General features: G+C 65.2%; 102 protein-coding genes, 3 tRNA genes and 1 pseudogene (2 of these 106 only partly in view). 79 read left to right on the forward strand and 27 right to left on the reverse strand.

Features of this window, described 5'->3' with window-relative positions; translation table 11 throughout:
* From R1Z03_RS08080 to R1Z03_RS08095, 4 genes are all read left to right on the forward strand, one after another.
* Positions 1-448, forward strand: partial view of an NADP-dependent oxidoreductase gene (locus tag R1Z03_RS08080; protein ID WP_317358522.1) — the 3' portion only. Its footprint begins 554 nt before the window's first position; the window shows 448 of its 1002 coding nt (coding positions 555-1002); its start codon lies off the left edge, out of view; it ends in the stop codon at positions 446-448.
* Positions 449-531: 83 nt separating this feature from the next.
* Complete coding sequence (locus R1Z03_RS08085) at positions 532-1236, forward strand: SDR family oxidoreductase (RefSeq protein WP_317358525.1); 705 nt, start codon at positions 532-534, stop codon at positions 1234-1236.
* A 318-nt stretch (positions 1237-1554) separates the two neighbouring features.
* On the forward strand, positions 1555-2925 hold the full coding sequence (gene rimO, locus R1Z03_RS08090; protein ID WP_284430742.1) for a 30S ribosomal protein S12 methylthiotransferase RimO: 1371 nt from the start codon (positions 1555-1557) through the stop codon (positions 2923-2925).
* Positions 2926-3150: 225 nt separating this feature from the next.
* On the forward strand, positions 3151-4467 hold the full coding sequence (locus R1Z03_RS08095) for an Nramp family divalent metal transporter (RefSeq protein WP_317358529.1): 1317 nt from the start codon (positions 3151-3153) through the stop codon (positions 4465-4467).
* 55 nt (positions 4468-4522) lie between these two features.
* Here R1Z03_RS08095 and R1Z03_RS08100 read toward each other — a convergent pair whose 3' ends face one another.
* Together R1Z03_RS08100 and R1Z03_RS08105 are read right to left on the reverse strand one after the other, a co-directional pair.
* Positions 4523-5035, reverse strand: a complete 513-nt coding sequence (locus R1Z03_RS08100; protein ID WP_317358531.1) for a hypothetical protein — start codon at positions 5033-5035, stop codon at positions 4523-4525.
* 223 nt (positions 5036-5258) lie between these two features.
* Positions 5259-6148, reverse strand: a pseudogene (locus tag R1Z03_RS08105) (DMT family transporter).
* Positions 6149-6307: 159 nt separating this feature from the next.
* Here R1Z03_RS08105 and R1Z03_RS08110 point away from each other — a divergent pair.
* Positions 6308-6865 carry a helix-turn-helix domain-containing protein gene (locus R1Z03_RS08110; RefSeq protein WP_317358534.1) on the forward strand — a complete coding sequence of 186 codons (558 nt, stop codon included), beginning with the start codon at positions 6308-6310 and terminating at the stop codon, positions 6863-6865.
* An 81-nt stretch (positions 6866-6946) separates the two neighbouring features.
* On the opposite strand, the gene efp is transcribed toward R1Z03_RS08110, so the two are convergent.
* From efp to R1Z03_RS08125, 3 genes are all read right to left on the reverse strand, one after another.
* Positions 6947-7501, reverse strand: coding sequence for an elongation factor P (gene efp, locus R1Z03_RS08115; protein WP_272552191.1), 555 nt, complete (start codon positions 7499-7501; stop codon positions 6947-6949).
* A gap of 170 nt (positions 7502-7671) precedes the next feature.
* Positions 7672-8787 carry an elongation factor P maturation arginine rhamnosyltransferase EarP gene (gene earP / locus R1Z03_RS08120; protein ID WP_317358537.1) on the reverse strand — a complete coding sequence of 372 codons (1116 nt, stop codon included), beginning with the start codon at positions 8785-8787 and terminating at the stop codon, positions 7672-7674.
* Positions 8784-9683, reverse strand: coding sequence for a LysR family transcriptional regulator (locus R1Z03_RS08125; protein WP_272568647.1), 900 nt, complete (start codon positions 9681-9683; stop codon positions 8784-8786). Before R1Z03_RS08125 ends, earP begins: the two co-directional genes overlap by 4 nt.
* Before the next feature lie 131 nt (positions 9684-9814).
* Here R1Z03_RS08125 and R1Z03_RS08130 point away from each other — a divergent pair, with 131 nt between their 5' ends.
* The 20 genes from R1Z03_RS08130 to R1Z03_RS08225 all read left to right on the forward strand — a co-directional run bounded on the left by R1Z03_RS08130 (position 9815) and on the right by R1Z03_RS08225 (position 30817).
* On the forward strand, positions 9815-11032 hold the full coding sequence (locus tag R1Z03_RS08130) for a CoA transferase (protein ID WP_317358540.1): 1218 nt from the start codon (positions 9815-9817) through the stop codon (positions 11030-11032).
* Positions 11029-12060, forward strand: coding sequence for a hydroxymethylglutaryl-CoA lyase (locus R1Z03_RS08135; RefSeq protein WP_317358543.1), 1032 nt, complete (start codon positions 11029-11031; stop codon positions 12058-12060). Before R1Z03_RS08130 ends, R1Z03_RS08135 begins: the two co-directional genes overlap by 4 nt.
* Positions 12061-12144: 84 nt before the next feature.
* Positions 12145-13125, forward strand: a complete 981-nt coding sequence (locus R1Z03_RS08140; protein ID WP_317358547.1) for a tripartite tricarboxylate transporter substrate binding protein — start codon at positions 12145-12147, stop codon at positions 13123-13125.
* A gap of 190 nt (positions 13126-13315) precedes the next feature.
* Complete coding sequence (locus R1Z03_RS08145; protein ID WP_317358549.1) at positions 13316-14263, forward strand: tripartite tricarboxylate transporter substrate binding protein; 948 nt, start codon at positions 13316-13318, stop codon at positions 14261-14263.
* Between the two features lie 248 nt (positions 14264-14511).
* Complete coding sequence (locus R1Z03_RS08150; RefSeq protein WP_272568655.1) at positions 14512-15468, forward strand: MurR/RpiR family transcriptional regulator; 957 nt, start codon at positions 14512-14514, stop codon at positions 15466-15468.
* 92 nt (positions 15469-15560) lie between these two features.
* Positions 15561-16568, forward strand: coding sequence for an isoaspartyl peptidase/L-asparaginase (locus R1Z03_RS08155; protein WP_317358553.1), 1008 nt, complete (start codon positions 15561-15563; stop codon positions 16566-16568).
* 75 nt (positions 16569-16643) lie between these two features.
* Positions 16644-18527 (forward strand): dipeptide ABC transporter ATP-binding protein, encoded by a 1884-nt coding sequence (locus R1Z03_RS08160; protein ID WP_317358556.1) that lies wholly within the window; start codon positions 16644-16646, stop codon positions 18525-18527.
* 97 nt (positions 18528-18624) lie between these two features.
* Positions 18625-20163 (forward strand): glutathione ABC transporter substrate-binding protein GsiB, encoded by a 1539-nt coding sequence (gene gsiB, locus R1Z03_RS08165; protein WP_317358558.1) that lies wholly within the window; start codon positions 18625-18627, stop codon positions 20161-20163.
* Positions 20164-20256: 93 nt separating this feature from the next.
* On the forward strand, positions 20257-21177 hold the full coding sequence (gsiC, locus tag R1Z03_RS08170; RefSeq protein WP_284412092.1) for a glutathione ABC transporter permease GsiC: 921 nt from the start codon (positions 20257-20259) through the stop codon (positions 21175-21177).
* Positions 21178-21220: 43 nt separating this feature from the next.
* A complete protein-coding gene (gsiD, locus tag R1Z03_RS08175) occupies positions 21221-22159 on the forward strand; it encodes a glutathione ABC transporter permease GsiD (RefSeq protein WP_272568665.1) in 939 nt (312 codons plus the stop codon).
* Entirely contained in the window at positions 22156-23244 is a 1089-nt protein-coding gene (locus tag R1Z03_RS08180; RefSeq protein WP_317358562.1) for a P1 family peptidase, read from the forward strand. Before gsiD ends, R1Z03_RS08180 begins: the two co-directional genes overlap by 4 nt.
* Before the next feature lie 10 nt (positions 23245-23254).
* Positions 23255-24073 carry a M55 family metallopeptidase gene (locus R1Z03_RS08185; RefSeq protein WP_317358564.1) on the forward strand — a complete coding sequence of 273 codons (819 nt, stop codon included), beginning with the start codon at positions 23255-23257 and terminating at the stop codon, positions 24071-24073.
* 40 nt (positions 24074-24113) lie between these two features.
* Entirely contained in the window at positions 24114-24836 is a 723-nt protein-coding gene (locus tag R1Z03_RS08190) for an amino acid racemase (protein WP_317360300.1), read from the forward strand.
* A gap of 61 nt (positions 24837-24897) precedes the next feature.
* Positions 24898-26946, forward strand: a complete 2049-nt coding sequence (uvrC, locus tag R1Z03_RS08195; protein ID WP_317358566.1) for an excinuclease ABC subunit UvrC — start codon at positions 24898-24900, stop codon at positions 26944-26946.
* Between the two features lie 54 nt (positions 26947-27000).
* Entirely contained in the window at positions 27001-27570 is a 570-nt protein-coding gene (gene pgsA, locus R1Z03_RS08200) for a CDP-diacylglycerol--glycerol-3-phosphate 3-phosphatidyltransferase (protein ID WP_272568672.1), read from the forward strand.
* Between the two features lie 349 nt (positions 27571-27919).
* A complete protein-coding gene (locus tag R1Z03_RS08205) occupies positions 27920-28192 on the forward strand; it encodes an HU family DNA-binding protein (protein WP_007858657.1) in 273 nt (90 codons plus the stop codon).
* Positions 28193-28210: 18 nt separating this feature from the next.
* Positions 28211-28286: transfer RNA gene (locus R1Z03_RS08210), tRNA-Val, on the forward strand.
* A 59-nt stretch (positions 28287-28345) separates the two neighbouring features.
* A complete protein-coding gene (locus R1Z03_RS08215) occupies positions 28346-30268 on the forward strand; it encodes a SurA N-terminal domain-containing protein (RefSeq protein ID WP_317358574.1) in 1923 nt (640 codons plus the stop codon).
* A gap of 51 nt (positions 30269-30319) precedes the next feature.
* Positions 30320-30395: transfer RNA gene (locus R1Z03_RS08220), tRNA-His, on the forward strand.
* Positions 30396-30544: 149 nt separating this feature from the next.
* Positions 30545-30817 carry a hypothetical protein gene (locus R1Z03_RS08225; protein WP_284430757.1) on the forward strand — a complete coding sequence of 91 codons (273 nt, stop codon included), beginning with the start codon at positions 30545-30547 and terminating at the stop codon, positions 30815-30817.
* Between the two features lie 70 nt (positions 30818-30887).
* Here R1Z03_RS08225 and R1Z03_RS08230 read toward each other — a convergent pair whose 3' ends face one another.
* Complete coding sequence (locus tag R1Z03_RS08230) at positions 30888-31805, reverse strand: folate-binding protein (protein ID WP_317358577.1); 918 nt, start codon at positions 31803-31805, stop codon at positions 30888-30890.
* A gap of 46 nt (positions 31806-31851) precedes the next feature.
* Between R1Z03_RS08230 and mltG the strand changes: the two genes are divergently transcribed.
* The 6 genes from mltG to R1Z03_RS08260 are packed head-to-tail and all read left to right on the forward strand — an operon-like array spanning position 31852 to position 36492.
* Positions 31852-32853 carry an endolytic transglycosylase MltG gene (mltG, locus tag R1Z03_RS08235; RefSeq protein ID WP_317358579.1) on the forward strand — a complete coding sequence of 334 codons (1002 nt, stop codon included), beginning with the start codon at positions 31852-31854 and terminating at the stop codon, positions 32851-32853.
* Between the two features lie 29 nt (positions 32854-32882).
* On the forward strand, positions 32883-33563 hold the full coding sequence (gene tmk, locus R1Z03_RS08240) for a dTMP kinase (protein ID WP_317360303.1): 681 nt from the start codon (positions 32883-32885) through the stop codon (positions 33561-33563).
* Positions 33560-34564, forward strand: coding sequence for a DNA polymerase III subunit delta' (locus tag R1Z03_RS08245; protein WP_317358581.1), 1005 nt, complete (start codon positions 33560-33562; stop codon positions 34562-34564). Before tmk ends, R1Z03_RS08245 begins: the two co-directional genes overlap by 4 nt.
* A gap of 18 nt (positions 34565-34582) precedes the next feature.
* Positions 34583-34942, forward strand: a complete 360-nt coding sequence (locus tag R1Z03_RS08250) for a PilZ domain-containing protein (protein ID WP_272568678.1) — start codon at positions 34583-34585, stop codon at positions 34940-34942.
* Positions 34943-35002: 60 nt separating this feature from the next.
* On the forward strand, positions 35003-35815 hold the full coding sequence (locus R1Z03_RS08255) for a TatD family hydrolase (protein ID WP_284430761.1): 813 nt from the start codon (positions 35003-35005) through the stop codon (positions 35813-35815).
* Positions 35812-36492 (forward strand): ankyrin repeat domain-containing protein, encoded by a 681-nt coding sequence (locus tag R1Z03_RS08260; RefSeq protein WP_317358588.1) that lies wholly within the window; start codon positions 35812-35814, stop codon positions 36490-36492. Before R1Z03_RS08255 ends, R1Z03_RS08260 begins: the two co-directional genes overlap by 4 nt.
* A 47-nt stretch (positions 36493-36539) precedes the next feature.
* Here the strand turns inward: R1Z03_RS08260 and msbA are convergent, their stop codons facing one another.
* The gene (msbA, locus tag R1Z03_RS08265) at positions 36540-38321 is read right to left on the reverse strand and encodes a lipid A export permease/ATP-binding protein MsbA (RefSeq protein ID WP_317358590.1); all 1782 of its coding nucleotides are present in this window, start codon (positions 38319-38321) and stop codon (positions 36540-36542) included.
* 122 nt (positions 38322-38443) lie between these two features.
* On the opposite strand from msbA, the gene tolB reads away from it, so the two are divergent.
* From tolB to R1Z03_RS08290, 5 genes are all read left to right on the forward strand, one after another.
* Entirely contained in the window at positions 38444-39763 is a 1320-nt protein-coding gene (gene tolB / locus R1Z03_RS08270) for a Tol-Pal system beta propeller repeat protein TolB (RefSeq protein ID WP_284430764.1), read from the forward strand.
* Positions 39764-39810: 47 nt separating this feature from the next.
* Entirely contained in the window at positions 39811-40362 is a 552-nt protein-coding gene (gene pal / locus R1Z03_RS08275; RefSeq protein WP_284430765.1) for a peptidoglycan-associated lipoprotein Pal, read from the forward strand.
* A complete protein-coding gene (gene ybgF, locus R1Z03_RS08280) occupies positions 40362-41156 on the forward strand; it encodes a tol-pal system protein YbgF (protein WP_284430766.1) in 795 nt (264 codons plus the stop codon). Before pal ends, ybgF begins: the two co-directional genes overlap by 1 nt.
* Positions 41157-41203: 47 nt before the next feature.
* On the forward strand, positions 41204-41983 hold the full coding sequence (locus tag R1Z03_RS08285) for a tRNA threonylcarbamoyladenosine dehydratase (protein ID WP_317360305.1): 780 nt from the start codon (positions 41204-41206) through the stop codon (positions 41981-41983).
* Positions 41984-42052: 69 nt separating this feature from the next.
* Positions 42053-42128: transfer RNA gene (locus tag R1Z03_RS08290), tRNA-Lys, on the forward strand.
* A gap of 32 nt (positions 42129-42160) precedes the next feature.
* Here the strand turns inward: R1Z03_RS08290 and R1Z03_RS08295 are convergent.
* The gene (locus R1Z03_RS08295) at positions 42161-42370 is read right to left on the reverse strand and encodes a hypothetical protein (RefSeq protein ID WP_284430767.1); all 210 of its coding nucleotides are present in this window, start codon (positions 42368-42370) and stop codon (positions 42161-42163) included.
* A gap of 432 nt (positions 42371-42802) precedes the next feature.
* On the opposite strand from R1Z03_RS08295, the gene R1Z03_RS08300 reads away from it, so the two are divergent.
* The gene (locus tag R1Z03_RS08300; protein WP_317358597.1) at positions 42803-43927 is read left to right on the forward strand and encodes a hypothetical protein; all 1125 of its coding nucleotides are present in this window, start codon (positions 42803-42805) and stop codon (positions 43925-43927) included.
* Between the two features lie 687 nt (positions 43928-44614).
* Here R1Z03_RS08300 and R1Z03_RS08305 read toward each other — a convergent pair.
* The 3 genes from R1Z03_RS08305 to R1Z03_RS08315 form a co-directional block, all read right to left on the reverse strand.
* Positions 44615-44791 carry a DUF3606 domain-containing protein gene (locus tag R1Z03_RS08305; protein WP_284430769.1) on the reverse strand — a complete coding sequence of 59 codons (177 nt, stop codon included), beginning with the start codon at positions 44789-44791 and terminating at the stop codon, positions 44615-44617.
* Positions 44792-44902: 111 nt separating this feature from the next.
* Positions 44903-45184, reverse strand: a complete 282-nt coding sequence (locus tag R1Z03_RS08310) for a hypothetical protein (RefSeq protein ID WP_284430770.1) — start codon at positions 45182-45184, stop codon at positions 44903-44905.
* Positions 45185-45227: 43 nt separating this feature from the next.
* Complete coding sequence (locus tag R1Z03_RS08315; RefSeq protein ID WP_317358600.1) at positions 45228-45539, reverse strand: hypothetical protein; 312 nt, start codon at positions 45537-45539, stop codon at positions 45228-45230.
* Positions 45540-45693: 154 nt separating this feature from the next.
* On the opposite strand from R1Z03_RS08315, the gene R1Z03_RS08320 reads away from it, so the two are divergent.
* Positions 45694-46053: a hypothetical protein gene (locus tag R1Z03_RS08320; protein WP_317358603.1), complete on the forward strand. Its 360-nt coding sequence runs from the start codon at positions 45694-45696 to the stop codon at positions 46051-46053.
* Between the two features lie 349 nt (positions 46054-46402).
* Here the strand turns inward: R1Z03_RS08320 and R1Z03_RS08325 are convergent, their stop codons facing one another.
* A complete protein-coding gene (locus tag R1Z03_RS08325; RefSeq protein ID WP_317358606.1) occupies positions 46403-47305 on the reverse strand; it encodes a LysR family transcriptional regulator in 903 nt (300 codons plus the stop codon).
* A gap of 81 nt (positions 47306-47386) precedes the next feature.
* Between R1Z03_RS08325 and R1Z03_RS08330 the strand changes: the two genes are divergently transcribed.
* The 4 genes from R1Z03_RS08330 to R1Z03_RS08345 all read left to right on the forward strand — a co-directional run bounded on the left by R1Z03_RS08330 (position 47387) and on the right by R1Z03_RS08345 (position 52578).
* The gene (locus tag R1Z03_RS08330) at positions 47387-48739 is read left to right on the forward strand and encodes an acyclic terpene utilization AtuA family protein (RefSeq protein WP_317358609.1); all 1353 of its coding nucleotides are present in this window, start codon (positions 47387-47389) and stop codon (positions 48737-48739) included.
* 25 nt (positions 48740-48764) lie between these two features.
* Positions 48765-49193, forward strand: coding sequence for a hypothetical protein (locus R1Z03_RS08335; RefSeq protein WP_317358612.1), 429 nt, complete (start codon positions 48765-48767; stop codon positions 49191-49193).
* Between the two features lie 80 nt (positions 49194-49273).
* Positions 49274-50299 carry a tripartite tricarboxylate transporter substrate binding protein gene (locus R1Z03_RS08340; RefSeq protein ID WP_317358615.1) on the forward strand — a complete coding sequence of 342 codons (1026 nt, stop codon included), beginning with the start codon at positions 49274-49276 and terminating at the stop codon, positions 50297-50299.
* Positions 50300-50484: 185 nt separating this feature from the next.
* On the forward strand, positions 50485-52578 hold the full coding sequence (locus tag R1Z03_RS08345; protein WP_317360308.1) for an alpha/beta hydrolase domain-containing protein: 2094 nt from the start codon (positions 50485-50487) through the stop codon (positions 52576-52578).
* Between the two features lie 47 nt (positions 52579-52625).
* On the opposite strand, the gene R1Z03_RS08350 is transcribed toward R1Z03_RS08345, so the two are convergent.
* Positions 52626-54116, reverse strand: a complete 1491-nt coding sequence (locus tag R1Z03_RS08350) for a PLP-dependent aminotransferase family protein (protein ID WP_317358619.1) — start codon at positions 54114-54116, stop codon at positions 52626-52628.
* A 167-nt stretch (positions 54117-54283) separates the two neighbouring features.
* Here R1Z03_RS08350 and R1Z03_RS08355 point away from each other — a divergent pair, with 167 nt between their 5' ends.
* From R1Z03_RS08355 to typA, 9 genes are all read left to right on the forward strand, one after another.
* A complete protein-coding gene (locus R1Z03_RS08355) occupies positions 54284-55051 on the forward strand; it encodes a c-type cytochrome (protein WP_317358621.1) in 768 nt (255 codons plus the stop codon).
* Entirely contained in the window at positions 55048-56331 is a 1284-nt protein-coding gene (locus tag R1Z03_RS08360; protein ID WP_317358624.1) for a cytochrome c, read from the forward strand. The genes R1Z03_RS08355 and R1Z03_RS08360 overlap by 4 nt, the downstream gene beginning before the upstream one ends.
* A 17-nt stretch (positions 56332-56348) precedes the next feature.
* A complete protein-coding gene (locus R1Z03_RS08365) occupies positions 56349-56729 on the forward strand; it encodes a thioredoxin family protein (protein ID WP_317358626.1) in 381 nt (126 codons plus the stop codon).
* Positions 56730-56981: 252 nt separating this feature from the next.
* On the forward strand, positions 56982-57572 hold the full coding sequence (rimP, locus tag R1Z03_RS08370; RefSeq protein WP_272568705.1) for a ribosome maturation factor RimP: 591 nt from the start codon (positions 56982-56984) through the stop codon (positions 57570-57572).
* 76 nt (positions 57573-57648) lie between these two features.
* Positions 57649-59133 (forward strand): transcription termination factor NusA, encoded by a 1485-nt coding sequence (nusA, locus tag R1Z03_RS08375; RefSeq protein ID WP_272568708.1) that lies wholly within the window; start codon positions 57649-57651, stop codon positions 59131-59133.
* A 23-nt stretch (positions 59134-59156) separates the two neighbouring features.
* Positions 59157-62006 carry a translation initiation factor IF-2 gene (gene infB, locus R1Z03_RS08380; RefSeq protein ID WP_272568710.1) on the forward strand — a complete coding sequence of 950 codons (2850 nt, stop codon included), beginning with the start codon at positions 59157-59159 and terminating at the stop codon, positions 62004-62006.
* A gap of 15 nt (positions 62007-62021) precedes the next feature.
* A complete protein-coding gene (gene rbfA, locus R1Z03_RS08385) occupies positions 62022-62393 on the forward strand; it encodes a 30S ribosome-binding factor RbfA (protein ID WP_272568711.1) in 372 nt (123 codons plus the stop codon).
* A gap of 89 nt (positions 62394-62482) precedes the next feature.
* Complete coding sequence (gene truB / locus R1Z03_RS08390) at positions 62483-63472, forward strand: tRNA pseudouridine(55) synthase TruB (protein ID WP_317358634.1); 990 nt, start codon at positions 62483-62485, stop codon at positions 63470-63472.
* A complete protein-coding gene (typA, locus tag R1Z03_RS08395) occupies positions 63469-65289 on the forward strand; it encodes a translational GTPase TypA (RefSeq protein WP_272568713.1) in 1821 nt (606 codons plus the stop codon). Before truB ends, typA begins: the two co-directional genes overlap by 4 nt.
* Before the next feature lie 104 nt (positions 65290-65393).
* On the opposite strand, the gene R1Z03_RS08400 is transcribed toward typA, so the two are convergent.
* Positions 65394-67154, reverse strand: coding sequence for an ABC transporter ATP-binding protein/permease (locus R1Z03_RS08400; RefSeq protein ID WP_317358638.1), 1761 nt, complete (start codon positions 67152-67154; stop codon positions 65394-65396).
* Between the two features lie 251 nt (positions 67155-67405).
* On the opposite strand from R1Z03_RS08400, the gene R1Z03_RS08405 reads away from it, so the two are divergent.
* Positions 67406-68509: an enoyl-CoA hydratase/isomerase family protein gene (locus tag R1Z03_RS08405; RefSeq protein ID WP_317358641.1), complete on the forward strand. Its 1104-nt coding sequence runs from the start codon at positions 67406-67408 to the stop codon at positions 68507-68509.
* Positions 68510-68518: 9 nt separating this feature from the next.
* Here R1Z03_RS08405 and R1Z03_RS08410 read toward each other — a convergent pair whose 3' ends face one another.
* The 4 genes from R1Z03_RS08410 to smpB all read right to left on the reverse strand — a co-directional run bounded on the left by R1Z03_RS08410 (position 68519) and on the right by smpB (position 70851).
* Positions 68519-69343: an anti-sigma factor gene (locus R1Z03_RS08410; protein WP_317358644.1), complete on the reverse strand. Its 825-nt coding sequence runs from the start codon at positions 69341-69343 to the stop codon at positions 68519-68521.
* Positions 69344-69350: 7 nt separating this feature from the next.
* Positions 69351-69866: a sigma-70 family RNA polymerase sigma factor gene (locus R1Z03_RS08415; protein ID WP_284430783.1), complete on the reverse strand. Its 516-nt coding sequence runs from the start codon at positions 69864-69866 to the stop codon at positions 69351-69353.
* A 27-nt stretch (positions 69867-69893) separates the two neighbouring features.
* Positions 69894-70277, reverse strand: a complete 384-nt coding sequence (locus R1Z03_RS08420) for a hypothetical protein (RefSeq protein ID WP_317358648.1) — start codon at positions 70275-70277, stop codon at positions 69894-69896.
* A gap of 100 nt (positions 70278-70377) precedes the next feature.
* Entirely contained in the window at positions 70378-70851 is a 474-nt protein-coding gene (smpB, locus tag R1Z03_RS08425) for an SsrA-binding protein SmpB (RefSeq protein ID WP_272568719.1), read from the reverse strand.
* Positions 70852-70991: 140 nt separating this feature from the next.
* Here smpB and R1Z03_RS08430 point away from each other — a divergent pair, with 140 nt between their 5' ends.
* Positions 70992-71432 (forward strand): type II toxin-antitoxin system RatA family toxin, encoded by a 441-nt coding sequence (locus R1Z03_RS08430; protein ID WP_272568720.1) that lies wholly within the window; start codon positions 70992-70994, stop codon positions 71430-71432.
* Positions 71425-71781, forward strand: coding sequence for an RnfH family protein (locus tag R1Z03_RS08435; protein WP_317358652.1), 357 nt, complete (start codon positions 71425-71427; stop codon positions 71779-71781). The genes R1Z03_RS08430 and R1Z03_RS08435 overlap by 8 nt, the downstream gene beginning before the upstream one ends.
* Positions 71782-71856: 75 nt before the next feature.
* Here R1Z03_RS08435 and R1Z03_RS08440 read toward each other — a convergent pair whose 3' ends face one another.
* Positions 71857-72372, reverse strand: a complete 516-nt coding sequence (locus R1Z03_RS08440; RefSeq protein WP_284406423.1) for a DUF4124 domain-containing protein — start codon at positions 72370-72372, stop codon at positions 71857-71859.
* A gap of 105 nt (positions 72373-72477) precedes the next feature.
* Here R1Z03_RS08440 and guaB point away from each other — a divergent pair, with 105 nt between their 5' ends.
* Together guaB and guaA are read left to right on the forward strand one after the other, a co-directional pair.
* Positions 72478-73953 (forward strand): IMP dehydrogenase, encoded by a 1476-nt coding sequence (gene guaB / locus R1Z03_RS08445; RefSeq protein WP_272552260.1) that lies wholly within the window; start codon positions 72478-72480, stop codon positions 73951-73953.
* 75 nt (positions 73954-74028) lie between these two features.
* Positions 74029-75648, forward strand: coding sequence for a glutamine-hydrolyzing GMP synthase (guaA, locus tag R1Z03_RS08450; RefSeq protein WP_317358657.1), 1620 nt, complete (start codon positions 74029-74031; stop codon positions 75646-75648).
* Positions 75649-75892: 244 nt separating this feature from the next.
* Here the strand turns inward: guaA and R1Z03_RS08455 are convergent, their stop codons facing one another.
* The gene (locus R1Z03_RS08455; protein WP_284430784.1) at positions 75893-76375 is read right to left on the reverse strand and encodes a type VI secretion system tube protein Hcp; all 483 of its coding nucleotides are present in this window, start codon (positions 76373-76375) and stop codon (positions 75893-75895) included.
* A 627-nt stretch (positions 76376-77002) separates the two neighbouring features.
* Between R1Z03_RS08455 and R1Z03_RS08460 the strand changes: the two genes are divergently transcribed.
* From R1Z03_RS08460 to R1Z03_RS08550, 19 genes are all read left to right on the forward strand, one after another.
* Entirely contained in the window at positions 77003-78970 is a 1968-nt protein-coding gene (locus R1Z03_RS08460; protein ID WP_317358660.1) for a protein kinase, read from the forward strand.
* Positions 78967-79785: a PEGA domain-containing protein gene (locus R1Z03_RS08465; protein ID WP_317358663.1), complete on the forward strand. Its 819-nt coding sequence runs from the start codon at positions 78967-78969 to the stop codon at positions 79783-79785. Before R1Z03_RS08460 ends, R1Z03_RS08465 begins: the two co-directional genes overlap by 4 nt.
* Position 79786: 1 nt before the next feature.
* Positions 79787-80269, forward strand: a complete 483-nt coding sequence (locus R1Z03_RS08470; protein ID WP_284430787.1) for a TssQ family T6SS-associated lipoprotein — start codon at positions 79787-79789, stop codon at positions 80267-80269.
* Between the two features lie 27 nt (positions 80270-80296).
* Positions 80297-82471, forward strand: a complete 2175-nt coding sequence (tagH, locus tag R1Z03_RS08475; protein WP_317358665.1) for a type VI secretion system-associated FHA domain protein TagH — start codon at positions 80297-80299, stop codon at positions 82469-82471.
* Positions 82468-83256 (forward strand): protein phosphatase 2C domain-containing protein, encoded by a 789-nt coding sequence (locus R1Z03_RS08480; RefSeq protein WP_317358668.1) that lies wholly within the window; start codon positions 82468-82470, stop codon positions 83254-83256. The genes tagH and R1Z03_RS08480 overlap by 4 nt, the downstream gene beginning before the upstream one ends.
* A 29-nt stretch (positions 83257-83285) precedes the next feature.
* A complete protein-coding gene (gene tssJ, locus R1Z03_RS08485) occupies positions 83286-83855 on the forward strand; it encodes a type VI secretion system lipoprotein TssJ (protein WP_317358671.1) in 570 nt (189 codons plus the stop codon).
* A 5-nt stretch (positions 83856-83860) separates the two neighbouring features.
* On the forward strand, positions 83861-85195 hold the full coding sequence (gene tssK, locus R1Z03_RS08490) for a type VI secretion system baseplate subunit TssK (RefSeq protein ID WP_284430791.1): 1335 nt from the start codon (positions 83861-83863) through the stop codon (positions 85193-85195).
* Positions 85196-85203: 8 nt separating this feature from the next.
* Positions 85204-86544 carry a DotU family type VI secretion system protein gene (locus R1Z03_RS08495; RefSeq protein ID WP_284430792.1) on the forward strand — a complete coding sequence of 447 codons (1341 nt, stop codon included), beginning with the start codon at positions 85204-85206 and terminating at the stop codon, positions 86542-86544.
* Positions 86545-86546: 2 nt separating this feature from the next.
* Positions 86547-90173, forward strand: coding sequence for a type VI secretion system membrane subunit TssM (tssM, locus tag R1Z03_RS08500; RefSeq protein ID WP_284430793.1), 3627 nt, complete (start codon positions 86547-86549; stop codon positions 90171-90173).
* Positions 90174-90190: 17 nt separating this feature from the next.
* Positions 90191-90868, forward strand: a complete 678-nt coding sequence (gene tagF, locus R1Z03_RS08505) for a type VI secretion system-associated protein TagF (RefSeq protein WP_317358677.1) — start codon at positions 90191-90193, stop codon at positions 90866-90868.
* 74 nt (positions 90869-90942) lie between these two features.
* Positions 90943-91950, forward strand: coding sequence for a type VI secretion system protein TssA (gene tssA / locus R1Z03_RS08510; RefSeq protein ID WP_317358680.1), 1008 nt, complete (start codon positions 90943-90945; stop codon positions 91948-91950).
* A 313-nt stretch (positions 91951-92263) separates the two neighbouring features.
* A complete protein-coding gene (tssB, locus tag R1Z03_RS08515) occupies positions 92264-92803 on the forward strand; it encodes a type VI secretion system contractile sheath small subunit (protein ID WP_272563859.1) in 540 nt (179 codons plus the stop codon).
* 18 nt (positions 92804-92821) lie between these two features.
* Positions 92822-94318: a type VI secretion system contractile sheath large subunit gene (gene tssC, locus R1Z03_RS08520; RefSeq protein ID WP_272563858.1), complete on the forward strand. Its 1497-nt coding sequence runs from the start codon at positions 92822-92824 to the stop codon at positions 94316-94318.
* A gap of 197 nt (positions 94319-94515) precedes the next feature.
* The gene (locus tag R1Z03_RS08525; RefSeq protein ID WP_284412226.1) at positions 94516-95310 is read left to right on the forward strand and encodes a type VI secretion system accessory protein TagJ; all 795 of its coding nucleotides are present in this window, start codon (positions 94516-94518) and stop codon (positions 95308-95310) included.
* Positions 95311-95318: 8 nt separating this feature from the next.
* Entirely contained in the window at positions 95319-95843 is a 525-nt protein-coding gene (tssE, locus tag R1Z03_RS08530) for a type VI secretion system baseplate subunit TssE (protein ID WP_272552281.1), read from the forward strand.
* 66 nt (positions 95844-95909) lie between these two features.
* A complete protein-coding gene (gene tssF / locus R1Z03_RS08535; protein WP_317358688.1) occupies positions 95910-97784 on the forward strand; it encodes a type VI secretion system baseplate subunit TssF in 1875 nt (624 codons plus the stop codon).
* A complete protein-coding gene (tssG, locus tag R1Z03_RS08540; RefSeq protein WP_317358691.1) occupies positions 97781-98911 on the forward strand; it encodes a type VI secretion system baseplate subunit TssG in 1131 nt (376 codons plus the stop codon). Before tssF ends, tssG begins: the two co-directional genes overlap by 4 nt.
* 37 nt (positions 98912-98948) lie before the next feature.
* On the forward strand, positions 98949-101714 hold the full coding sequence (tssH, locus tag R1Z03_RS08545; protein ID WP_317358695.1) for a type VI secretion system ATPase TssH: 2766 nt from the start codon (positions 98949-98951) through the stop codon (positions 101712-101714).
* A gap of 492 nt (positions 101715-102206) precedes the next feature.
* A complete protein-coding gene (locus tag R1Z03_RS08550) occupies positions 102207-102929 on the forward strand; it encodes a DUF2325 domain-containing protein (protein WP_317358697.1) in 723 nt (240 codons plus the stop codon).
* Between the two features lie 140 nt (positions 102930-103069).
* On the opposite strand, the gene putA is transcribed toward R1Z03_RS08550, so the two are convergent.
* Complete coding sequence (putA, locus tag R1Z03_RS08555) at positions 103070-106831, reverse strand: trifunctional transcriptional regulator/proline dehydrogenase/L-glutamate gamma-semialdehyde dehydrogenase (protein WP_317358700.1); 3762 nt, start codon at positions 106829-106831, stop codon at positions 103070-103072.
* A gap of 104 nt (positions 106832-106935) precedes the next feature.
* Here putA and R1Z03_RS08560 point away from each other — a divergent pair, with 104 nt between their 5' ends.
* From R1Z03_RS08560 to rlmD, 3 genes are all read left to right on the forward strand, one after another.
* A complete protein-coding gene (locus tag R1Z03_RS08560) occupies positions 106936-107412 on the forward strand; it encodes an Lrp/AsnC ligand binding domain-containing protein (RefSeq protein WP_284430801.1) in 477 nt (158 codons plus the stop codon).
* Positions 107413-107524: 112 nt separating this feature from the next.
* A complete protein-coding gene (locus tag R1Z03_RS08565) occupies positions 107525-107839 on the forward strand; it encodes a hypothetical protein (RefSeq protein ID WP_317358705.1) in 315 nt (104 codons plus the stop codon).
* 44 nt (positions 107840-107883) lie between these two features.
* Positions 107884-109323 carry a 23S rRNA (uracil(1939)-C(5))-methyltransferase RlmD gene (gene rlmD, locus R1Z03_RS08570; RefSeq protein WP_317358708.1) on the forward strand — a complete coding sequence of 480 codons (1440 nt, stop codon included), beginning with the start codon at positions 107884-107886 and terminating at the stop codon, positions 109321-109323.
* 34 nt (positions 109324-109357) lie between these two features.
* On the opposite strand, the gene R1Z03_RS08575 is transcribed toward rlmD, so the two are convergent.
* Together R1Z03_RS08575 and R1Z03_RS08580 are read right to left on the reverse strand one after the other, a co-directional pair.
* Positions 109358-109738, reverse strand: a complete 381-nt coding sequence (locus R1Z03_RS08575; RefSeq protein WP_284430804.1) for a hypothetical protein — start codon at positions 109736-109738, stop codon at positions 109358-109360.
* 156 nt (positions 109739-109894) lie between these two features.
* Positions 109895-110587: a Bax inhibitor-1/YccA family protein gene (locus R1Z03_RS08580; protein WP_317358712.1), complete on the reverse strand. Its 693-nt coding sequence runs from the start codon at positions 110585-110587 to the stop codon at positions 109895-109897.
* Between the two features lie 222 nt (positions 110588-110809).
* On the opposite strand from R1Z03_RS08580, the gene R1Z03_RS08585 reads away from it, so the two are divergent.
* Positions 110810-111217 carry a heme-binding protein gene (locus R1Z03_RS08585; RefSeq protein WP_092745095.1) on the forward strand — a complete coding sequence of 136 codons (408 nt, stop codon included), beginning with the start codon at positions 110810-110812 and terminating at the stop codon, positions 111215-111217.
* Positions 111218-111429: 212 nt separating this feature from the next.
* On the opposite strand, the gene hemP is transcribed toward R1Z03_RS08585, so the two are convergent.
* The 4 genes from hemP to R1Z03_RS08605 all read right to left on the reverse strand — a co-directional run.
* Positions 111430-111648, reverse strand: a complete 219-nt coding sequence (gene hemP / locus R1Z03_RS08590) for a hemin uptake protein HemP (RefSeq protein WP_092745014.1) — start codon at positions 111646-111648, stop codon at positions 111430-111432.
* Positions 111649-111738: 90 nt separating this feature from the next.
* Entirely contained in the window at positions 111739-112146 is a 408-nt protein-coding gene (locus tag R1Z03_RS08595; RefSeq protein ID WP_284430805.1) for a biopolymer transporter ExbD, read from the reverse strand.
* Positions 112147-112150: 4 nt separating this feature from the next.
* A complete protein-coding gene (locus R1Z03_RS08600) occupies positions 112151-112867 on the reverse strand; it encodes a MotA/TolQ/ExbB proton channel family protein (RefSeq protein ID WP_092745016.1) in 717 nt (238 codons plus the stop codon).
* A 15-nt stretch (positions 112868-112882) separates the two neighbouring features.
* On the reverse strand, positions 112883-113257 hold the 3' portion of the coding sequence (locus R1Z03_RS08605; RefSeq protein ID WP_284430807.1) for an energy transducer TonB. The gene runs 327 nt beyond the window's last position; the window shows 375 of its 702 coding nt (coding positions 328-702); its start codon lies beyond the right edge, outside the window; it ends in the stop codon at positions 112883-112885.

Raw genomic sequence — 113257 nt, forward strand, 5'->3', positions numbered from 1 at the left:
ACGCCTGGGCGCAGATGTGGTCATCGACTACAAGAACGAGGCCTTTGAAGACCACCTGAGCGGCTACGACGTGGTGCTGAACAGCCAGGACGGCAAGGCCCTGGCGAAGTCCCTGGGCGTGCTCAAGCCGGGCGGAACCCTCGTTTCCATCTCAGGGCCACCGGACCCCCGGTTCGCCGAAGACATCCATGCCCCATGGTGGGTGAAGCAGGTGATGCGCGCCATCAGCTCTGGCGCCCGCAGGCAGGCCCGGCGCCTCGATGTCGCCTATGCATTCCTTTTCATGAAGGCCAGCGGCAGCCAGTTGCGGCAGATCACGCCGCTGATCGAATCGGGCGCCATCCGCCCCGTGATCGACCAGGTCTTCCCCTTCGAATCCACCAACGATGCCCTGGCCTACGTCGAAAGCGGCCGAGCCAAGGGCAAGGTGGTCATCAAGGTCCGATGAGCCGTTCCATTGGAACGACATCGCACGTCCGTAAATATGACGATCGTCATTTGAAATACCAGTCCAACCCTTTGGAGCTCCCCATGCACCTTGAAAACTCCGTCGTCCTCGTCACGGGCGCCAACCGCGGCATCGGCCTGGCCTTCGCGCGCGAACTGCTTGCGCGCGGTGCTCGCAAGGTTTACGCCGCCGCGCGCGACGCCGCCACCGTCACCTTGCCCGGCGTGCACGCCCTGCGGCTCGACGTCACCAAGCCCGAGGAGATCGCTGCTGCGGCACAGCAGGCCGCCGACGTGAACCTGGTGATCAACAACGCGGGCATCGCCCAGCCGGGCGGCTTTCTGGCGCAGGACAGCGACGCGTTGGCGCGCCGCATTTTTGAAACGAACTTTTTTGGTGTGCTGAACGTGAGCAAAGCGTTTGCGCCCGTGCTCCAGGCGAATGGCGGTGGCGCACTGCTCAACGTTCTGTCGGTGGCGTCGTGGGTCAATGGTGGCGAGCTGGCCGCTTATTCGGCCAGCAAGTCGGCGGCGTGGTCGTTGACCAACGCACTGCGCCATGAGTTGGCCGGGCAGAAGACCCAGGTGCTGGGCCTGCACATGGCGTATGTGGACACCGACCTCACCAGGGGCTTCGAGGTCCCGAAAAGCAGCGCCGAGGAGATCGTGCAGCGTGCACTCGACGGACTGGAGGCCGGTGCCGACGAGGTACTGGCCGACGTGCTCACGCAGCAGGTAAGGCAGGGCCTGACAGCGCCGCGTCCGGTCTACCTCCCCCAGGCCCTTTGAGCCCCGGGCACACCGGCATGCCACTCGACACACTCCCTGCCCCTGCCCCTGCCGTGAAGCGTGGCGCCAGCGCGTGATCACGGCGCCCGGGGTGGGAAGGGGAAGCGGGGGCTTTGGAGAATCACATGCCCGGTGCGCAGATGGCCGAGTCGATGCCAGACAGGGCCTCGGAACCCATGATTTCAAGCGTGGAGATGCAGCGTGGCTGAGGTCAATTCCTGGCCTCATTTACAATGTCCGGTTATCTTGCCCGCCGGGCCGTCCTGCGAAACCCAAATGAAATCAGATACTTACGATGAAATCGCGACGCCAGAGACGATGAAGGTCCCCAAGGTAGGCTTCGTCAGTCTTGGCTGCCCCAAAGCCCTGACCGACTCCGAACTGATCCTCACGCAGCTGAGCGCCGAGGGCTACCAGACCTCCAAGACTTTCGAAGGTGCCGATCTCGTCATCGTCAACACCTGCGGCTTCATCGACGATGCCGTCAAGGAGAGCCTGGACACCATCGGCGAGGCGCTGGCCGAGAACGGCAAGGTGATCGTCACCGGCTGCCTGGGTGCGCGGTCCGGCGACGGTGGCGGGAACCTGGTGCGGCAAATGCACCCCAGCGTGCTGGCCGTCACCGGCCCCCATGCCACGCAGGAGGTGATGGATGCCGTCCACCTCAACCTGCCCAAGCCGCACGACCCGTTCATCGACCTGGTGCCGGGCAGCTTCGGTGTGGCGGGCATCAAGCTCACGCCCAAGCACTACGCATACCTCAAGATCAGCGAAGGCTGCAACCACCGCTGCACCTTCTGCATCATCCCCTCCATGCGCGGCGACCTCGTCTCGCGTCCCATCGGCGATGTGCTGAGCGAGGCCAAGGCTTTGTTCGAAGGCGGCGTGAAGGAACTGCTGGTCATCAGCCAGGACACCTCGGCGTTCGGCGTCGATGTGAAGTACCGCACGGGTTTCTGGGACGGCAAGCCCGTCAAGACCCGCATGCTGGAGCTGGTGCAGACCCTGGGCGAGATCGCCGAGCCCTACGGCGCCTGGGTGCGCCTGCACTACGTGTACCCCTACCCGAGCGTCGATGAGGTCATCCCCCTCATGGCCACGGGCAAGGTGCTGCCGTACCTGGACGTGCCGTTCCAGCACAGCCACCCGGACGTGCTCAAGCGCATGAAGCGCCCTGCCAGCGGCGAGCGCAATCTGGAGCGCATCCAGCGCTGGCGCGAGACCTGTCCCGAAATCGTCATCCGCAGCACCTTCATCGCCGGCTTTCCGGGCGAGACCGAAGAAGAGTTCCAGCACCTCCTGGACTTCGTGCGCGAGGCGCAGATCGACCGCGCAGGCTGCTTCGCCTACAGCGACGTGAACGGCGCTGTGGCCAATGAACTGCCCGGCATGCTGCCCCTCGAGTTGCGCGAAGAGCGCCGCGCGCGCTTCATGGCCGTGGCCGAGGAAGTGTCCGCCGCCAAGCTGCGCAGCCGCGTGGGCGCCACCATGCAGGTGCTGGTCGACTCCGCCCCCGCGCTGGGCAGAAAGGGCGGCACCGGCCGCACCTATGCCGATGCGCCCGAGATCGACGGCGTGGTGCACCTGCTGCCGCCTGAGAAGATCAGCAAGACGATGAAGGTGGGCGAGTTCACCCGGGCCCGCATCGTCGGCACGCAGGGACACGACCTGGTCGCACTGCCGATCTGACCCGAGGTGGCGCGGGACCCGCGCGGGCGGTCGCCGCGGCGGGCGGGGGCCTGACGGCAGGTACCGCCCATCGCGCCATGCCATGGCGGCGATTGATCACTCGCCGCATAGCCCGAGCGCGCCGCCATGCTAACCCCACGCCAGCTATCTGCGCAATAGGCGCGGCGCCATGCCGTCGCGTGCCTGCTGCGGGACCGGGCTACGTATCATCGAGCTCCCATGCCCATGTTCCCCTTGCCGCGCACCGCCACCGCGCCTTTCTGCCCATCCGAAGTCAAGGGCAGCGTCCAGGTGGACCCTGGCCTCCCGTTTTCCAAAAAGCTGCTGCGCTACGCAGGGCCGGGCCTGCTGGTCTCGGTGGGCTACATGGACCCCGGCAATTGGGCGACGGACATCGAGGCCGGCTCGCGCTTCGGCTACGGGCTGCTCTTCGTCGTGCTGCTGGCGAGCCTCGCCGCCATGCTGCTGCAGACCCTGTGCGTGCGCCTGGGGCTGGTGGCGCGCCGGGACCTGGCCCAGCTGTGCCGCGAGCGCTATTCCCCCGCCGTGAACCGGTGCCTCTGGCTGGGAGCGGAACTGGCCATCGTGGCCTGCGATTTGGCCGAGGTGCTGGGCAGCGCGCTGGCGCTGCACCTGCTGTTCGGCGTGTCGATTCCGGTGGGTATCGCCATCACCGCCTTCGACACTGTGCTGGTGCTGGGCTTGCAGGGCGCGGGGTTCCGGCGGGTGGAGGCCATCGTGCTGGCGCTGGTGGCCACCATCGCTGCGTGCTTTGCAGTGGAGCTGGCGTTCTCGCAGCCGATCTGGTCGCAGGTGGCGATCGGCTTCGTGCCCAGCCTGGAGCGGCTGCAGCAGCCCGGGGCGCTGTACCTGGCCATCGGCATCGTGGGCGCCACGGTCATGCCGCACAACCTGTACCTGCACTCGTCCATCGTGCAGACCCGGCTGGTGGCCGACACCGATGCGGCGCGGCGCGAGGCCATTCGTTTCTGCACCTGGGATGCCGTGGTGTCGCTGTCGCTCGCGCTGCTGGTGAACGCGGCCATCATGGTGCTGGCCGCCAGTGCCTTCCACCACAGCGGCCACCGCGACGTGGCCGACATCGCCGACGCCTACCACCTCATCGAACCCCTGGTGGGAAGCGCCCTCGCGGCTGCGCTCTTCGGCATCGCTCTGCTGGCCTCGGGCCAGAGTTCGACCTTCACGGGCACCATCGCCGGGCAGATCGTGATGGAAGGATTCCTGGACCTCAAGATTCCCTGCTGGCAGCGGCGCCTCATCACGCGGGGCCTGGCGCTGGTGCCGGCTTTCGTGGGCGTGTGGTGGCTGGGCGATGCGGGTGTGGGCAAGATGCTGGTGCTCAGCCAGGTGGTGCTGAGCTTTCAGCTGCCCTTCGCGATGTGGCCGCTGATCCGGTTCAGCAGCAGCCCCGAGGTGATGGGCCACTTTGCCACCGGACGGATCCTCCGGCTGGCGGCCTGGGGGCTGTTCGCCGTGATCTCGCTGGCGAACCTCTGGCTGGTGACGGCGGTGTTCGGCTGAGAGAGGCCGTTTCCGCCAGAAGCTGCCGCTGCGGCCCCCTGCTTGATTGGTCGGCTCAGTTGGTCGGATAGGCCGTCAGCAGAATCCATTTGCTGCCGACCCTTTCGAAGTCGAGCTGAACGTTGGAGAACTGCGATTTGGTCTTGGTGGTGCATTCGCCGTTGGCGTTGGCCGCGGTGCAGTTGAAGCCGCCGATCAGGTCTTGCTTCAGCACGCTGTAGACCGTCACCTTTTGCCGTGCATGCGTGCCGGAGCACTTGACGGCCTTTCCTTTGTATTTCTTCGGGTCCTGGTAGCTGTTCCAGAAGGCGCTGTAGTCTCCCACGCTGGAGAACAGCGTCTTGTCCTGCTGGCTGGAGCCCTGGGGCGGTGTCGCGCCGAAGACGTGCTGGTTGAGGTGGCCGCCATCGGCGTTGTTGTTGGCCGAGACGGCGCTGTGCTGCACGGTCGCGATGGCGCGGCATTCCACGGCGTGGGCGGTGCGGCTGAGGCCCGGGGCCATGAGCAGCGCGGCCATGGCGGACAGCGCGAAGGGGGTAGTGGAGGAAAAAAAGCGGATCGAATGCATGCGGGCTCCCTGGTGTTATGTAAGGAAATCATTGCCGGAAGGCCTGGCAATTGCCCACCCGACGCCCCTGTGCCATGGCGGGCCTGGATGCTGGCAAGGGGTGCGCGCCTGTCGGCCTTCCGGTGGCTCCATTCTGGAAAGACTCCCCTTGCAGCGCTCTGAAGATTGCGTGAATCGTCCTGAAATGGGCTGAAGCGCGAAAGCGCACGCTTCGTGCGCGTGGCTATCGCGGCGCTGGGTGGCGTGCGGCCATGCGCCATCCAAAGTTCATCCCTGCCACGGCCATGAGGATGGCGACGGCGCCACCGACCTGCATCGGGCTCAGCCGATGGCCGAAGGCCCACGCGTCCACCCCGATGGCCACGATGGGATAGATGAAAGACAGAACGCCCACCATCGACGTCGATAACTTCTGTATGGCGCTGTACAGGAGCGTGGACATCAGGCCCGTGTGAATGAATCCGATCGCCAGCAGCAAACCCCAGGTGGGTAGCGTCGATCCGCCCGTCGGGGCCTGGGCGAACGGCAGCAAAAGCAGGGTGCCGACGATCAGCTGGATCAGGACGATCAGCCGGGGCGGCACGCCGCTCAGCCTTTTGGTGATCGCGGCCGCCATGGCGTAGAAGAACGCGGCGGCCAGTGCCAGTCCGACGCCTTCCAGGTAGCCGGAGGGCAGCGCGCCCCACTGTCCACCGCCGACGACGATGAGCACGAGGCCGCCGAACGCGATGCCCAGCCATCCTGCCTGCGACGCGGTCAGCTTTTCTCCGAAGAACAGCGCCCCAGCGCCACGAGCATGAAGGGCTGGGTGTGGTAGGTCACCGTGGCAATCGCGATGGATGCGTGCGAGTAGGCGGCAAAGAGCAGGCCCCAGCTGGCCGCCAGGGCGATGCCGCCGAGTGCGGCCATGCCGGCTTGCCTGCGGCCGATGTTCCATCGCTCTGGCTGGCCCGGACGGAGACAGAGCATCAGCAGCGCCACGGCACCGAACGCGCAGCGCCAGAAGACCACTGCGCCGGCAGGCATTCCGGTCTGCAGCACCAGCCAGCCCACCGTGCCGGCGATGACCATGGCGGTGGTCATCTCCAGCGTGCCTGCCGTTTTCGGATGCATGGATCGTCGCCTGTGGTGGATTGCCAAGTCGCCTGGGCAAGGGGTCGGAAGAAAGCGATTCGTTCTTTAAAAAGAACGAACGATCTGTATGATGAACTTGCTTCATTCGTTCGTCAAGTCGAACGATTGTTCTTTTTAATGAGATAGGATGATCATCCCTTGAACACCAGTCCTTCACCCATCCGCCTGTTGGCCGCGGCCGTTCGCCGCGAGCGCGAGCGCCTCGGCCTGTCCGTGTCCGAACTCGCCAAACGGGCGGCCATCGCCAAATCGACGCTCTCCCAGCTGGAGGCGGGCGTCGGCAATCCGAGCCTGGAGACGCTCTGGGCGCTCGCCACGGCGCTGGATGTGCAGTTGACGCAATTGATCGCCCAGCCCAGAACCCATGTGCAGGTCATCCGGGCCCATGAGGGGGTGGCGCTGGCTTCGGAGCAGGCGAACTACGCGGCGACCTTGCTGGCGGTGTGCCCTGCCGGCGTGCAGCGCGATCTCTACCGCCTGTCGGTCCAGCCCGGCGCACCCAGGACTTCCGAGCGCCACTTGCCGGGCACGGTGGAGCACGTCGTCCTGTGCAGCGGACGCGCCAGGCTGGGGCCGGTCGGCCATCTGGTGGAACTCGGCCCGGGGGACTACGCCAGCTACTCGGCGGATGAAACGCATGTGTTCGAAGCGCTGGAGCCTCAGACGACGGCGGTCATGCTGATCGAGCACACATGACATGGACTGGCCTAGCGGAAATGAAAAAGGGCACCGGCCGAAGCGGGTGCCCTTTGGGGATCGAAACTCGATCCGGATCGATCAGACGCGCTTGCGGTACTCGCCCGTGCGGGTGTCGATTTCGATCTTGTCGCCCTGGCTCACGAACAGGGGCACGGGCACTTCGAAGCCGGTGGCGATCTTGGCGGGCTTGAGCACCTTGCCGGACGTGTCGCCCTTGACGGCGGGTTCCGTCCAGGTGACTTCGCGTTCCACGCTGGTGGGCAGTTCGACCGAGATGGCCTTGCCGTCGTAGAACACCACTTCGACGGTCATGCCGTCTTCCAGGTAGTTCAGTGCGTCGCCCATGTTCTCGGCTTCGACTTCGTACTGGTTGAATTCGGTGTCCATGCAGACGTACATCGGATCGGCAAAGTAGGAGTAGGTGCACTCCTTCTTGTCCAGGATGACGTTGTCGATCTTGTCGTCGGCCTTGAACACGTTTTCGGTGCCGAAGTTGCCGATCAGGCTCTTGAGCTTCATGCGGACCGTGGCGGCGCCGCGGCCGCCGCGTGCGTATTCGGTCTTCAGGACGACCATCGGGTCCTTGCCGTGCATGATCACATTGCCGGCGCGGATTTCTTGAGCGATTTTCATAGCAGATTGCTGGGCTGGGGTTGAAGCCGCTCTACGCGCCGGGGCGCTGCGGGCGCTGCCTGAGAGGTGCAGCGCAAGGTCCGAGCGCCAGCGCATGTTCCGCGGCGGGATGCGCCGGCCGGTCACTTCGTCAGAAAGTGCCGCCTTGGGTTGGCGCAAAACGGTGGATTTTAGCTTTTTTCGGCCACGAACCCCAGCAGTTGGGTCAACAGATCGTCCTGCGCGAGCAGCCGTGCGCGCGCCGCCTGCACGGTCGCGCGCCATTCCTGCAGCGTGGCGGCGTCCAGGGCAGGCAGGGGACCGTCCTGTTCGAGTCCGTTCCACAGCGCGTGGAAACGCCGCAGCGAAGGCGGCGCCTGGAGCCAGTCGAGGAACGCTTGCAGCTTGGCATGGTGGGCCTGGTCGTCCTGGGGATAGATGTGCCACACGAAGGGCTGGCCGGCCCACAGGGCGCGCACCAGCGAGTCCTCGCCGCGCACGCAGTTGAAATCGCAGGCCCACAGCATCTCGTCGAACGCCGGCTGGGGGCAGGGAGCGAGGTATGAAATCGATAGCAGACTGCCGGCGTCTTGATTGCGCTGGAAGCCATTTCGGTCCTGATTGTCCAGCGCCTGGACGGCTGCCGTTGCGCGGCCGGGGGTGACGAGCAAATGGGCGCCGGCATGCTGCCGCAACCGGTCGAGCAGCGAAGGCAAGGCGGGTGGCTCGTAGCAAAACAGCGAAACGGCGAAGGCCCCGGCCGCCACGCCATGGCGGGCACGCCAGCCGGCGCGGTCGAAGGCGGCCTGGCGGTCCATCAACCCCGGTTCGCGCAACAGCCCGCCCGTGCGGCGGGTGAACCCGGGGTAGAAGAACCAGCGCGTGCAGCCCGCGCCGGGGCCCGACATCAGCAGGGAGGGCAGGCGGTGGCTGCGCTCCACATAGCTTTCGGCGCTGAGGTACTCCAGGTTGATCCAAAGGCGTTTTTGGCCCGATGCCCTAGTGGAATTTGCCATGGATGCTATGAAATCAGGAGCAATCTCGCAGCCGAACGCCTCGATGACCACATCGCCCGCGCCGTCGGGCGGGGCCTGCGCAGGCCAGGGCAGGACCTGCACGCCCGGTGCGCCGGCAGGGGCCATCCAGCCCAGCGCGGTGGCGTCGTCCGTCCACAGGCGGACGGCGTGGCCCCGCCCGGCCAGGTCGGCGGCGAGGCGCCAGCACACGCCGATGTCGCCGTAGTTGTCGATGACCTGGCAGAACAGGTCCCAGCGCAGGGGGGAGGCCACGGGGTGCGCAGGGCTCATGCGCCACCCCCGGCCGGTGCCCGCAGATGCTCCACCAGCAACTGCGCCACGCGCGACAGCGGCTCCCCGGACCGCACGCACAGCGACAGCTGCCGGTGCGCCCACGGCTCGGCCAGGGTGATGGGCCGCAGGGCCAGGGTGGCGCGGTACAGCTGGGCGCTGCCGCGGGGCAGCACGCCCACGCCCAGGCCCGCGGACACCATGAGGCACAGCGCGTCATAGCTGGTCACCTGGATGCGCAGCTTGAGCGGCAGGCCCGCTTCGGCCGCCGCGCGGGTGAGCTGGTTGTTGATGGCGCTGCCCGGGTGCACGCCCACGAAGTCGAACGGCAACGCATCGGCCAGCCGCACCGAGCGCCGCCGGGCCAGCGGATGGCCGGCGGGGGCGATCAGCACCAGTTCGTCGGTGCGGTAGGGCAGCAGGGCGACGCGCTCTCCGTAGCTGCCGTGGTTGAGGATGCCCACGTCCGCGGCGTTCTCGGCCACCGAATGGGCGATGGCGCTGCTGATCTGCTCCTGCAGCCGCACCTGGACCTGCGGGTGCGCGGCCATGAAGGCCGGCAGCTCGGCCGGCAGGAACTGGGTGATGGCCGAGATGTTGGCCACCACGCGCACGTGGCCCCGCACCCCGGCGCGAAAGTCGCGCATCTGCAGGGCGATGCCATCGAGTTCGTTGAGCACGCCGCGCGCCATGTTCAGCAGCGCATACGCCGCGTCGGTGGGCTCGGTACCTCGGTTGCTGCGGCTGAAAAGCTCCACCTGCAGGGTGCCCTCCAGCTCGGCCAGGCGCCGGCTGGCGGCCGACGGGGCGATGTGCTCGCGCGCCGCGGCGCGGGCGATGGCGTTTTCTTCCATCACCGCCACGAACAGGCGCAGGGAAACCGGGTCGAGCTTCATGGGCGCCGATGGTACTGCCGCCGGGCAGCCGGCCATGCCGGTTTGCGATGGCGGCGTCGCGCATCGGGGTTTTGCGGTGGGCGGGGGCCACGGCATGATCCGCGCCATTCGAACGAAGGGACGCGACAGGAATGACGACGACGACGGATACGACAGCAGCCCCCGTCGCCCTGGCCGGGGTGCGGGTGATCGAGATGGGCCAGTTGATCGCCGGGCCGTTTTGCGGCAAGACGCTGGGCGAGTTCGGGGCCGATGTGGTGAAGATCGAGGCGCCCGGCGCGGGCGATCCGCTGCGCAACTGGCGGCTGATCAAGGAAGGCACCTCGGTGTGGTGGCAGGTGCAGTCGCGCAACAAGCGTTCGCTGGCGCTGGACCTGCGCCAGCCGGAAGGGCAGGACATCGCACGCCGGCTCATCGCCGAGGCCGATGTGCTGATCGAGAACTTTCGCCCCGGCACGCTGGAGGACTGGGGCATGTCGCCCGAGGCGCTGCATGCGCTCAACCCCGGGCTGGTGATCCTGCGCATCTCGGGCTACGGGCAGACCGGCCCCTACCGCGATCTGCCGGGCTTCGGAATGATCGGCGAGGCGATGGGTGGCCTGCGCCACCTGACGGGCGAGCCCGGCCGCGTGCCGGTGCGCGTGGGCGTCTCCATCGGCGACACGCTGGCGGCGCTGCACGGCGCCGTGGGCGTGCTGACGGCGCTCTACCACCGCAAGGTGAACGGCGGCAAAGGCCAGGTGATCGACGTGGCGCTGCACGAAGCCGTATTCAACGTGATGGAGAGCCTCATTCCCGAGTACAGCGCCTTCGGTGCCGTGCGCGATGCAGCCGGCAGCGCGCTGCCGGGCATCGCGCCGTCCAACGCGTATCCGTGCACCGATGGCTGGGTGCTGGTGGCAGGCAATGGCGACAGCATCTTCAAGCGGCTGATGGAGGCCATCGGCCGGCCCGACCTGGCGGCGGCGCCCGACCTGGGCAGCAATGCCGGGCGGGTGGCCCGGGTGGCGGAGATCGACGCGGCCATCGGCGAATGGACGGCCGGGCGCACCGTGCAGGCAGTGCTGGAGGGCCTGGGCGCCGCCCGCGTGCCCGCCGGCAAGGTGTACACGGCGCAGGACATCGCCGAAGACCCGCACTACCGCGCCCGAGACATGCTGCTGCCGCAGACCACGCGCGACGGCTATGTGGTCGAGGTGCCGGGCATCGTGCCCAAGCTGTCGGGCACGCCGGGCACGATCCGCTCCAGTGCGCCGCACCTGGGCGACGACACCGATGCGGTGCTGGCCGAGGCGGGCCTGACCGCCGAACAGATCGCGCTGCTGCGCAGCAAGGGGGTGATCCAATGACCGCGACTCGCAACCCGTCGAACGGGGCGGATGAAACGCGCGAAGCCCGGGCCGGCGTGTGGAGCGGCAACGGCCGCCGCATCCACCTGCAGGAAGTGGGAACGCGCGACGGCCTGCAGATGGAGCAGGCCTTCGTGCCCACGGCAGACAAGATCGCGCTGGTCGATGCGCTGTCGGCGGCGGGCCTGTCGAAGATCGAGGTGACGGCGTTCGTCTCGCCCACGGCGATACCGGCGCTGCGCGATGCCGAGATCGTGATGCGCGAGATCGTGCGGCGCCCCGGCACGGTGTACAGCGCGCTGGTGCCCAACGTGCGCGGCGCCGAGCGCGCCATCGAGGCGCACACCGACGAGCTGAACCTGGTCATGTCCGCCAGCGAGACGCACAACCTGGCCAACCTGCGCATGGCGCGCGCGCAGTCGTTCGCGGCGCTGTCGCAGGTGGTGGCCACCGCCCAGGCCGCGGGCGTGGCGGTGAACGTGTCCCTGTCGTGCGTGTTCGGCTGCCCGATGGAAGGCGACGTGGCGCCGGCGCAGGTGTTCGGCTGGGTGCAGCGCTTCGCCGACCTGGGTGTGCGCGGCATCACCCTGTGCGACACGACCGGCATGGCGTATCCGACCCAGGTGGCGCAGCTCACCGCCGCCGCCCGGGCGCGCTGGCCGGGCGTGGATTTCACGCTGCACTTTCACAACACGCGCGGCATGGGGCTGGCGAACGTGCTCGCCGCCATCGATGCGGGGGCGGACCGTTTCGATGCGTCGCTCGGCGGCCTGGGTGGCTGCCCCTATGCGCCGGGTGCGTCGGGCAATGTGTGCAGCGAGGAGGTCGCGCACGCGCTGCAATGGATGGGTTACGACACGGGCGTGGATCTTTCGCAGCTGATCCCCGCGGCGGCCCGGTTGCCCGGGCTGATCGGCCACGACATTCCCAGCCAGATCGTGAAGGCGGGGCGCCGGCTGGACCTGCACCCGGTGCCGGACGGCTTCGAGGCGATCCGCGACCGGGCACGGGCACGCGAAGCCGCCTGAACGCCGGGCGGCAGCGGCTTTCCCGCGGGAAGGCCCGCGGGCCGTCGCGGCGCGATGCATCGACAAAAACCCAAGGAGACAAAAATGATGGACACGCATTCACTCTCGCGCCGCGCGGCGCTGGGCACGCTGCTGTGCGGCATGGCGGGCACAGCCCTGGCGCAGGCGGGCTACCCCCAGCGCGCGATCACCCTCGTGGTGCCGCAGCAGGCCGGTGGCGCCAACGACGCGATCGCCCGGGTGGTGGCGCAAAAGCTGTCGGAACAGCTGGGCCAGCCGGTGGTGGTGGACAACCGGCCCGGCGCGGGCGGCAATGTGGGCACGGCCGCGGCGGCCAAGGCCCGGCCGGACGGCTACACCCTGCTGCTCACGGCGGACAGCGCGCAGGTCATCAACCCCTGGCTCTACCAGCACACGGGGTTCGACCCGGTGAAGGATTTCGAGCCGGTGGCGCCGCTGGCCACGGCGGGCTACGTGCTGGTGGCGAACCCGGCGTTTCCCGCGTCCAACGTGGCCGAGCTGGTGGCGCTGGCCAAGGCGCACCCGGGCCAGTACGCCATCGCCTCGGCGGGCAATGGCACGCTCAACCACCTGATCGGCGAGATGCTGCAAAAGACCGCGGGCATCACGCTGCAGCACGTGCCCTACAAGGGCTCCGCCGCGGCGGCCACGGACGTGGTGGGTGGGCAGGTGCCGCTGTCGGTGCAGAGCCTGCCGTCCTCCATCGCCTTCATCAAGGCCGGCAAGCTCAAGGTGTTGGGCGTGGTGAACACGCGGCGCGTGGCGGCCTTGCCGGACGTGCCCACCATCGGCGAGACGCTGGCGGGTTTCGGCCAGACACCGTGGTACGGGCTTTTCGCGCCGGCCGGCACCTCGCCCGCCGTGGTCGCGCGGCTGCAGGCCGAGGTGACCAAGGCGCTGGAGCAGAAAGACGTGGCCGAGCGGCTCGCCGCCGTGGGGTGCGAGCCCTACAAGGGCAACTCGGCTCAGCTGGCGGCGCTGGTGCGGGACGACCTCGCGCGCTGGGGCCGGGCGGTGAAGGACACCGGGGCCAAGCTGGATTGACGGCAGGCCGACCGGCCGTGCGGACCGAGGGCGGGGCTCGACCTGCCGCCGCAGGGCTTTTTTTCTTTTGAATTTCAAAAAACCAAGGAGACATGACATGAGAACGACAACGACAACGACAACGACAACGACAGCGAAAGCGACAACGGTCACCCCGACCACCCCTTGCGCATCCCGTCGCCTGGCGGCGATGGCCATCGCGCTGGCTGCGGCCTTCGCCGGCCCCGCCTGGGCGCAGGGCGGCTATCCGAACAAGCCGGTGACCCTGGTGGTGCCCACCGCCGCGGGCGGCACCACGGACCTGTCCGCGCGCATGCTCGCGCAGGCCCTGGGCCCGGTGCTGGGCCAGTCGGTGGTGGTGGACAACAAGGGCGGCGGCAACGGCAACATCGCCGCCGGTGCCGTCAAGCGGGCCGAGCCCGATGGATACACGCTGCTCATGCAGTACTCGGGCTATCACGTGATCTCACCGCTGCTCACCCGGCAAAAGCAATGGGAGCCGGGCGATTTCCAACCCATCGCGAACGTGCTGTCGGCGCCGCAGATCATCGTCGTGCGCGACGGCCTGCCCGTGAAGACGCTGGCCGATCTGATCGCCTACGCCAAGGCGCATCCCGGCAAGCTCAACTACGCCTCGTCCGGCAACGGCTCGCTGCAGCACGTCACCGGTGCCATGCTGGAGCAGCAGGGCGGCGTGAAGATGGTGCACGTGCCGTACAAAGGCACCGGCCCGGCGCTGCAGGATCTGCTGGGCGGGCAGGTGGATCTGACCTTCGGCACCGCGCCACCGTTCATGCCCCACATCCAGGCCGGCAAGCTGCGCGTGCTGGCGGTCACCGGAAAGCAGCGCCTGGCCAGCCTGCCGGACGTGCCCACCACCGCCGAGGCGGGCTGCCCCAAGGTGGATGCCACGTCGTGGTTCGCGCTGTTCGCTCCGGCCCATGTGCCCAAGGCGGTGGTGGACAAGCTGGTGGCCGATGTGCGCACCGTGGTGCAAAACCCCGCATTCCAGCAAAAGGCCCTGGAGCAGGGTGCCACCGCCGACTACCAGGGACCGCAACCGCTCGCCGAGCGGGTGAAGGCCGATCTGGCCAACTGGGCACAAGTGGTCAAGGCCTCCAGGATCGAGGCGGACTGATCGTTCCTTGCCCCTCGGGCCGCCCGCTGAGGGCCCTTCAGCCATCGAAGCCCTGCGCAGCGCGCAGGGCTTTTTGCTTTGTGCGCAGCGCTGTGCGCCGAGACAAAGGGAGGGCCGCCGTGCACGGGCCCGTCATGCGCTTGTAAAAATTCTTTGAATGATTGAATTTTTTCTTTAATATGACGGTGTTGTAAATTTTTTATCAAAAACGGCTGAACGCTTTCCCCCACCCACCTGGCACCTGTCCCATGTCCGCTGTTCCCGACCCGAGCACCGAAGCCCCCACGATCGCCATCCGCATCGGCCGGGTGCGCCCCACGCTCACGCGGTCGCACCAGCAGATGGCGGACTACGTGCTGGCCCACCCGCTGCAGGCGGCCACCATGCCCATCGACGAACTCGCGGCGGCGGTGGGCGTTTCCATCGCAACAGCCAACCGCTTCGCCCGGGCCATCGGCCTGGACGGCTACCCCATGCTGCGGGCCGAGCTGGTGCGCGGTTTCGAAGCCATGCTGGCGCCCATTGAGAAGATGCGCATCAAGCTGGAAAAGCCCAGCAGCATCGGCGATGTGTTCGCCGCCGCGCTGGAGGAAAGCCAGCGCAACATCGCCGCCACGCGTGAGGCCCTGGACCCGGCCGCGTGCGAGGCCGCCGTGCAGGCCATCGTGGGGGCGCGGCGCATCTACCTGGCCGGCTTCGGCGCCAGTGGCTGGCTCGCCGGGCTGCTGCAGCGCGGGCTGGATGCGCATTGCGACGGCGTGCACCTGCTGGCCGGGGTGGCGGGTGCGTCCTACGGCGCGCGGCTGCTGCCTCGCATGGGCGAGGAAGACCTGTTCATCGCCATCAGCTACCCCCGCTACCTGACCGACACCGTCGTGCTGGCGCAGGGCGCCTTCGAGCGCGGCGTGCGCGTGCTGGCATTGACCGACGGGCTGCAGTCGCCCCTGGTGCCCTTCGCCCACGGCTGCCTGTTCGCGCAGACCGAAAACCAGTATGCGGCCAATTCCGAATCGTCGGCGCTGGCCATGATCGAGGCGCTCACCAGCGCAGTGGCGCACCAGGCGAAGGAGTCGGTGAAGACCGCGGCACGCATGACCGAGGCGGTGCTGCCCTGGCTGCACGACAGCTCGCGCACGCGGCTGGCGCCACGCTCGGCCGACACCACCGCCAGGAAGCCCGCTGCCAAGGGCAGTGGCCGCGCCTGAACGGCGGCCGTATCCATCGCTCCCGATCGCCTTTCGCCTGGCCGATTGATTCGTTCCCATCCACTTCGCTGACCGGTTTCGCCGCTTCTTCCATGACCGTTTTTCCGTCTCCTTCCGGGCGTCCCGTTCCGGTGATCGCCATCCACGGCGGTGCCGGCACGCTGAGCCGCGCGCAGATCGACGCCCGGCAGGAGCGGGCCTACCACGGTGTGCTGCAGGACGTGCTGCGCGCCGGGCAGGCGGTGCTGGAGCAGGGCGGGTCCGCCGCCGATGCGGTGTGCACGGCCGTGCAGTTGCTGGAAGATTGCCCGCTCTTCAACGCCGGGCATGGCGCCGTGTTCACCGCCGACGCGACCCATGAACTGGATGCCGCGCTGATGGAGGGCGCCACGCTGGCGGCCGGCGCGGTGGCCGGCGTGCGCCACGTGCGCAACCCCATCCTGGCGGCCCGCGCGGTGCTGCGCCAGGGCCAGCATGTCCTCATGGCGGGCGAGGGCGCCGAGCGCCTGGCGCGCGATGCGGGGCTGGCCATGGTCGAGCCCCACTACTTTTCGACCGAAGCCCGGCGCGCCCAGTTGCTGGCCGCGCAGGCCCGCCAGTCGGGCGCCGTGCTGGACCACGACGGGGCCGCTGCAATGGCCGGCCTGTCCGGCCGCGCGCTGGACGAAGACCGCAAGATGGGCACCGTGGGCGCGGTGGCGCTGGATGCCCAGGGCCACCTCGCGGCGGCCACCTCCACGGGCGGCATGACCAACAAGCGCCCCGGCCGCGTGGGCGACAGCCCGCTCATCGGCGCGGGCACCTATGCGGACGACCGCACGGCCGCCGTGTCGTGCACGGGGCATGGCGAAGCCTTCATCCGCGTGAGCGCGGCGCACGACATCTGCGCGCGCATGGCCTACGGCGGCGCCTCGCTGGAGGCGGCTGTCGATGCCGTGGTGCATGGCGCGCTGCCTGCCGTGGGCGGCACCGGGGGCCTGATTGCGGTGGACCGCCACGGCAACGTGTGCCTGCCGTTCAACACCGAGGGCATGTACCGCGGGCTGGCTCGCGTCGGCCACGCGGCCGAGTCCTTCATCTTCCGCACGCCGGATACATGAAGCCCACGGGCCGATGCATCGACCGACCGACTGGCTGCCTGATCGCCTGACCGAATTTCCTATCCCTGTCCTGCCATGACCCCAACCCCTTCGAGCGCGACGACCTCCCTGGCCCTTGCAGAGCAGCGCGTGCTGGCCGTGGACGATATGACGGTCCGCTTTGCCAATTCCGAGCGCACGGTGGACGCCGTGCGCAACCTGTCCTTCCACGTGGACCGGGGCGAAACGCTGGCCATCGTGGGCGAGTCGGGCTCGGGCAAGTCCGTCACCTCGCTGGCGCTGATGCGGCTGGTCGAGCATGGCGGCGGAAAGATCGTGGGCGGCTCCATCGCGCTGCGCCGCAGCAGCGGCCAGGTGCTGGACATGCGCCGCGCCAGCAACGCCACGCTGCAGTCGGTGCGCGGCGCCGACGTGGCCATGATCTTCCAGGAGCCCATGACCTCGCTGAACCCCGTCTTCACTGCGGGCGAGCAGATCGCGGAGTCCATTCGCTACCACCAGGGCAAGGACCGGGCGGCGGCGCGCGCCGAGGCGCTGCGCATGCTGGAGCTGGTGCGCATTCCCGAGGCGCGCAACGTGCTCGACCGGTTTCCGCACCAACTGTCCGGCGGCATGCGCCAGCGCGTGATGATCGCCATGGCGCTGTCGTGCAAGCCCCAGCTGCTGATCGCCGACGAGCCCACCACCGCGCTGGACGTGACCATCCAGGCGCAGATCCTGCAGCTGATCCGCCAGCTGCAGGAAGAGATGCGCATGGGCGTGATCTTCATCACCCACGACATGGGCGTGGTGGCCGAGGTGGCCGACCGCGTGCTGGTCATGTACCGCGGCGACAAGGTGGAAGAGGGCCCTTCCGCCCAGATCTTCGCCGCCCCGCAGCATGCCTACACGCAGGCGCTGCTGTCGGCCGTGCCCAAGCTGGGTGCCATGCAGGGCACCGACCTGCCGCGGCATTTCGAACTGCTGCGACCTTCCGGTGATGCCGAGACGGTGCAAGCGCTGCAGTCCACGCCGGTGGATACGCGCCCCGCAGGGGCCCAGCCCATCCTGCGGGTGAAAGATCTGGTGACGCGTTTCGACCTGCGCTCGGGGCTGTTCAACCGCGTCAAGCGCCGCGTGCACGCGGTGGAGAAGGTGAGCTTCGATCTCTATCCGGGCGAGACGCTGGCGCTGGTGGGCGAGTCCGGCTGCGGCAAGTCCACCACGGGCCGCTCGCTGCTGCGGCTGGTGGACAGCCAGAGCGGTGCCATCGAGTTCGGCGGGCGCAACATCCTGGACCTGCCCACGAGCGAGGTCCAGGCGCTGCGCCGCGACATCCAGTTCATTTTCCAGGACCCGTTCGCCTCCCTCGACCCGCGCCTGACCGTCGGCTTTTCGATCATGGAGCCGCTGCTGGTGCACAAGGTGGCCAGCGGCCGGCAGGCGCAGGAGCGCGTGGACTGGCTGCTGGAAAAGGTGGGGCTGCCGCGCGACTACGCGCAGCGCTACCCGCACGAGTTCTCGGGCGGCCAGCGCCAGCGCATCGCCATCGCACGGGCGCTGGCCCTCAACCCCAAGGTGGTGGTGGCGGACGAATCCGTGTCGGCACTGGATGTGTCCATCCAGGCGCAGATCGTCAACCTGATGCTGGACCTGCAGCGCGAGCTGGGGGTGGCGTTTCTTTTCATCTCGCACGACATGGCCGTCGTCGAGCGCATCAGCCACCGCGTGGCGGTGATGTTCCTCGGCCAGATCGTGGAGATCGGACCGCGCCGCGCGATCTTCGAGAACCCGCAGCATGCCTATACCAAAAAGCTCATGTCCGCCGTGCCCGTCGCCGACCCGGCGCGCCGGCACCTCCGGCGCACGCTGCTGGAGGGGGACATTCCCAGCCCCATCCGCGCGGTGGGCGACGAGCCCGTGGTGCTGCCGATGGTGCAGGTGGGACCCGGCCATTTCGTGGCGCCGCAAGGGGGGTGATGTTTCCAACTCAAATCGACCTTCAGCGCTTGCCTGACAAGCGAAAGCAGCTATCCATTTTGAAAACCCCTGATCTTTTCCACACCGGAGTTCACCCATGAAGAAAGCTTCCACCCGCCGCATCGCCTTCAGCCTGCTGGCCCTGGCCATGTCCGGCTCCGCGCTGGCCGCCGGCAACGCCGTGCTGGCCATCTACCAGCAGCCCGAGACGCTCGACCCCTACAACACCAACACGACCATCACCACGGCCGTGACCAAGAGTTTCTATGAAGGCCTGTTCGCGTTCGACAAGGACATGAAGGTCAAGAACGTGCTGGCCGAGAGCTACGAAGTGTCGAACGACGGCCTCGTCTATACCTTCAAGCTGCGCTCGGGCGTCAAGTTCCACGACGGCACCGACTTCAACGCCGCCGCGGCCAAGACCACCCTCGACCGCGTGATGAACCCCGAGAACCGCCTGCTGCGCGCCAACCAGTTCAACCGCGTCGCCAAAGTCGAGGCCGTGAACCCGACCACGCTGCGCATCACGCTCAAGGAGCCCTTCGGCCCCTTCATCAATGCGCTGGCCCACGCCTCGGCCGCGATGATCTCGCCCGCCGCGCTGGCCAAGTGGGGCAGCAAGGACATCGCCTTCCACCCCGTGGGCACCGGCCCGTTCGAGTTCGTCGAATGGAAGCAGACCGAGGCCATCGTGGGCAAGAAGTTCGCGGGCTACTGGAAGAAGGGCTATCCCAAGGTCGATCAGGTCACCTGGAAGCCTGTGATCGAGAACAACACCCGCGCTGCCATGCTGCAGACGGGCGAGGCCGACTTCGCCTTCACGCTGCCCTATGAGCAGATCGCCACGCTCAAGAAGAGCGACAAGGTCACGGTGGTGTCCGCGCCGTCGATCATCCAGCGCTTCCTCACCTTCAACATGCTGCAAAAGCCGTATGACAACCCCAAGGTGCGCGAAGCCATCGGCTACGCCATCAACAAGGAAGCGCTGGCCAAGGTGGCCTTCAACGGCCATGCCTTCCCGGCCCAGGGCTTCGTGCCGCAGGGCGTGGAATACGCGGTGAAGATGCAGCCCATTCCCTACAACGTGGCCAAGGCCAAGGAACTGCTGAAGGAAGCGGGCTACCCCAACGGTTTCGAATCCGTGTTGTGGAGCGGCTACAACAACACCACCAGCCAGAAGGTGATCCAGTTCATCCAGCAGCAGTTGCAGCAGGTCGGCATCAAGGTGTCGGTGCAGGCACTGGAGCCCGGCCAGCGCGCCGAGCAGGTGGATTCATGGCCCGATCCCAAGACCGCCAAGGTGCGCCTGTACTACATCGGCTGGTCTTCCTCCACCGGCGAGGCCGACTGGGCGTTGCGCCCCCTGTTCTCCACGGAGTCATGGGCGCCGAAGCTGGCGAACTACGCCTTCTATAGCAACCCCGTGGTGGACGAGTCCATCGCCAAGGCGCTGCTGACCACCAACGGCGCCGAGCGCGCGGCGCTCTACAAGACCGCGCAGGAGCAACTCGCCAAGGACCTGCCGCGCATCCCGCTGGTGACGGAGGACGTGCTGTACGCCCACGCCAAGCGCCTGTCCGGTGTGCATGTGATGCCCGACGGCAACATCAACAGCGACGAGATCGACCTGAAATAACAGGCCAAGACCGCCCCGCGCGCCAATCTGGCGTGCGCGGGCTGCTCCTGTTTTCATCAAAAAACACATCGCTGCGCCCGCAGCGCCGCACCCATGCTGAACTACTTTCTCAAACGACTGCTGGGACTCTTGCCCACGCTGCTGATCGTGGCTGTGCTGGTGTTCCTGTTCGTCCACATGCTGCCCGGCGACCCCGCGCGCCTGGCGGCGGGGCAGGACGCCGACGAGGCCGCCGTCGCGGTAGTGCGCCACGACCTGGGCCTGGACAGGCCGCTGCCCGAGCAGTTCGTGCACTTCTTCACGCGCATGGTTCAGGGCGACTTCGGCAAGTCCATCCGCACCGGCCGCACGGTGGCGGCCGAGATCGGCGAGCGCTTCATGCCCACGCTGGCGCTCACGGTCACCAGCATGGTCTGGGCGGTCATCTTCGGCATGGGCATCGGCATCATCTCGGCCGTGTATCGCAACCAATGGCCCGACCGGCTGGGCATGACGCTGGCGGTATCGGGTATCTCGTTTCCCGCGTTCGCGCTGGGCATGGTGCTGATGCAGGTGTTCTCGGTCAACCTGGGCTGGTTGCCCACGGTGGGTGCGGCAAGCTGGCAGCACTACATCCTGCCCTCCATCACGTTGGGGGCGGCCGTTGCCGCGGTGATGGCGCGCTTCACCCGCGCGTCGTTCGTCGAGGTGGTGCAGGAAGACTTCGTGCGCACGGCGCGCGCCAAGGGGCTCAACGAGCGCCTCGTGATCTTGAAGCATTGCCTGCGCAATGCGCTCATTCCCGTCATCACCATGATGGGGCTGCAGTTCGGCTTCCTGCTGGGCGGCTCCATCGTGGTGGAGGCCGTCTTCAACTGGCCGGGCCTGGGTCGCCTGCTGGTGGATGCCGTGACCATGCGGGACTACCCCGTGATCCAGACGCTGGTGCTGCTGTTCTCGCTGGAGTTCATCCTCATCAATCTCGTGGTGGACATGCTCTACGGCTTCATCAATCCCACCATCCGCTACAAGTGACCACGGCGGCCTGCATCCCATTCCACGAACACGAAGAGACGGTATGACCACGCCCTCCATCCCCACGCCTCCCGATGCCGCGCAACTGGCGGCCGCCTCGGTGGCGCCTGCCGCTGCCAGTTCCGGCGCGGTCCGCACGCCCTGGCGCGAGTTCTGGCGCAAGTTCAAGAAGCAGCGCGTGGCCATGGTGGCGCTGGCTTTCGTGCTGCTGCTGGTGCTGGTGGCCGTGCTGGCACCGGTCCTGGTGCCTTACGACCCCGAAGGCTTTTTCGACTACGAAAGGCTGAACGAACTGCCGTCGGCCGTCCACTGGTTCGGCGTGGACCCGCTGGGGCGCGACATCTTCAGCCGCATCCTGATGGGCGCGCGAATCTCGCTGGCGGCGGGATTCCTGTCGGTGCTCATCGGCTGCCTGATCGGCACGACCCTCGGTCTGCTGGCCGGGTACTACGAGGGATGGTGGGACCGCGTGGTGATGCGCATCTCGGACGTGCTGTTCGCCTTCCCCGGCATCTTGCTGGCGCTCGGCGTGGTAGCCATCCTGGGCAGCAACATGACGAACGTCATCGTGGCCGTGGCGGTGTTCAGCGTGCCGGCCTTCGCGCGGCTGGTGCGCGGCAACACGCTGGTGCTCAAGCAGATGACCTACATCGAATCGGCGCGCAGCATCGGTGCGTCGGACTGGACCATCATCGTGCGGCACATCCTGCCGGGCACGATCTCTTCGATCGTCGTGTACTTCACGATGCGCGTGGGCACCTCGATCATCACGGCGGCCAGCCTGTCGTTCCTGGGCATGGGCGCGCAGCCGCCCACGCCGGAATGGGGCGCCATGCTCAACGAGGCCCGTGCGGACATGGTGAACGCACCGCACGTGGCGCTGTTCCCCAGCCTGGCCATTTTCCTGACCGTGCTCGCCTTCAATCTGCTGGGGGACGGCTTGCGCGATGCCCTCGACCCGAAGATCGACCGGCAGTCATGAGACCGTCTTCGACAGGCATCACGGCGGCATTGGTGCCGCCACGCATCGGCAATCTGCTGGCCGGGCCACTCGATGCCATCACCGACGTGGCGGGCGTGACCGTGGGACATGCGACGCGCGATGACGGTCCGGTGCAGACCGGCGTCACCGTGATCCATCCGCATGGGCTGGACCCCTATCGCCACAAGGTGCCGGCCGGTGCGGCGGTGATCAATGGCTTCGGCAAGAGCGTGGGCCTGGTGCAGTTGGCGGAGCTGGGGCAGCTGGAGACGCCGATCGCGTTGACCAACACCTTCTCTGTCGGCGCCATGGCCCAGGCGCAGATCCGCCAATGCATCGAGGCCAATCCGGAGACGGGCAGGGCGCTGCCCACGGTCAATCCGCTGGTGCTGGAGTGCAATGACGGTTTTTTGAACGACATCCAGCGCATGGCCCTGGACGGGGGCGACTACCTGGCGGCGTGCGGCAACGCCGGCGCGCGCGCGGCACAGGGTTCGGTGGGCGCGGGGCGGGGCATGTCGAGTTTCCAGCTGAAAGGCGGCATCGGCACGGCGTCGCGCCGGGTGCCGCTGCGCCAGGGGGGCATCTGCACGGTCGGCGCACTGGTGTTGGCCAACTACGGGCTGCTTCCGAACCTGGTATGGGGCGGCAAGGCCATCGGTGCCGAAGTGGCCACCCTGCTGGACGACAGCGCGCGCGCGCAGTCTGCGGAGACCGAACGCGGCTCCATCATCATGGTGCTCGCCACCGATGCGCCGCTGGATGCCCGCCAACTGAACCGCCTGGCCCTGCGCGCGGGCGCAGGTCTGGCACGCACCGGCTCGGTCTACGGCCATGGCAGCGGCGACATCGCCCTGGCGTTCTCCACGGGCTACACCCTGCCGCATCTGGCGGACCAGCCCATGCCGGCCACGCCGATGCTGCACGAAACCTTGCTGGACGGCCTGTTCCAGGCAGCGGCCGACAGCGTGGAGCAGGCCATCGTCCATGCCCTGTGGCATGCCACGCCCGTCACCGGCCGGGATGGGCACCACCGCCCTGCATTGCGCGGGTTGCTGCCCTGTCTGCCCGCATCGATTTCCTGAAGCCCCCTCCATGAAAATTCTCATTTCCGTCGATATCGAAGGCGTCGCTGGCGTCTACCACCCCGAGCAGGTGCGGCCCGGCAATCCCGAATACGAGCGCGCGCGGCGCCTGATGGCGGCCGAGGCCAACGCGGCGATCGCAGGCGCCTTCGATGCCGGGGCCTCCGAGGTTTACGTGAACGATTCGCACGGTGGTTTCCGGAACATGCCGCCGGACCTGCTGGACGAGCGCGCGCAGGCCATCCAGGGCAAGCCCCGCTACCTGAGCATGGTGGCGGGCGTGGAACTGGGCATGGACGGCGTGTGCCTCATCGGCTATCACTCCCGAGCCCAGGGGCGCGGCATACTGGCCCACACCATCAACAGCTTCGCCTTCGCGCGCATCGCCTTCAACGGCCAGGAACTGGGCGAGGCGGGGATCTATGGCGCCCTGGCAGGCGCCTATGGGGCGCCGGTGATCATGGGGTCGGGTGACGACGTGTTCATCGCGGAAACCCAGCCGCTGTTTCCCCAGGCCCGGTTCGTGCAAACCAAGCGGGCGACGGGCCAGACGAGCGGCATCAGCCTGTCGCCCGCGCAGTCCTGCGCGGCCATCCGGGCGGGCGTGGCGGCAGCCGTGCAGGATTGTGCTGCCATACCGCCTTTTCGCATCGAGGGCGAGATTCTGGTGGACGTGCAGGCCCAGACGCCTGCCCTGGCCGATCTGTTCTGCCAGTGGCCCACGCTGGAGCGCGCGGCCTCCAACGCCGTGCGCTTTCAGGCACCGGACACCGAGTCGGCCGTGCGAATGGTCAATTGCCTATCGGCCATGTCGAGCATGCTGCGATGAACGGCGAACCGCATTTTTTGGCGCGCCCGCGAAGGTCGGCATCCTGGCCGGCATGGGGCCGGCGGCAGGTGTGGATTTCGCCCGCCTGTTCCTCAAGGCGTCCGAGCGCTGGCTGCGGGACCATGGTTTGGCGGTTCAGGACCAGGCATACCCCGAGCACTGGATGGCACAGGTCCCGGTGGCGGACCGGTCCCGCGCGCTCAGCGATGCAAACGCACCGCAGCCGTTGGACGAAATGGCGCGGGTGCTGCAGCAACTCTCTGCCGTGGGCGCCCGCGCCGTGGCCATCTCGTGCAACACCGCGCACGCCTGGCACGCTGCACTGCAGGAGCGGGTGCCGTCCGTGGACCTGCTGCACATCGCACGTGAGACTGCCGCCGAATTGCAGCGGCGGGGCATCCGCAAAGTGGCGCTGCTGGCCACGCAAGGCACCTACGGCATGGGCCTATACGACACCGTCATGGCGGCCCATGGCATCGAATGCGTGATTCCCGATTCCTCCGAGCGTGAAGAACTCATGCAGGGCATCTACCAAGGGGTCAAGGCCGGGAACCTGGCGTTGGCGCAGGCATGTTTCACGCGCGTGGGCAGGCAGTTGCGTGGGCGCCATGGCGATGGCATCGCCTTGATCATGGCCTGCACCGAAATCCCGCTGGCCTTGCCCCAGGCCCCGCAAGCGCAAGGCTGGACATTGATCGATCCTTCCGAAATCCTGGCCATGGCGCTGGCCCGCAAGGCCTACGAAGGGCACGTCGGGCACTGATCCGGCAGGGCTTGGCCGTTGCGGCATGCGACGGGGCGCAGAGACTGGCCACAATAGCGCCATGTCCGATGTGCATTCCCCCGAACTCCTCGCGCAAGTGGCCGCGCTGCCGCCGCTGCCGGGTGTCTACCGCTACTTTGATGCGCAAGGCGCCTTGCTCTATGTGGGCAAGGCACGCAACCTCAAGAAGCGCGTCTCCAGCTACTTCACCAAGACCCATGGCGGTACGCGGATCGGCCACATGGTGGGCCGGATCGTCCGGCTGGAAACCACGGTGGTGCGCTCCGAGGCCGAGGCACTGCTGCTGGAAAACAACCTCATCAAGTCGCTGAATCCGAAATACAACATTCTGTTTCGGGACGACAAGAGCTATCCGTATCTCAAGATCACCGGCGTGGCCGGCAAGGACGGCACCGGCGAGGCGCCAAGCCAGCTCTTCCCGCGCATGGCCTACTACCGCGGCGCCATCGACAAGCGGCACCGCTACTTCGGTCCTTACCCGGGGGCCTGGGCGGTCAAGGAAACCATCTTGCTGCTGCAGAAGGTGTTTCGCCTGCGCACCTGCGAAGACACGGTGTTTGCCAACCGCACCCGGCCCTGCCTGTTGTATCAGATCAAGCGCTGTACCGGTCCCTGCGTGGATTTGATCTCGCCCCAGGCCTACGCGAGCGATGTCGCGCATGCGGAAGCCATGCTGCGGGGCGAGACGCAAGAGCTGCTGCGATCGATGGAGGCCCGCATGATGGAGCATTCCGGCCGCCTCGAGTTCGAGCAGGCAGCCGATGTACGCAACCAGATCACCGCGCTGTCGCGCGTGCTGCACCAGCAGGCCATCGAAACCGTGTCCGACAAGGATGTGGACATTCTGGCAGTGAAGGTGCTGGGGGGGCGCGCCTGCGTGAATCTGGCCATGGTGCGGGGAGGTCGGCACCTGGGCGACCGGGCGTACTTTCCCGTGCACGTGGAAGACGCTGCGGCCGTATTCCAGGCAGAGGAGGCCGCGGACGACGCTGGGTCCACGAGTGAGGCCGCTTCCATTGAAGGCGGGCAGGGCGGTGAATTGGCTGGCACCACGGTGGATGAAGGAAAGTCGGCTCAGTCCATGCGTTCTGCACCGGCGCGTTCCGTCGAGGCTCAGGTGCTGGAGGCCTTCATCGCGCAGCATTACATCGGCGTGCCGGTGCCCCCTGCGCTCATCGTGAGCCACCCGGTCGATCGCGCATTGATCGATGCGCTGTCCCAACAGACCGGCGTGCGGGTGACGGCGGTGCACCAGCCGCGGGAGCAGCGCCGCGCCTGGCTGGACATGGCTCAGAAAAATGCAGACATCCAGCTGGCCCGCCTGCTGGCCGAAGAGGGTTCGCAGCAGGCGCGTACCCGGGCCCTCGCCGAGGCGCTGGACCTGAGCGAAGAGGACCTCGATACCCTCACGATCGAGTGCTTCGACATCTCGCACACGGCGGGCGAGTCCACTCAGGCGTCTTGCGTGGTGTTCCACCATCACAAAATGCAGAGCAGCGAGTATCGGCGCTTCAAGATCGAAGGCATCACGGGCGGAGACGACTATGCAGCCATGCGGCAGGTGCTCATGCGCCGCTACAGCAAGGTCGCGGAAGCGCAGCGCGAGGCCGGGGGCGCGGAGCCCGCGCCAGGCCAGGCCCGCCTGCCCGACCTGGTGCTGGTGGACGGCGGCAAGGGGCAGGTGAGCATGGCGCGCGAGGTGTTCACCGAACTCGGCCTGGACCTCAGTCGCATCGTCGGCGTCGAAAAAGGCGAGGGCCGAAAGGTGGGGCTGGAAGAATTGGTGTTTGCCGATGGGCGTGAAAAGGTCTACCTGGGCCGGGACTCCGCTGCCTTGATGCTGGTCGCTCAGATCCGCGACGAGGCGCACCGCTTCGCGATCACCGGCATGCGGGCGGCGCGGGCCAAGATGCGTGTGGGCGGGGGGCAACTGGAGGAGATTCCGGGCGTGGGGCCGAAGAAGCGGGCTCGGCTGCTGCAGCGGTTCGGCGGCGTGCGCGGTGTCGCAGCGGCCAGCGTGGAGGACCTGATCACGGTGGAGGGCATTTCGCGCGATCTGGCCGAGGAGATCTATCGCGCGCTGCGTTGACTGGATTGGCCTCGTTCGGCGATGGTGGCCGAACGGGCATGACACAATCGCCGCATGTTCCTGACCATCCCCACCATCATGACCTGGACGCGCATTGTCGCGATACCTTTGATCGTGGGGGTGTTCTACGCGCCACTGGAGCCGACCACGCGCAATCTCATCGCGACGGTGATGTTCGTCATCTTCGCCGCGACGGACTGGCTGGATGGCTATCTGGCGCGCAAGCTCAACCAGACCTCGTCGTTCGGCGCCTTCCTCGACCCGGTGGCAGACAAGTTCCTGGTCTGTGCCTCCTTGCTCGTGCTCGTGCATCTTCAGCGGGCCGATGTCTTCGTTGCGATGATCATCATCGGGCGCGAAATCGCAATCTCAGCACTGCGCGAGTGGATGGCGCAAATCGGCGCGTCGCGCAGCGTGGCTGTGCACATGCTGGGCAAGGTCAAGACCACGGTGCAGATGATCGCGATCCCTTTTCTTCTGTACGACGGACAGCTGTTCGGCGTGGTCGACACGGGCGTCTGGGGCACATGGCTGATCTGGATTGCCGCTGTGCTCACGGTGTGGTCGATGGTGTATTACCTTCAGAAGGCGCTTCCGGAAATTCGGGCGCGGGTCAAGAAGTGACGGTGCATTGCATCGTGGATGGACGGGTGGTGCGAGCACGGAAATTCCGTCCAGCAGATTGTCAATACGGGATGTGCCTATGGGCGCAACGCCACCGAGAAAAAGCCCTTGGAAGCCCCGGCCCGCTTCACAAATGCGTCTAGAATTCGCTGCTACGCTGCCGTAAAACGGCGCACTGTATTGACACCCGGAAAGTCGATGGCTTTAATCTGACACAGCAGAATCTGCCCCAGTGTCAGCCCTTCCCCGCCTGCTTGATGTGCCACTTCGTTGCGGCTCGGTACGGCGCGTGTCGGAGGGCCAGATTTGCAAAAGACATTCCATCCACTCTTTTCCCGAGAGGCTTCTTGTGAATAAAACCGAACTGATTGAGCACATTGCTAACAACGCCGACATCTCCAAGGCTGCAGCAGCGCGAGCGCTGGAGTCCACGATCGAGGCGGTCAAGAAGACCCTGAAGAAGGGCGGTACGGTGTCTCTCGTCGGTTTTGGCACTTTTGCCGTGGGCAAGCGCGCTGCGCGCACCGGCCGTAATCCCCGTACGGGCGATACGATTAAGATCAAGGCTGCTAAAGTCCCGAAGTTCCGTCCAGGCAAGGCATTGAAGGATGCTCTGAACTGATGGTTTATGTTTAAGGTGGGGTGCTTAGCTCAGTTGGTAGAGCGGCGCCCTTACAAGGCGTAGGTCGGCGGTTCGACCCCGTCAGCACCCACCACTGAACAAAAAGGCGAACGCGAGTTCGCCTTTTCTTTTGTCGCCACTGAAAGATCGCACATGTTCGAATCCATCCGCAAGCACTCCAAGATCGTGATGTTCTTGCTGTTCTTGCTGATCATTCCGTCTTTTGTCCTTGTCGGCATCGACCGCAGCTACTTCTCCAGCAAGAGTCCAGTGGTCGCACGCGTCGATGGCCACGACATCACGCAGGACGAATGGGACAACGCCCATCGCGCTGAAACGGACCGCATTCGCGCGCAATCTCCCACGGTGGATGCCAAGCTGCTCGATACGCCTCAGGCGCGCTATGCGACCTTGGAGCGGATGGTGCGTGATCGTGTTTTGCAGACCGCCGCGCAGAAGATGCACCTCATCGCCAGCGACGCGCAGCTGGCCCGCACTTTGCAGGGCATTCCTGCCATCGCGAATCTCAGGCGCCCGGATGGCACGCTGGATGCGGAGGCCTATCGCGCCATCGTAGGAGCGCAGGGACTGACGCCGGAAGGTTTTGAAGCCAATGTGCGCCGCGACATTTCCGTGAATCAGGTGATGTCGGGTGTGCTGGGTTCGGCCTTCAGCAGCAACGCACAATCTCAACTGGCGCTGGACGCGTTGTATCAGCGGCGCGAAATCCAGATCGCGCGCTTCAATGCCGCCGACTTCGCCACCAAGGTCACGCCTTCGGATGCCGACCTGGAGGCTTATTACACGTCGCATGCAGCGTCGTTCCAGCAGTCCGAGCAGGCCAACATCGAATATGTGGTGCTGGACACGAATGCAGTGCAGTCCAGCATCGTCGTGAACGAAGAAGACCTGCGCACCTACTACAAGCAAAATCTGGAACGCTTGGCTGGCAAGGAAGAGCGCCGCGCCAGCCACATCCTGATCAATGCGAGCAAGGACGCCCCTGCTGCCGATCGTGAAAAAGCCAAGGCACGTGCGACCGAACTGCTGGAGCAGGTTCGCAAGGCCCCTGGCACGTTCGCCGAATTGGCCAAGAAATACTCGCAGGATACTGGCTCCGCAGCCTCTGGCGGAGATCTGGATTTCTTCGCCCGCGGTGCGATGGTCAAACCGTTCGAGGATGCCGCCTTCTCCATGAAGAAGGGCGAGATCAGCAACGTGGTGGAGTCCGACTTCGGCTATCACATCATTTTGTTGACCGACATCAAGGCGCCCAAGCAACCCAGCTTCGAGCAATTGCGCCCCACGCTAGCGACAGAGCTGAAGCAGCAGCAGGCCCAACGCAAGTTTGCGGAAGTGGCCGAAGCGTTCACCAACGGGGTGTACGAACAGGCAGACGGTCTGCAATCCGTCGCAGAGAAGCTCAAGCTCAAGGTGCAGACCGCTAATGGCGTGATGCGCACGCCTGCTGCGGGGGCGCAGGGGCCTTTGGCCAATCAGCGCTTCCTGGAGGCTCTGTTCTCCCCGGATTCGCTGGAGCACAAGCGGAACACCGAAGCCATCGAAACCGGGCCCAGCGCCCTGGTGGCCGGGCGAATCACGTCGTATACGCCTGCGCGTGCATTGCCGCTGCAAGATGTTCGTGCCCGCGTGAAGGATTTGTATGTGGCTGAGAAGTCCGCGGAAATGGCTCGCAAGGAAGGTGAAGCCAAGCTTGCGGCCTGGAAGGCTGCACCTGCATCGGCCACAGGCCTCGCGCCTGCACTCACCGTTTCTCGGGATCAGCCGCAGAATCTGCCTCGGCCTGTGATCGATGCCGCGCTGCAGTCCAATGTGGATGCTTTGCCTTCATGGACTGGCGTGAGCCTGGGCGCCCAGGGCTACGCTGTGGTGAAGGTCAACCGCTTGGTGCCCCGTCCTGCCCCTGATGAGGCGGCAAACCGCCAACAACATCAGCAGTATGCGCAGGCTGCAGGTTCCGCAGAAGCGTTGGCGTATTACGAATTGCTGAAAGACCGCTTCAAGGTGCAGTTCAAGGTACCTCGCCCAGCGGTTGCGCCTGTTCTGGAAAATTGATGGCTTTTTCCTCAGAGGTCGATTGATTTGTGGGTATAATTTGAGTCTGCGGTGGCTGTAGCTCAGTTGGTAGAGTCCAGGATTGTGATTCCTGTTGTCGTGGGTTCGAGCCCCATCAGCCACCCCAAAATCACCAAAGCGCTGCAATCGAAAGGTTGCAGCGCTTTTTTCTTGTGCGCGTGGTGTTTGCCGATTTCAGATTGCCCATGAATTGTTCGTGGCGTGACTTGCACAAGGCCAAGCCGCCTACAAAAACTGTGAGGCCACCTGCTCAGAATGGAAAAAGTTCTGAAAGGGCTCGAGATGCATGAGAAACACGCGCAAGAGACAGTTTTTGGAGTGGCCGACGGGGCTACTTACACAGCCGAGTTGTGTCTGAGCAAGGCAGGACGCTATTACTTCGCACAGATCCAGGTAGACGGCCATAACCTGCCTCTACCCGAAGACCACTGGGCCACCCGTGACGAAGCCATGGTTGCGCTCTCCGATTTTGCTTCTGGGGCCCGTAAACTGGATGAGCCGCAAGTGGCAGGTGCTACGAAAAAATGATTCTGCTCACTGAGAGAGCGAATTCAATCCAAGGGCCTGCACGAACCTTCATTCAGGCCTTCAGTTCGATTCAGATGTCTTCCAGCAAAGCATAAGGTAGCGTGCCTAACGCAAGGGGCACGCCCTCTGCGCCGCCTGCGCGAAGCGATTCGCCCGTGGAGGCGATTTGCAGCGACACCAGGGCGTCCATGCCCCCCGTGGGAGACTCCGCTGTTTGCACGACCAAACCGCAGGGTTGTTCTGCATCGCTGGCGGCGAACACCTCCGATCCCACCGTGATCGGACGGGCTGCATGGGCGAGATAGGTGCGTCGTTTCAACGTGCCGCGGAATTGACTGCGAGCCACGATCTCCTGGCCGGGATAGCAGCCCTTCTTGAAATTCACTCCCCCAACGGATTCGTAGTTCAACATCTGGGGCACGAACACATCCACCAGAGCGGCTGTCAGAGTCGCGACTCCGCTCTGAACTTCGCCCCACTCCCACATGCCGGGTGCGAGCAAATTCCCGACCGGCGCAGGGGCGGTGGTCGGTGCCACCCATAGTGCGCGCGGCTGACCCACTGCCGGATACAGATGCACCACGGTGGCAACGTCCCGCTCGGCTTTGGACCACGGTGAGGGTGGCTCACCCGCTGCCAGAGCGGTCACCGCATTCCCTGCCAAGCCATATAGCGCGAAATCTGCCGTGGCATCGCTCAACCGTGCCTTGGCACGCAGCACGAACATGGACAGCCGTTTGAGCGTAGGAGCGAGCAGGTCGCCACTGCAGATCAACAGCACTTCCGTGGCGCTGCGCTTGAAGCCGATGAAGCTGGCCTGCACCCGTCCCTTGGCGGAAAGGAATGCGGCCAATCGGGCCTCATCCATACCCAGCAGCGCGAAATCCTGGGTGAGCTGGCCATGCAGGAATTTCGCTGCATCTTCCCCTTCCACGCGAATCACGCCGAGGTGGGGAAGGGGGGCTATGCCGTTCAAGGGATAAGTCATGGCTGAATTATGATGCCCGGTTCCTTCCCTACAGGCTGCCAAGGTTGTGCGTCGTTTTTTCGCGTTGTTGCTAGTCATTGTGTGCTCCGCCACTGCGGCAGCGGTGTGGTGGTTGCACCAGCCCATACCCGTTCGCAGCGGCGTATCCTCCGCGCAGCCGCTGGAGTTGGCGATCGAGCCAGGCACTACGCCCCGCGGTGTAGCGCGTGATGTGGTCGCCGCCGGTGTCGACTCCGATCCACGTCTGCTCTACGCCTGGTTTCGCTTGTCCGGTCAGGATCGCCTGATCAAAGCCGGGAACTACGAAATTCCGCCAGGCACCACCCCACGCGAGCTGCTGCAAAAACTCGTGCGTGGGGAAGAGGCTCTGCGCGCCGTCACCTTGGTAGAAGGATGGACCTTTCGGCAGGTCCGCCAGGCGCTGGCGCGCGAAGAGCAGCTAAAGCCCGATACCAAAGGCCTCGCTGACGACGCCATCATGGCGCGCCTCGAGCGTCCCGGCGTGCCGGCGGAGGGCCGCTTTTTCCCCGATACCTACACCTATGCCAAAGGCAGCAGCGATTTGTCCGTGCTCCGCCGGGCGATGCATGCCATGGACCGGCGCCTGGAGGCGGCTTGGGCGCAACGTGCGGCGGACACGCCTTTGCGAAGCGCCGACGAAGCCCTCACCCTGGCGAGCATTGTGGAAAAGGAAACGGGCCGTTCTTCCGACCGCGCACAGATCGCGGGCGTCTTCAGCAACCGATTGAAGGCGGGCATGCTGCTTCAAACCGATCCCACCGTGATTTACGGTCTGGGTGAAAAATTCGACGGCAACCTGCGCCGGCGTGACCTGCTTGCGGACACGCCCTGGAACACCTACACCCGTCCCGGCCTTCCCCCGACGCCCATCGCCATGCCGGGCAAGGCCTCGCTCATCGCTGCAGTCCAGCCGGAGAAGACCAACGCCTTGTATTTCGTTGCCCGGGGCGACGGGACCAGCCAGTTCAGCCCAACCCTCGATGAGCACAACCGGGCCGTCAACCGCTACCAGCGGGGGCAGCCTTGACCACGCCCCAACCCGGCAGAAAGTCCACCATGGAGCCAGCGGGACGGTTCATCACATTCGAAGGCATCGACGGTGCGGGCAAGTCATCGCACATCGATGCCTTGGCGGCTGCCTTTCGGCGTCACGGCCAGACCGTCACGGTCACCCGGGAACCCGGCGGCACGCCGTTGGCGGAAAAGATTCGCGCGCTTTTGCTGAATGACGCCATGGACGCTCTCACGGAGTCGCTGCTGGTGTTCGCGGGGCGCCGCGACCACCTGCGCTGCGTGATCGAGCCTGCGTTGGCAAGGGGCGAGGTGGTGCTGTGCGACCGCTTCACGGATGCCACTTTCGCGTATCAGGGTGGAGGACGCGGCTTCGATGCGAAGGTGCTATCTATTTTGGAGCGCATCACCCAATCAGGTAACGCACTGGAGCCTGAAAAAATGCGTGATCCTGATCTGACGATCTGGTTCGATCTCCCTCCGGAGACAGCCGCAGCACGCCTGGCCGATGCACGTGCTCCTGATCGCTTCGAATCGCAGCCTGCCGAGTTTTTTGGCCGGGTGCGGCAGGGTTATGCCGATCGCGCCTCTGCTGCGCCGCAGCGCTTCGTGCGCCTGGACGCAGGACAGCCCCGGGATGCGGTGTGGTCGCAATTGGCAGGCGCGCTGGTCCAGCGAGGCTGGCTGCAGTCGGGCACTTCAGACGTCGGCGCGGGTGCACCATGAGCCATCCTCGATTGATCGCCCCGTGGATTGCCGCACAACGCCAGACGCTGCTGGCACAGCGGGGTCATGCGTGGCTGCTGAGTGGCCCGTCCGGGCTGGGCCAGTATGCGTTGGCGATGGAGTTGGTACGAGCCTGGTTGTGCGATACGCCCACAAATGATGGCGCATGTGGTCACTGCGGCAGTTGCCATGCGGTCGAGGTCAGAACGCATGCGGATCTTTGTGTACTCATGCCCGAGACGCAGATGATGGAGCGCGGCTGGCCATTGCCAGAGAAGGCGCAGTCTGAGATCGACGACAAGAAGCGCAAGGCCAGCCGCGAGATCCGCGTGGATGCTATGCGGGACGCCGTGCAGTTCGCGCAGCGCACATCCGCCCGCGGGCGTGGTAAGGCTGTGCTCGTGTACCCGGCCGAGCAGATGAACAACGTCACGGCCAATGCGTTGCTCAAGACGCTGGAAGAGCCGGCAGGCGACGTGCGATTTGTCCTGGCCACCGAGGCCGCGCACCAGTTGCTGCCCACTATCCGAAGCCGCTGCCTGGGGCACACGATGCAATGGCCGTCTGAATCCGACATGGTGAATTGGCTGGTTCAGCAAGGTCTGGAATCCGATGCTGCCAGCGCATTTCTGCGTGCATGCGGCGGTCGTCCCGACGACGCACTGAGCCTGGCCCGCGCCGGACGCAGCCCGCAATCGTGGTCGCAGCTGCCAAAGGCGGTCGCACGGGGCGATGTCACGGCGTTGGCCGATGCCTCTCCTGCCCAGGCGGTGGACGCGTTGCAAAAAATTTGCCATGACCTGATGGCGTGCCGGGTCGGCGCGGCGCCACGCTACTTTGCAGTGGCGGACCTGCCGACGCCGCCGGGCCTCGGGCCTTTGAGCCGCTGGGCGAAGGCTTTGGCAAAAGAGGCACGTACCGCCGATCACCCCTTCAATGCGGGGCTCATGCTGGAAGCGCTTGTTGCGCAGGCGCGAAACACCCTACACTCGCGCCATTGAAGAAGACGCCCCAAGACCATGAGCAGCCCCTCTACCGCGCCCCGTCCCAGCGTCATGCAGCTGGCCATCAAGGAGAAGGCGGCTCTGTATGCGGCCTATATCCCCTTGTTCGCCGAAGGCGGCATCTTTGTGCCGACGCAGCGCGAATACAAGCTGGGCGATGATGTCTACGTGCTGCTGACGTTGCCGGAAGACACGCAGCGGTATCCCGTCGCGGGGCGAGTGGCCTGGGTGACCCCCGCGCGGGCGGCCGGGAATCGGACACAGGGTGTCGGCATTCAGTTTCCGAGGGATGAGAAATCCCGCATTCTCAAGCTCAAGATCGAAGAGTTGCTTGGAACCAGTCTGGGGTCGGACCGGCCGACCCAGACCCTCTGAGCGCCCCGCGCCTTTGCCATGCCGACCGACTGCCGGTCGGCATTTTTGTTTGGATTGCGCATGTTCACAGATTCCCACTGCCATCTCACCTTTCCTGATTTGGTCTCCCAACTGCCAGCCATTCGCCAGGCCATGTCCGATGCCAGCGTGGATCGTGCGCTCTGCATCTGCACTACCCTGGAAGAGTTCTCCGATGTGCACGGGCTGGCCATGGCCTACGACAACTTCTGGAGCAGCGTGGGCGTTCATCCCGACAACGAAGGCATTGCCGAACCATCCGAGCAGGACCTGCTCGATCGTGCTGCCTTGCCGAGGGTGATAGCCATCGGCGAGACCGGTCTCGACTACTACGGCATGGAAGATCGGAAAGGAGGGCGTAGCATCGCTGATCTGGAATGGCAGCGTGATCGTTTCCGCACGCACATCCGTGCTGCCCGCACGTGCGGCAAGCCCTTGGTCATCCATACGAGAAGCGCGTCGGACGACACCCTGGCGATCCTGCGCGAAGAGGGCGAGAACGGGATTGGAAACCTGGCTGGCGGGGTATTCCACTGTTTCACCGAGACCGCAGAGGTGGCTCGCGCGGCCCTCGATCTGGGCTACTACATTTCGTTTTCCGGCATCGTGACGTTCAAGAGCGCCCAGCATTTGCGGGATGTGGCGGCTTTCGTGCCGCTGGATCGGATGCTCATCGAAACCGACAGCCCCTACCTTGCGCCGGTGCCCTACCGTGGCAAGACCAACAACCCATCGTATGTCCCTTTCGTGGCGCAACAACTGGCTGAGGTCAAAGGGATGCCCGTGCAGGAGGTGGCGCTGGCCACGAGCCGCAATTTCGACACACTGTTCTTTTCTGGAGCCACCCCATCATGATGGTCCGTCGCCGAGTGCTTGCTTCCTTTGCTTTGGCCGCCGCGGCGCTGTGCGGCGCATGTGCCCACGCCGGTGCGTATGAGGATTTCTTTACCGCCGTATTGCGCGACGACGACTCCGGCATCAACTCGCTGGTACGCCGGGGATTCGATCCGAATACGCGCAATCCGAAGGGTGAGGTCGCGCTCACGCTTGCCTTGAAAGAAGGTTCCATGCGCGCCTTTGCGGCGCTGATGGCGGCCAAGGGTATCAAGGTGGAGGAGCGGAACGTCAAGGATGAAAGCCCGCTGATGTTGGCCGCGATCAAGGGCAATGTCGAGGCGGCGCGCGCGCTCATTGCCAAGGATGCCGATGTCAACAAGACGGGGTGGACGCCTCTGCACTATGCAGCTTCCGGCACCACGCCGCAGCAGGCGGCCATCACCACGCTGCTACTGGAAAATCACGCCTACATCGACGCCGCCTCGCCCAACGGCACCACGCCCTTGATGATGGCGGTGAGCTACGGCACGGCCGACGTGGCCAAGCTGCTGCTGGACGAAGGAGCGGACCCCACGTTGCGCAATCAGATCGGTCTGGGTGCCGCTGATTTCGCGCGGCGTGCCGACCGCAAGGACATGGAGGAACTCGTGGCTGAGGCCGTGCGCCAGCGGCAACCCCGCCGCGGACAGTGGTAAGGCGGCGAAGCGTTTCGCCCTCGGTCGGACCTGAGCGCAGCGGAGGTTCAGTGCCCCGCAGGGCGGGCCTGGAGCCGGGCGTACAGACCGCCTTGGGCGATCAAGTCGGCGTGCGTGCCCTGTTCGGCGATGCGTCCACGCTCCATCACCACCACCCGGTCGGCATGCTCGATGGTGGACAGGCGATGCGCGATCACGAGCGTGGTGCGCCCCTGCATGAGGCGCTGCAGCGCGTCTTGTACCAGACGCTCTGATTCGGTATCCAGTGCCGATGTGGCTTCGTCCAAGATGAGGATCGGCGCATCCTTGTAAAGCGCTCGGGCAATGGCCAGGCGCTGGCGCTGCCCGCCCGACAGCTGCGTCGCGTTGTGGCCCACCACGGTGTGCATGCCTGAAGGCAGCGCCGCCACATGCTCGGCCAGGTTCGCGGCGGCCAGACAGTCCTGAACGCGCTGCTCATCGATTTCGCCGCCCAACGCCACGTTGGCTGCCACCGTGTCGTTGAACATCACCACGTCCTGGCTGACCATGGCAAACTGCGACCGCAGGGCTTGCAGGTTCCAGCGCGACACAGGCTGGCCATCCAGGAGGACCTGGCCGGCGCTCGGCGCGATGAAGCGGGGCAACAGGTTTACCAAAGTGGTTTTCCCGGCGCCGGACGGGCCTACGAGCGCCACGGTTTCTCCAGGGTGCACGGTCAGGTTCACGTGGTCCAGGGCCATGGCCTGCTCGTCGCCGAACGCCACGGTGACGTCTTCCAGGGTAATGGCTCCCGAGGTGCGCTCGGGCGCGTGGTCGCCTCCGTCCTCTGCCCGGGTGTCTCCCAGCAGGGTCAATCCGCGTTCGAGGGCCGCGACCCCCCGGGTCACGGGATTGGCCACGTCCGCCAGGCGGCGGATCGGTGCGATGAGCATGAGCATGGCGGTGATGAATGCCGCAAAGCCACCCACGGTCACATCGCGGTCGCCGCTGGCATGGCTCTGCCAGAGCGCCACGCAAATCACGCCCGACAGGGCTGCAGCGGCGAGCAATTGAGTGAGCGGGGTCATCGCTGCCGAAGCGATGGTGGCCTTGATGGCCAGCCGGCGCAGGCTCTGGCTCAGAACACCGAAGCGCCGCGACTGGCTGGGTTGCGCACCGTGCAGCCGAACCATGCGATGTGCCAGCACGTTTTCTTCCACCACGTAGGCCAACTGGTCGGTCGCTTCCTGGCTGCTTTTGGTGATGCGGTAGAGCCGCCGGGACAGCGTCTTCATGATCCAGGCCACGCCCGGCACCACGATGGCGACGATGAGCGTGAGCTGCCAATTGAGGTAGAGCAGGTATCCCAGCAGGGCGATCAGGGTGAATCCGTCGCGAGACAGCCCCATCAGCGCCTGCACGAGCAGCGTGGCGCCGGTCTGCACTTCGTACACCACGGTGTTGGACAGGGTGCTGGCCGACTGCCGCGTGAACAGGGCCATTTCGGCTGCGAGCAGGCGGTCGAAGAGCGCCTCGCGCAGCTTCATCATGCCTTCGTTGGCAATGCGGGCGAGAGCGTATTGCCCCGCGAACTGCGCCAATCCCCGTACCAGAAACACACCCATGATGGCCAGCGGAACCATCCAGAGTTTCAAGGAGCCTTCGGTGAATCCCTGGTCTAGCAGGGGCTTGAGCAGCGCGGGAATGAGGGGCTCAGTGACCGCTCCGACCAGCGTGGCCAGCACGGCGAGTGTCCATGCGGAGCGCTGGTTGCCGAAGTAAACGGAAAGCCGCCGGAGCCTGGTGGCCAGGGTGAGGCGGGCGGTTTGCTCGGAAGCCGGAAGGGGGCGGGGGTCTGGGGCGTGCATGAGGCGCGGATTCTACGTAGGACCGCATCCAAACCTTGCACAGTTTGTCACAGGGGTATCCCCCCAGTGTGTAACATCCACGGTCTGTCCACCGGCATTTGCTCGGTATCCGATGGCTGCCAATGACTATTGACCGAAATCCATCCTCCATTCTTGCTGCGGCTCTGCCGCACCTTTCTCGCCGGCACGCTATCACCGCGCTGGTTTCTTCCTCCGCACTGCCTGCACTGGCCCAGTTCAGGGTCGAAATCACCGGCGTGGGTTTGACCCAGCTTCCCTTTGCGATCTCGCCGTTCCGTGGTGAGGCGCAGTCCCCGCAAAAGATCTCGGCCATCATCCAGGCCGACCTGGAGCGCAGTGGCCAGTTCCGGGCGGTCGATTCTTCCGGGCCGGCGCTCGACGAAACGTCGCGCCCCGACGTCGCCCTTTGGAAGCAAAAGGGCGCGGAATCGCTCACGACCGGCAGCATCGCGCGCTTGCCCGATGGTCGCTTCGACATCCGCTTTCGTCTGTGGGACGTGGTGCGCGGCCAGGACCTCGGCGGCCAGAGCTTCGTGGTCACGCAGGGTGACCTGCGTCTGGTGGCCCACCGCATCGCTGATTTCATCTACGAAAAGCTCACGGGCCAGCGCGGGGTGTTCTCGACCCGCATTGCGTATGTCACCAAGTCCGGTCCGCGCTACAGCCTCTGGGTGGCCGATGCTGATGGAGAGAACGCGCAATCGGCGTTGTCCAGCCCGGAGCCCATCATTTCGCCGGCCTGGTCTCCCAGCGGTGGGCAATTGGCCTATGTGTCTTTCGAGTCGCGCAAGCCGGTTGTGTATGTGCACGATGTGGCCTCGGGCCGGCGCCGCCTGATCGCCAACTTCAGGGGCTCCAACAGCGCGCCTGCATGGTCTCCCGACGGCCGCACGCTCGCCGTGACTCTGAGCCGCGACGGTGGCTCGCAGCTCTACACCATCGATGCCAATGGCGGCGAGCCTCGCCGTCTCATGCAGAGCACCGGCATCGATACCGAACCCATGTTCTCGAGCGATGGCCGTAGCATCTACTTCGTGAGCGATCGGGGCGGCGCACCGCAGATCTACAAGGTCGGCACCTCGGGCGGCAATGCCGAGCGTGTGACGTTCACTGGTTCCTACAATATTTCCCCCAGCATCAGCCCCGACGGCAAGTGGCTGGCTTACGTCTCGCGCATCGGCGGTGCGTTCAAGCTGCACGTCATGGATCTGGCGACGGGTACGGCCACGGCCGTGACCGACACCACTGCGGATGAAAACCCCAGCTTTGCGCCCAACAGCCGCCTGATCGTCTACGCGACGCAGCAACAAGGCCGGGAAGCGCTCATGACGACCACGCTGGACGGCAAGATCAAGGCACGCTTGGCCGGGCAAGGCGGTGATATCCGCGAGCCCGACTGGGGCCCGTTCCAAAAACAGTGACCGCCCATCTTTCGATTTTTGATCATTTGGACTTGAGGAGTATTTCAATGAACCGCTTTCCCTTCAAACGCATTTCCGCCATCTTCATCGCTGCAGCCATCGTGGCTGGCTGCAGCTCCGGCGTAAAGCTGGAAGACGTGCCTGTGGAAGACAAGGGCGCTACTTCGACGATGCCAGGCAATGGTGGCGCCAACCCCAACGGCGCTTCACAAAGCGGCGTCGCTCCCGTGGACCTGAGCCAGTCGGCGCGCGATGGCGCCGGCCCGGTCGGCGTGAGCCGCATCGTGTACTTCGACTACGACAGCTACGCGGTCAAGCCGGAGTTCCAGTCGCTGATCGAGCAGCACGCCCGTTTCATCAAGGCAGGCCAGAACCGCAAGGTCATGATCGAAGGCCACACCGACGAGCGTGGCGGCCGTGAATACAACCTGGCCCTGGGTCAGAAGCGCGCTGAAGCGGTGCGCCGTTCGCTTGCCTTGCTCGGTGTGTCGGAAGCGCAAATGGAAGCCGTGAGCTTCGGCAAGGAAAAGCCTGCGGCACAGGGCAGCACGGAAGACGTGTACGCCCAGAATCGCCGCGTTGAGCTGTCTTACCGTTGATGAGCGCGCAGATGGTGGTTCCCCGCAAGGCACTTGCCCTGCTGGCCTTGGCCCTGTCGGCGGCTTTCGCTCCGACAAGCCATGCCGCGCTGTTCGAGGATGAAGAAGCACGCCGCGCCATTCTGGAATTGCGTCAGCGTGTAGACACGCTGCAGCAGGCCAATCAGCGTGCGGGTGACGATCTTCGTCGCTCAGGCGACGAGACTTCCCAGATGCGCCGAAGCCTGCTCGATCTGCAGACGCAGATCGAAACCCTGAGGGCTGAGCAGGCCAATCTGCGTGGGCAGAACGAGCAGTTGCTTCGGGATGTCTCCGAGCTGCAGCGCCGCCAGAAAGACATCGCCCAAGGCGTTGACGAACGGCTGCGCCAGTTCGAACCTGCCAAGGTCACGGTGGATGGTCAGGAGTTCCAGGCCGACCCCGCCGAAAAGCGGGATTTCGATGCGGCACTGGCGGTCTTTCGTACTGGCAAGTTTCCGGATGCCGTGAGCGCATTCGGAAATTTCCTGAAGCAGTACCCGCGCAGCGGCTATGCGCCTTCCGCCAGGTTCTGGCTGGGCAATGCCCAATACGCTACGCGCGATTACAAAGAAGCCATCAACAACTTCAAGGCCTTGCTGGCTGCTGCGCCTGACCATGCGCGTGCCCCGGAGGCTGCGTTGTCGATCGCCAACTGCCAGATCGAGTTGAAGGACACGCGCGCCGCCCGCAAGACGCTGGAAGACCTGATCCGCGTCTACCCCCAGTCGGAAGCGGCTGGAGCGGCCAAAGAACGCTTGTCGCGCCTGAAGTGAGCGGCGCGGTAGAGCCTTCGGCAGAAATCCATTCGCACGTCAACGCGATGCAGGATGCCGGCACCGCCGATCTCCAGCGCCGCTTCGGCGGCCTGGAGCGTCTGTATGGCGTGGACGGCGCCGCGCGCATTCGCAACGCGCATGTGGCCGTGGTGGGCATTGGCGGCGTGGGCTCCTGGACTGCGGAAGCGCTGGCGCGCAGCGGTGTCGGGCACCTCACATTGATCGACCTGGATCAGGTGGCCGAGTCCAATATCAACCGCCAAATCCATGCCCTGTCCAGCACGGTGGGCCAAGCCAAGGTCGAAGCCATGCGAGACCGCATTGGACAGATCAATCCTGAGTGCGAGGTGACTTGCATCGAGGAGTTTGCAGATGCCGGCAACTGGCCGGCCTTGTTGCCGCACGGGGTCGATGCGGTCGTGGATGCCTGCGACCAGGTCAAGACCAAGGCGCTGATCGCTGACTGGGCGATTCGCGGTAAGCATCGGCTCGTGGCGGTGGGTGCTGCAGGCGGCAAACGGCTGGCGCACAAGGTGGACATCGACGATCTGTCGAACACCACGCACGATCCGTTACTCGCCCAGATGCGTTACCGGTTGCGCAAACACTATGGTGCTGCGAAAGAGGGGCGGCGCATCGGTGTCCAGTGCGTGTTCAGCCGGGAAGCGGTGGCACGTCCCCATGCATCCTGCGATATCGCCGGCGATGGCGACGGTTCGCTCAATTGCCATGGCTATGGTTCGGTGGTGGCGGTGACCGCCACGTTTGGCCAATGCGCTGCCGGATGGGTCTTGGACATGCTGGCAACCGTGCCAAAGCGGTAGATCCGCCTGGAAAAGACGCTATAATTCGAGGCTTTGCTGCATGGGTTACATGCCGATGTGGCAAAGGTTGGGACGTTAGCTCAGTTGGTAGAGCAGCGGACTTTTAATCCGTTTGTCGTGGGTTCGACCCCCGCACGTCCCACCAAAGATATGAATTGAATCAAGCACTTACGGCGATTACGCGGTAAGTGCTTTTTTCTTGTCCGTCTCTGGCAGATTTTCTGCAGAACCCTCTGCCATCAAGAGATGCGAGTGCTTGCTGCGTAGCGCATTCTTGCCACATGTGACTTCTATTTCATAGAGACGAAGTTGGTAGGCGCTGGGGCGTTGAGGTTTGTCTTCCAACGAACCATTCACAGAGAGGATGCATATGGAGGTGGTCGTCACGCCACAGCCTGTTCAGCTTGACCTCCCTGCGTTAGGTTCGTCGGTGAATCTGCTCCTCTTCATGTCCGTTTTTCCTGTAAAAGCGGACTTTACGAACCTTCAACTGATACGCCGTATGGGAAGCAGATCATGCGAGAGCTTCAAAAGAGGAAACGCGACCATTAGCGTCGCTTTTCATTTCACCTGGGACTTTACCCTCCGAGGCATCATGCCTCCAAAGTCTGATTTTTCGCTGGCTATGCCCCCAACGACCGGTCCCCAAAAACAATGGCGGTCAAAATTTTGGGTCGACCCGACTAAAATATTTGGGTTCGCTACAACCTGATTTTTCTTGTAGAAGCAAGCTACAAGTAAGCCTTCGATTCTAAGGTTCGTTACTCCGGGCCTCCGCAGTGTTTGGGCTGGCCATCGGGCAGGAATAGGAGGAAATCAATGAAATCGATCAATAAATCTCTCATCACAACTGTCTTTGGCTTGGCGGCCGGCGTCGCCATGGCTGGGACTGATTATTTCTACGTCATGTCTCCCCCAGTGGGAGGGATTGCCGGCAACGTCAAGTTCGATTTAACGGTATTTAGCCCCGACCTATACAACCGACCAATTTGGTCGGTAGACAATGCAACTGCGGCAATGAATCCAGCATTCAATCAGGATGGCGTCACATTTAGCGGCTGGAATCTTGGTGACTTTACGGGTCTTGCGGTACCGAGCCCGCTGGAAAACTACCAGCGTAGTAAGCCCGGGGCGAGTTATGGCGGAACAGCTGTGTCAGCGCACGACGTGCTCGATGGTGGGGTAGTTTCGCCACGCTATGGCGCAATGCTGAATGCCTACAATCTTCCTTGGAACCAGAGAACCGAAAATGGTGTGCCGGTGTTCAATGCAGACGGAACGCCGGTCGGCCACCATCGGAACATCATGGGTGGCAATCTTGACTATGCGTTTTCTCAGGACGTCGACCATCGGCCTTTCGGGCGAGGGCCAACCAGCAAATTTAATTTCTCTCTGATGCTCCAAGTGCCGACTGCTCACACCGCGGGCAAAGCGAGAGCGCATGTCGGGCCGTCGTTTACGCTTGAAGAGAAAACCGGCAGTCAATCGAGGTATATCTGGTTTGGTGTGTGGGCCTTCGATTTCCCCTCCGGTGGCGAGCCGCCGGCTCCTATTCAGAGCATCGCAAGGGATGAAGCAACGGAGAGCCCGATCATCGGCACGTCGTTCAACCCTGGAACCACGTACTCGACAACCGAGCCAGGGTCGGCGTTTTCCACCAACCAGCCCTGGACGGGATGGAGATGGTTCTCCCTTTCCGTCTCATACGCGCAAGCTCAGGCTGCGCTGCATTCCCTGAATAATGCGATTTCGGCGGATCCGTCATGCGCTGCTCCAGCCACAACACCGGCATTGATAAAGAAGTGCACTCCCTGGTCCACAAATCCAGCAGACTATAGATTGGGCCTGGTCCATCTAGACGGGGAAGTTGCAAGATCCAGCCCAGGTTCAGGCGGGGCGATGGGTTACAGCACCTATGGATGGTGGGTGTATTCAACTTATTGATTGGCGACTGAACGTTGGAAGTGCCCATTCGTCAGGTTGAACCACTCCCAGCAGATCGTCATCTCGCATGCACTGCGACACCAAGTTCTGTTACGACGATTGGGGGGCGTTCATGGTCGAAGCGAAACAGCGCACTGACGACACCTAATAGACAGATATACACCGGGGCTGGCCATCCGCTGTCTGAGTGTGGACGATTGCATACAGTGCTTTCCTTTCACCTTTGAATGCATTCCTCACGCATCAGATCGCCAAGGCGACTGAAAGCGGCTGCACAAAAAAAGGCAGCCCGCACAAGGCGGGCTGAAACTTGCTCAAGAGCAAGAAAGGGAGGTGTCGACAGGGAGTGTCGACAGGTCAATATTAGGCGCTGTTGACCAATCTGTTGTCCCACTGCATGGAAAGTGGTGGATTGTGCAAAATGGCCGGCTCACCTCGATGATGCGGGCATCGCAGTGCAAGGGCAGAGGCCTTGCCAAGCGCTGATCAACTCTTGCCGGGCCCTCAGGAAAGCTGGCGCGAAGGCGCATCCGAATGGCTCATTTGCACACGGGCCTCGTGCGCTTGATGTGCCTGCTGCGGCAACTGCGCTGGATCCGCGCCCAGCACGTTGTCACGTGAGTCCGGCATGCACACTTGCCGAAGATCTGCCAATTTTCCAACTGGTTCTTCCCACATGGCGAGCACCTACCGATTCGCCAGATAAGAGCGCACCGCCTGCGCAGAATTACCCACGGCTTTCACCGCGCTGCGCAACTCGTCCTCGGTGCAATTCAGAGACCGGGCCCAGTCGCGCACCTCGTAGTCCTCGGCCAGGCTGATGAGTTTGCGGTCTTCCGCAGTTTTCGTGGCGTCGTCCGACATGGGTGGCTCCTGATGGAATGGGAGCGCCATGCTAGGTCTGTCACTCGCTGGTTTCGCGTAGGACGATTGCGGCAGGTCAATGCCATCGACCGCGATGGCCGTGGGCGGCGGTCAAGGCCTGCGTTGCGGGGTCAGTTGAATGGTACCGATGCCCTGCGGCGCCTCGCGGGCCGTCAGCCAGTGGATCCACAGGCCGCGAAGCCACGCCCCCATGTAGAGGACGCTGACGGCGAAGATGCCCCATTGGCCCGCCGTCCAGCTGGCATAGAACCAGAAGGGCTGTCCCAGCAGTCCGAAGATGCAGGCCCAGCGCCGGCGCTCCTCGTGGCGCGATTGAGAGAGCCACGCCGCGGCGGCGCCCAGCAAAGCGATGGCGATTTGGTCGAAGCCCATGGGAGTGGGAATGGGTGGGGCCAGGAGGGACAACAACGCCAGTTCATCCCGCCAGATGGACGTCGAAGTACGCGCTCTCTGCCTCGCCCAAGCCCTGGAACGCGGCCTGGCGCGCCGCGGTGCTGGCCTTGCCCCATTGCCGCAGCAGGGCGAGATCGGCGGGTGGCACCACTTCGGGCGGCGACTCTTCCAGGCTGCGCAGCGTGTCCAGTGCCGCGGCGACCTGGGCGGCGGAGCCGAAAGCCTTTTCCATCGCTTTGGCATAGCCGCGTTCCGCGTTGGTGCGCTCGCGTTCGGGCAGGTTTTCCGGGTAGTCGCGCAGGGTGACCGTGTAGGTGAGTTCTTCCGCTTCCATGGCGTGCTCCTTGGGTTGATGCTGTATGAATTTACAGTATTTTGGCGCAACTTTCATCCGGGTTTTCAATGCCTGCCCGTTGGAAGCGCTGGTCCTACACATGTCTGGCCATGCGCGGCATAGGCTGGCAGCTTCCTTTTCAGGAGCGAAAAAAATGGCACATGACAAATTGACGCCCGAGCAGGATCGCCAGCGCGATCAGGGCCATTTCAACCTCTATGGAATGCGCGACGACGCGCGCGGCCGTGGCGAAGTGGACGGCGAGAACCGCGGCGATGGCGAAGGCCCACGGCGCTTCGGAGCCAGTGGTGACGAATCCACGTACGCCAACCGCGCGCCGGAAGACGGGGTGCATGAGCATCCCACCGGCCCGATCGCCGCCGTCGATGCCTCCGGTTCGGCACGTGGCCTGGGCCTGGACTACGGGGGCGATGCGCACAAGGAGCCCCGGTTGTCCTCACGCCAGGGTGCGGCGCTGATCGGCGAGCTCGATGACCGAAAGAAGACGGAGTAGGGCTGGCTTCATGCTGCCAGGCGCCTGTTTCGCCCGCTGCAGCGGCACCCGCCGATCCCCACGTTTTCACTGTCCCTTGAAAGGCCATCGATGCACGCGTCCTCCATCCCCATTCCGACCCCGACCACCCCGCAGCCTCCGCTGGATACGCCGCCCCAGCCCGCCTGGACGCCTGCACCGCCCGTCGAAGACCCGCCGGGAGGCGATGGGCCACCCGTGCAGGAGCCGCCGCCTCACCACTGAGCCGGTACGGCGCGGCCACGGCCGGGTCCAGGTCTTGAGTCCAATCCGCTTGTACCGCTTTATCCACGGCTTTATTTGCTATGAAAAAAGAAGCGCCTGATGGCGCTCAAGGCCGGTGCTCCATGACCAGGGAATACATCGCCTGGGCCGCGACCGACAGGCTGCGGTCCCGGCGCCGCACCAGGTAGATCTGGCGGGTCAGCCCCGGCAATGCCAGCGGCCGCGTCACCAGCCCGGGTTGGTCGAAGTGGAAAAGCGTGAGCGTGGGCACCACGCTGATGCCCAGGCCCGCGCGCACCATGCCCATCACGGTGGCGAGCTGTTCCACTTCCATGAGCGTGTTCATCGCCTGCGGGTGCAGCGCTGCCTCCAGGTACTGGCGCACGCTGCTGGTTCGGGCCAGATGCACGAAAGGGAACGCCGCCAGGTCGGCGGGTTGCACCGCAACGACCTTGCCGCCGCTGCGTCGGCGGCGCGCGAGTGGATGGTCGGCGGGGCACACCAGGTGAAAGCCGTCGCTGCTGAACGGCTCGGCCTGCAATTCCGGCGTATCTGCCCGGATGGCCGCCAACGCGAAATCGGCCTTGCCCGTGGCCACCCGCTCGATGCAGGGTTCCGACAGCACATCGGCGATGTCCAGTTCGATGCCGGGATGGGCTGCGCGATACGCTGCCAGCACACCGGGCAGCCAGCCCGCCGCGAGCGAGGGCAGGAGGGCGATCGCCACGCGCCCCCGGCGCAGTGTGGCGGTGTCGTGCACCGCGGCGAAGGCGTTGTCGACCTCGGCCCGGATGCGGCGCGCGGATTCCAGAAAATCCTCTCCTTCCGCCGTCAGGGCCACGTGGCGCGTGCTGCGGTCGAACAGCTTCAGTCCCATCGCATCTTCCAGCGTGCGGATGAGCGCGCTGAAGGCGGGCTGCGACAAGTGGCAGTGCGCGGCCGCCCGCGTGAAGCTGCGCTGGCCGGCCAGGGCGAGAAAGGCATCGATCTGCCGTGTGGAGATATTCATTGAAGATTTGGATGAATTGATCCTGATTATCTATTTCACAGAATAACGCGCGGAGCCTACATTGGCCGGCAGGAGACAACCATGCCCCCCCCAAAAAACCTGCTGGTCGGCTGCGCCGCCGGCTTCTCGGGCGATCGCACCGATGCCGCCGCACCCGTGGTGCAGACCCTCATCGCCAGCGGCCAGCCCGCGGTACTGATTTTCGAAACCCTGGCCGAGCGCACCCTGGCCCTGGCCCAGTTGGCGCGCCGTGTCGATCCGGACGCCGGCTACGAGCCGTTGCTCAACGACCTGCTGCGCCCCGTGCTGGCGCAGTGTCTGCAGCACGGCATTCGCATCGTGAGCAATTTCGGCGCGGCCAATCCGCTGGGTGCTGCGCACCGCATCCAGCAATTGGCCCAAGCGCTGGGCGCGCGCCGCCCCCGCATCGCCGTGGTGCTGGGCGACGACCTGAGCGGGGACGGGCACCGTGCCGTGCTGGCCCAGGCGCTGGGCGCAGCCCTGCCCACCGACCCCATCGTGAGCGCCAATGCGTACATCGGCGCGCAGCCGATCGCCGATGCGCTGCGCGCTGGCGCCGACATCGTGGTGTGCGGCCGCGTGGCGGACCCCTCGCTGGTGGTGGGGCCGGCCCTCGCGCATTTCGGCTGGGCCCCGGACGACTGGGACCGGCTGGCGCGCGCCACGATGGCCGGGCATCTGCTGGAATGCGGCTCGCAGGTCACCGGCGGGTATTTCGCCGACCCGGGCTACAAGGACGTGCCGGGCATGGCACAACTGGGCTACCCCATCGCCGAGATCGACGCCGATGGCCACTGCACCATCGCCAAGCCCGCGGGCACGGGCGGGCGCATCGACGAGCGCACGGTGAAGGAGCAGCTGTTGTACGAGCTGCACGACCCGGCCGCCTACCTTACGCCCGATGTGGTGGCCGACATCACCACCGCGCGCGTGCTGCCGGCCGGCACCGACCGTGTGCGGCTGGAAGGGGTGAGCGGCCATGTGCGGCCACCGTCGCTCAAGGTGAATGTGTGCTTCGAATCCGGCTGGTTCGCCGAGGGCGAGATTTCCTATGCCGGGGCCCGTGCCGAAGCACGCGCGCGGCTGGCGGGCGAGGTCCTTCGCGAGCGCCTGGCCGGCGTCGCGCCGCTGCGCATCGACCTGATCGGGGTGACCAGTGTGTTCGGCGACGACGCCGGGCACTGGCGGGACGCGGCTGCGGCCGGCGATGCCCGCGATGTGCGCCTGCGCGTGGCGCTGCAGCACCGGGAGCACGCCAGCGCCCAGCGCCTGGTGCGCGAGGTGACGGCCCTGTACTGCTGCGGCCCGGCGGGCGGCGGCGGCGTGCGCACCGCGATGCGGCCGCGCCTGGGCACGGTGTCGTGCCTGGTGCCGCGCGAGTCCGTGGCCGTGGGCCACGTGATGCTGGATTGACGCCAAGCCTTTGAGGAACCCGCCCATGACCACCGCCGCCCCTTCGATCCCCGCATCGGCTGCCGCGCCATCGTCCGCTTCGGCCTCCGCCACCGCCGCGCCCTTGACCGTGCCCCTGTACCGCCTCGCGCACAGCCGCACGGGAGACAAAGGCAACCGCTCCAACATCAGCGTGATCGCCTGGCATACCGCGCTGTGGGAGGTGCTGACCGCGCAGGTCACCGAGGCCGCCGTGGCGCGCCAGTTCGCGTTGCGCCGGCCCAGCCGCGTCGCGCGCTACCTGCTGCCGAACCTGCATGCCATGAACTTCGTCATCGACGACGTGCTGGACGGCGGCGTGAACGATGCGCTCAACCTCGACAGCCACGGCAAGGCGCTGTCGTTCCTGCTGCTCGACCTGCCCGTCGAGGTGCCTGCCGCGCTGGTCGCGCACCTGGCGGGACCGCCCGGGTAACGCCTTTCGAATGCCGCACCCGGCCATGCGCCGGGCCCGCGGTCCTGCATCGCTTTTTCCATAACCACACAGGAGACGACATGAATCCCTTTTTCCACCCCCAGCCTCGCCCCGAACCGCACCGGCATGCCTCGCGCCGCCATGCGCTTGCCGCCACCGTGGCGGCGGTTCTGGGCCTGGCGGTGGCCGGGCCGGCCGCTGCCCAGGCCCCGGCCTATCCGTCCAAGCCCATCACCTTCGTCGTGCCGTTCGCGGCGGGCAGCGCCACCGACCAGCTCGCGCGCGCCCTCGGCCAGTCCGTCACCACCGACACCAAGCAGGCGGTGGTGGTGGACAACAAGGCCGGCGCCAGCGGCATGATCGCCGCGCAGGCCGTGGCCAAGGCCGCGCCGGACGGCTACACGGTGCTCATCACCACCAACACCACGCACGCCGCCAACGAGCACCTGTACAAAAAACTGTCCTATGACCCGGTGAAGGATTTCGTGCCGGTCACCGGCCTGGGCAAGGGCGGCCAGGTGCTGGTGGTGAACGCCGCGGCGCCCTACAAGAACGTGGGCGAGCTGATCGCGGCGGCCAAGAAGAGCCCGGGCAAGCTCAGCTTTGGCAGCGGCAGTTCGTCCAGCCGCGTCGCGGGGGAGATGCTCAAGCAACTGGCCGGCGTGGACATCCTGCACGTGCCCTACAAGAGCAACCCCCTGGCCATCACCGACCTGCTGGGCGGGCAGATCGATCTGATGATCACCGACACCTCGACGGGCGTGCCGCAGATCAAGGCCGGCAAGCTGCGCGCGCTGGGCTATTCGACGAAAAAGCGCGGTGCGCAACTGCCCGACGTGCCCACCATCGAAGAGGCCGGCGTGAAGGGCTACGACATGGGCTACTGGTTCGCCGCCTACGTGCCTGCGGGCACGCCGGCCCCCGTGGTGGCGCGGCTCAACGAACTGCTTGGGCAGGCCACCAAGAGCGCGGCGGCCCAGTCGTTCTACGACATGGCGGGCTCCGAGGCCTGGACCACCACCTCCGACGAACTCGCGAAGTTCCAGGCCGCCGAAACCCAGAAATGGGGCCAGGTCATCAAGGCCGCGGGCATCCAGCCCGAATAGGTTTAGTCCCCTCACGGCCCATCGGGCCGCGCCCTGAAGGCGCGCACGTCCCCGCCGCAGCGCACGGCGGGGTGGGCGCAGCCTTGCCCTGTACCGACGACAACACCCAAGAACCTTCCGGAGACAAGACCATGACATTCCCGTCCTTCGCGATTTCCCCGCTGGGTCGCCCCCGGCTGCGCGCCATGGCGCCCGTGCTGGCCGCAGTGCTGCTGGCCGCCTGCGGCGGCAGCGATTCCCCGCCCGCGGCCACCGCCCCGCAGATGCGCCTGTCCATCACGGCCACCGAGGACGTCGCGGGCACCTACGGCAGCGTGGGCGCCTACGAGAAACTGACCGGCACCCTGCGCGGCGAGGTCGATCCCGCCGACCCGCGCAATGCGGTGATCCAGGACCTGCAACTGGCCCCCGTCAATGCGCGCGGCATGGTGGAGTACAGCGCCGACTTCGTGATGCTCAAGCCCAAGGACATGGCCCGCGCCAGCGGCGTGCTGCGCTACGACGCGCCCAACCGCGGCAACATCCTCACGCAGCCCAACCCGGCCGCGACGCCGGGCGATGCGGTGTATTTCGAGCGGGGCTACGTGATGCTGTATTCGGCCTGGCAGGGCGATGTGCCCAAGAGCACGCCCGCACGCCTGACCGTGACGGTGCCCGTGGCCCGGAACCAGGACGGCAGCACCATCACCGGCCCTTACCGCACCGAACTCGTGCCCACGGCCGCCGTGCCCGCCATGGCGCTGCCGGGCGGCGTGTTCAACGGCACCATGATCCCGTACGAGCCCGCCAGCCTGGACAACACCCAACCCGGCTATTCGCTCACCCGCCGGCGCAACGAAACCGATGCGCGCGAGCCCGTGCCCGCGGGCCAGTGGAAGTTCGCCACCTGCGATGCGGCCGCCAACCCGTTCCCGGGCACGCCCAGCCCGGCCAGCGTGTGCCTGCAGGGCGGCTTCGATCCGCAGTACCTGTACGAGCTGGTCTATGTGGCGAAAGACCCCAAGGTCATGGGCGTGGGCCTGGCGGCGCTGCGCGACACGGTGAGCTTTTTCCGCAGCGCGGCGGCCGATGCCGACGGCCGGGCCAACCCGGTCGCCGGCCGCATCCAGTCCACGCTGGGGCAGGGCACCTCGCAGTCGGGCAACGCGATGAAGACCTTCCTGCACCTGGGCTTCAACCAGTCGCTGCGCGGCGGCAAGGTGTTCGACGGCATGTTCGCCCACGTGGCCGCGCGCCAGACCCACATCAACACGCGCTTTGCCGTGCCGGGCGGCGGCGGTGGGCTGCGCACCGACCACACGGCCTTCGGCCAGACGGCGCCGCGCGGGCTGGACAAGGACTACCGCGACGAGGTGAGCGGCCGGCAAGGCGGCGTGATGAAGCGCTGCGCGGCCACCGACACCTGCCCGAAGTTCTTCCTGGGCCTGTCGGGCACCGAGTTCTGGCAGCTGCAGGGCTCGCCGGTGCTGACGGATGCCAACGGCCTGCGCGACCTCGCCCAGCCCGCCAATGCACGCATCTACTACTACGCCAGCACGCAGCACGGCGGCACGGGCGGCACTGAAAGCATCAGCTACGCGCCCACGCGCAATGTCTATCCGGCCGGCACGGTGGCGCACTTCACCGACACCTTCCGCGCGCTGTTCATCGCGCTGGAAGACTGGGTGGTGCGCGGCACCGAGCCGCCGGCCAGCCAGGTGCCCAAGGTGGCCGACGGCACGCTGGTGCCGCCCGCGAAGCTGGTGTATCCGGCCATGCGGGGATTGACCTGGAACGTGGGCGGCACGCCGACCGCCATCCCGGCGTTCGACTACCTGGCGCGCTACAACGGCTTCTCGCTGCTGGATTTCGGGCCGCAGTACGTGCCGCAGGACGAGTCCGGCATCGCCACGCTGCAGCCCCCACGCGCCGTGGGCCGCGACTACGCCATCCTGGTGCCGCAGGTGGACCCGTCCACCGGCCTGGCCCGCGTCGGCATCCAGAGCGTGGAAGCGCGCGCCCCGCTGGGCACGAGCATCGAGTTCAACTACGTGGCCACGCCGGGCATCACCGATCTGTCCAACCTCACCGGCAGCTTCATTCCCTTCCACAAGACGCGCGCCGCGCGGCTGGCGGCGGGCGATGCGCGGCCTTCGCTGGAAGAGCTGTACGGCACGCAGGCCGGCTACGTGGCTGCTGTTACCCAGGCGGCCGATGCACTGGTGGCCGGGCGCCTGCTGCTGCGGCGCGATGCGGATGCGCTGGTGGCCAAGGCCAGGTCGTCTTCCGTGCTTCCCTGACGCGGAAGGATGGCGGGGCGGTGGTTTGAAAGAAAAGTGCCGATGCCCTAGTCATCATTGCCTCTGTTGCTATTTATTTGATAGCAATCGGTGGCGGCGCCGGTGGACCCATCTCGGCACAGCGCGCCGGCCAGCGCGCCCACGGTGCGCAGGGCCTCGTCGAAGTGCGCCGCGGCCGGGTGGCCGCAGTTGATGCGCACGCAGTGCGAGAAGCGCCGGTCGGTGGAAAAGAGGTGCCCCGGCGCCAGGCTGATGCCCCGGCCCAGCGCCGCGCGGTGCAGGGCCAGGGCATCCACGGACTGGGGCAGCTCCACCCACAGGAAATACCCGCCGTCCGGCCGCGACACGCGCGTGCCGGGCGGAAAGTGCTCGGCGATCAGCGCCCGTGCGCGCGCCTGCTGGCGCGCCAGCGTGCCGCGCAGCTGGCGCAGGTGCCGGTCGTAGCCCCCCTGGTCCAGGTATTCCGACAGCGCCTGCTGCGACGGCGTGGCGGTCGAGAGCGTGGTCATCAGCTTCAATCGCTGCACCGCGCCGGCAAAGCGGCCCGCGGCCACCCAGCCCACGCGGTAGCCGGGCGCCAGGCATTTGCTGAACGAGCTGCAGTGCAGCACCTGGCCCCCGGTGTCGAAGGCCTTGGCCGGCGGTGGGCGGCGCGGGGCGAAGTGCAGTTCGCCATACACGTCGTCCTCGATCAGCGGCACGCCGTGGCGGGCCAGCAGCGCCACCAGCGCCTCCTTGCGCTCCTCGGGCAGGGTGCTGCCCAGCGGGTTCTGGAACGTGGGCATCAGCCAGCAGGCCTTGACGGGGTGCGCGCGCAGCGCGCGTTCCAGGGCGCCCAGGTCGATGCCTTCGCGCGGATGGGTGGTGATCTCCACCGCGCGCAGCCGCAGCCGCTCCAGCGCCTGCAGCGCCGCGTAGAAGGTGGGCGACTCCAGCACCACGATGTCGCCCGGCTGCGTGATGGCCTCCAGGCACAGGTTGAGCGCCTCCATCGCGCCGTTGGTGGTCACGATCTCGGCCGCATCCACCGCCATGCCGTGCAGGCCGTAGCGCAGCGCGATCTGCTGGCGCAGCCGCTCGTCGCCTGGCGCCAGGTGCTGCACGATGGCGGCCGGGTCCAGCCGGCGCATGCCGCTGGACAGGCAGCGCGCCAGCCGCGCCAGCGGAAAGAGTTCAGGGCCCGGAAACGCCGACCCGAGCGGCACCAGGTGCGGGTCGCGCGCCGATCCCAGCACGTCGAACACCAAGTCGCTGATCTCCACGCCGCGCGAGCCGTCGTGCGGCGCCGAAGGCTGGGGCTCGGCCGGGACGCGGTCCGTGGCGGACGGCTGCCGGTGGCTCACGTAGTAGCCCGAGCGCGGCCGCGCATGCACCAGGCCCTGCGCTTCCAGCAGGTCGTAGGCCGCGAACACGGTCGATGGGCTGATGCCCCGGGCCCGGCTGGTTTCCCGCACCGAGGGCATGCGATCGCCCGCGCGCAGGGCGCCGCTGTGGATCAACTGGGCGAGGGCGTCGGCGTGGCGTTCGTAGCGTTTCATGGACGGGAGCGGACCGGGGAGGGGTGGTGGATGGACCGTGGCGGCGTGGACGGCATGCAACTGATCCGTATTTTTAGCGGCAAACTGAATCTGTACTGTTTTGCCCGGGGTGCGTAGAGTCGCACCATGGCAGACCTGCCGCATTCCCACGTCCGATCGGATCCCCCATGAATGAAACCGCACGCCGAGCCGGGCGCCTGGCCTTGCTGGCCCTCGTGTCGCTGCTGGCGCTGCTGACGGCGGCGGGGCCGGCCGCCGCGGCGGCCCCTGCCGACGGGCCGGCCGCTCCTGCCCTGGGCGACCGCGTGCTGGCTTGCACCGCCTGCCACGGCCGGGAAGGGCGCGCCACCCAGGAGGGCTACTTTCCGCGCATCGCCGGCAAGCCGGCGGGCTACCTCTACCACCAACTGCTCAATTTTCGGGACGGCCGCCGCAGCTATCCGCAAATGGCCTACCTGCTGGAGCACATGACTGACGACTACCTGCGCGAGATCGCCGCGCATTTCGCCGCGCTGGACCTGCCCTACACGCCGCCGCCCCCGACCCAGGCGACTCCTGCGGCCCTGGAGCGCGGGCGCACGCTGGTGCGCCAGGGGGATGCGGCGCTGGGCATTCCGGCCTGCGTGCAGTGCCATGGGTCCGCCATGACCGGCGTGGCACCGGCGATTCCGGGCCTGCTGGGATTGCCGCGCGATTACCTCAACAGCCAGATTGGCGCCTGGCAGACCGGCCAGCGGCGTGCCCAGGCGCCCGATTGCATGGCCCATGTGGCCCGCCAGCTGGCACCCGAAGACGTGAGTGCGGTCACCGCCTGGCTGTCCGCGCAGGCCGTGCCCGCCGACGCTCGGCCTGCCGCTGCCTTGCCCGGCCGGCTGCCGATGCCCTGCGGCGGCGTGGCCGCTGCCGGCACGGGCGCATTGGGGGGCTTGCGATGAAGCGCGCGCTGAAAGGGCTGGCCGGCCTGGTGCTGCTGGGCGCGTTGGCGTGCGCCGTGGTGGTGTACCTGAACCTGCGCGGCGAAGCGCCCTTGCCGCCGCAGGACGTGCCCCTGGCCCAGCCCGCGCCGCAGGCCGTGCAGCGCGGCGAAAACCTGGCGCGTGCGGGCAATTGCATGTCGTGCCACACCGCGCAGGGCGGGGCGCCGTTCGCCGGAGGCCGGGGCGTGGAGACGCCGTTCGGCGTGGTGTTCGCCAGCAACCTCACGCCCGACGCCGAAACCGGCCTGGGGCGCTGGACAGCGGCGGAGTTCTGGCGCGCGATGCACCACGGCCGGTCTCGGGACGGCCGGCTGCTGTACCCCGCGTTTCCCTACCCCAACTACACCCACGTCACGCGCGAGGATTCCGACGCGATCTACGCCTACCTGCGCAGCCTGCCGGCCGTGCAGCGCACCAACACGCCGCATGCGCTGGCGTTCCCGTTCAGCACGCAGGCCGCGCTGGCCGGCTGGCGCGCGCTGTTCTTCCGGCCCGGCACGCTGGCGCCCGATCCGCAGCAGTCGGCCGAATGGAACCGGGGTGCCTACCTCGTGCAGGGCCTGGGCCACTGCGCGGCCTGCCACAGCCCGCGCAACGCCTTCGGCGCGACGAGCGAGTCGCAGGCGTTCCGCGGCGGGCTCATCCCGGTACAGAACTGGTATGCCCCGGCCCTCAACGCCGCCGTTGAGGCGGGTGTGGCCGGATGGCCGCAGGAAGACGTGGTGGCGCTGTTGCGCACCGGCGTGGCGCCGCGCGGGTCGGTCACCGGGCCCATGGCCGAGGTGGTGTTCCGCAGCACCCAATACCTGAACGACGCCGACCTGGGCGCCATGGCGGTCTACCTGCGCGCGCTGCCCGCACACGAACGCCCGGCGCCGGCGGTGGTACCCCCGTCCGCTTCGGCCATGGAGCGGGGCGCTGCCGTGTATTCGCAACATTGCGCGCAATGCCACGGAGAGCGCGGCGAGGGCCGGCCTGGGGCGTTTCCCGCACTGGCAGGAAACCGCGCCGCGACCATGGAAAATCCGACCAATCTGGTGCGCATGGTGCTCCTGGGCGGTTACCCGCCCACCACGGCCGGCAACCCGCGTCCCTACGGCATGCCGCCGTTCCGGCACGTGCTGGGTGACGACGACGTGGCGGCGGTATCGACCTATGTTCGCAACGCCTGGGGCAACCGGGCGGCCAGTGTGGGTACGATGGACATCTACCGCGCCCGCGAGGGGCGCCATCCCTGAGCACCATCCTTTCTTCCATGCACGCACCGGCCGCCTCTCCCGACATATCCCTCTCAAGCGCGACCTCCGGCTGGTGGGTCGTCTGCCTGTGCGCCGGCTGGTGCGGTGCGTGCCGCGAATACCGGGCGGTGTTCGACACCGTGGCGCAAGCCCATCCGCAGGCCCGCTTCGTCTGGGTGGACATCGAAGACGAGGAAGACCTGGCCGGCGATCTGGACGTGGAAACCTTCCCGACCCTGCTCATCGCCGATCCAGCCGGCGCGCGCTTTCTCGGTCCGCTGCTGCCCCAGTCCGGGGTGCTTTCGCGGTTGCTCGACAGCCTGGCATCCCAGCCTCCGGCAGGGCGGGATCCGCAGGCCCAGGCGCTGATCGAACGGGTGCGCGCAGCCCGTGGATAGCGGAGAACCGCCGGGCTTTTCGCTCGCTCGCCGCAGGGTCGGCCGGTACGCCTGTGGCGCCAATGCAAATTGCATGCCGCCGCCTTTGCAAAGCGGCGCGCGACAGGCTACAATTGCATCTTCACGACCAAACGGGCGGGTACCTACCGCCCGTTTTTTTTGGCCGTTCGCTTTTGGAGCTCGAAGCTGCCCTGGAAGGTCCTAGGTGGTTATCGGGTTTTTTGTACTTCTGGATACTGAACAGAACAACACGTGGCATTGCAGCAGATCGTTGAACAAACCGTGACCGGGCTGGGCTATGACCTGGTGGAGATCGAGCGCTCCGCCGGCGGCCTGCTGCGCATCACCATCGATTTGCCCTGGCAGGCGCCCGTGGAGGGCGAGCCCGTGCTGCCCGAGCAGTTCGTCACCGTGGAAGACTGCGAAAAGGTCACGCGGCAACTGCAGTTCGCGCTGGAAGTGGATGGCGTCGAGTACAAGCGGCTGGAGATCTCCTCGCCCGGCATTGATCGCCCTCTGCGTCACGAGCAGGATTTCATCCGTTTCACCGGGCACATGGTGGACCTCACGCTCAAGGCGCCCATCGGCGAGGCTGGCGGCGGGCAGGTCAATGCCAACCGCAAGAAATTCCGCGGCACGCTGGAGCGTACCGAAGCCGGTGGATGGCAGGTCGTCTGGAGCGAGGAGCCGCCCGTGAAGCCTGGCCAGCGGGTCAGCAAGAAACGGGTACCGGCGCCGCTGCAAGCGCTGGGTTTCACGCTGGACGAACTGCGCGATGCGCGCCTGGCGTCCATCGTCGATTTCAAGGGGCGGGGATCCAAAGACGGGCCGGTCCAGGCCTGACACACCGAACGAATACAAAGGTTGGCGCGCGTGGCGCGGCGGCCTTCAAGAGATTGAAAAATAGGAGAGTCGTCGCATGAATCGCGAACTGTTGATGTTGGTCGAAGCCATTTCGCGTGAGAAGAACGTGGAGCGCGATGTGGTCTTTGGCGCCGTCGAATTGGCCCTTGCCCAGGCCACGAAGAAGCTGTACCAAGGCGAAGTGGACATCCGTGTCGCCATCGACCGTGACAGCGGCAACTACGAGACTTTCCGTCGCTGGCTCGTCGTGCCCGACGACGCCGGTCTGCAGAACCCCGAAGCCGAAGAGCTGCTGATGGATGCCCGCGAGCGCATCGCCGACATCGAAGTGGGTGAATTCATCGAAGAAGGCGTCGATTCCGTGCCGATCGGCCGCATCGGCGCCATGGCTGCCAAGCAGGTCATCCTGCAGAAGATCCGCGACGCCGAGCGCGAGATGCTGCTCAACGACTTCATGTCGCGCGGCGAAAAGATCTTCACCGGCACCGTCAAGCGCATGGACAAGGGCGACATCATCGTCGAGTCGGGCCGGGTGGAAGGCCGCCTGCGCCGCTCCGAGATGATCCCCAAGGAAAACCTTCGCAATGGCGACCGCGTGCGCGCCATGATCATGGAAGTGGACCTGACGCTGCGCGGCGCGCCCATCATCCTCTCGCGCTCGGCGCCCGAGTTCATGATCGAGCTGTTTCGCAACGAAGTGCCCGAGATCGAGCAGGGCCTGCTGGAGATCAAGAGCTGCGCGCGCGATGCCGGCAGCCGCGCCAAGATCGCGGTGCTGTCGCACGACAAGCGCGTCGATCCCATCGGCACCTGCGTGGGCGTGCGTGGCACGCGTGTCAACGCCGTCACCAACGAGCTGGCCGGCGAGCGGGTGGACATCGTGCTGTGGTCGGAAGACCCCGCCCAGTTCGTGATCGGCGCGCTGGCGCCGGCCAACGTGTCGTCCATCGTGGTGGACGAAGAGAAACACGCCATGGACGTGGTGGTGGACGAGGAAAACCTCGCCATCGCCATCGGCCGCGGCGGTCAGAATGTGCGCCTGGCTTCCGACCTGACGGGTTGGAAGATCAACATCATGGACGCGGCTGAAAGCGCGCAAAAGCAGGCCAACGAGACCGACACGGCCCGCAAGCTGTTCATGGAAAAGCTCGATGTGGACGAGGAAATCGCCAACATCCTGATCGAGGAAGGCTTCGCCAGCCTCGAAGAGGTGGCCTACGTGCCGCTGCAGGAAATGCTGGAGATCGAAAGCTTCGACGAAGAAACCGTGAACGAGCTGCGTGCCCGCGCCAAGGATGCGCTGCTCACCATGGAAATTGCCCGAGAGGAAAGCGTGGACGGCGTTTCGCAGAACCTGCGCGATCTCGAGGGCCTCACGCCCGAGTTGATCGGCAAGCTCGCCGAAGGCGGCGTGAACACCCGGGATGATCTGGCCGACTTAGGCCTTGACGAACTGACCGCCCTGACCGGCCAGTCTGAAGAAGATGCCAAAGCCTTGATCATGAAGGCGCGCGAACATTGGTTCGCGGGGCAAGAGTAGGTCAGGGGAGGTACGAACCAAATATGTCCAGTAACACAGTCGCCGAGTTCGCCACTGAACTCAAGAAATCGCCAGAAACCTTGCTCGACCAGCTCAAGTCTGCCGGGGTGGCCAAGGCCGCCCCGACCGATGCCTTGACCGAAACGGACAAGCAAAAGCTGCTGGCCTTCCTGCAGGCCAGCCACGGCACCGCCTCGGCCGATCGCAAGAAGATCACCTTGACGAAAAAATCCACCAGCGAGATCAAGCAGGCCGATGCCACCGGCAAGGCGCGCACGATCCAGGTGGAAGTGCGCAAGAAGCGCACTTTCATCAAGCGCGACGAAGGGGGCGAGGGCGCCTCCGACGCCGGCTCCGACGAGGCTGCCGAAGCCGCGGAAACCGTGATGTCTCCGGAATCGCAGGACCTCGTGCGCCGCGAAGAGGAAGCGCGTCGCCAGGCCGAGCTGATCGGCCACCAGGAAGCCGAGCTGAACGAAAAGCGCCGCGAGCGGGAAGCCCGCGAACAGCGCGAGCGCGAAGCCGAAGAGCGTGCCGCTGCCTACGCCGCGCAGGAGCAAAGCCGCAAGGCCCAGATGCAGGCGGAAAAGCAGGAGGCCTCACGCGAGCAGGCGGCGGAAGCCAGTGCACGCCAGGCCGCTCAGGCTGAAGCCCGCGCCAAGGCCGAAGAGGAATCCAAGGCCCGTGCGGCCGAGGAAACCGCGCGCGCCGTCGATCTGGACGAACGCCGCCGCAAGGCCCTGGCCGAAGCCGAGGCGATCCGCGCCATGATGGCCGCACCCAAGAAGGTGCTCGTGGCCAAGAAGCCCGAGGAGCCCAAGCCGGCTCCCGCGGCCGCCAAGCCCGCCGGTGCCGATGCCAAGAAGGGCACGCTGCACAAGCCGGCCGCTGCGCCGGGTGCCCGTGCACCGGCCGCGCCCGCCGGCGGCAACAAGGAGGTCAAGTCCGCCAAGCTGTCGTCCAGCTGGGCCGGCGATCCTGCCAAGAAGAAGGAAATCAAGACGCGCGGCGACAGCAGTGGCGGCGTGGGTCGCAACAACTGGCGCGGGGGTCCCCGTGGCCGCCGCAACGAGCGCGACGACCACCATCACCAGCAATCGGCTCCGGTGGAAGCCCGCATCATCGAAGTGCACGTGCCCGAAACCATCACGGTGTCCGAGCTCGCGCACAAGATGTCGATCAAGGCGTCCGAAGTCATCAAGGCGCTGATGAAGATGGGCCAGATGGTCACCATCAACCAGCCGCTGGACCAGGACACCGCCATGATCGTGGTGGAAGAAATGGGCCACAAGGCCGTGGTGGCGGCGCTGGACGATCCGGAAGCCTTCACCAACGACGACGTGGCGGGTGCCCAGGCCGAATCGGTCTGGCGCGCTCCGGTGGTCACCGTCATGGGCCACGTGGACCACGGCAAGACCTCGCTGCTGGATTACATCCGCCGTGCCAAGGTGGCCGCGGGCGAAGCCGGCGGCATCACGCAGCACATCGGTGCCTACCACGTGGAAACGCCGCGCGGCATGATCTCGTTCCTGGACACCCCGGGCCACGAGGCATTCACCGCCATGCGGGCCCGCGGTGCGCAGGCCACCGACATCGTCATCCTGGTGGTGGCGGCCGACGACGGCGTCATGCCGCAGACCAAGGAAGCCATCAAGCACGCGAAGGCGGCCGGTGTGCCCATGGTGGTCGCGATCACCAAGTCCGACAAGCCCGATGCCAACCCCGACCGCGTCAAGCAGGAACTGGTGGCCGAGCAGGTCGTGCCCGAAGAGTACGGCGGCGATTCGCCTTTCGTGCCCGTGTCCTCCAAGACCGGCATGGGCATCGACGACCTGCTGGAGCAGGTGCTGCTGCAGGCCGAAGTGCTGGAACTGCGTGCCCCGGTCGATGCGATGGCCAAGGGCCTCGTGATCGAAGCCGAGCTGGACAAGGGTCGCGGCCCCGTGGCCACGGTGCTGGTGCAGTCCGGTACGCTGAAGGTCGGCGATGTGGTGCTGGCAGGCCAGACCTACGGCCGCGTGCGCGCCATGCTGGACGAAAACGGCAAGGTCGCCAAATCGGCCGGCCCGTCGATCCCGGTGGAAATCCAGGGTCTGACGGAAGTGCCGCAGGCCGGCGACGAATTCATGGTGCTGGGCGACGAACGCCGGGCCCGCGAAATCGCCACCTACCGCGCCGGCAAGTTCCGCAACACCAAGCTGGCCAAGCAGCAAGCCGCCAAGCTGGAGAACATGTTCGCCGACATGACGGCGGGCGAGGTCAAGTACCTGCCCATCATCGTCAAGGCCGACGTGCAGGGTTCGCAGGAAGCGCTGTCGCAGTCGCTGCTCAAGCTGTCCACGGACGAGATCAAGGTCCAGCTCGTGTATGCGGGCGTGGGCGGTATCAGCGAGTCCGACATCAACCTGGCGATCGCCTCCAAGGCCATCGTGATCGGCTTCAACGTGCGTGCCGATGCTGGCGCGCGCAAGACGGCTGAGAGCAACGGCGTCGACCTGCACTACTACAGCATCATCTATGACGCCGTGGACGAGTTGAAGGTCGCCATGTCCGGCATGCTGGCCCCCGAGCAGCGCGAGGAAGTCATCGGCACGGCCGAGATCCGCACGGTGTTCGTGGCCACGAAGATCGGCACGATTGCCGGTTCGTATATCACCTCGGGCATGGTCCATCGCAACGCACGCTTCCGCCTGCTGCGCGACAACGTGGTGGTCTACACGGGCGAAGTCGACTCGGTCAAGCGCCTCAAGGACGATGTCAAGGAAGTCAAGGAAGGCTTCGAGTGCGGTATCAAGCTCAAGAACTACAACGACATCAAGGAAGGTGATCAGCTGGAGTTCTTCGACATCAAGGAAATCGCGCGGACGCTGTAAGGCCCGAGGCTCGACATGGCTGCGAAGAAATCCTCCACCCCCAACCGCGGCTTCAAGGTCGCCGATCAGATCCAGCGCGATCTGACGGAGCTGATCGCGCGCGAATTGAAAGATCCGCGCGTGGGCATGGTGACGCTGCAGGCCGTGGAGGTGACTCCCGACTACGCGCATGCCAAGGTCTTCTTCAGCGTGCTGATCGGTGACCCCGAAGCCACGCAGGTGGCGCTGAACCAGGCCGCGGGCTTCCTGCGCAACGGCCTGTTCAAGCGCCTGCACATCCACACCGTGCCCACGCTGCACTTCGTGTTCGACCGCACCACCGAGCGTGCGGCCGACATGAACGCCTTGATCGCCAAGGCGGTTTCTTCGCGCGCCCAAGAAGACTGAGCATGCATACCGACGGGCCGCCCCAGGGAGCGAGTGCCCCCTTGGGGGGCAGCGATTTGCACGCAGCGAACGGGCCGCGTGGCGGTGCGGTGCGCGCGCCTCGCACCCGCATCCAGCGGCGTCCGGTGCATGGCGTGCTGCTGCTCGACAAACCGCTGGGCCTGTCGAGCAACGATGCCCTGCAGAAGGCCAAGTGGCTGCTGCGGGCCGAGAAGGCGGGCCACACCGGTACGCTCGATCCCCTCGCGACGGGCGTGCTGCCGCTGTGCTTCGGCGCGGCGACCAAGTTCAGCCAGCTGCAGCTGGACGCTCCCAAGACCTACGAGGCCATCGCCCTGCTGGGGACGACCACCACCACCGGCGACGCCGAGGGCGAGGTGCTGGCGCAGCGCGAGGTTGATCCGGCGCAGCTCACGCCCGAGCGCCTGGCCGAGGTGCAACGCCAGTTCACGGGACCGATCCGCCAGGTGCCGCCCATGCACAGCGCGCTCAAGAAAGACGGCAAGGCGCTGTACGAGTACGCACGCGCCGGCATTGCCGTGGAGCGCGAGGCGCGCGCCGTGGTCATCCATGCATTGAAACTGGCTCCAGTGCAAGAAACACTAGGGCGTTATGCTATCAAAATAATAGTGACCTGCAGCAAGGGCACCTACATCCGCACGCTGGGCGAGGACATCGGTGCCGCGCTCGGTTGCGGCGCGCACCTCACGTTCCTGCGGCGCATCGACACCGGCGGGCTGGGCGTGGAGCGCTGCGTCACACTGGCCGCGCTGGAGGCGATGGACGAGGGTGAGCGCATGGCCTGCGTGCACCCCGCCGAGATCCTGCTGGCACAGCATGTGCGTGTCACGCTGGACAGCGAGAATGCCGGGCGGTTCCTGTCCGGTGTGCGCCGCCGCGGCCCCTGGCCCGATGCGCCCGCGGTCGCGGTCTTCGGAGACGATCCCCATGCCCTGCTGGGCGTGGGCCACACCACTGCGGGTGAACTGGTGCCCGACCGGCTCCTGAGCCCCTTGGAAATTCAACAGATTCTAGAAAGCACGCCGCAGGTAGAGCGCGGCATATTGGAAGCACTATGAGCAAACAAATCCGCAATATCGCCATCATCGCGCACGTTGACCACGGCAAAACCACCATGGTCGACCAGCTGCTGCGCCAGTCCGGCACCTTCGCCGACCACGAAAAGGTCGTCGATACCGTGATGGACAACAACGCCATCGAAAAAGAGCGGGGCATCACCATCCTGGCCAAGAACTGCGCCGTGAGCTGGGAAGGCACGCACATCAACATCGTCGACACCCCGGGCCACGCGGACTTCGGCGGCGAAGTGGAACGTGCCCTGTCCATGGTAGACAGCGTGGTGCTGCTGATCGACGCGCAAGAAGGGCCCATGCCCCAGACGCGTTTCGTGACCAAGAAGGCCCTGGCCCTGGGCCTGCGCCCGATCCTGGTCGTGAACAAGGTGGACAAGCCCGGTGCCAACCCCGACAAGGTGGTGAACGCCGCGTTCGACCTGTTCGACAAGCTGGGCGCGACCGACGAGCAACTCGACTTCCCCGTGGTGTATGCCTCGGGCATCAATGGCTGGTCTTCGCTGGAAGAAGGCGCTCCCGGTGAGCAGTGGGGCCCCGACATGTCGGCCCTGTTCAACACCATCCTCAAGCACGTGCCGCCGAACTCGGGTGACCCGACCGCTCCGCTGCAGCTGCAGATCTCGGCGCTCGATTTCTCCACCTTCGTGGGCCGCATCGGCGTGGGCCGCATCAGCCAGGGCACCGTGAAGCCCGGCCAGGACGTGCTGGTGATGGAAGGCCCCGAGGGCAAGAGCGTCAAGGGCCGCATCAACCAGGTGCTGACCTTCCAGGGCCTGGACCGCATGCAGACGCCCCTGGCCGGCCCGGGCGACATCGTGCTGATCAACGGCATCGAGGACATCGGCATCGGCGTGACCGTGACCGACCCCTCCAATCCCGCACCGCTGCCCATGCTCAAGGTGGACGAACCCACGCTGACCATGAACTTCTGCGTGAACACCTCGCCCCTGGCCGGCCGCGAAGGCAAGTTCGTGACCAGCCGCCAGATCTGGGACCGCCTGCAAAAGGAACTGCAGCACAACGTGGCCCTGCGCGTGAAGGAAACCGACGAAGAAGGCATCTTCGAGGTGATGGGCCGTGGCGAACTGCACTTGACCATCCTGCTGGAAAACATGCGCCGCGAAGGCTATGAGCTGGCCGTGTCCAAGCCGCGCGTGGTGTTCCGCGACATCAACGGCGAAAAGCACGAGCCGATCGAGCTGGTGACGGCCGACATCGAAGAAACCCACCAGGGCGGCGTAATGCAGGCCCTGGGCGAGCGCAAGGGCGAACTGGTGAACATGGAGTCGGACGGCCGTGGCCGCGTGCGCCTGGAGTACCGCATTCCGGCCCGTGGCCTGATCGGTTTCACCAACGAATTCCTGAACCTGACGCGCGGCTCGGGCCTGATCTCCAACATCTTCGACAGCTACGAACCGCACAAGGGCGCCATCGGCGGCCGCAAGAACGGCGTGCTGATCTCCATGGACGACGGTGAAATCTTCACCTACGCCCTGGGCAAGCTGGACGACCGCGGCCGCATGTTCGTGAAGGCGAACGACCCGGTGTACGAAGGCATGATCGTCGGCATCCATAGCCGCGACAACGACCTGATCGTGAACGCCACGCGCACCAAGCAGCTGACCAACTTCCGCGTCTCCGGCAAGGAAGACGCGATCAAGATCACGCCCCCGATCGACCTCACGCTGGAATACGGCGTGGAGTTCATCGAGGACGACGAACTGGTCGAGATCACGCCCAAGAGCGTGCGCCTGCGCAAGCGCTTCCTGACGGAAAACGAGCGCAAGCGCGCCGGCCGCTGACCGATGAGTGTGAGGGGGATTCGATCCCCTTCGCTGGCTTCGAGAAAGGCACCGCAAGGTGCCTTTTTCTTTTTCTCGTTGCCCTTCCTGCGGTGCCCCAGGGCTCAGGCAGGCAGGGCGGTCTCCCCGGCTGGGGCGCCCTGCCCGGGCAGGGTGGAGGTGGCGATCGCCTGCGGTGCGTGGCTCGGCGCCAGCACGCATTCGCGCGCATGGAAGTCGGCCAGCGCGTCCCGGTGGCCCACGCTGATGACCGTGGAGGCAGGCAGGCGCTCGGCCAGCAGCGTGTAGAGCATGCGCTCGGCCGCCGGGTCCAGCGCGCTGGTGGCCTCGTCCAGCAGCACCCATTCGGGTTGCTGCAGCAGCACGCGCGCGAAGGCCAGGCGCTGCTGCTCGCCGGGCGACAGGCGCTGGGCCCAGGGCGCCACCTCGCCGAGCAGGCCGCTGAACGGTGCGAGCCCCACCGCCTGCAGTGCCTCGCGCACCTGCGCTTCGGGGTGTTCGCCGGCCGTGTCCGGGTAGGCGAGCGCATCGGCCAGGCTTCCCATCGGCAGGTAGCTGCGCTGCGGCACGAAGAGCATCCGCGCGCGCGGCCGCTCGATGGTGCCGCTGCCGAAGTCCCACAGGCCGGCCAGCGCGCGCAGCAGGGTGCTCTTGCCCGTTCCGGAGGGGCCCCGCAGCAGCCAGCGCTCGCCGGGTGCGATGCGCAGGTCGGGCACGCGAAGCAGCGTGGCGCCGCCGGGCAGGGCCAGTTGCAGGCCGTGCGTCGCCAGCACGGAGCCGTCCCCGGCTCGCCACTGGATTCCTTCGGACGGCGTGGCAGGCACGGTGGCGAGCACGTCGCGCAGCTCGGCCAGCCGGTTCACCGTGGCGCGCCATTCCGCCAGCGTGCCGTAGCTGTTGATGAACCAGGACATCGCTCCGCTCACCGTGTCGAAGGCCCGGCTGATCTGCATCAGCACCCCGAAGCTGTAGGCGCCCGCGAAGTACCGCGGCGCCGCCAGCGCGAGCGGCAGTACCACGGCCACCTGCGCGTACAGCGAGTTCACCAGCGTGAGGCGCTTGGTGTAGCGCATCACCATCCGCCAGTTGTCCTGGATGCGGCCGAACAGGGTGGCGGACTGGGCGGCTTCGGCCCGTGCGCCGTCGTACAGCGCAATGGGTTCCGCGTTTTCGCGCACCCGCACCAGGCCGAAGCGGAAGTGCGCCTCCACCTGCTGCTGGCGGTAGTTCACGGCCACGAGGCGGTGGCCGAAGGCCTGCATGGCGACCGAGCCCACCAGGGCATAGGCCGCAGCGGCCCAGACCATGTAGCCCGGAATGGTGGCGCTGTAGCCCGCCACATGCACCAGCAGCGGCCCGCCCACCGACCAGAGGATGACAACGAATGAACCGAGGGTGACTACCGTGGACAGCAGGTCCAGCGTCAGCGCGAGGGTGGTGGTCGCCAGGCTGCTCAGGTCATCGGCGATGCGCTGGTCCGGGTTGTCGGCCAGCCGGTCGCGCTCGATGCGGTAGAACGCGTTGCCGTGCAGCCACCGCTGCAGGTAGTCGGTCGTGAGCCACCGGCGCCAGCGAAAGCCCAGCATCTGCTTGAAGTACAGCGCATACACGGCCAGGACGATGTAGGCCAGCGCCAGCCCGGTGAACAGCAGCAGCAGGGGGCCGAAACGGGCAGTGTCCCGCGCCTCCAGGGCGTTGAAGAAGTCCGCGCTCCAGGCGTTGATGCGCACGTTGATGTACACGATGCCCAGGTTCATCGCCACGATCAATGCCAGCAGGCCCCGCGCGGGCCAGCGCTCCTGCGAGAACCAGTAGGGGCGGATCAGTGACCAGGCGGACGTCTTGGCAAGCGGGGGATGGGGCATCGAGGGCGCGATCGTTGTGGGGGGATGGCCAGTGTGCCGCGCGCGCCGGGCGGCTGGCTTAGCCGGGCCTTAAACGCGCTCCCGTGGGTCGCTGCGTGCGCTGTGGCGTGCGCTGCTGCGTGCGTGAGGCCGGCACCTGTCCACCGCCTGACATTCGCTGAGCGTCACAGGCCCTAAGATTCTGCCCGGGCCGGCCGCCAACATGCGAGCGGGCCTTTCAGACCGTGAACCGATTGAAAAAAGGAACAGCGATGACGGAGACGACGACGGCAGCGGCCGCAGAGGTGTTGGCCCAGGTGCGCGGGCAGGTGGGGTTCATCACCCTCAACCGCCCCCGGGCACTGAATGCGCTGTCGCTGGGCATGGTGCGCGCGCTCATGGAGACCCTGCTGGCCTGGCAGGACGACAAGCGCATCCTGGCGGTGGCCATTCGCGGCAGCAACAAGGAAGGCCCGTTCGGCGCCTTCTGCGCGGGCGGCGACATCCGCTTTCTGCACCAGGCGGGCAGCCAGGGCGATCCGAGGCTGGAGGATTTCTTCACCGAGGAATACGCGCTCAACCACCTGATCCACCACTACGGCAAGCCCTACATCGCGTTCATGGACGGCATCGTGATGGGCGGCGGCATGGGCATCAGCCAGGGGGCCAGCCTGCGCATCGTGACCGAGCGCACGAAGATGGCCATGCCCGAGACGGCCATCGGCCTGTTTCCGGACGTGGGGGGCGGCTACTTCCTGTCGCGTTGCCCGGGACACGCCGGCGAATGGCTGGGCCTGACGGGGGACACCATCGGCGCGGGCGATGCGGTGGCGCTGGGCCTGGCCGACGGATGCCTGCCGTCCGATCGGCAGGCGGCGGTCTGGGATGCGCTGGGCACGGAGTCCTTCACCGACGCAGCGGCGTTGCAGGCATCGATTGCTACTAAATTTGTAGCACAAGAGGCAATGAGTACTAGGGCATCAGCCGAAATCGATCGATATTTCGCGTTGGACAGCGTCCAGGCCATCATGGCGGCCCTGGAGGCCGCCGGCACCGACTGGGCCCGCACCACGGCAGCCACCTTGCGCAAACGCTCTCCGCTCATGTTGCACGTGGTGCTGGAGCAGATCCGCCGCGCCCGCGGCATGGACCTGGCCGCCGATCTGCGCATGGAGCGCGACATGGTGCGCCACTGCTTTTTCCTGCGCCCCGGCCAGAGCGAAACGGTCGAAGGCATCCGGGCCCTGGCGGTGGACAAGGACCACACGCCGCGCTGGAGCCCGGCGCGCATCGAGGACGTGACGCCGGAGATGGTGGCACCGTTCTTCGAGAGCCCGTGGCCGGCCCATGCCCACCCGCTGGCCGCGCTGCGCTGAGCGCGGCCATCACAACTGCGGATGCACCGCCGTCGCCAGCCCCAGCAGGGCGGCGCGCGGCAGGGCGCCGCTGAGCGCATAGCCGAAGCCGCCATCCATCCAGTAAAAGCAGGGCACCGGGCCGTCCGCATCGAAGCGGAAAGCCGTGTCGGCGGCGCCGGGCTGGCCCGCCGCCAAGGCGCCGAGGTACAGGGTGACGCGCTCTCCGGCGGCGTTCTGGTACATGAACTGGGCCCGCGCGCCCGTGTCTCCCGGCAGCAGCCGCCCGCCCACCAGCTCGTACCCCTGGGCCGCCAGCACGGGAATCCTGAGCGGCCGCCCGAGCCGCTTGGACAGCCACTGCACCAGATGCTCCTGCTGTGCGGCGGCCACCTCCACGGGGTGCCGCTGCTCCGGCTGGTACACCGCGTGCGCCACGGTGGCCTGTTGCGCGAATCGGCGGGCGACGGCAGGTGCGGCATCGGCCATGCGGCCGGCGGCCTGGCCGCGGTGGTCGGTGGGCCATTGCCCGTGCACGGTCCAGCCCAGGCCGAAGGCGAGGAGCAGCGAGGCGGCCATGCCGCCCAGGCGCCACCAGCGGGCCTTGCGCTCGCGCACGGCCTCCAGGCGGCCGGCCGCGCGGCGCAGGCTGTCCGGCACCGGGGCCGCATCCCAGGCGGCGTGCAGGGCCTGCAATTGCGCGCGCTGGGCCTGCCAGGCCGCTGCGGTGGCCTGGGTCTCGGCATCGCGGGCGAGGCGGGCGCGCAGGGCCTCGGCCTGCGCGGCCGAAAGCCGCCCGTCGGTCAGGGCGTGCAATGCGTCCTCGGAAATGGGGGGGTCGTCGTGGGAGGCCATGGGGTCCTCACTTCATGCGGCGCAGCGCGGGCGGGGCGTCACCGGGCGCCGGGCGCGCTGCGGCGGGCGCGTGCATCAGTTCGCGCAGCCGTGCCCGCGCGCGGGACAGGCGCGACATCACCGTGCCGACGGGGATCTGCAGCACGCGGGCCGTCTGCGCGTAGTCCATGTCTTCGAGCGTGACCAGCAGCAGCACCGCGCGCTGGTCGGAGGGCAGGCGCTGCAGGCAGCGATCGAGGTCGATGGCGTCGTCCGATGCGGGCGCCGGGGCCTGCAGGCTGTCCTGCACGGCCTCGATGTCCAGCAGCGGCAGGGCCGAAGCCGAGCGCTGCTGGTTCAGGTACAGGTGGTGCATCAGGGTGAAGAGCCACGCCCGCAGATCGCTGCCCGACCGCCAGAGCAGCCACTTGCGGCACGCGCGCTCCAGGGTGTCCTGCACCAGATCGTCCGCGGCCCAGGCATTGCCGGTCAGGGCCCGCGCATAGCGGCGCAGGCTGGGCAGGTGCTCGACGATCCGGTCCATGGGGGCGGGCGCTGGGCCGGTCCCGGATCAGGGTTTGGCGGTGTGCCAGACCTGGTTGACGCCGTCGCCGGTGCGATCGCCTGGCTTGGCGTCCTTGGCCCAGTAGTACAGCGGCTTGCCCTTGTAGGCCAGCTGGCTGCTGCCGTCATCGCGGCGCACCACGCTGTAGTCGCCGGTCGGGGTGGCATTGCCGGCCATCAGCGGCGGCCAGTTGGTGGCGCAGGGGCCGTTGCAGACCGATTTGCCGCTGCCCGTCGCATCGCGGTCGAAGGTGTAGAGGGTCATGCCGTTGGGGCCGGTCAGTGCGCCGTCCTTGGCCTGGACGCCAGCCGGCGCCGTCATCATGGAAGAGCAGCCGGCCAGCGCCAGTGCAAAGGCGGCGGTGGCCACGGCGGAAGCGATACGGATCATGGGTGTCTCCAGTCGATCTGGTGCGGGCGACGCGAAATGCGGCCCTGCACCTGGATGAACACCGAAGGATGCGCTTTTATTCCCTGCGCCGCCGAAAAAATTACCGGTGGCGGCTTTTCATCGCGCGCTCGACCTCGCGCTTGCCTTCGCGGTCCTTGATGGTGTCGCGCTTGTCGTGCTCCGCCTTGCCCTTGGCCAGCGCGAAATCGCACTTCACCAGGCCATCCTTCCAGTGCAGGTTGAGCGGCACCAGCGTGTACCCCTTTTGCTCGACCTTGTTGATCAAGCGATCGATCTCCTGCCGGTGCAGCAGCAGTTTCTTGGTGCGCGCCGCCTCGGGGCTGACGTGGGTCGAGGCAGTCTTGAGGGCGTTGATCTGGCAGCCGATCAGGAACAACTCGCCTTCGCGGATCACGACGTAGCCGTCGGTCAGTTGCACCTTGCCTTCGCGCAGTGCCTTGACCTCCCAGCCATGCAGCACCATGCCGGCTTCGTAGCGTTCCTCGAAGAAGTAGTTGTAGGCTGCCTTTTTGTTGTCGGCGATGCGGGACTGTGTTTCGGGTTTTTTGGCCATGGGTTATAGGTGCGGCGCAAACCGGGAGATGAAAGCCCTCCCTACAATCGTTGTCGTCTCGCTTCCAAGATTTTAGGCCCACGCGCTCCAGGCCCTCCGTAGGGCATCCGGCCCTTTGCCCATGGCGCCTTGCTTCATCCATGAAAAACGTCAACAAGTCCGTCCTGATCTGGTACAGCCCCGAGGAAATGTTCGCCCTCGTCACCGATGTGGCCAAGTACCCGGAGTTTCTGCCCTGGTGCGACCACGCGGCCGTGCTGGACCAGGACGCACAAGGCATGACGGCCGAGGTCGGCATCGCGCTGGGCGGGCTGCGCAAGACATTCGTCACGCGCAACACGCAGGAGGCCGGGCGCCGCGTTCAGATGCGCCTGGTCAAGGGGCCATTTTCGCAACTGGACGGCGACTGGGTTTTCCATCCCGTGGGAGACGGCTCGCAGCGCGCCTGCAAGGTCGAGTTGACGCTGAACTACGGTTTCGACAGCGTGGCGCTGGCGGCCTTGGTCGGGCCGGTTTTCGATCGCATTGCCGGCACGATGGTGGATGCGTTCATCCAGCGCGCCGAGCAGGTGTATGGCTGACAGGCCGGACACATCCGCTGCTGGGGCGGCGGTGGAGTGGCTGACGGTGACGGTGGTGCACTCCTCGGCACCCCGATCGACCGTGGAGCGGGTCTTGCCGTTGCCCAGGGGGGCCACCCTGGCCGATGCATTGAAGGCCTGCGGGCTGGCTGCGGGCGACAGCGCCTGCGGCGTATGGGGCAGGGCGGCGGCGCCCGACCAGGTTTTGCAGGACGGGGACCGGGTGGAGCTGTACCGGCCTTTGGTGGTGGACCCCAAGGTGGCGCGGCGCGAGCGTTTTGCCCGCCAGGGGGCCCGGTCCACCGGCCTGTTCGCGCAGCGCCGACCGGGTGCAAAGGCCGGCTATTGAGGGCTGGCGGGCACGGGGGTATTTGAGATGCCCTTGCGGGTGGTCATCCAGTGACCGTGCCGGGTTCTGCCCGGCTCAGCGCGGCGCGCACTCGGACGCGATCACACTGTCGGCGCGGCGGGCCTCCGCGGCCTTGGCGGATTCGTCCATGAACACGCGCTCTCCCTGTGCATTGGTCTGGCTGAACAATTGGCCGGATGTCATCGCTGCCTTGGATTGCCGTGCCCGCTCGCAGTTTTCGGCCCGCAGCTTGGCCTGGCGCTCCTCGTCAGCCCTCTTCTTGGCGGCCTCTGCCGCGTCGGCCTGGGCCTTGCGCTCTTCCAGTTCCTTGTCTTTCCCGCTGGGGCGTGGCGCACTGGCTGCCGCCATGGCGGCAGACGCCCCATCCGCCGCAGGCGGCACGGCAACCGGGCGGGCCGAGATCGCATTGCCGCCGGGCTGCTTGAGAATGCTCTTTTGCGGAATCTCCGTTGGCGGCGGCCGGTCGCTGAAGACCTTGCGGCCGTCCTTGTCGATCCACTGCCATTGCGCCGCAGCGCCCATGGCCCACGTGCAGGCGAGGGCGGCCAAAAGAAGCTGGGGGGTTTTCATGCGATGCAAGTTTAGCGGCCGAAGCCTCTTGGCGCCATGGTTGCCAAGCCACAACGCGAGCACACGCACGGCCCGCAGGTACAATCCTTTTTTTGGAGCTTTCTCATGCGCCTTCTTGGAAAAGCGCTCACCTTCGACGATGTGTTGCTGGTGCCAGCGTACTCCCAGGTCCTCCCCAAGGACACGTCCCTCGCGACGCGACTTTCCCGCAATATTTCCCTGAACCTGCCGCTGGTGTCCGCCGCCATGGACACGGTCACCGAAGCGCGCCTGGCCATTGCCATCGCGCAAGAGGGCGGGATGGGGATCGTGCACAAAAACCTCACGCCGCAGGAGCAGGCCGCCCACGTGGCCAAGGTCAAGCGGTACGAGTCCGGTGTCGTTCGCGATCCCGTCGTCATCACGCCCGAGCACACCGTCCTGCAGGTGTCGCAACTGTCGGAGCAACTGGGCATTTCGGGTTTTCCGGTGTGCGACGGTGGCAAGGTCGTCGGCATCGTGACGGGGCGCGACCTGCGCTTTGAAACGCGCTACGACGTCAAGGTGCATGAAATCATGACGCCGCGCGACAAGCTCATCACCGTCAACGAGAAGGAAGGCACTTCTCCCGCTGCGGCCAAGGCCTTGCTCAACAAGCACAAGCTCGAGCGGCTGCTGGTGGTCAATGACGCGTTCGAGCTCAAGGGCCTGATCACCGTCAAGGACATCACCAAGCAAACCAGCTTTCCCAATGCCGCCCGGGATGCCGCTGGCCGCCTACGAGTCGGCGCGGCTGTCGGCGTGGGCGAGGGCACGGAAGAGCGCGTGGAAGCGCTGGTGAAGGCCGGAGTCGATGCCATCGTGGTGGACACGGCCCACGGCCACAGCAAGGGCGTGATCGACCGGGTGCGCTGGGTCAAGCAGAACTACCCGCAGATCGACGTGATCGGCGGCAACATTGCCACGGGCGCTGCTGCGCTGGCATTGGTGGAAGCCGGCGCCGATGGTGTCAAGGTCGGTATCGGCCCAGGCTCCATCTGTACGACCCGCATCGTGGCGGGTGTGGGCGTGCCGCAGATCATGGCCATCGACAACGTGGCCACGGCGCTCCGGGGCACGGGCGTTCCTCTCATCGCCGATGGCGGCATCCGTTACTCCGGCGATATCGCCAAGGCGTTGGCGGCCGGCGCCAGCGCCGTGATGATGGGCGGCATGTTCGCCGGCACTGAAGAAGCGCCGGGCGAGGTCATCCTGTTCCAGGGGCGCAGTTATAAAAGCTACCGCGGGATGGGCAGCATCGGCGCCATGCAGCAGGGCAGTGCGGACCGTTACTTCCAGGAGTCCAGCACAGGCAACCCCAATGCGGACAAACTGGTGCCGGAAGGCATCGAAGGCCGTGTGCCCTACAAGGGGTCGATGGTCTCCATCGTGTTCCAGATGGCGGGCGGTGTGCGCGCCGCCATGGGTTACTGCGGTTGCGCCACGATCGAAGAAATGAACAACAAGGCCGAGTTCGTCGAGATCACCACCGCAGGCATTCGCGAAAGCCATGTCCACGATGTGCAGATCACGAAGGAAGCGCCCAACTACCGCGCCGACTGATCTTGTCGCCACCTCAGGCCCGAACCCTTCTTGCGGTGTTCGGGCCTTTGTTTTTTCCTCTCCCCGCCGCCTGCCATGCAACACCAGAAAATCCTCATCCTCGATTTTGGCTCCCAGGTCACCCAACTCATCGCGCGACGAGTGCGCGAGGCGCATGTGCTCAGCGAAGTGCACCCCTGCGATGTCACGGATGAATGGATACGCGAATATGCCAAGGATGGTTCGCTCAAAGGGGTGATCCTCTCTGGCAGCCATGCCAGCGTGTACGAGGACACCACCGACAAGGCCCCGCAAGCCGTATTCGAACTGGGCGTTCCCGTGCTGGGCATCTGCTACGGCATGCAGGCCATGGCCCACCAACTGGGCGGCAAGGTCGAGGGCGGGCACAAGCGCGAGTTCGGTTTCGCGGCGGTGCGTGCACGGGGCCACACGGAGCTGCTGCGCGACATTGCCGACTTCACCACGGAAGAAGGCCACGGCATGCTCAATGTGTGGATGAGCCATGGCGACAAGGTCACGGAACTGCCCCCGGGCTTCAAGCTCATGGCCAGCACCGAGAGCTGCCCCATCGCCGGGATGGCGGATGAAGAGCGCAAGTTTTATGCGGTGCAGTTTCACCCGGAAGTCACGCATACCGTGCAGGGGAAGGCGCTGCTGGAGCGGTTCGTGCTCGGTATCTGCGGCGTGCGTCCCGACTGGATCATGGGGGACTACATCTCCGAAGCGGTCCAGAAAATCCGCGACCAGGTGGGCGACGAAGAAGTCATCCTGGGGCTGTCCGGCGGGGTCGACTCCTCGGTGGCGGCGGCGCTGATTCACCGCGCCATCGGCGATCAGCTGACCTGCGTTTTCGTGGACCACGGCCTGCTGCGTTTGAACGAAGGCGACTTGGTCATGGAGATGTTCCAGGGCAAGCTGCATGCGAATGTCATTCGTGTCGATGCGAGCGATCTGTTCCTGGGCAAGCTGGCAGGCGTGAACGACCCGGAGGCCAAGCGCAAGATCATCGGCGGCGAGTTCGTGACGGTGTTCAAGCAAGAGGCCGCCAAACTGAAGGCGGGAGACAAGGGACACAAGGGTGCCACCTTCCTCGCGCAAGGCACGATCTATCCCGATGTGATCGAGTCGGGCGGCGCCAAGAGCAAGAAGGCCGTCACCATCAAGAGCCACCACAACGTCGGCGGTTTGCCTGAGCAGCTCGGCTTGAAGCTGCTGGAGCCGCTGCGCGATCTGTTCAAGGATGAGGTGCGCGAACTGGGCGTCGCCCTCGGGCTGCCGCCTGAAATGGTGTACCGCCATCCATTCCCCGGGCCGGGCCTGGGCGTGCGCATTCTCGGCGAAGTGAAAAAGGAATACGCCGATTTGCTGCGGCGCGCCGACGACATCTTCATTCAGGAACTGCGCAACTTCATTGATCCAGGCACTGGCAAGAGCTGGTACGAGTTGACGAGCCAGGCCTTCACCGTGTTCCTGCCCGTGAAAAGCGTGGGTGTCATGGGGGATGGGCGCACTTACGACTACGTGGTAGCCCTGCGCGCCGTGCAAACCAGTGACTTCATGACCGCGGATTGGGCAGAGCTGCCTTACGCGTTGCTCAAGAAAGTGTCCGGACGGATCATCAATGAGGTGCGCGGGATCAATCGAGTGATCTACGACGTCTCCAGCAAGCCGCCCGCGACGATTGAGTGGGAATGAACTGGCGTCTCCTCGATGGCAGATGGAGCGGATGTCCCATTGCCGGGGGCATCTGAACCGCTGGCGTTTGGTTCCGATTTGCGGCTTTGACTTTTATTCAGGGAGCAATTTATACCGGTCGGCCGCGGATGGATATAGCCCGCGACAAGGTGGGTCCGACTCCAAATAATGGATCGTCGAAGAAAAAATTAAGCCATAAAAAAAGCCACACGAATGTGGCTTTTTTTGTTGGCCAAGAAGCGTATTAGGCTTCCTTGTTTTCCTTGATGTTGAAGCCCATTTGGCTTTCCGCACCCTTGCCGCCTTGGTTGGTTTGTTCCCAGTACTGGGTCTTGACCTTGGCTGCCTGGAAGGCATAGTTCACCAGGACAGAGTCGCTGCCGTCGGTGCCGCTGACGGTCACGCTGGTCACCATCACGTCGGTCAGGGTGATCTTGCCGAATTCGATTTGCGTGCCGCCGGCCTTGCAAAGAGAGATTTCCACTTGGCCCAAGTGCTTGCCGGTGGAGCAGTGCTTGAGCACGGCCGGATAGCACTTGTCGATGGCGGCCACGATGTTCAGGTCATGGAAGGTGACCTTGCCGGCGCCGGCACCACCGCCGCTGGCCATGGAGTTCGGCTGGGTGGCACCCCAGGTGAACGAGTTGATGTCAGTCCAGCCCTTGTGGTTGGAGTCTTGCGACTCACCGCTGGCGCCTTCGACCTTCATGAACATATCGACTGACATTATTGCTTCTCCTGTAGTTGCGATGTTTGGTACGCAAAGTCAATGAAAAGTCTGCGGGCCCGTGAACAGATGGGACGCGCTGACCTGAAGAAACAGTCACTGTGTAGAAAGGCAGCAAGAGGAAAAATAAATGCCTGTGCGGCGATCTCCCTCTGGACCGCTTTTGCGATGCCGATCCGTGATCTGTTTATCTGCCGGCGATCATAAGAGTGCCGCGTGTCATTTCGGTGATACAAGTTCGGACTAATTGGCGCCCCAAAGAAACAGAGGAAACAATTTGTTTTGCGGTTTGAATTGGCTTTCATAGGTAACGGGTTGCTCGCATGTGAAGGTAGACTCGCCACTTCCAAAAAAGGGTGTGATGGCAAAGGGTCTTGTTTCGGATGCTGCGATCTGAGGGGTCTACAGCGTCCCGGGCCTATCGCTGTTCTATGATGCTGCGGCAGCACGCCAGGGCTCGGTCCGGGTCGTGCATGCAGGAACCCCGTCCACAATCCCACTTGGCCTGTTTGGCGGCAAGTGCTCCTGCTTTTCATCTCTGCCTTGGGGCTCGGTGCGCAGGGCACTCAGAGTTGACTTGATTCGTTCTTCAACTTCCACGACATAGATGCGCAAAAGCGTGAAAACATGCACAAGGAAATAAGTGGTTCGGCGAACTGCCTGGCTCCCGGTGTCCAGGTTGGTGAATACCGACTGAGCGATGTCATTGGAGAGGGTGGCTTTGGCATCGTCTACCGGGCCAGAGACTTGAGTCTTGATCGCATCGTGGCGATCAAGGAGTACATGCCATCGACGTTGGCGGGCCGAAAGGAGTCCAATCAGATCCACGTCCGCTCCCAGCACCGTGGCGCTTTCGACGCAGGTTTGCGCAGTTTCATCAACGAAGCGCGGCTGTTGGCGAAGTTCTCGCATCCTGCGCTGGTGCATGTCTATCGCTTCTTTGAGGCGAACGGTACTGCTTACATGGTCATGCAGTATTACGAAGGCCAGACTTTCCGGACGTTTTTGAACCAGCAGCCGAAGGCCATGGACGAACAATGGCTGTCGACCATCATCGCCCCCATCCTCGATGTGCTGGAGATGTTGCACGCTGCGGACTGCTATCACCGGGACATCGCGCCGGACAACATCTTTCTGCAATCTTCCGGCATGCCGGTGCTGCTGGATTTCGGCGCAGCGCGGCGAATCATCGGGGACATGACCCAGGCCCTGACCATGGTCTTGAAGCCGGGCTTTGCACCCATCGAACAGTACGTCGATGACGGCGCCATGCCCCAAGGCGCCTGGACGGACATCTACCAGTTGGGCGCGTTGCTTTATCTCTCGATCACCGGTCGTCCGCCTGCGACGTCGGTGGCTCGGATGATCAACGATCCAGTGTCCACCCTCGTGCCTGAAAATTGTCCGGGGTTCAGTGCCAGATTCCTCAGTGGCGTGCACCACGCTTTGGCGATCAAACCCCAGGACCGCCCGCAATCCATCGGCGATCTGCGGCACCTCCTGGGGTTGAAGACGGTCACCTTGTCATGGCCCAGTTCCGGTTTGATGGGTCTCAGTGTGGCCGAAGAAAGTGATCCTTCAATGGATGCGCCCGTCCACGTCCCATCGGCGGTTGCGGCTCCAGCGGCATTTGCTGCACCGCAGCTTCCTGCAGAGGCCGTTGCGCCAATCGCTCCTCACCCCGATGCGCGGCATGGCGCCGTGCCCAGCGAGGCTTATGCCCCCGTTGTGTCTGGCTTGGACACCGCACACCAGCAACGCCCATCCACTGACGTTCGGCCCTCCAAGGCTGCCAGTGCGCCGGTGCATGCGCCGCCATCGCCCTCTGCAGAGTCATCTGCGAAAGCGCAGTCCCGGAAAACCAAACCTGCGGCCAACCAACAAGGTGCCGCACATGCCCAGCCAACCAAGCGCCCCGTGTGGCTGATCCCTGCATTGGGCTTCGCTGCATTGGTTGTTGCGGCAGGTGGCGCATGGTGGATCACCAGTGGTGATGACGCTGCGAAGACAGCGGCCGTGGCCCAGGATGCCCAGGAATCGGACCAATGGATGCTGGCGGCCCGTATCAATACGCCCGATTCATTGCGGACTTATTTGAGTCTTTTCCCCAATGGTGTGCACCGTGTTGAAGCCGAAGAACGAATTGCTGCGCTGACGTCGGCCATGGCGCCGGCCTCGGTTCCCGTAACGCAGCAGGCCCCGGCTTCGGCTCCTGTGATGGCGGCATCGGCACCCACGGTGGTGGCGGATGTTGCACCCGCGAAGCTGCCTCCCGCATCCGTGCCGACGCCGACGGCTTCGGTTCCTGCAGCGCCGAGTGCTCTGCCCACGTCTGAGGAGGCCGTGCGTGTACCTGCGCAGGTAACCCGCACGGCAGATGCCGAAAACAAAGGCAAGATTATTTTGCGCGTCATGCCATGGGGGAACGTATCGGTCGACAGGGTGCCGGCAGGAACGACTCCGCCATTGACCCAGTTGACCTTGTCCGAGGGGCTTCACCGAATCGATATCTCCAACCCGGTTGCGCCCACCGTGACACAGATGGTGTTGGTGAAAAAGGGCGAGTCGGTCGTTTTAACGCACAAGTTCGAATGATGCATTTCAGGCCATTCATTGCGCTTGGACGCGTTGCTTGTCTGGTGGCGCTGAGTCACGCGCCGTTGCTTCACGCCGCTGCAGATTGCGACGAAAAACCCGCACCCGGCAGGTCTGAGACGGCCCCGGTCAACACCGGCCGGCAATATCTGGGTCAAGGCATTGCGTTGTTTGACGCCAAAGATTTTCAGACCGCCGAGCGCGCGTTTCAATCGGCCTTGTTCGCCGGCCTGCCGGATGGACAGGAGCGCGCATCAGCGCATAAGTATTTGGCATTCATCTATTGCACGAACGGAGAGGGAAAGCGCTGCGAATCGGAATTCGACGCGGCGTTCGCTGTACGCCCCTCGTTCAAGATCGATGGTTATGAACTCAACAACACGCCCTGGCGCAGCGCTTATTTCCGTTCGCAGGCACGATGGGCCACCCGCTGCGGTAAACCGGTGCTGGATGCCTCTGTAGACGCTGCGACAACCCCGGGTACTGCCCGTGCCGCGGAGGCGGTCACTGCAGCTGCGGCTCCCGCATCCCGGATGACTGCCGCTCAGACATCGAATTCCGTGCCGGTCAGCGCGCTGTTCAAGACTGCAGAGAAAGACGCTGCATTCAATGTCCGCATTCGGCTGTCGCCCTGGGGGCACGTGCAAGTCGATGGCAAGGCGATGGGGGTGAGTCCTCCATTGACGCAGTTGAAGTTGCCGGCTGGCTCCCATTCGCTGGAGTTGTCTAATCCAGGCTTTGAAACCGTTAAGAAAGTGATCACGGTCATCGATGGTGAGACGTTCACCATCGAACATGATTTTGATGCGAGGTAGCATGAAATACAGATTTCCTTTGATCGTTGGCCAGTGCATGCTTGGCCTGTTGCTGACTGCCTGCCAGACGCCCCCTCAGGCCACGGCAACGCCGGGAGCGGATGCCGCAAGTCAGCAGCCGGCCGTGCCTGAACCTGCCAAGCAGGATCCTGTGGCTGCCAAGGAGCAAGCGCTGGCGCGTGCCTTGGATGTGTATGCAGATGGTCGTTACGACGATGCGATTGCTGCGTTGACCCCTTTGATCGGCGCTGCTGAACTTCCGCTGGCCTCTCAGGTGAAAGTGCTCAAGTTCATCGCCTTCAGCCACTGTGCGATGGGCCGGCTCAGGCAATGTCGCCAGCATTTCGATCTGGCGCTCGAACAGGATCCCACCTTTCAGCTGACCGAGGCGGAAAAGGGGCACCCCGTTTGGGGCCGGGAGTTCAATGCGGCGCGCGCTGCGGCAGCCCGTGCAAAGCAGCGCAGCAATCGAAAAGCCCCTTAAGCAAAGCGGATCAGTCAGGCACCGTCCATGGATAAAGTCGAACTCAGAGTCGCTCAACAGGCCGATCTTGCAGTAGATCGGACTTGGTCTGCAGTTTTCGGCGTTGCCGGAGGCACCATCGGCCGAGGAGGGCAGAACAAGTTGGTGCTGCCCGACTCCGATGCCAGCGTGGCCCGCGTGCATGCGATGGTCCGCATGGAGTCCGAGGCGGCTTTCATCGCCAACCTTTGCGAACGCCGCTCCATCACCGTAGCCGGACAGGAGGTACGCTCTGGTGAAGAGGTGCCGCTGGCGATCGGTGATGAAGTGGTCATCGGCCCTTATCGCTTGTACGCGTTGCTGCCGGGGCAGGCCTTGCCTGCTCCAGTGGCACCTGCCGTTAAAGCAGATGTTGCGCCGGTCGCACCTCTGGAGGCCGCACCCGCTGCGGCTCCGCAGGCGCTGGCAAGCGACCTCCTGGAGGAGTTGCAAGCCCCGGCTGATGCGGGCAATAGCAATCCTTTTGCCATCCTGGGCCTGGTTTCAGACCCCATCGAGGCATCCTCCGACGCGGAACCGCCGACCGTGCCTGCGTTCATGGCGATGCCTCACGAAGAGGTGGCCGCTGCCGGGGTGCCTCCTGATGTGCCAGCCGAGCCTCTGGTCTCCGATTCGTCCCGGGACACCCGTTTGCAAGTGCCTGTGCTGCCGGCAGACCTATCTCCAACGGCAGGTGTTGCCACTGCGCCGCTGCCTTCCGGATGGGACGATACCCCAATGCCTCGGAGCGCGCCGGCAGCTGCGCATCGGGCACTGGTCATCCCGGACGATTTCGATCTGTTTGCACAGGACCCGAAGAAGCAGGCGCAAAAGGGCGACCCCTGGGCCGGTGGCTTGCAGACGAAGAGTCTGACGGACGTCGCCAATCTTCGTCATGACGAGTTGCTGAAAGCGTTGCCGGTTTCCGGACGATTCGAGCATCAGATGGACAATCCTGCCCATGCAGGCCTGCCCAAGGCGCTGGATCCCCGCAACGAGTTGGACCCGTTGCGTTTGTTTCAGCAGGACCGCGAATCGCCAGCCCTTCAAGACACTTCACTTGCAGTGCCTGGATGCGATCTATCGCAGGCTTTCAGCATGCCGAAGAGTACGGCTGCTGGAAGCGGTACAGACGAGCGTCTCCCTGTGGGGGCGCTGGGCATCGAGGCCATCAGCGTCGATGCGGCGGTGTCTTCCACGAAGGCCAAGGTCGTGCCCCCCGATCTGGCGATACCGTTACGGAACGAGCCTGTGATAGCGCCTTTGCCAGGCCTTCGCAAGGTGGAGGGGCTGAACCTGGACAGTTTCGGAAGTGGATTGCCTGCAGCGGACTCCGATTGGCTGCCTCCCATCGAGCCGGTGTCTCCGGTCCTGGAAAAAAGTGCAGTCCCGCCGGCCTTCCTGGAGGATCGGACAGTGCAACACCGGGACGAAATCATGTCCTTTGCGGCACCTTTGGAGCCGCTTCCGCCGTCCAATTTGCCTGCACCTGCACCTGCACCTGCACCTGCACTCTCGCCTTCGCCTTCTTCCGACTTTCCTGCACCGGCTACCTTGCCAGGCCTGGCGGCCATGCCTCCCGCGGAGTTGAGCGCGTTGGTCACCGCTTTTCTGGACGGCGCCGGGGTGCTGCCCAAAAAGCTGGAGCCCACGCTCACGCCGGAATTCATGCGATCTTTTGGCGAGGCGTTCCGTGTCGCAGTGCAGGGAACCATTGACTTGCTGGCAGCCCGCTCCGAGATCAAGCGGGAGTTCCGCGCGGGCGTCACGGTGATCGCCTCCGGTGCCAACAACCCCTTGAAGTTCTTGCCCACGCCGGATGGCGTCATCATGCAGATGATCGGACAGAATTTTCCGGGGTTCATGCAGCCAGTTCCGGCCATGAAGGACGCCTACCAGGATCTTTGTGTGCACCAGTTGGCATTGATGGCCGGTATTCGGGCGGCCTATGCCGAAGCGCTGGCACGCTTTGACCCGGTCGAGCTGGAAAAGCAGGCCGCTTCCATTGGCGGGATGCTTGGAAAGGTTTCCTCCATCGGCCGCAAGGCGGCTTTGTGGGACGAGTACAAGAAAAACTTCGATGCCATCCGTCGGGACGCGGAGGACGATCTCACCGCCTTCTCTGGCCAGGCTTTTCTGGAAGCCTATGAGAACGCGGAAGCCGCTGCAAAGGCCAAGTTGTGATTGCACATGTTGTTGGCGATCAGTACCGGTTCCGTCTCACCGCAGCGTCGCTCTCGGACAGGGGCTCGCGCGCGACCAACGACGATTTCCTGGGAATGGTGGATGTAGGAGGCCGCGGGTTTTGTTGCGCATTGGCTGATGGGGCTGGTGGCCACGGTCACGGCGGATTGGCTGCGCGGCTGACGGTCAACGCGGTCCTTGATGGGTTTCGCCACAACCCGCTGTTCGCCCCCGCAGGCCTGGCCTCGTTGATTTCGCTGGCCGAGCATACGGTCGCGGTGGAGCAACCGTTGTCGGTTTCCCGCAGGCACATGAGTGCCACGGTGGTCCTGCTGTGCCTGGACTTGGCCAAGGGTCGGGCGCTCTGGGCGCATTGGGGCGATTCACGGCTGTATTGGTTCAGGGACCAGCGAGTGCATCGCATGACGGAAGACCACAGCGTAGTGCAGCAACTGCTGCATGCGGGGGTCTATCGCAACGAGGACCCCCGGGACCTTCCCAATCGAAGCGTTCTTGCGGGCGCTGTCGGGGCCGAATCGCAGATTCCTCCTACCGTGCTTTCCAAAGCCGTCGATCTGGTGGCGGGAGATGCCTTCCTGCTGTGTTCGGATGGACTTTGGGAAGGCATTCATGAAGACGATATGGAAGAGGCACTGCGGCTCAGCCAGAACCCGGAAGATTGGCTGGAGCACATGGAGACCACGCTGCGCGCGCAGGGTAAGCCGCACCAGGACAACTTCAGCGCATTCGCCATTTGGGTGTCACCCAGTGAAGACGGGCTGTGAAACCAGTTCTACCAACAAAGGAATCGACGATGCTTGATCGGGTTTATGGATTGCGCCGTGCTTTGCTCGGAGGGGCCGTGGGTGTTGGCGTATTGGGTCTCGCTGGGTGCGGAGTCATCAGTTCGATGAACCGTCCTCAGGAAGCCCCTACGGCCGTTCCTCCAGCCGTGTTCGAAGTGGTTGCCGACGCCAAGCTCAATCCCGATGTGCATGGCGCTCCCAAGCCCATCTTGCTTCGAATGTACGAATTGCGTGCCACCGCTGCGTTCGACAAAGCCAGTTTTCTGGACCTTCAAGAAAAAGACGAAGCGCAGTTGGCAAGCGACTTCGTGCGCCGTGAAGAGTTTCTGGTGGTCCCAGGGGAGCGGCGCGTCTTTGAGCGAAAAGGAAGTGCCGAGGTCCGTGCCTTTGCATTCTTCGCGGGCTATCGTGACCTGGAGAAAAGCACTTGGCGCGCCACTGCGCCGGCACCCAATTCGGTGGAGATGCGCCGGCGCTGGTGGGGTCTGGGTGAGACTGAACGCCTGAAGCCCGTGCGCTATCTGGTCACCGTCTCCCAGGATGCCGTCAAAGTTCAAATCCAAGAAAAAACGCAGTAACTATCATGGTCTGGCAGCGCAAGGTCGTATGGGCGGAGGGCATGTTCTTGCGCCCTCAGCATTTTCAGCAGCAAGATCGATTCACCGATTTTCTGGTGCAGGCACGTACGCTGCCCACGCAGTTCTTCTTCTGGGGGTTTTCGAGCCTCGTCCTGGACACGGAGCTTCTCGCGTTGGGCAAGATCGGCTTGATCTCTGCCGAAGGGGTGTTGCCGGACGGTACGCCTTTCAGCTTTCCCCACCACGACGAGCCCCCGCCTGCGTTGAGCATCGGCAAAGACGTCAAAGACACGGTCATTCATCTGGCTTTGCCGATGCGCAGGCGCATGGCTGCTGAAGTGTCTCTGGGATCCGAGCCGAGCGCACTCGTGCGCTACGCTGCAGAAGTGATCGAAGTGGCGGATTCCAACGACGTTGGAGCGCAGGCTGCCGAGGTGCAGGTCGGGCAGATCAAGCTCGCGCTGCGTGCATCGCACGACATTGCCGATGGCTGGGTCAGTCTGCCATTGGTGCAGGTGGTGGAGCGCCGCGCAGATGGCTCGCTGCTGTTGGATCCCACCTTCATACCCACGGTCGTCACCAATGCCGATATGTCCAACCTTGCGGTGTTCTGCCGTGAGCTGTTTGGCCTGCTGCGCCAGCGTGGCGCTGCGTTGGAGGAGCGCTTGACCCAGCCGGGGCGCGGCGGCGTGGGGGAGGTCGGCGACTTCCTGATGCTCCAGTTCCTGAACCGCTGGGAGCCGGCGGTGGAGCACTGGGTTCGGATCCGCGCCATCCATCCTGAGCGGCTGTTCGATGACCTGCTCAAAATGGCGGGCGAACTGGCCACCTTCACGCGCGACCAGCGGCGTCCTGCGCCCATGCCTGCCTATGACCATGACGATTTGCGAAGCTCTTTCCTGCCATTGATGCTGGAGCTGCGGCGTGGCTTGTCTTCAGTGCTGGAACAAAACGCCATCCAGATCGAACTGCAGGAACGCCAGTATGGCGTGCATGTCGCACTGATCCCGAGCACCGAACTCCTGACCAGTTGCGACTTCGTGCTGGCGGTCCATTCGCAGGCGACGGTGGAGTTTCTGCGGGCGCACTTTCCGACCCAGATCAAACTGGGCCCGGTGGAGCGCATTCGGGACTTGGTCAATCTGCATTTGCCTGGCGTCACTCTGCGGTCCCTGCCGGTCGCTCCCCGCGAAATTCCTTACCACGCCGGCTACTCGTATTTCGAGTTGGATACAGCGCACGACCTGTGGCGCCAACTTCAAAACTCCGGCGGCCTGGCCTTGCACGTCTCCGGCGAGTTTCCTGAACTGCAGCTTGAGATGTGGGCCATTCGCCGTTAAGAACCGATATGTCCATTCAAACCTCTGGCAATGTATTTGCCTTCGATACGGGCACTGGAGCCGCTGCGCCACGGGCCGGGACCACGGCACCTCACACCCCTGGCGGTGCGGTGCGCGAAACAGCGCTTCCGGATGTGGTCAGCGGCGGTAATCCGCTGGTGGCTGCCTCCAACACGCTGCTCAATCTGATCCCGCAGATCCGGGCCATGGCCACCAATGGCGACCCTGGTGGATTTCAGCAGTTTCTGCTGGAAAACATCCGGCAATTCGAAAGCCGGGCCGGCAACACCGGCGTGCCGATGGAGACCATCATCGGTGCCCGGTACTGCATCTGCACGGCGATCGACGAAGCGGCGGCGCAGACCCCTTGGGGTGGCTCGGGTGTCTGGCCCAAATACAGCCTGCTGGTCGCGTTGCACAACGAAACCTGGGGCGGTGAGAAGTTTTTCCAGCTGCTCTCCAAGCTGGTGCAGACGCCCAACCAGCACATCGACCTCATCGAGTTGATGTATTTCTGCCTGATGCTGGGTTTCGAAGGCCGCTACCACGTCGTCGAAAACGGCAAGAGCCAGTTGGAGAGCCTCAAGGCCCGTCTGCTTCAGGTTATCGAAGGGGCGAGGGGGGACCGCAGCGGTGCCTTGTCGCTGCATTGGCGTGGTGTTCAGCGCGCGGCGGTGCCGCCTTGGACCTTGATTCCTTTTTGGGTGGCGGCAGCACTGGCGTTGCTGATCGCGTTTCTGATCTTTCTCTGGTTCAACTACCGCCTCGCATCACGGTCCGACGATCTGTTCGCATCAATCAACGGTATCCGGCTTCCGCAGGCCCCTGCCGTCATCGCCGCCGCGCCCAAGCCCAGGTTGCGCCAGTTCCTTGAGCCCGAAATTCGAGAGGGTCTGGTGGAGGTGAACGACCTGGCGGATCGAAGCATCATCATCCTGCGAGGCGATGGGTTGTTCGATGCCGGGGCCACGGTGGTCAAGCCTCGGTACGTCGGCGTGATCGAGCGCATTGCGGCTGCGTTGAACGAGGTGTCCGGGAAGGTCGTGGTCAATGGCTACACCGACAACTCTCCCATCCGCACCGCCCGGTTTCCTTCCAACTGGCATTTGTCCCAGGAGCGTGCGCAGGCTGTCACCACGATGCTGACGAAGAGCGTCTCCGATGGGCGCAGGTTGCATGCCGAAGGCCGTGCAGAAAGCGATCCGGTAGCGCCGAACACCACGCCGGAAGGCAGGGCGCTCAACCGCCGCGTGGAGATCGTTTTGCATGTTGCCCCGCAGACCCGTGACAGCGAGCTGCAACTCACCCCGGGTGCAAATCCCCAGGGCGGCGCCACCAATCAAAAATAAGCATGTTCCGCAAGATATTCGATTTCCTGTTCAACCGGTTCACGCTGGTCCTGCTGGGGCTGGTGCTCTTGAGCTTGGTCATCTGGTTCATCGGACCGCTCATTTACATCAAGCCATACCAACCCCTGGAAAGCCCTCAGGTCCGTGGCTGGTTGATCTTTGCGATCTTCGCGTTCTGGTTCTTGAAGCTTTTGGTCCAGTGGTGGCGTGCGAAGCAGATGAACGCTCGCCTGCTGTCCCAACTGGCCCGGTTTGGCACGGGTGACCGGCCGGCTGAAAAAGCCGGTCCAGGGGAAGAAGAAGTCGCCGAACTCGAAACCCGCTTCAAGGAAGCGATCAGCGTTTTGAGCAAGACGCGCTTTGGACAAACGGAACAAGGCTGGTTCGGACGGCTGAATCGCCGCTACATCTACCAGTTGCCCTGGTATCTGATCATCGGCTCGCCCGGCTCCGGCAAGACCACGGCGCTGGTCAATTCCGGTCTGGATTTTCCGCTGGAGGCGCAGTTTGGAAAGGCTTCGATTCGGGGCGTGGGTGGCACGCGCAATTGCGACTGGTGGTTCACCGATCAGGCGGTGCTTCTGGACACCGCAGGACGTTACACGACCCAGGAAAGCGATGAGACGCAAGACAAGGCCGCCTGGGGCGGATTCTTGTCTTTGCTGCGCCGATTCCGGGGGCGGCAGCCTGTCAATGGCGTGCTGGTCACGTTGAGTGTTCAGGAGTTGCTGAGCAGCACCGACGCGGAGCGTGAACGCCTTGCGCGGCTGATTGGTATGCGCCTGGGCGAGCTGTGCGAAGAGCTCGCCATCAAGTTCCCCGTGTATGTGCTGGTCACCAAGACCGACTTGCTGGCGGGGTTCAACGAGTTCTTCGGTAACATGAACCGCGAGGAGCGGGCCCAGGTCTGGGGCTTCACCAGCCCGTACAACGAAGGGGGCGTGCAAGAGGAACCGGCAGCCCGCTTCCGTGCTGAGTTCGACGAACTGGCGGGGCAGATCAACCGCCTCTTGCCGCAGCGCCTGCTTTCCGAGCCTGACTTGTCGCGACGGGGGCTGATCTACGGCCTTCCTCAGCAATTCGTCGGTTTGCGCGATGTGTTGCAGGAAACGCTTTCCACCATCTTCGCATCGTCCCGTTTCAAGGAAAAGCCGCTTTTCCGCGGCGTGTATTTCACCAGCGGAACGCAAGAGGGCATGCCGTTCGACCGGGTGCTTTCAGCACTCTCGCGCCGGTTCGCGGTTCCCTCGCCCGCAGGGGCTTCGGTGGGAGCCAAGAGCGGGAAAAGCTATTTCATTGAAACGCTGCTCAAAGGCGTGATGTTCAATGAAGCGGGCTTGACCGGCCGCAATGCCAAGAAAGAACGTCAGTTGCGCCTTGCCCAGGCCGGAGGGCTGATTGCCCTGGTTCTGGCCCTGGTCGGCGTGACCGTCGCATGGACCGTCAGCCACGACAACAACGTCGCCTACATCGGGGAAGTGAAAGACCGGGTTCCGGCACTCAAGCAGGCGGTCAACGACGCCCGCGACGCCGACCCGGAAGACATGGTGAGCTTGCTGCCGCTGTTGAACAATGCGGAGACCCTGGCCGTGAGCCAGCGCTACGATGGCGACTCTGCCCCGTTGAGCTGGCGCCAGGGCCTGCTGCAGGTGCCCAAGGTCCAGACGGCTGCGGACGCCACCTACATGCGCCTGCTCGAAGATGCCTGGCTTCCGCGCCTGTCCCGGCATTTGCGCCGGTCACTGCAGCAGACGTCCACCAGCAACCCGGAGGCGAGCTTCGAAGCGTTGAAGGTCTACCTGATGCTGTACGAGCCCGAGCGCTTCAATCCCAAGGCCATCCGCGCATGGATGGTCAACGATTGGGAAACGTCTCTTCCGCCTGGCTTGGTGCAATCTGGCGTGGTCAACCAGTTGGCCCACCACCTCGACAATCTGATGCAGGACCGCGCGCTGGTGGCACCGGTGCCGATGGATCAGCAACTGGTGGCCGAAGTGCGCCAGCGGCTGGCCCAGATGTCACCAGCCCAACGGGCCTACAGCCGGCTCAAGCAACTGCTGCTGACGGGCAATTCCTTGCCGCCTGAATTCACGGTGGTTCGCGCCAGCGGGCCCGAGGCACCGCAGGTATTCTCCCGCCGCAGTGGCCGTCCGCTGACCCAGGGTATTTCCGGCCTGTTCACCTATGACGGGTACTACGGGGCGTTCGCGCAGGAACTGCCCAAGGTCACGGCCTTGTTGTCCCAGGAGGAGAGCTGGGTGTTGGGCAAGGCCGATGGGCGGCGCAGCACGGCCAACGAAGTGCTGACCGGCCAGCTGGCGCTCGAGGTCAAGCGGCTTTACCTGATGGAGTACGCCAAGCTATGGGAGGACTTCCTGGCCGATGTGCGACCGGTGCGCATCGCCTCTCTCGATCAGGCGGGAGAGCAGGCTCGCCTGTACTCTGCCGCCAATTCCAGCCTGGAGCAGTTCATTCGCGCCGTCGCTAAGGAAACCACCCTTGGCCAGCGTCCGTCTGCAGGGGGAGGAACCAGCAGTTGGCTGGGAGAGAAAATCAACCGCATCAAGGAAGAGCAGGAGCAGTTGAGCCGCCTGACGGGCAAGCAGGTGAATGTGGGGGGGCTCACCTCCAGCGGTACGCTGGAGGCGGATCTGGTCGATTTCCGCTTCCGCGAATATCGGCGGCTGGCCACCTCGAACGGTTCGGGCCCTTCTCCCATGACCGCCAGCCTGCAGGTGCTGAACGAGGCGGCCGCAGTGATCGCATCGGCACGGCAGCAGGTCAGTGCCGGTGGAACTGTGCCGCCTTCGCTGTCCGCCACGCTGGAGCGGGTCCGCACGGAAGCCAAGCGCGTGCCGCCGCCCCTGAACGTCATGTACGAAGATCTGGCGGGAGCCACTTCGGCTTTCGTGGGGCGCGACGTGCGGGCCGCTGTGGGCGGAAATCTCAACGCCACGATCGGTGCCTTTTGCCGGCGCGCGATCCTGGGTCGCTATCCCTTCACGCGCAGCGCTGGCCGCGATGTGACGACGGATGACTTCGCCCGCCTGTTCTCCGTGGGCGGCACCATGGATGAATTTTTCCGGACTACGCTGCAGCCAATGGTCGATATCTCCACCAATCCCTGGAGCTTCAAGCAGGGTGTGGACGGTTCGCCCGTGGGCGGCTCTGCTGCGCTGGCTTCGTTCCAGCGTGCCTCCGTCATTCGGGATGTCTATTTCCGGGCCGGGGGCAAGGCACCGTCGATCCGGCTGGACATCAAGCCCTTGGAGATGGATGCTGCCATCACGCAAATGGTGCTGGATGTTGATGGCGAAGTCCTGCGCTACCAGCACGGACCTCAGATTCCGAAGTCGGTGAACTGGCCGGGAGCTCGTGGCACGGGGCAGGTCCGGTTGCAATTGACCGGATCGGGGGCTGAAAACACTGGCTTGGTCACCGAGGGGCCCTGGGCATTGCACCGGTTCTTCGACCGGGCGCAGATTCTTCCCGGCAACGCACCCGAGCGCTTCATTGCCGCTTTCAACATCGACGGACGGCGCCTGCGATTCGAAATCACCACAGGCAGTGTGCTGAATCCTTTCCGTCTCAAAGCCATGGAGGAGTTCGAGTGTCCTGGCAACCTGTGAGTCAAGCATCGCCACAAGTGCAGTCCCGCATCTCCTGGTTTGGAAAGCTGCCGGGGCAGGGCGATTTCGTGGGACGCAGGATGCCCCGCGCCATCGGTGACGAATGGGACGCTTGGGTGAGCCGTGGGCTGGACCAACTGCGTGCGCAGGGACCCGGGCAATGGGAGCCTGGCTTTATTCAGTCGCCACTGTGGTTCTTCATTGCCAGCCTGGGCGGGAAAACTTCGCCAGTGTGCGGCGTGCTGGCCCCCAGTGCGGACCGCATCGGGCGGTGCTATCCCATCACGGCAGTGGCCATCGCCACCGATCGGACCAGCGCTTTGGTATCCGACCCGACGCTGGAACGGTTCTTCTTCGGCACGCGGGACGCCATCATCGAGGCCCGCAGGCTGGCCCTGCCTGCGGAAGAGTTGGATGCAAGGCTTTCCGCATTGCCATGGCCGTTTCACGCAGACCAGTCGGCACCAGCGGCTGCACCTTCGATGGCGGGCATCCTGGCGGACCTGGGGCTGAGTCCATCGTCCAGTGGCAGCACAGTCAATGGCCGGCCCTGGAGCGCCGGGCGCGATATCCTGCGATCGCAACAGGCGCGCAGCGTCTGGTGGTCCGATGCGGCTGGGGGGCACGAAATGGTGGAGCACGGCGGCGCCTTTGATGGCCATCTGTTCTCTCGGCTTTTCAAAAAGGCTTCCTAGCCGTGTCGGTGCCCTTCGTTCTTCTTTTGTTGAGCCCGAGCGAGCCTCTTCGATGCGAACTGACAGGTATTTGAATGATTGATCTTGACGCCCTGCTGGCGCCCACCAGCGATGCCCCACCCTGCGGTGAGGATCTGACGTACGACGCCGAGTTTCTCGCCTTGGAAAATGCCGCGAACGGCAAGCCGGAGCAGCAATTTGGCGAGACCGTGATCCCGGCGGAACCGCCGGACTGGCGTGAAGTGGAGAAACGCTCCACTGCGCTTCTGTCCCGCACCAAAGACATCCGGGTGGTGGCGAAGCTGTCCCATGCCTTGACCAACACACAGGGCGTGCGCGGCATGTCCCAGGGCGTGCAGTTGATGTCGGCCATGTTCAGCCAGCATTGGGATCACCTCCATCCGCTGCCGGAAGACGGCGATCACTTCATGCGGATGAATGCGGTGGCTTCGCTGAACGACGTGACCGGACAACTGCGGGATATTCGCCAACAAGATTTCTTGCGGTCTGCTGCGGGTGCGATCAATGTCCGGGACGCGGAAGCACTGGCACGCGGCACGGCAGCCGACGGCACCATCAAGATGTCGCTGGATCAGTTGCGTGGCGCCGTGTTCGATGCGTGGCGGCAGGGCAACGAAACGCTTCGCGCATGGGTTGTGGCCAGCGAGGCTTTCGAGTCGATGCAAGCCATCTTCCGTGATCGGCTCGACGCGGATCAACGACCTGATCTGGAGCAGATTCGCGGCGTGTTCAGCGTGCTTCGCGATCTGATTCCCAAGGATGCCGATGCTGGCGCGCCGGTGTCGGACTCGGTGGAAGAGGCGGGGGGCGTACCTGTTGAAACTCCTCTGGCTACTGCATCCAACCAGGGATTTGCGCTGCGCACGCGGTCCGATGCCGTGTCGCGCCTGATGGAGATTGCTGAATTTCTGGAACGCACGGAGCCCACCAATCCTGCTCCCTTGCTGATCCGAAGGGCCGTGCGACTGATGGGCCTGGACTTTCTTGACATTCTTCGTGAACTGTCTCCAGACAGCGTGGCCCAAGTGGAAAATATCACTGGCGTGAAGAGCCCTCTGTAAACGTTTTGTAGCATCTAAGCGCGAAGGGCTGGAGATACTTGCGGGACGGTGCGTCGTGCGGATGCTGCAGCCTGTCCAAAGTTCCATTCATGGGTTTGAGCCTGAATCTGCGCATCATCTCTGCGGTATGTTCCAGTAGCGGAGTGGTAATCCAGCCGACCAAGAACGGTGATGCGGCGTGCCCAAAGAAATGGGCGTTCCATTTTGTTATGAATTTGTAAGTTGGTGTTGTTGCGAAGTCGTTGTAATTGCGATGCCTTCACAAGACCCTACGCTCACGTTTTATAAATCCTAGGAAAAGAGAAGTTACATCATGACACTGAGCAAAACGGGCAAGAGTGGTCAGAAATTCATCGCTCGCAATCGCGCGCCCCGGGTCCAGATCGAATACGACGTGGAAATCTACGGCTCTGAAAAGAAAGTGCAGATCCCGTTTGTGATGGGCGTGATGGCCGACTTGTCCGGCAAGCCTGTCGAAGCTTTGCCGGAGATTGCCGACCGCAAATTCCTGGAAATCGACATCGATAATTTCGATGCGCGGATGAAGTCCATCAAGCCCCGCGTCTCTTTCAACGTGCCCAACACCCTGACTGGCGATGGCCGCCTGCACATCGAGCTCACGTTCGACAGCATGGAGGATTTTTCGCCCGCGGCCATCGCCCGCAAGGTCGGTGCACTCAACTCCATGCTGGAGGCTCGCACTCAGTTGCACAACCTGCTTTCGTACATGGACGGCAAGCAAGGGGCCGAAGAATTGATCAGCAAGGTCTTGAAGGATCCGGCATTGCTCAAATCGCTCGCTGCCATGCCCAAGCCGGCCGACAGCGCTGAACCATCGACGGACGTGAAATAAGCGAGGAGTGACCCGACCATGAACGCACGCCAAATGGAAGCGGCACCAGCCGCCCAGACACTCGAAGGCAACGAATTCGCGTCGTTGCTGCAAAAAGAATTCAAGCCCAAGACCGATCAGGCACGCGAGGCCGTCGAAGCCGCGGTACAGACCTTGGCCCAGCAGGCCCTGGCGGCCTCCGCCACGCTGTCGGATGACGCCTATCAAACGGTGCAGGCGATCATTGCGGAAATCGACCGCAAGCTGTCCGAACAGGTGAACCAGATCATTCACCACAGCGAATTCCAGCAACTGGAAGGCGCATGGCGCGGTCTGCACCATCTGGTCCACAACACCGAAGTGGACGAGATGCTCAAGATCCGCGTGATGAACATCTCCAAGAAGGAACTGCATCGCAACATGCGGCGCTACAAGGGGGTGGGCTGGGACCAGAGCCCCATCTTCAAGAAGGTGTACGAAGAGGAATACGGTCAGTTCGGTGGCGAGCCCTTCGGCTGCCTGGTGGGCGACTACCACTTCGACCACAGCCCGACCGATGTGGAATTGCTGGGCGAATTGGCCAAGGTGTCTGCCGCGGCGCATTGCCCCTTCATTTCCGGCGCCTCGCCCGCCATGATGCAGATGGAGTCCTGGCAGGAACTGGCCAATCCCCGCGACCTGACGAAGATCTTCACCAACACCGAGTACGCCGCCTGGCGCAGCCTGCGCGAGTCCGATGATTCGAAATACATCGGATTGGCCATGCCGCGTTTCCTGGCGCGGCTTCCGTACGGCGCCAAGACCAACCCGGTGGACGAATTCGATTTCGAAGAGGAAACCGCCAGCGGCGATCACAGCAAGTATTGCTGGGCCAACTCGGCCTATGCGATGGCTGTGAACATCAACCGCTCGTTCAAGTACTACGGCTGGTGCACATCCATCCGCGGAGTCGAGTCCGGCGGCGCGGTGGACAACCTGCCTGCCCACACCTTCCCGACGGATGATGGTGGCGTGGACATGAAGTGCCCGACCGAAATCGCCATCAGCGACCGCCGCGAAGCAGAACTCGCCAAGAACGGCTTCATGCCCCTGGTGCACCGCAAGAACTCCGATGTGGCCGCATTCATCGGTGCGCAGTCGCTGAACAAGCCGGCCGAGTACTACGACGCCGATGCCACGGCCAATGCCAATCTGTCCGCGCGCCTGCCTTACATGTTCGCCTGCTGCCGCTTTGCGCACTACCTCAAGTGCATCGTGCGCGACAAGATCGGCTCGTTCAAGGAACGTTCCGACATGGAGCTGTGGCTGAACGACTGGATCATGAATTACGTCGATGGCGATCCCGCCAATTCTTCGCAGGAAACCAAGGCCCGCAAGCCGCTGGCGGCTGCCGAAGTGCAAGTGGAAGAGGTTGAGGGCAACCCGGGGTACTACACCTCCAAGTTCTTCCTGCGCCCGCACTATCAGCTCGAAGGCCTGACCGTTTCGCTGCGCCTGGTTTCCAAGCTGCCGTCGGTCAAGCAAGCCGGCAACTGATCCAGCGCTGTAGAGGGCGGGCGTCGGGGGCATGACTCCCTTGCCTGTCGAACCATCGCAGCGCTGACTTTCGAAGGGCGCAAACCAAGGGGTGCCTGTCATGGCATCTGCCTTGGTCTTGCGCTGGCATCCTGCAGGGAGGGTGCATCGGCGGCGCTGTCTTCATGCCCCCTTTCGTTCAAGGTCCCACCCATCCCATGATCTTTGATTCCAAGCTTCCGTTGGATACGCAGCTGAGTTCGTTGAAGGAGGCCATTCGCAAGGATCCGGCGGATGCGTCTCTGCGCGTTTACTACTTCCAGATGCTGGTGCTGTTCGGCGAGTGGCAGAAGGCGCTCGACCAGTTGCAGATCTGCGCGCAACTGGACAGCAAGACGGCGCCGATGGCCAAGGCCTATCGCGAGGTGATTCTTTGCGAGGTGGCTCGGCGGGACGTGTTCGCCGGCCGGCGCACGCCGCAGATTCTGGGGGACCCACCGGCCTGGCTGGGCTGGATGGTCGAGGCGCTCCAGTGCGCGGCGGACGGGCAGGCCGAAAAGGCCGCCGAACTGCGCAGCAGTGCCTTCGACGAGGCGCCTGCTTCGCCGGGTGAGCTGGACGGAACCCCCTTCGAGTGGCTGGCGGATTCCGATGCGCGGCTGGGCCCGGTCTGCGAGTTGTATGCCAACGGCGGGTACTACTGGGTTCCTTTCACTGCGATCCAGCAGATCAACTTCGAAAAACCGCAGGACTTGCGCGATCTGGTCTGGTCGGCCTGCGAGGTGACGCTGGTCAACGGCGGGCAGATGCTCGGCTTCATTCCCACCCGGTACCCGGGCTCGGAAAGCGTGGCGTCCGATGGCGTGCGCTTGTCGCGCACCACCGAGTGGAGCGATCTGGGGCAGGAGCAGGTGGCTGGCCTCGGCCAGCGCGTGTGGATTTCCGAGCAGGCAGACCATGCGCTGCTGGACGTGCGCCGCATCAAGTTCACGGCCGAATCGACCCAGGGCTGACCCGATCCATGGCGACCACGCGCCCCAATGACAACTTCGGCAACGGAAAGGACCGCCTGCAGCCGGCCCTGCTGGACCGCCTGACGGACCACGAGCCCAGCAAGCGCACCGAGCGTGCCGATGCCGTCTATGTCACCGAGGCCCGCCTGCGCCAGGCCCTGTTGCGGGATCTGAACTGGTTGCTCAACGCTTCGGATGCGACCTCGCACATCGACTTCGAAGGCCTTCCCGAGGCAGAACGGTCGGTGATCAACTTCGGCATGACGCCACTGGCAGGCCAGTTGCTGTCCGAGCTGGACTGGAAGGACATCGAGAAAGCCATCCGCAAGTCCATCCTGGCCCACGAGCCCCGCATCCTTCGCGACACGCTGACGGTGGCCCTGGCCCCCTCCAGCAAGCTGTTCAGCCACCACAACACGCTGCAGTTCGAAATCCGCTGCCAGTTCTGGTCCGCGCCTTATCCGATGGAATTGCTGCTCAAGACCAGCCTGGACCTGGAAACCGGGCAGGTGGTCGTCTCTGATTTACGGTGAAGTGATCCAGGCCATGCATATTTGCGCCATCCGACCGGTCCTCCATGTGCCGGAGGGCATGTCCCGATGAATCCTCGCCTGGTCGAGTACTACAACCGGGAACTCAGCTATCTGCGGGAACTGGGTGCCGAATTCGCGGCCGCCTTTCCCAAGGTGGCGGGGCGCCTGTCGCTGCGCGAACTGGAGGTGGCCGACCCTTATGTGGAGCGCCTGCTGGAGGGGTTCAGCTTCCTGACCGCCCGCATCCAGATGAAGATGGATGCGGAGTTTCCCCGGCTCTCCCAGCGCATTCTGGAAATGGTTTGCCCGCACTATCTGGCCCCCACGCCGTCGATGGTGGTGGTGCAGATGGACCCCAGCGCGAGCGAAGGGAGCCTGGCCGATGGCTACACGCTGCCGGTGGGCAGCGTGCTGAGGGCGCGCAAGACGGCGGAGGAGCAGACGCCGTGCGACTTCCGCACCGGGCACGAGCTTACTTTGTGGCCAATCGATCTCACCCAGGCCCGTCTTGGCGGCCCGCCGCTGGATCTGCCGCTGTCGCGGCTGCGCCTGCCCGAAGAGCCTGCGGCACACCTGCGCATCGACCTGTCCACCCGTGGAGCGCTGCGGTTTTGCGACCTGCGCATGGACCGGCTGGAGGTGCACATCTCGGCAGGCGATGCGGTGGCATCGCACCTGCAGGAGCTGATCCACGAGTCGCTGATCGGCATCGTGGTGCACGATGCGCAGGACCCCTCGCGGGTCTGGGCCCACCTGCCGGCCGATGCCCTGCAGGCAGAAGGCTATGAGCAGTCGCAGGCCCTGCTGCCGTACTCGCACCGCAGCTTCCAGGGGCACCGGCTGCTCCATGAGTATTTCGCGTTCCCGGCGCGGTTCCGGTTCTTCTCGATTCGCGGGCTGCAAACCGCACTGGCCAAGGCCGAGACCAAGGCCGTCGCGATCACCTTGCTGCTGCGCCGTGCCCAGCCTTCGCTGGAAGCCCAGGTGGATCGGCACAAGTTCCTGCTGCACTGCGTGCCCGCGATCAACCTGTTCGAACGCCCGGCCGACCGCATCCATGTGGCGCCGAACGTCAACGAATACCACGTGGTGCCCGACCGCACCCGCCCTCGGGATTTCGAGGTCTACAGCGTTCTGGGCGTGACCGGCCACCGCGAGGGTCAGCTCAACGACCGCGAGTTCGTGCCGTTGTTTTCTTCCATCCATGGCATCCGGTCCAGCGACCAGGCCTACTTTGCTGCGCGCAGGGAGCCTCGCCTGTTTTCGGAGCATGCGGCGCGCTTCGGCCCCCGCACGCAGTACCTGGGCAGCGAGGTGTTCATCTCCCTCGTGGATCAGCGGGAAGCCCCGTTTTCGGACGATCTCAAGCAGCTGAGCGTGCGCACCCTGTGCACCAACCGCGACCTGCCGTTGCTGATGGGCGGGCGCAGCAGCGAGGGCGACTTCACCACGGTGGAATCCGTGCCGGTGGACCGTGTTCGCACTGTCGCGGGCCCCACGCGGCCCACGTCCAGCGTGGCCGAGAACGAGATCACCTGGCGCCTCATCTCGCACCTGTCCCTGAACTACCTGGCGATGACCGACCTGTCGGAAGAAGAGGGCGCGGCCACGCTGCGCGATCTGCTGCGGCTGTACCTCGACCTGGGCGACAAGGACCTGTCCGGCCAGGTCTCCAGCATCAAGGGCGTGGGCATTTCCGCCATCACCCGCCGCCTGCCTCAGCATGGGCAACTGGTCTATGGCCGTGGCGTGGGGGTGTCGGTCGGCGTGGACGAAAGCTCGCTGGCCGGTGTCAGCCCCTGGCCGCTGATGGCCGTCCTGGAGCGCTTCTTCGCGCGGCACGTGGGAGTGAACAGCTACACCGAACTGGCCCTCGATTCGCGCCAGCGCGGCCGCATCGCGCAGTGGCGCGTGCGGCCTGGCCAAAGGCCCTGCACATGAGCCGTTTGCCCACGCTCGACGCGGGCGACGCCCGGCAGGCGCGGATTGCACGGCCGGCGAGCGAGGCCGGGGTGGCGCTCTTTTGGCAGAAGCTGAAAGACAACCCGCACGAATTCGATCTGTTCTTCACGTTGCGGCTGCTGCAGGCCCGCCAGCCCGAGTTTCCCCGGTTCGGCCGGGCACTGCGGCCCCAGGGCGAGTCCCTGCGCCTGGGCCAGGACCCGTCGCTGGCCTTTGCGCCGGCGACCCTCGCGGAGGTCCTGCCCGCTGTGGCGGGCCAGCCAGAGCGGCTGATGGTGTGGAATTTCGGGCTCTACGGGCCCAACGGGCCGATGCCCACACACCTCACGGAGTACGTGCGCGAGCGCCTGAGGCAGTACGACGACCCGACGCTGGCGCGCTTCTCGGACATCTTCCACCACCGGCTCTTGCTGCTGTTCTTTCGGGCCTGGTCGGACCCGCAGCCGACCACCTCGCTGGACCGGGCGGGCGACGACTCCTTCGGCCGGCACGTGCGCAGCCTGGTGGGGCTGGGCGAGCCCACACAGCGGTCCCGCGACGCGGTGCCGGACCACGCCAAGCAGTACATGGCGGGCCACCTCACCCGCTGGACGCGCAACCCGGAAGGCCTGACGGCGGCCATTCGCCTGTATTTCGGCGTGCCGGTGGAGTTGATCGAATACGCGCTGCACTACCTGGAACTCGAACCCCGCCAGCAGACGCGGCTGTCGCGCAATGCCTGCAATTCACAACTGGGCGTGGACACCGTGGTCGGAAGCCGGGTGCCCGATGCACAGAGCAAATTCCGGTTGCGGATCGGGCCGCTCACGCTGGCGCAGTACGAACGCTTCCTGCCTTTAGGCGAAGACTTCCAGGCGCTGGTGGACTGGGTGCGCAACTACCTGGGCATCGAGTTCGCGTGGGACTTCGAGCTGGTGCTGCGCCGCGAAGACGTGCCCCCCTGCCAGCTCGGCGGCGCCACGCGGCTGGGGTGGACGACCTGGTCCCTGTCGGCGCCCGCCACCCGCGATCCGGACGACTTCCGCCTGGACCCCGAGCACTGGCTGACCCTGCGCAAGGGCGCTGCCCGCCGCGCCACCTCGCCACCCACATCCGCGCACACCTGATGCGTTCCCTTTTTAAAAACTGACTCACCGAGGTCCCATGTCTGAAATTAGCCGGCAAGCCCTTTTCGGAAAATTGAATCCCCTGCTGTTCAAGTCGCTGGAAAGCGCTACGGTGTTCTGCAAGCTGCGCGGCAACCCGTACGTGGAGCTGGTGCACTGGCTGCACCAGTTGCTGCAGGAAACCGATTCCGATCTGGTGCGCGTGTTCCGGCACTTCGAGATCGATGCCGAAAAGCTCGCGGCCGACGTGCTGCAGAGCCTGGACCGCCTTCCGCGTGGGGCCACTTCGATCAGCGATTTCTCGGCGCAGATCGAGACCGCCATCGAGCGCGGCTGGGTCTATGCCACGCTGATGTTCGGCGAGTCCCAGATCCGCAGTGCCTACTGGCTCTCCGGCATGGTGCGCACGCGTGCGCTGGCCAATGAATTGCGGGCCATTTCCAGCGAACTGGGCCGCTTGACGGAGCCGGCCTTGAGCGACGCGTTCGCGCGGCTGCTGCCCGATTCGCCGGAATCGCGCCTGGGCGCGGCAGACGGTTCCGGCCTCTCGGGCGTGCCCGGCGAGGCCAGTGGTGCCACAGGCCCGGCCGGCACGGGGCGTGGCGAGGCGCTGCAGAAATACACGGTCGATCTGACCGAGCGCGCGCGCCAGCAAGAGCTGGACCCCGTCACCGGGCGCGACGAGGAAGTGCGTCAGATGGTCGACATCCTGATGCGCCGCCGCCAGAACAACCCGATCCTCGTCGGCGAGGCCGGCGTGGGCAAGACGGCCGTGGTCGAAGGACTGGCGCTGCGCATCGCGGCGGGCGATGTACCGCCGCCGCTCAAGGACGTGCAGCTGCGCGTCGTGGACATCGGCCTGCTGCAGGCCGGCGCCAGCATGAAGGGCGAGTTCGAGAACCGACTGCGGGCCCTGCTGGACGAGGTGCAGGCCAGCACGGCGCCCATCGTGCTCTTCATCGACGAGGTCCATACGCTGATCGGCGCGGGCGGGCAGGCCGGCACGGGCGATGCGGCCAACCTGCTCAAGCCGGCGCTCGCGCGCGGCGTGCTGCGCACCATCGGCGCCACCACCTGGGCCGAGTACAAAAAGTACATCGAGAAAGACCCGGCGCTCACCCGGCGCTTCCAGCTCGTGCAGATCCACGAACCGGACGAAGCCAAGGCCGTGCTCATGCTGCGTGGCGTGGCCGCCAAGCTGGAAGGCCACCACCGCGTGCGCATCGGCGACGACGCGGTGGCCGCCGCCGTCAGCCTGTCACACCGCTACATCCCCTCGCGGCAACTGCCGGACAAGGCGGTGAGCCTGCTGGACACCGCCTGCTCGCGCGTGGCGATGGGCCTGCACGCCACCCCGGCGCGCCTGGAGGCCGTGATCCGGCAACTGGAGTCGCTGGCGGTCGAAAAGGACATCGTGCAGCGCGAACTGGACCTGGGCGTGGGGGAGACCGAGCGCTTCGACGAAATCAATGCGTCGCTGGCGCGGCTGGAGGCGGAGCATGAGGTGCTCAAGGCCCGCTTCGAAAGCGAAAAGGCCATGGTGCAGCAGATCGTGGACGCGGAGGCAGCCGTGCTGTCCCGCCGCGTGGCCAAGGAGGCCGCAGCGCAAGCTGCGCCGCCCACCGAAAGCGCCGCGCAGGGCGGCACCGTGGCACCCGCCGATGCGCAGGGGCCGGCCGATTCGGCACCTGCGCCAGCGCAGGGCGATGGGGCGGACCCCGCGGCTGTCCACCAGTTGAGCGGCCTGCGCGGTGAACTGCTGCGCATGCAGGGCGAGGACCCACTGCTGCAGCCCGTGGTCGATGCCAGCGTGGTGGCCGCCGTGGTGGCGGAGTGGACCGGCATTCCGGTGGGCCGCATGGTGCGCGACGAAGTCAAATCGGTGCTCACCCTGGCGGACACGCTGGAAAAGCGGGTGATCGGCCAGCGGCACGGCCTGGAGGCCATCACGCGGCGCATCCAGACCGCCCGCGCGCAGCTGGACAACCCGGGCAAGCCCATCGGCGTGTTTCTGCTGGCGGGCCCGTCGGGCGTCGGCAAGACCGAGACCGCGCTTTCGCTCGCCGAGGCGCTGTACGGTGGCGAACAGAACCTCATCACCATCAACATGAGCGAGTTCCAGGAAGCGCACACGGTCTCGACACTGAAGGGGGCGCCGCCCGGCTACGTGGGCTACGGCGAAGGCGGCGTGCTGACCGAGGCTGTGCGCCGCCGCCCCTACAGCGTGGTGCTGCTCGATGAGATCGAGAAGGCCCACCCCGACGTGCACGAGCTGTTCTTCCAGGTGTTCGACAAGGGTTGGATGGAAGACGGGGAAGGACGTTACATCGATTTCAAGAACACGGTGATCATCCTGACCTCCAACGTGGGTTCGGAGTTGATCGCCGGCATGTGCCGCGACCCCGATCTGGTGCCGCCGCCCGAGGCGCTTGCCAAGGCCGTGCGCCAGCCGCTGCTCGAAAAGTTTCCGGCCGCGCTACTGGGCCGGCTGGTGGTGGTGCCGTACTTCCCCATCTCCGACGCGATGCTGGACCAGATCATCCGCCTGCAGCTGCAGCGCATTCAGACGCGCATCCTGGAGCGGCACAACGCGCAGTTCACGTTCGACGAGGCCGCGGTGCAGCTGATCCGCCAGCGCTGCAGCGAGGTCGAATCCGGCGCGCGCATGGTGGACGGCATCATCACGCAGAACCTGCTGCCGCGGCTGGCCATGCAGTTCCTGCAATCGTCCGTGGACGCGCACGTGATCCGCCAGATCCAGCTCAGCGCATCGGACAGCGATTTCGAGATCGTGTTCGGTTGATGCCGACGATCCATGGTCCCTGGCGCAGGCCATGGAGGCTGGCGCCGGCCCCAGGGCTGCCGGCAAGGGCGAGGGAATGGTGCTGGCGGCAGGCGCTCGCACGCCGGTGAAGGCCGCGCGGCATTTGCAGTCTGCAAAGGACGCCGTTCATTCGTTCGAACGGATGCATTCATCGCAAAAAAAGCCTGGCTACGCGAGCACGCCCGTTGGCTGGCAAAAAACGACCCGTCGGACGGAGAGTCCGGGAGTCGCCCCACGATGAAACCGGTTGGGGGCTGACCGGGCTTGGCGGTGGATTCTGAGAAGAAGCCACCGAAGGCCCTGGTCAACGATTGACGCCAGTGTATCATTAAATGAGAATGGTTATCAATAAAATATGCCGCGATCGCAGCGGCACCTCAGCAGTTCACTGCGGGTCGAGCAGGGGCGCAGCCCGATGCGCCGCGCTGGACATCGGGCTCGTCCCGCATCGGTTTGAAAAAGGGAGCGCAGATGACCGCCACGCCGTTGGAAGATCTCATCGAGGAACACCGGGTCCTTCTGGACGGGTATGGGCGGGCGCAGATTCGCTGCAGCCGCCTGCTGGCCATGCAGGCCACCGAGATCGAGCGTCTGCAGGCCCAGGCCATCCGCCTGCGGGCACGGGCCATCGTGGCCGAGACGGCGCTGGCATTCGCCCGCGAGGAAGCCGCCGAAGGGAACGCCGCGGCGCTCCAGGGCCCGGCTCGGCGGCGCGCCATGGGCCGGCAGATCGAAGCCCTGGGGCAGCGCATTCATGAGCTGATGCGCGAGGTGCTGCACTGGCAGTGGCGGGCCGCGCGTTCCCATCACACCATGCCTGTGCCTGCCATGGCGTTGCGGGCGGTGGCGAGTGAAACGCTATCGGCCCGGCCAGGGACCATGCGGTCCGTGGTTTGCATTGCGCCGGATGCCGCGGGCAGCCTGATCGCGCAGCCAGTGGGCCGCAAGCCGGAAGCGGCGGTGGAAAAAAGCGCCGCCGCATTGTCCGGCGGAAATGCGGCGCTGGAAGCCAGCCTGATCGCCGCCGACTTCGTCATCTGCCAGACCGGCTGCGTCGGCCATGACGACTATTGGCGGGTGCAGGACCACTGCAAGCGCACGGGCAAACCGTGCGTGCTGGTGGACCAGCCACAGGTCGTTCAGATCATGCGAGGGCTGGCGCATCCGCAGGATGAGCCTGTGCCGCAGCGGTAGGCCAGCAGCCCGCGCACCGCGGGCTTCGACCGCGCGTGGCCATTAGCAGCTGATGATCGATTGCTATTAAATTTATAGCAATATGCCCTAGTCGATCATGCTCTGGAGGCCATTTTGACCATGGGCCCCTTTGCCGCGCGTCAGGCCATGGTCATCAGGCTGGCATTGCCGCCCGCCGCTGCGGTGTTCACGCTCAGGGCGCGTTCAATCACCAGCCGCTCCAGCGGCACCACCGTGGTCCCCGCTACCAGCGTGGTAATGCCCACGATGGGGCCCGGCCGCTGCGCCATCTGCTGGCACAGTGCCGCCAGTGCTTCGGCGCTCCCCTGGTGCAGCACGGCGTCCAGCGCCACGCCGGGACTGCGCCAGTCGTTCACCAAGGCCACGCGTGTTTGCAAGCTGGCGGGCAGCCGGGCATGCAGGGCGCTGGTGTCGGCCGCCGGCCACACCGCGCTGCCCCCGACGGCCAGCACCGCCGCCAACTGGGTCAACCGATCGCTGTCGTTGTCGGCCAGGCAGAGCGTGCGGGCACGCGGCGCCAGCGTGTACTGGTTGCGCTCGCCGGTGGGGCCTGGCAGGGGGCAGGCCAGGCCGGCCACCGCGGCATCGGCGAATGCCGTGCAGGCCGCTGCCAGCGTGGCATGGCCTGCGCCCGGTGCCCAGTCGGCCAGGGCCTGCAGCGGGGCCTGCAGCACGGCGCGCGCAGCGGCGTCCGGTGGGGCGGCGGCCGTGCTGCCGATCGCGGCAAGCGCGGCGTCGGCCGGGTGCTGGGACAGCAGGCGCAGCAGGTACAGCGGCCCGCCGGCCTTGGGGCCCGTGCCCGACAGCCCCTCGCCACCGAAAGGCTGTACGCCCACGACGGCGCCCACCATGTTGCGGTTCACATAGACATTGCCCGCGTGCGCGCGGCGCACCACGCGCTCCACCGTCTCGTCGATGCGCGTGTGCAGTCCCTGCGTGAGGCCGTAGCCCGTCGCGTTGATCTGGTCGAGCAGGGTGTCCAGCCCATCGCTGGCGTAGCGCACCACGTGCAGCACGGGGCCGAACACTTCGCGCTTGAGCTCGCCGATGCTGGACAGCTCGATCAGCGTCGGGACGACGAAGGTGCCGCGCGCCAGCACTTCGGCATCCACCGTTGGGCGGAATACGGCGCGCCCCTGGGCGCGCAGCGTGGCCACATGCTGCTCAATGACGGCGCGGGCCTCTTCGTCGATCACCGGGCCCACGTCCACCGCCAGCAGGCCGGGATCGCCCACGGTCAATTCGGCCATGGCGCCCTTGAGCATGGTGATCACGCGGTCTGCTGCATCGGTCTGCACGCACAGCACGCGCAGGGCGGAGCAGCGCTGGCCGGCGCTGTCAAAGGCCGAGGCCACCACGTCGCCCACCACCTGCTCCACCAGCGCGGAGGAGTCCACGATCATCGCGTTCTGCCCGCCGGTTTCGGCAATCAGCGGAATCGGGCGGCCCTGCGCGTCGAGCCGTCCGGCCACGCTGCGCTGCAGGATGCGCGCGACTTCGGTGGAACCGGTGAACATCACGCCCATCACACGGGCATCGCCCACCAGCCGGGCGCCCACCGTCTCGCCACGCCCTGGCAGCAGTTGCACCGCACCCTTCGGCACACCTGCTTCATGCAGCAGGCGCACGGCTTCGGCTGCGATCAGCGGGGTTTGCTCCGCCGGTTTGGCCAGCACGGTGTTGCCGGCGGCCAGGGCGGCGGCCACCTGTCCCATGAAGATGGCGAGCGGAAAATTCCATGGGCTGATGCAGACCACGGGGCCGAGCGGGCGGTGGGTTTCGTTATCGAAATGGCCCTCGGTCTGCACGGCGTAGTAGCGCAGGAAGTCCACCGCCTCGCGCACTTCGGCCACCGCGTTGGCGCAGGTCTTGCCGGCCTCGCGCATCAGCAGGCTCATCAGCTGGGGCAGGCCCGCCTCCAGCAGGCCGGCGGTGCGCCGCAGCGCAGCGGCCCGTGCGCCGGGCGCCATGGCGGCCCAGGCGGGGCCGGCATCGCAGGCAGCCTGCAGCGCGCAGTCCACATCGGCCTCGGTCGCCTCCTGCACGTGGCCCACGACATCGGTGGGGTCTGCAGGGTTGCGCACCGCCAGCGTCGTGCCTGCATCGGCCACCGGCCCGTCGATGAGGGGCTCGGCCTGCCAGAACTGCTGCCTTTCAGCGGCCAGCGCATTCGACAGCCGGGCCAGCACGGATTCGTTGGACAGGTCCACCCCCGCCGAATTGGCGCGGCGGGCTCCGTACAGGTCCTTGGGCAGCGGAATGCGGGGATGGGGCAGGGCGGTGGTGCCTTCCGCCGCCGCGGCGGCATCCACCGTGGCGACGGGGTCGCTCACGAGCGATTCCAGCGCCAGCGTGGTGTCGGCCACGCGGTTCACGAACGAGGTGTTGGCACCGTTTTCCAGCAATCGGCGCACGAGGTAGGCGAGCAAGGTTTCGTGCGTGCCCACCGGCGCGTAGATGCGGCAGGGGCGGCCCAGCTTGCCGTCCGATGGTGCGCCCACCACCTGCTCGTACAGCGGCTCGCCCATGCCGTGCAGGCACTGGAACTCGTACTGTCCAGGCTGGTAGCTGGGGCCCGCGAGCTGGTAAATGGTGGCCAGCGTCTGCGCGTTGTGCGTGGCGAACTGGGGGTACACCATGTCGGTGGCGGCGAGCAGCTTGCGTGCGCAGGCGATGTAGGAGACGTCGGTGTGGGCCTTGCGGGTGTACACCGGGTAGTCGGACAGGCCGTCCAGTTGAGCGCGCTTGATCTCGCTGTCCCAGTAGGCGCCCTTGACCAGGCGGATCATCAGGCGGTGCCCGGTGTTGCGGGCCAGGTCGATCACCCAGTCGATCACGTGCGGACAGCGCTTCTGGTAGGCCTGGATGACGAAGCCGATGCCGTTCCAACCCGCCAGCGACGGGGCGCGGCACAGCCGCTCCAGCAGGTCGAGCGACAGCTCCAGCCGGTCGGCCTCTTCGGCGTCGATGTTCAGTCCGATCTCGTACTGGCGGGCCAGCTCGACCAGTTGCAGTACCTTGGGGTACAGCTCGTCCATCACGCGGGCATATTGCGCCCGGCTGTATCGCGGATGCAGCGCCGACAGCTTGATCGAGATGCCGGGACCCTCGTAAACCCCGCGGCCGGCGGATGCCTTGCCGATGGCATGGATCGCCTCCACGTAGGAGCGCAGGTAGCGCGCCGCATCGTCAGCGGTCAGCGCGGCCTCGCCCAGCATGTCGTAGGAGTAGCGAAAGCCCTGTGCCTCCATCGCGCGGGCGTTGGACAGCGCCTGTTCGATCGTTTCGCCCGTGACGAACTGCTCGCCCATCATGCGCATCGCCATGTCCACGCCCTTGCGGATGAGGGGCTCGCCGCCCTTGGCGGTCAGGCGCCGCAGTGCGGAGGTCAGGCCGCGCTCGCTGTGCGTGGCCACCAGCTTGCCGGTGAGCAGCAGCCCCCAGGTGGCGGCGTTCACGAACAGCGAGGGGCTCTTGCCCAGGTGGGGCTCCCAGTCGCCCGAGCGGATCTTGTCGCGGATCAACGCGTCGCGCGTTGCACTGTCGGGAATGCGCAGCAGGGCCTCGGCCAGACACATGAGCGCAACCCCTTCTTGTGAAGACAGGGCGAACTCCTGCAGCAAGCCCTGCACGATGCCCGCCCGTCCGCCAGCGCTCTTGCGATGGCGCAACGTGTCGGCCAGGCGCAGGGCCAGCGCCTGGATGTCTCCGGACACGCTGCCCGGCAGGCGCGCCAGATCCAGCAAGGGAGCCAGTGCCTGCGGCTCGGGCCGCCGGTATGCGGCGGTGATGGCGTGGCGCAACGGATGGCTGTCCGGTGGGCGGGGCGCAAAGGCGAAATCGTTGGTTTCGGGTGCGGCAGAGTCGGCGGAGAGGGACATGGCGGCGTAGGAGACCCAGTGAGCTGGAGGTCTGTGCATCATGCAAGCGATTAATTTGAATTACTTTCCAAAAAAACCCGATAGAACAGAATAAAAATCCAAAGATGCAAGACTCCGAACCTTCCCTGGATCGCATCGATCGCCGCATCCTCAAAACGCTGCAGGAAGACGGACGCATCGCGAACCTCAAACTGGCCGAGCGCGTGGCCCTGTCGCCCACGGCCGTGCTGTCCCGCGTGCAGCGTCTCACCCGCGACGGATACATCTTGGGTTACGAGGCGCGGCTCAATCCGCTCAAGCTCGGGGCGGGGCTGCTGGTGTTCGTGGAGGTGTTGCTGGATCGCACGACCCCCAATGTGTTCGACCAGTTCAAGGCGGCGGTGCAGGTGCACCCCGAGATCCTGGAGTGCCACATGGTGGCGGGCGGGTTCGACTACCTGCTCAAAACCCGCTCGGCCGACATGACGGCCTACCGCGAATTTGCCGGCCATGTGCTCTGGCAACTGCCCGGCGTGCGCGAGACGCGAACCTACGCCGTCATGGAGGAGGTCAAGCACTCCACCCACCTGAATCTGGGCTGAACGGGGCGCCGTCTGTCGCACCAGGGCTCCCATCGCTGATCCGCCGTGGCATGAAGTCCGCAATAATCTGCGCCATTCATCTGCGATAACGCACCGAGGAAGGGATCCACCCATGCCAGTCATCCGCTATGCCGCCGCCGCGCTCCTGGCCGGCTTTTTCTCCCAGGGCGCGTCTGCCGCCTGCTACCTCGTCTATGGCGCCGACCAGCAGGTGATTTACCGCTCGCAACGGCCTCCGGTGGATCTGGCCCGGCAGGTGCACGAAACGCTTCCCCGCGTGGTTCCCGGCGGCACGCTGGTGTTCACGCTGGACAACTACGGCTGCGAATTGGAGATCAACCGTCTTCCCGTGTCTGCATCCATGGGCGGCGCTTCGGTGCAAGCGCTGCCCGTCACGCCGCGCCGCGCGCGCGCCGACCGCAGCTGACCCTCCCGCGCCGGGAAGGGCGGCCGGCCTGAGACAATCGAGGGATGAGCGACCCCACAGAAACACCGATCCCCACGAACGAATGGCCGCAAGGCTGGCTGGAAGTCACGTCCATGGACATGGACGCCCAGGGCGTGGCCCGCAAGCCCGATGGCAAGGTCGTCTTCATCGACGGCGCCTTGCCCCTGGAACTCGTCACGGCCAATACCCACCGCAAGAAGAACAACTGGGAGCAGGCCAGCCTCACGGCAATCCACCGCGAATCGTCGCAACGCGTGCGCCCGGGCTGCCCGCATTTCGGCCTGCATGCCGGGGCCTGCGGCGGCTGCAAGATGCAGCACCTGCACGTGGCCGCCCAGGTGGCCGTGAAGCAGCGGGTGCTGGAGGACAACCTCTGGCACCTGGGCAAGGTCAAGGCCGAGACCATCATGCGGCCCATCGAAGGCCCGGCCTGGGGATACCGCTACCGTGCGCGTCTCTCGGTCCGTTACGTGATCAAAAAAGGCCAGGTGCTCGTCGGCTTCCACGAGCGCAAGAGCCGCTACGTCGCCGACATGGAGGTCTGCCCCGTGTTGCCGCCCCATGTGAGCGCCATGCTGGTGCCGTTGCGCGCCCTGATCGCCTCCATGGAGGCCCGCGACACCTGCCCCCAGATCGAGCTGGCCTGCGGCGACCACGTCACCGCCCTCGTCCTGCGGCACCTGGAACCCCTGGGCGAGGACGACCTGGCCAAGCTGCGTGCCTTTGCGGCCGAGCAGGGCGTGCAGTGGTGGCTGCAGCCCAAGGGGCCCGATACCGTGAAGCTGCTGGATGCCGAGGGCGAGCAGCTGTCCTATGCACTGCCTGACTTCGGCATCACCATGCCGTTCAAGCCCACGGATTTCACCCAGGTGAACCCGCACATCAATCGCGTCTTGGTGTCGCGTGCCTTGCGCCTGCTGGACGCGCGCAAGGAGGAGCGGGTGATCGACTGGTTCTGCGGCCTGGGCAACTTCACGCTGCCCATCGCCACCCAGGCGCGTGAAGTGCTGGGCATCGAAGGCAGCGAGGCCCTCGTGGCCCGTTCGCGCGAGAACTACCGTTACAACCAGGCCCAGGCCGCCGAAGGACAGCCCCTGGCCCCGACGGACTTCGTCGCGAGGAATCTGTTCGAAATGACCCCGGAGATGTTGGTGGCCGATGGCGTGGCGGACAAGTGGCTGGTCGACCCACCCCGCGAAGGGGCCTTCGCCCTTGCCAAAGCCCTGGCGGACATCCACCAGGCACGCCTGGGTGCCGAAGAGGCGCCTGCGCTGCCGGCAGGGGCAGAAGGGTGGGTTCCACCCCAGCGCATCGTGTACGTGAGCTGCAATCCGGCCACGCTGGCACGCGATGCGGGGTTGCTGGTGCACCAAGCGGGCTATCGGTGCGTGGCCGCGGGCGTGGTCAACATGTTTCCCCACACGGCACACGTGGAGAGCATGGCGGTGTTCGTGCGCGCCTGACGGTGCCGTCGATGTGGGCTGACCAGTGTGGCGGTCAGCTGCGGTTGCGGGAGGCGACGCCGGACTCGCCAGACTCCCCGGCTTCACCGCCGCGGCTGGCGCGATCGGGCTTGGCCTCCAGCTTGCCCAGCACCGAGGGCGAGCCCTCGAGCTTGTTGTCACGCATGTACTGATCCATGTCTTTCCAGCCGGCAAAGACCGAGGCCTTGGCGGCCTTGGGGTTTAGCGTGAAGCAATCCTCCAGGCCGCGCAGCGCATGCCGGCAGGCGCCGCCGATCGCCTTGGCTTCGGCCTCCTTCTGAACCACTCGGGGATCGGGTCCCAGGCCCGGAATCTCGCAGCCGGACAAAAGCACCAATGCCAGGGATGCCGCGGCGTAGCGCGGACGGAGGAGGGGGGCTGGAAAATGAGCCATGTGGTTTGATTATCGGCACGGCGCCTGGAGGATTGAGGGCGAGGCCCTGCTTTTCCGTGGAATATTCCCGAACGCATTGATGCAACACCCCCCGCACCATGAAAAAAGGCCTCTTGCGAGGCCTTTTTTACGTCAACGTTCAATCAGAGCAGCGCATCAATCGCGCTCGCCACCCGCGATGCCCAGCAGGGCCAGCAGGCTTTGGAACACGTTGAAGATGTCCAGGTACAGGGCCAGCGTGGCACTGATGTAGTTGGTCTCGCCACCGTCCAGGATCTGCTTGAGGTCATACAGCATGTAGGCGCTGAAGATGCCGATGGCGGCGACCGAGATTGCCATCATTCCGGCCGAAGAGCCGACGAACACGTTGATGATGGCGCCGACCATGAGCACCATCGCACCCACGAACAGCCATTTGCCCATGCCTGACAGATCGCGCTTGATCACGCTGGCCAGGGTGGCCATCACGAAGAACACGCCTGCCGTGCCGGCAAAGGCGGTCATGATCAGATCGGTACCGTTCTTGAAGCCCAGCACCATGCCGATCAGGCGAGACAGCATCAGTCCCATGAAGAACGTGAAGGCCAGCAGCACGGGAACGCCCGCAGCAGAGTGCTTGGTCTTCTCGATCGCATACATGAAGGCGAAAGCGCCACCCAGGAACACGATCAGCCCGACGCCGCCACGCAGCGACTGGGTGATGCCGGTGGCGACGCCGACCCACGCGCCCAGCACCGTCGGCAGCATGCTCATCGCAAGCAGCCAATAGGTATTGCGCAGCACTTTCTGCCGCTGCTCCTGCGAGACCCCATATCCCGCTGAGCCCAGGGTAGTGACTTGGTCGTTCATCTTCTATCTCTCCTTTGAGGCCTGCACAGCGCAGACGTACAAATTCTAGGTGGTGCCGATCTCGGCGCTTTCAAATACCCTCTCTCGATCCCGTACTTTAAGGATGCAGTCTTTTGCCTTGGGCCCGCAGAGCGCCGCCATGGGGAGCCGGTATGCTCGTGGACTTCGTTGGGCCATCGGCCCTGCCTTCCCTGATTTGAACTGGACTGGACTGCTACCGCCATGAAAAACAAACCCGAACTCGAAGCCGCCGATGTCAAGAAGATCGCTGCGGCGGCCGAGGCTGAAGCCCTCAAGAACCAATGGGCGGTCACGATTGCCATCGTGGACGATGGTGGGCATCTGCTGTCCCTTCAGCGCCTGGATGGGGCTGCTCCGGTGTCATCCCACATCGCTCCCGGGAAGGCCCGCACGGCCGCGCTGGGGCGCCGTGAAAGCAAGGTCTACGAAGACATCGTCAACGGTGGCCGTACCGCGTTTCTGAGTGCTCCATTCATCGACGGCCTGCTGGAAGGCGGCGTGCCCATCATGAAGGACGGCCAGTGCCTGGGTGCAGTGGGGGTGAGTGGCGTGAAATCGACGGAAGACGCGCAAATCGCCAAGGCAGGCATCGCCGCATTGGGCCTTTGAATCGGCGGTGGTCGGGATGCCCAGCCAATGCCGTAGTGGACATGACGCGTGGCAGACACCGGATCCGCATGGCATATAAAAAACCGGCCTGTAGGGCCGGTTTTGTTTTTGGGGGTGGTGAGAAAAAAAGCCTGGCTACGCGGGCAACCCGTTGGCTGGCAAATACGACCCTTCAGGCACTGAGGTGCCCTGGAGTCGCCCCACGATGAAACCTATTTGGTCAGAATCAGTTTGCCCAGTTTGGTGGCCTGCAGGCGGTAGACCGAACCGTTGTGGCAGATGGCCACGGTCTTCTGGCCTTTGAGCAGCTCCCGGCTATCGACAGCCGGTGCGGAGCTTGCCAGATGCGCGGCACCGGACGGCTCGCGCTCCTGAAAGACGGCGGAGCCAAAAAAAGACGAAGAAGGCAGGGCGTTGAGACTGGCGTGCATGAGAAATCCTCTGTGCTTTGCGATTGAGTTAATGATAACCATTCTCAATTGTTCGTCAAGTGACGCGCTTGCCTATCTTGTAAATATTTATCACTGGGGCTCGGTCACGAACCCGATCTTGCGCACGCCCGCTCGCTGGGCGGCCGACATGGCCTGTGCCACGCGCTCATAGCGCACCTCCTTGTCGCCACGGATGTGCAGATCGGGTTGCGGATCCTTGACCGCTTCGGCCTTGAGGCGGGGTTCGAGCTCGTCGTCGCTGATCGTCAGTTCGTTCCAGTGGTATTTGCCATCGGCGGTGACACTGAGGCGGATGGTCTCGGGCTTGACGTCTTCGCGCTGATTGGAGGCACGTGGCAAGTCCACCGGCACGGCGTGCTTCATCACTGGCACCGTGATGATGAAGATGATGAGCAGCACCAGCATGACGTCCACCAGCGGCGTCATGTTGATTTCGTTCATCACCTCGTCGGAGTCGTCCTGGGTTCCGAAAGACATGTTTTCAGCCCTTCTTGATCGGCAGCACCTTGGCTTGTTCGCCAGGGGCGCTGACGCGTGCGCCCGTCACGAAGTAGGCGTGCAGGTCATGCGCGAAGCTGTTCAGGTTGTTCAGGATGGACTTGTTTCCCCGCACCAGAGCGTTGTAGCCCAGCACGGCAGGAATCGCCACGGCCAAGCCGAGGGCCGTCATGATCAGTGCCTCGCCGATCGGGCCGGCCACCTTGTCGATGGTCGATTGGCCCGAAGTGCCGATCGCCACCAGCGCGTGGTAGATGCCCCAGACGGTGCCGAACAGGCCGATGAACGGAGCGGTCGAGCCGACCGAGGCCAGCACCGCCAGGCCCGATTGCACGCGGGCCGTGAACTCGTCGATGCAGTTGCGCAGGCTGCGCGTGACCCAGTCGCTCACATCCAGGCTGTCATGCAGATGCGCCTTGGTATTGCGGTGGTGCGCCGTGGCTTCGCGCCCTTCCAGGGCCAGATGGCGGAAGGGGTTGGCAGGGTCGTCGCCGAGCTTGCTCAGGCCGGCGGCGAAGTCTTCGCTATGCCAGAAATCGCGTGCACCACGCGCATGTTTCTTGAAGCGGAAGATGTCCATCGCCTTGATCAGGATGACGATCCAGGAGGCCAGAGACATGCCGAGCAACAGCACGGCAACAGCGCGGGTGACAAAGTCACCCTGGATCCAAACGTTGGCAATGCCGAAATGCGATTCCATGAAAACTCCTGAAAATTATTCGAGAACAAAATTGACGGGGACCAGGTTCCACATGGTCTCGGGCTCGCCGTTGCGTTTGCCCGGCACGAAGCGCCAGCGCATCACGGCTTCCTGCGCCTGGCGGTCCAGCCGGTCGAAGCCGCTGGACTTGTTGATTTCCACCTTCTGCGGAAGCCCGTCCGTGCCGATGAGCACGCGCAACACGACCTTTCCTTGTTCACCCAGCCGCTTGCTGATGGCGGGGTAGGTCGGCCTGGGATTGTTCAGGTAGGCCGCATCGCTGGAAGGCAACTCGATCTTGGGAGGGGCTGGCGGCGCGGGAGGAGCGGGCGGCGGTGCAGGGGGCGCCATGGGTGCCGCGATGGGGGGCGCAGGCGGCTGGGGTTCGGT

Origin of the sequence: Acidovorax sp. BLS4 (assembly GCF_032929295.1) — a bacterium.
Classification (GTDB): Bacteria; Pseudomonadota; Gammaproteobacteria; order Burkholderiales; family Burkholderiaceae_C; genus Paracidovorax.

Coding starts and splice junctions, on each gene's coding strand:
- R1Z03_RS08310 (WP_284430770.1), bottom strand. CDS start 45,184: ATGGGCTTCGACCAAATCGCCATCGCTTTGCTGGGCGCCGCCGCGGCG.
- R1Z03_RS08130 (WP_317358540.1), top strand. CDS start 9,815: ATGACGACGACGACGGATACGACAGCAGCCCCCGTCGCCCTGGCCGGG.
- rbfA (WP_272568711.1), top strand. CDS start 62,022: ATGGCTGCGAAGAAATCCTCCACCCCCAACCGCGGCTTCAAGGTCGCC.
- R1Z03_RS08315 (WP_317358600.1), bottom strand. CDS start 45,539: ATGGAAGCGGAAGAACTCACCTACACGGTCACCCTGCGCGACTACCCG.
- tmk (WP_317360303.1), top strand. CDS start 32,883: ATGGAGCCAGCGGGACGGTTCATCACATTCGAAGGCATCGACGGTGCG.
- R1Z03_RS08285 (WP_317360305.1), top strand. CDS start 41,204: ATGCAGGATGCCGGCACCGCCGATCTCCAGCGCCGCTTCGGCGGCCTG.
- typA (WP_272568713.1), top strand. CDS start 63,469: ATGAGCAAACAAATCCGCAATATCGCCATCATCGCGCACGTTGACCAC.
- R1Z03_RS08560 (WP_284430801.1), top strand. CDS start 106,936: ATGCAAGACTCCGAACCTTCCCTGGATCGCATCGATCGCCGCATCCTC.
- R1Z03_RS08215 (WP_317358574.1), top strand. CDS start 28,346: ATGTTCGAATCCATCCGCAAGCACTCCAAGATCGTGATGTTCTTGCTG.
- tagH (WP_317358665.1), top strand. CDS start 80,297: ATGGATAAAGTCGAACTCAGAGTCGCTCAACAGGCCGATCTTGCAGTA.
- nusA (WP_272568708.1), top strand. CDS start 57,649: ATGAATCGCGAACTGTTGATGTTGGTCGAAGCCATTTCGCGTGAGAAG.
- gsiC (WP_284412092.1), top strand. CDS start 20,257: ATGCTGAACTACTTTCTCAAACGACTGCTGGGACTCTTGCCCACGCTG.
- tssE (WP_272552281.1), top strand. CDS start 95,319: ATGGCGACCACGCGCCCCAATGACAACTTCGGCAACGGAAAGGACCGC.
- R1Z03_RS08525 (WP_284412226.1), top strand. CDS start 94,516: ATGATCTTTGATTCCAAGCTTCCGTTGGATACGCAGCTGAGTTCGTTG.
- R1Z03_RS08340 (WP_317358615.1), top strand. CDS start 49,274: ATGAATCCCTTTTTCCACCCCCAGCCTCGCCCCGAACCGCACCGGCAT.
- R1Z03_RS08300 (WP_317358597.1), top strand. CDS start 42,803: ATGAAATCGATCAATAAATCTCTCATCACAACTGTCTTTGGCTTGGCG.
- R1Z03_RS08305 (WP_284430769.1), bottom strand. CDS start 44,791: ATGTCGGACGACGCCACGAAAACTGCGGAAGACCGCAAACTCATCAGC.
- R1Z03_RS08600 (WP_092745016.1), bottom strand. CDS start 112,867: ATGGAATCGCATTTCGGCATTGCCAACGTTTGGATCCAGGGTGACTTT.
- R1Z03_RS08410 (WP_317358644.1), bottom strand. CDS start 69,343: ATGGCCTCCCACGACGACCCCCCCATTTCCGAGGACGCATTGCACGCC.
- R1Z03_RS08260 (WP_317358588.1), top strand. CDS start 35,812: ATGATGGTCCGTCGCCGAGTGCTTGCTTCCTTTGCTTTGGCCGCCGCG.
- R1Z03_RS08325 (WP_317358606.1), bottom strand. CDS start 47,305: ATGAATATCTCCACACGGCAGATCGATGCCTTTCTCGCCCTGGCCGGC.
- R1Z03_RS08595 (WP_284430805.1), bottom strand. CDS start 112,146: ATGTCTTTCGGAACCCAGGACGACTCCGACGAGGTGATGAACGAAATC.
- R1Z03_RS08420 (WP_317358648.1), bottom strand. CDS start 70,277: ATGATCCGTATCGCTTCCGCCGTGGCCACCGCCGCCTTTGCACTGGCG.
- R1Z03_RS08140 (WP_317358547.1), top strand. CDS start 12,145: ATGATGGACACGCATTCACTCTCGCGCCGCGCGGCGCTGGGCACGCTG.
- efp (WP_272552191.1), bottom strand. CDS start 7,501: ATGAAAATCGCTCAAGAAATCCGCGCCGGCAATGTGATCATGCACGGC.
- R1Z03_RS08145 (WP_317358549.1), top strand. CDS start 13,316: ATGGCCATCGCGCTGGCTGCGGCCTTCGCCGGCCCCGCCTGGGCGCAG.
- uvrC (WP_317358566.1), top strand. CDS start 24,898: ATGTCCGATGTGCATTCCCCCGAACTCCTCGCGCAAGTGGCCGCGCTG.
- R1Z03_RS08320 (WP_317358603.1), top strand. CDS start 45,694: ATGGCACATGACAAATTGACGCCCGAGCAGGATCGCCAGCGCGATCAG.
- hemP (WP_092745014.1), bottom strand. CDS start 111,648: ATGCACGCCAGTCTCAACGCCCTGCCTTCTTCGTCTTTTTTTGGCTCC.
- tssB (WP_272563859.1), top strand. CDS start 92,264: ATGACACTGAGCAAAACGGGCAAGAGTGGTCAGAAATTCATCGCTCGC.
- R1Z03_RS08365 (WP_317358626.1), top strand. CDS start 56,349: ATGCACGCACCGGCCGCCTCTCCCGACATATCCCTCTCAAGCGCGACC.
- R1Z03_RS08125 (WP_272568647.1), bottom strand. CDS start 9,683: ATGAAGCTCGACCCGGTTTCCCTGCGCCTGTTCGTGGCGGTGATGGAA.
- R1Z03_RS08160 (WP_317358556.1), top strand. CDS start 16,644: ATGACCCCAACCCCTTCGAGCGCGACGACCTCCCTGGCCCTTGCAGAG.
- R1Z03_RS08405 (WP_317358641.1), top strand. CDS start 67,406: ATGACGGAGACGACGACGGCAGCGGCCGCAGAGGTGTTGGCCCAGGTG.
- R1Z03_RS08565 (WP_317358705.1), top strand. CDS start 107,525: ATGCCAGTCATCCGCTATGCCGCCGCCGCGCTCCTGGCCGGCTTTTTC.
- R1Z03_RS08230 (WP_317358577.1), bottom strand. CDS start 31,805: ATGACTTATCCCTTGAACGGCATAGCCCCCCTTCCCCACCTCGGCGTG.
- R1Z03_RS08335 (WP_317358612.1), top strand. CDS start 48,765: ATGACCACCGCCGCCCCTTCGATCCCCGCATCGGCTGCCGCGCCATCG.
- guaB (WP_272552260.1), top strand. CDS start 72,478: ATGCGCCTTCTTGGAAAAGCGCTCACCTTCGACGATGTGTTGCTGGTG.
- R1Z03_RS08400 (WP_317358638.1), bottom strand. CDS start 67,154: ATGCCCCATCCCCCGCTTGCCAAGACGTCCGCCTGGTCACTGATCCGC.
- R1Z03_RS08350 (WP_317358619.1), bottom strand. CDS start 54,116: ATGAAACGCTACGAACGCCACGCCGACGCCCTCGCCCAGTTGATCCAC.
- R1Z03_RS08580 (WP_317358712.1), bottom strand. CDS start 110,587: ATGAACGACCAAGTCACTACCCTGGGCTCAGCGGGATATGGGGTCTCG.
- earP (WP_317358537.1), bottom strand. CDS start 8,787: ATGAGCCCTGCGCACCCCGTGGCCTCCCCCCTGCGCTGGGACCTGTTC.
- R1Z03_RS08250 (WP_272568678.1), top strand. CDS start 34,583: ATGAGCAGCCCCTCTACCGCGCCCCGTCCCAGCGTCATGCAGCTGGCC.
- ybgF (WP_284430766.1), top strand. CDS start 40,362: ATGAGCGCGCAGATGGTGGTTCCCCGCAAGGCACTTGCCCTGCTGGCC.
- R1Z03_RS08455 (WP_284430784.1), bottom strand. CDS start 76,375: ATGTCAGTCGATATGTTCATGAAGGTCGAAGGCGCCAGCGGTGAGTCG.
- R1Z03_RS08430 (WP_272568720.1), top strand. CDS start 70,992: ATGAAAAACGTCAACAAGTCCGTCCTGATCTGGTACAGCCCCGAGGAA.
- gsiB (WP_317358558.1), top strand. CDS start 18,625: ATGAAGAAAGCTTCCACCCGCCGCATCGCCTTCAGCCTGCTGGCCCTG.
- tssG (WP_317358691.1), top strand. CDS start 97,781: ATGAGCCGTTTGCCCACGCTCGACGCGGGCGACGCCCGGCAGGCGCGG.
- msbA (WP_317358590.1), bottom strand. CDS start 38,321: ATGCACGCCCCAGACCCCCGCCCCCTTCCGGCTTCCGAGCAAACCGCC.
- R1Z03_RS08330 (WP_317358609.1), top strand. CDS start 47,387: ATGCCCCCCCCAAAAAACCTGCTGGTCGGCTGCGCCGCCGGCTTCTCG.
- pal (WP_284430765.1), top strand. CDS start 39,811: ATGAACCGCTTTCCCTTCAAACGCATTTCCGCCATCTTCATCGCTGCA.
- R1Z03_RS08495 (WP_284430792.1), top strand. CDS start 85,204: ATGTCCATTCAAACCTCTGGCAATGTATTTGCCTTCGATACGGGCACT.
- R1Z03_RS08135 (WP_317358543.1), top strand. CDS start 11,029: ATGACCGCGACTCGCAACCCGTCGAACGGGGCGGATGAAACGCGCGAA.
- rimO (WP_284430742.1), top strand. CDS start 1,555: ATGAAGGTCCCCAAGGTAGGCTTCGTCAGTCTTGGCTGCCCCAAAGCC.
- R1Z03_RS08360 (WP_317358624.1), top strand. CDS start 55,048: ATGAAGCGCGCGCTGAAAGGGCTGGCCGGCCTGGTGCTGCTGGGCGCG.
- R1Z03_RS08585 (WP_092745095.1), top strand. CDS start 110,810: ATGAAAAACAAACCCGAACTCGAAGCCGCCGATGTCAAGAAGATCGCT.
- tssC (WP_272563858.1), top strand. CDS start 92,822: ATGAACGCACGCCAAATGGAAGCGGCACCAGCCGCCCAGACACTCGAA.
- R1Z03_RS08415 (WP_284430783.1), bottom strand. CDS start 69,866: ATGGACCGGATCGTCGAGCACCTGCCCAGCCTGCGCCGCTATGCGCGG.
- pgsA (WP_272568672.1), top strand. CDS start 27,001: ATGTTCCTGACCATCCCCACCATCATGACCTGGACGCGCATTGTCGCG.
- tssJ (WP_317358671.1), top strand. CDS start 83,286: ATGCTTGATCGGGTTTATGGATTGCGCCGTGCTTTGCTCGGAGGGGCC.
- R1Z03_RS08225 (WP_284430757.1), top strand. CDS start 30,545: ATGGAAAAAGTTCTGAAAGGGCTCGAGATGCATGAGAAACACGCGCAA.
- R1Z03_RS08575 (WP_284430804.1), bottom strand. CDS start 109,738: ATGGCTCATTTTCCAGCCCCCCTCCTCCGTCCGCGCTACGCCGCGGCA.
- smpB (WP_272568719.1), bottom strand. CDS start 70,851: ATGGCCAAAAAACCCGAAACACAGTCCCGCATCGCCGACAACAAAAAG.
- R1Z03_RS08185 (WP_317358564.1), top strand. CDS start 23,255: ATGAAAATTCTCATTTCCGTCGATATCGAAGGCGTCGCTGGCGTCTAC.
- R1Z03_RS08155 (WP_317358553.1), top strand. CDS start 15,561: ATGACCGTTTTTCCGTCTCCTTCCGGGCGTCCCGTTCCGGTGATCGCC.
- infB (WP_272568710.1), top strand. CDS start 59,157: ATGTCCAGTAACACAGTCGCCGAGTTCGCCACTGAACTCAAGAAATCG.
- putA (WP_317358700.1), bottom strand. CDS start 106,831: ATGTCCCTCTCCGCCGACTCTGCCGCACCCGAAACCAACGATTTCGCC.
- R1Z03_RS08345 (WP_317360308.1), top strand. CDS start 50,485: ATGGCGCCCGTGCTGGCCGCAGTGCTGCTGGCCGCCTGCGGCGGCAGC.
- R1Z03_RS08100 (WP_317358531.1), bottom strand. CDS start 5,035: ATGCATTCGATCCGCTTTTTTTCCTCCACTACCCCCTTCGCGCTGTCC.
- R1Z03_RS08180 (WP_317358562.1), top strand. CDS start 22,156: ATGAGACCGTCTTCGACAGGCATCACGGCGGCATTGGTGCCGCCACGC.
- tssK (WP_284430791.1), top strand. CDS start 83,861: ATGGTCTGGCAGCGCAAGGTCGTATGGGCGGAGGGCATGTTCTTGCGC.
- R1Z03_RS08085 (WP_317358525.1), top strand. CDS start 532: ATGCACCTTGAAAACTCCGTCGTCCTCGTCACGGGCGCCAACCGCGGC.
- tssF (WP_317358688.1), top strand. CDS start 95,910: ATGAATCCTCGCCTGGTCGAGTACTACAACCGGGAACTCAGCTATCTG.
- R1Z03_RS08095 (WP_317358529.1), top strand. CDS start 3,151: ATGTTCCCCTTGCCGCGCACCGCCACCGCGCCTTTCTGCCCATCCGAA.
- R1Z03_RS08440 (WP_284406423.1), bottom strand. CDS start 72,372: ATGAAAACCCCCCAGCTTCTTTTGGCCGCCCTCGCCTGCACGTGGGCC.
- R1Z03_RS08460 (WP_317358660.1), top strand. CDS start 77,003: ATGCACAAGGAAATAAGTGGTTCGGCGAACTGCCTGGCTCCCGGTGTC.
- R1Z03_RS08355 (WP_317358621.1), top strand. CDS start 54,284: ATGAATGAAACCGCACGCCGAGCCGGGCGCCTGGCCTTGCTGGCCCTC.
- tssH (WP_317358695.1), top strand. CDS start 98,949: ATGTCTGAAATTAGCCGGCAAGCCCTTTTCGGAAAATTGAATCCCCTG.
- tssA (WP_317358680.1), top strand. CDS start 90,943: ATGATTGATCTTGACGCCCTGCTGGCGCCCACCAGCGATGCCCCACCC.
- R1Z03_RS08150 (WP_272568655.1), top strand. CDS start 14,512: ATGTCCGCTGTTCCCGACCCGAGCACCGAAGCCCCCACGATCGCCATC.
- R1Z03_RS08465 (WP_317358663.1), top strand. CDS start 78,967: ATGATGCATTTCAGGCCATTCATTGCGCTTGGACGCGTTGCTTGTCTG.
- R1Z03_RS08470 (WP_284430787.1), top strand. CDS start 79,787: ATGAAATACAGATTTCCTTTGATCGTTGGCCAGTGCATGCTTGGCCTG.
- tssM (WP_284430793.1), top strand. CDS start 86,547: ATGTTCCGCAAGATATTCGATTTCCTGTTCAACCGGTTCACGCTGGTC.
- rlmD (WP_317358708.1), top strand. CDS start 107,884: ATGAGCGACCCCACAGAAACACCGATCCCCACGAACGAATGGCCGCAA.
- R1Z03_RS08245 (WP_317358581.1), top strand. CDS start 33,560: ATGAGCCATCCTCGATTGATCGCCCCGTGGATTGCCGCACAACGCCAG.
- R1Z03_RS08255 (WP_284430761.1), top strand. CDS start 35,003: ATGTTCACAGATTCCCACTGCCATCTCACCTTTCCTGATTTGGTCTCC.
- R1Z03_RS08550 (WP_317358697.1), top strand. CDS start 102,207: ATGACCGCCACGCCGTTGGAAGATCTCATCGAGGAACACCGGGTCCTT.
- tolB (WP_284430764.1), top strand. CDS start 38,444: ATGACTATTGACCGAAATCCATCCTCCATTCTTGCTGCGGCTCTGCCG.
- gsiD (WP_272568665.1), top strand. CDS start 21,221: ATGACCACGCCCTCCATCCCCACGCCTCCCGATGCCGCGCAACTGGCG.
- R1Z03_RS08435 (WP_317358652.1), top strand. CDS start 71,425: ATGGCTGACAGGCCGGACACATCCGCTGCTGGGGCGGCGGTGGAGTGG.
- guaA (WP_317358657.1), top strand. CDS start 74,029: ATGCAACACCAGAAAATCCTCATCCTCGATTTTGGCTCCCAGGTCACC.